This is a genomic window from Alteromonas sp. CNT1-28, assembly GCF_022348345.1.
Lineage (GTDB): Bacteria > Pseudomonadota > Gammaproteobacteria > Enterobacterales > Alteromonadaceae > Alteromonas > Alteromonas macleodii.
In genome coordinates, this window is the sequence record NZ_JAKREZ010000001.1 from 1 (window position 1) to 115343 (window position 115343).

The 115343-nt window shown below is 45.9% G+C and carries 104 protein-coding genes (1 of these 104 running past the window's edge); 51 read left to right on the forward strand and 53 right to left on the reverse strand.

Annotation, left to right across the window (positions count from 1 at the left end; translation table 11 throughout):
- Positions 1-667: 667 nt before the first annotated feature.
- The 6 genes from MHN02_RS00005 to MHN02_RS00030 form a co-directional block, all read right to left on the reverse strand.
- Positions 668-2026: a HipA domain-containing protein gene (locus MHN02_RS00005; RefSeq protein ID WP_239244011.1), complete on the reverse strand. Its 1359-nt coding sequence runs from the start codon at positions 2024-2026 to the stop codon at positions 668-670.
- A gap of 5 nt (positions 2027-2031) precedes the next feature.
- Entirely contained in the window at positions 2032-2322 is a 291-nt protein-coding gene (locus MHN02_RS00010; RefSeq protein WP_239244013.1) for a helix-turn-helix domain-containing protein, read from the reverse strand.
- 169 nt (positions 2323-2491) lie between these two features.
- A complete protein-coding gene (locus MHN02_RS00015) occupies positions 2492-3013 on the reverse strand; it encodes a hypothetical protein (RefSeq protein ID WP_239244015.1) in 522 nt (173 codons plus the stop codon).
- 286 nt (positions 3014-3299) lie between these two features.
- The gene (locus MHN02_RS00020; RefSeq protein ID WP_239244016.1) at positions 3300-3734 is read right to left on the reverse strand and encodes a hypothetical protein; all 435 of its coding nucleotides are present in this window, start codon (positions 3732-3734) and stop codon (positions 3300-3302) included.
- Positions 3734-4567: an integrase arm-type DNA-binding domain-containing protein gene (locus MHN02_RS00025; protein WP_239244018.1), complete on the reverse strand. Its 834-nt coding sequence runs from the start codon at positions 4565-4567 to the stop codon at positions 3734-3736. Before MHN02_RS00025 ends, MHN02_RS00020 begins: the two co-directional genes overlap by 1 nt.
- Positions 4568-4750: 183 nt before the next feature.
- Positions 4751-5614, reverse strand: coding sequence for a YicC/YloC family endoribonuclease (locus MHN02_RS00030; protein WP_014977829.1), 864 nt, complete (start codon positions 5612-5614; stop codon positions 4751-4753).
- 301 nt (positions 5615-5915) lie between these two features.
- On the opposite strand from MHN02_RS00030, the gene rph reads away from it, so the two are divergent.
- Genes rph through tusA form a run of 3 tightly spaced genes read left to right on the forward strand, consistent with a single transcriptional unit; the run spans position 5916 to position 7578 of the window.
- Positions 5916-6629 carry a ribonuclease PH gene (gene rph, locus MHN02_RS00035; protein ID WP_014951432.1) on the forward strand — a complete coding sequence of 238 codons (714 nt, stop codon included), beginning with the start codon at positions 5916-5918 and terminating at the stop codon, positions 6627-6629.
- A gap of 57 nt (positions 6630-6686) precedes the next feature.
- Positions 6687-7328, forward strand: coding sequence for an orotate phosphoribosyltransferase (pyrE, locus tag MHN02_RS00040; RefSeq protein ID WP_039228851.1), 642 nt, complete (start codon positions 6687-6689; stop codon positions 7326-7328).
- On the forward strand, positions 7318-7578 hold the full coding sequence (gene tusA, locus MHN02_RS00045; RefSeq protein WP_014951430.1) for a sulfurtransferase TusA: 261 nt from the start codon (positions 7318-7320) through the stop codon (positions 7576-7578). The genes pyrE and tusA overlap by 11 nt, the downstream gene beginning before the upstream one ends.
- A 21-nt stretch (positions 7579-7599) precedes the next feature.
- Here the strand turns inward: tusA and MHN02_RS00050 are convergent, their stop codons facing one another.
- From MHN02_RS00050 to MHN02_RS00075, 6 genes are all read right to left on the reverse strand, one after another.
- Positions 7600-7779 (reverse strand): hypothetical protein, encoded by a 180-nt coding sequence (locus tag MHN02_RS00050; RefSeq protein ID WP_014951429.1) that lies wholly within the window; start codon positions 7777-7779, stop codon positions 7600-7602.
- 25 nt (positions 7780-7804) lie between these two features.
- Positions 7805-8266 carry a hypothetical protein gene (locus MHN02_RS00055; protein WP_061486861.1) on the reverse strand — a complete coding sequence of 154 codons (462 nt, stop codon included), beginning with the start codon at positions 8264-8266 and terminating at the stop codon, positions 7805-7807.
- 162 nt (positions 8267-8428) lie between these two features.
- Positions 8429-9019, reverse strand: coding sequence for a VTT domain-containing protein (locus tag MHN02_RS00060; protein WP_239244020.1), 591 nt, complete (start codon positions 9017-9019; stop codon positions 8429-8431).
- 25 nt (positions 9020-9044) lie between these two features.
- Complete coding sequence (locus tag MHN02_RS00065) at positions 9045-10337, reverse strand: amidohydrolase family protein (protein WP_239244022.1); 1293 nt, start codon at positions 10335-10337, stop codon at positions 9045-9047.
- A 149-nt stretch (positions 10338-10486) separates the two neighbouring features.
- Positions 10487-11071, reverse strand: a complete 585-nt coding sequence (locus MHN02_RS00070; RefSeq protein ID WP_239244024.1) for a DUF1285 domain-containing protein — start codon at positions 11069-11071, stop codon at positions 10487-10489.
- Positions 11058-11918 (reverse strand): DUF3014 domain-containing protein, encoded by an 861-nt coding sequence (locus MHN02_RS00075; protein ID WP_014977825.1) that lies wholly within the window; start codon positions 11916-11918, stop codon positions 11058-11060. The genes MHN02_RS00070 and MHN02_RS00075 overlap by 14 nt, the downstream gene beginning before the upstream one ends.
- Positions 11919-12299: 381 nt before the next feature.
- On the opposite strand from MHN02_RS00075, the gene MHN02_RS00080 reads away from it, so the two are divergent.
- Together MHN02_RS00080 and MHN02_RS00085 are read left to right on the forward strand one after the other, a co-directional pair.
- Entirely contained in the window at positions 12300-12692 is a 393-nt protein-coding gene (locus MHN02_RS00080) for a hypothetical protein (protein ID WP_014951423.1), read from the forward strand.
- Positions 12693-12782: 90 nt separating this feature from the next.
- Complete coding sequence (locus tag MHN02_RS00085; protein ID WP_014951422.1) at positions 12783-13091, forward strand: DUF6482 family protein; 309 nt, start codon at positions 12783-12785, stop codon at positions 13089-13091.
- A 174-nt stretch (positions 13092-13265) separates the two neighbouring features.
- Here the strand turns inward: MHN02_RS00085 and MHN02_RS00090 are convergent, their stop codons facing one another.
- The 4 genes from MHN02_RS00090 to MHN02_RS00105 all read right to left on the reverse strand — a co-directional run bounded on the left by MHN02_RS00090 (position 13266) and on the right by MHN02_RS00105 (position 18741).
- A complete protein-coding gene (locus MHN02_RS00090) occupies positions 13266-14633 on the reverse strand; it encodes an AarF/ABC1/UbiB kinase family protein (protein WP_239244026.1) in 1368 nt (455 codons plus the stop codon).
- A 375-nt stretch (positions 14634-15008) separates the two neighbouring features.
- On the reverse strand, positions 15009-15428 hold the full coding sequence (locus tag MHN02_RS00095) for a hypothetical protein (protein WP_239244028.1): 420 nt from the start codon (positions 15426-15428) through the stop codon (positions 15009-15011).
- A 276-nt stretch (positions 15429-15704) separates the two neighbouring features.
- A complete protein-coding gene (locus MHN02_RS00100; protein WP_014977821.1) occupies positions 15705-16289 on the reverse strand; it encodes a DUF6702 family protein in 585 nt (194 codons plus the stop codon).
- Positions 16279-18741, reverse strand: a complete 2463-nt coding sequence (locus MHN02_RS00105) for a M1 family metallopeptidase (protein ID WP_239244030.1) — start codon at positions 18739-18741, stop codon at positions 16279-16281. The genes MHN02_RS00100 and MHN02_RS00105 overlap by 11 nt, the downstream gene beginning before the upstream one ends.
- Before the next feature lie 194 nt (positions 18742-18935).
- Between MHN02_RS00105 and proB the strand changes: the two genes are divergently transcribed.
- The 4 genes from proB to MHN02_RS00125 all read left to right on the forward strand — a co-directional run bounded on the left by proB (position 18936) and on the right by MHN02_RS00125 (position 22531).
- On the forward strand, positions 18936-20036 hold the full coding sequence (gene proB / locus MHN02_RS00110) for a glutamate 5-kinase (protein ID WP_014951417.1): 1101 nt from the start codon (positions 18936-18938) through the stop codon (positions 20034-20036).
- Between the two features lie 125 nt (positions 20037-20161).
- Positions 20162-20599, forward strand: coding sequence for a thioesterase family protein (locus MHN02_RS00115; protein WP_014951416.1), 438 nt, complete (start codon positions 20162-20164; stop codon positions 20597-20599).
- A gap of 3 nt (positions 20600-20602) precedes the next feature.
- Complete coding sequence (locus MHN02_RS00120; protein WP_239244032.1) at positions 20603-21619, forward strand: D-2-hydroxyacid dehydrogenase; 1017 nt, start codon at positions 20603-20605, stop codon at positions 21617-21619.
- A gap of 9 nt (positions 21620-21628) precedes the next feature.
- A complete protein-coding gene (locus MHN02_RS00125; protein ID WP_239244034.1) occupies positions 21629-22531 on the forward strand; it encodes an EamA family transporter in 903 nt (300 codons plus the stop codon).
- Between the two features lie 16 nt (positions 22532-22547).
- Here MHN02_RS00125 and MHN02_RS00130 read toward each other — a convergent pair whose 3' ends face one another.
- Positions 22548-22823: a hypothetical protein gene (locus MHN02_RS00130; RefSeq protein WP_014951413.1), complete on the reverse strand. Its 276-nt coding sequence runs from the start codon at positions 22821-22823 to the stop codon at positions 22548-22550.
- 210 nt (positions 22824-23033) lie between these two features.
- On the opposite strand from MHN02_RS00130, the gene MHN02_RS00135 reads away from it, so the two are divergent.
- Together MHN02_RS00135 and MHN02_RS00140 are read left to right on the forward strand one after the other, a co-directional pair.
- Positions 23034-23540 (forward strand): sigma-70 family RNA polymerase sigma factor, encoded by a 507-nt coding sequence (locus MHN02_RS00135; protein WP_014980752.1) that lies wholly within the window; start codon positions 23034-23036, stop codon positions 23538-23540.
- Complete coding sequence (locus MHN02_RS00140) at positions 23533-24153, forward strand: hypothetical protein (protein ID WP_110289584.1); 621 nt, start codon at positions 23533-23535, stop codon at positions 24151-24153. Before MHN02_RS00135 ends, MHN02_RS00140 begins: the two co-directional genes overlap by 8 nt.
- Positions 24154-24195: 42 nt before the next feature.
- On the opposite strand, the gene MHN02_RS00145 is transcribed toward MHN02_RS00140, so the two are convergent.
- Positions 24196-28068, reverse strand: a complete 3873-nt coding sequence (locus MHN02_RS00145) for a translocation/assembly module TamB domain-containing protein (RefSeq protein WP_239244036.1) — start codon at positions 28066-28068, stop codon at positions 24196-24198.
- Complete coding sequence (locus MHN02_RS00150) at positions 28065-29903, reverse strand: autotransporter assembly complex family protein (protein WP_168463753.1); 1839 nt, start codon at positions 29901-29903, stop codon at positions 28065-28067. The genes MHN02_RS00145 and MHN02_RS00150 overlap by 4 nt, the downstream gene beginning before the upstream one ends.
- A 412-nt stretch (positions 29904-30315) precedes the next feature.
- On the opposite strand from MHN02_RS00150, the gene MHN02_RS00155 reads away from it, so the two are divergent.
- Together MHN02_RS00155 and MHN02_RS00160 are read left to right on the forward strand one after the other, a co-directional pair.
- Entirely contained in the window at positions 30316-32304 is a 1989-nt protein-coding gene (locus MHN02_RS00155; protein WP_239244038.1) for an alpha/beta fold hydrolase, read from the forward strand.
- Positions 32305-32441: 137 nt separating this feature from the next.
- A complete protein-coding gene (locus MHN02_RS00160) occupies positions 32442-33692 on the forward strand; it encodes a multidrug effflux MFS transporter (protein ID WP_239244040.1) in 1251 nt (416 codons plus the stop codon).
- Positions 33693-33848: 156 nt separating this feature from the next.
- On the opposite strand, the gene ilvC is transcribed toward MHN02_RS00160, so the two are convergent.
- Entirely contained in the window at positions 33849-35327 is a 1479-nt protein-coding gene (gene ilvC, locus MHN02_RS00165; RefSeq protein WP_239244042.1) for a ketol-acid reductoisomerase, read from the reverse strand.
- A gap of 157 nt (positions 35328-35484) precedes the next feature.
- Between ilvC and ilvY the strand changes: the two genes are divergently transcribed.
- Positions 35485-36357, forward strand: coding sequence for an HTH-type transcriptional activator IlvY (gene ilvY / locus MHN02_RS00170; RefSeq protein ID WP_239244044.1), 873 nt, complete (start codon positions 35485-35487; stop codon positions 36355-36357).
- A gap of 20 nt (positions 36358-36377) precedes the next feature.
- Here the strand turns inward: ilvY and MHN02_RS00175 are convergent, their stop codons facing one another.
- Both MHN02_RS00175 and MHN02_RS00180 read right to left on the reverse strand, forming a co-directional pair.
- Positions 36378-37892 carry a YifB family Mg chelatase-like AAA ATPase gene (locus tag MHN02_RS00175; RefSeq protein ID WP_239244046.1) on the reverse strand — a complete coding sequence of 505 codons (1515 nt, stop codon included), beginning with the start codon at positions 37890-37892 and terminating at the stop codon, positions 36378-36380.
- Positions 37893-38100: 208 nt separating this feature from the next.
- Positions 38101-38718 carry a trimeric intracellular cation channel family protein gene (locus MHN02_RS00180; RefSeq protein ID WP_014951393.1) on the reverse strand — a complete coding sequence of 206 codons (618 nt, stop codon included), beginning with the start codon at positions 38716-38718 and terminating at the stop codon, positions 38101-38103.
- Between the two features lie 442 nt (positions 38719-39160).
- Between MHN02_RS00180 and ilvD the strand changes: the two genes are divergently transcribed.
- Together ilvD and ilvA are read left to right on the forward strand one after the other, a co-directional pair.
- Positions 39161-41011 (forward strand): dihydroxy-acid dehydratase, encoded by a 1851-nt coding sequence (ilvD, locus tag MHN02_RS00185; RefSeq protein WP_014977810.1) that lies wholly within the window; start codon positions 39161-39163, stop codon positions 41009-41011.
- Entirely contained in the window at positions 41011-42564 is a 1554-nt protein-coding gene (gene ilvA / locus MHN02_RS00190) for a threonine ammonia-lyase, biosynthetic (RefSeq protein ID WP_239238977.1), read from the forward strand. Before ilvD ends, ilvA begins: the two co-directional genes overlap by 1 nt.
- A 245-nt stretch (positions 42565-42809) precedes the next feature.
- On the opposite strand, the gene plsB is transcribed toward ilvA, so the two are convergent.
- Positions 42810-45263: a glycerol-3-phosphate 1-O-acyltransferase PlsB gene (gene plsB, locus MHN02_RS00195; RefSeq protein ID WP_239238980.1), complete on the reverse strand. Its 2454-nt coding sequence runs from the start codon at positions 45261-45263 to the stop codon at positions 42810-42812.
- Between the two features lie 267 nt (positions 45264-45530).
- On the opposite strand from plsB, the gene MHN02_RS00200 reads away from it, so the two are divergent.
- The 7 genes from MHN02_RS00200 (at position 45531) to MHN02_RS00230 (ending at position 57324) form a co-directional block, all read left to right on the forward strand.
- Positions 45531-47816, forward strand: coding sequence for a diguanylate cyclase (locus MHN02_RS00200; protein ID WP_239244048.1), 2286 nt, complete (start codon positions 45531-45533; stop codon positions 47814-47816).
- Between the two features lie 172 nt (positions 47817-47988).
- Positions 47989-51549, forward strand: a complete 3561-nt coding sequence (locus tag MHN02_RS00205) for a hypothetical protein (protein WP_187446254.1) — start codon at positions 47989-47991, stop codon at positions 51547-51549.
- 112 nt (positions 51550-51661) lie between these two features.
- A complete protein-coding gene (gene lexA / locus MHN02_RS00210; protein ID WP_014951387.1) occupies positions 51662-52288 on the forward strand; it encodes a transcriptional repressor LexA in 627 nt (208 codons plus the stop codon).
- Between the two features lie 582 nt (positions 52289-52870).
- Positions 52871-54034: a cytochrome c oxidase subunit II gene (coxB, locus tag MHN02_RS00215; protein WP_014951386.1), complete on the forward strand. Its 1164-nt coding sequence runs from the start codon at positions 52871-52873 to the stop codon at positions 54032-54034.
- A 9-nt stretch (positions 54035-54043) separates the two neighbouring features.
- Positions 54044-55672 carry a cytochrome c oxidase subunit I gene (gene ctaD / locus MHN02_RS00220; RefSeq protein WP_039228778.1) on the forward strand — a complete coding sequence of 543 codons (1629 nt, stop codon included), beginning with the start codon at positions 54044-54046 and terminating at the stop codon, positions 55670-55672.
- 147 nt (positions 55673-55819) lie between these two features.
- Positions 55820-56407 carry a cytochrome c oxidase assembly protein gene (locus tag MHN02_RS00225; protein ID WP_014951384.1) on the forward strand — a complete coding sequence of 196 codons (588 nt, stop codon included), beginning with the start codon at positions 55820-55822 and terminating at the stop codon, positions 56405-56407.
- 23 nt (positions 56408-56430) lie between these two features.
- Positions 56431-57324 (forward strand): cytochrome c oxidase subunit 3, encoded by an 894-nt coding sequence (locus tag MHN02_RS00230; RefSeq protein ID WP_014951383.1) that lies wholly within the window; start codon positions 56431-56433, stop codon positions 57322-57324.
- Between the two features lie 15 nt (positions 57325-57339).
- Here MHN02_RS00230 and MHN02_RS00235 read toward each other — a convergent pair whose 3' ends face one another.
- Positions 57340-57549, reverse strand: a complete 210-nt coding sequence (locus MHN02_RS00235) for a DUF2909 domain-containing protein (RefSeq protein ID WP_039221374.1) — start codon at positions 57547-57549, stop codon at positions 57340-57342.
- A gap of 45 nt (positions 57550-57594) precedes the next feature.
- On the opposite strand from MHN02_RS00235, the gene MHN02_RS00240 reads away from it, so the two are divergent.
- Genes MHN02_RS00240 through MHN02_RS00265 form a run of 6 tightly spaced genes read left to right on the forward strand, consistent with a single transcriptional unit; the run spans position 57595 to position 62194 of the window.
- Positions 57595-58299 carry an SURF1 family protein gene (locus MHN02_RS00240; RefSeq protein ID WP_239244050.1) on the forward strand — a complete coding sequence of 235 codons (705 nt, stop codon included), beginning with the start codon at positions 57595-57597 and terminating at the stop codon, positions 58297-58299.
- Complete coding sequence (locus tag MHN02_RS00245; protein ID WP_014977804.1) at positions 58292-58831, forward strand: hypothetical protein; 540 nt, start codon at positions 58292-58294, stop codon at positions 58829-58831. Before MHN02_RS00240 ends, MHN02_RS00245 begins: the two co-directional genes overlap by 8 nt.
- A 5-nt stretch (positions 58832-58836) precedes the next feature.
- Positions 58837-60054 carry a COX15/CtaA family protein gene (locus MHN02_RS00250; protein ID WP_239244052.1) on the forward strand — a complete coding sequence of 406 codons (1218 nt, stop codon included), beginning with the start codon at positions 58837-58839 and terminating at the stop codon, positions 60052-60054.
- A complete protein-coding gene (gene cyoE / locus MHN02_RS00255) occupies positions 60047-60964 on the forward strand; it encodes a heme o synthase (RefSeq protein ID WP_014980735.1) in 918 nt (305 codons plus the stop codon). Before MHN02_RS00250 ends, cyoE begins: the two co-directional genes overlap by 8 nt.
- Positions 60961-61605 carry an SCO family protein gene (locus tag MHN02_RS00260; RefSeq protein WP_239244054.1) on the forward strand — a complete coding sequence of 215 codons (645 nt, stop codon included), beginning with the start codon at positions 60961-60963 and terminating at the stop codon, positions 61603-61605. The genes cyoE and MHN02_RS00260 overlap by 4 nt, the downstream gene beginning before the upstream one ends.
- A gap of 1 nt (position 61606) precedes the next feature.
- Positions 61607-62194 (forward strand): GNAT family N-acetyltransferase, encoded by a 588-nt coding sequence (locus MHN02_RS00265; protein WP_239244056.1) that lies wholly within the window; start codon positions 61607-61609, stop codon positions 62192-62194.
- A gap of 79 nt (positions 62195-62273) precedes the next feature.
- Here MHN02_RS00265 and MHN02_RS00270 read toward each other — a convergent pair whose 3' ends face one another.
- Entirely contained in the window at positions 62274-63500 is a 1227-nt protein-coding gene (locus tag MHN02_RS00270) for a polysaccharide deacetylase family protein (RefSeq protein WP_239244058.1), read from the reverse strand.
- Positions 63501-63621: 121 nt separating this feature from the next.
- Here MHN02_RS00270 and MHN02_RS00275 point away from each other — a divergent pair, with 121 nt between their 5' ends.
- Positions 63622-64968, forward strand: coding sequence for an MATE family efflux transporter (locus MHN02_RS00275; RefSeq protein WP_239244060.1), 1347 nt, complete (start codon positions 63622-63624; stop codon positions 64966-64968).
- Positions 64969-65043: 75 nt separating this feature from the next.
- Here MHN02_RS00275 and MHN02_RS00280 read toward each other — a convergent pair whose 3' ends face one another.
- The 4 genes from MHN02_RS00280 to nfuA all read right to left on the reverse strand — a co-directional run bounded on the left by MHN02_RS00280 (position 65044) and on the right by nfuA (position 68275).
- Entirely contained in the window at positions 65044-65778 is a 735-nt protein-coding gene (locus tag MHN02_RS00280; RefSeq protein WP_239244062.1) for a class I SAM-dependent methyltransferase, read from the reverse strand.
- 270 nt (positions 65779-66048) lie between these two features.
- Positions 66049-66432, reverse strand: coding sequence for a VOC family protein (locus tag MHN02_RS00285; protein ID WP_014951372.1), 384 nt, complete (start codon positions 66430-66432; stop codon positions 66049-66051).
- Between the two features lie 69 nt (positions 66433-66501).
- Positions 66502-67224, reverse strand: a complete 723-nt coding sequence (locus tag MHN02_RS00290) for an aspartate/glutamate racemase family protein (RefSeq protein ID WP_343212201.1) — start codon at positions 67222-67224, stop codon at positions 66502-66504.
- 472 nt (positions 67225-67696) lie between these two features.
- Positions 67697-68275, reverse strand: a complete 579-nt coding sequence (gene nfuA, locus MHN02_RS00295) for a Fe-S biogenesis protein NfuA (protein ID WP_014951369.1) — start codon at positions 68273-68275, stop codon at positions 67697-67699.
- A gap of 160 nt (positions 68276-68435) precedes the next feature.
- On the opposite strand from nfuA, the gene MHN02_RS00300 reads away from it, so the two are divergent.
- Positions 68436-71093: a M14 family zinc carboxypeptidase gene (locus MHN02_RS00300; protein WP_014980726.1), complete on the forward strand. Its 2658-nt coding sequence runs from the start codon at positions 68436-68438 to the stop codon at positions 71091-71093.
- A gap of 56 nt (positions 71094-71149) precedes the next feature.
- On the opposite strand, the gene MHN02_RS00305 is transcribed toward MHN02_RS00300, so the two are convergent.
- Positions 71150-71863 carry a ComF family protein gene (locus MHN02_RS00305; RefSeq protein WP_014980725.1) on the reverse strand — a complete coding sequence of 238 codons (714 nt, stop codon included), beginning with the start codon at positions 71861-71863 and terminating at the stop codon, positions 71150-71152.
- 98 nt (positions 71864-71961) lie between these two features.
- Here MHN02_RS00305 and bioH point away from each other — a divergent pair, with 98 nt between their 5' ends.
- From bioH to MHN02_RS00320, 3 genes are all read left to right on the forward strand, one after another.
- A complete protein-coding gene (bioH, locus tag MHN02_RS00310) occupies positions 71962-72771 on the forward strand; it encodes a pimeloyl-ACP methyl ester esterase BioH (RefSeq protein WP_014980724.1) in 810 nt (269 codons plus the stop codon).
- Between the two features lie 177 nt (positions 72772-72948).
- Positions 72949-73272, forward strand: a complete 324-nt coding sequence (locus MHN02_RS00315) for a hypothetical protein (RefSeq protein ID WP_239244064.1) — start codon at positions 72949-72951, stop codon at positions 73270-73272.
- Positions 73273-73286: 14 nt separating this feature from the next.
- Positions 73287-74213, forward strand: coding sequence for a putative metalloprotease CJM1_0395 family protein (locus MHN02_RS00320; protein ID WP_239244066.1), 927 nt, complete (start codon positions 73287-73289; stop codon positions 74211-74213).
- 121 nt (positions 74214-74334) lie between these two features.
- On the opposite strand, the gene MHN02_RS00325 is transcribed toward MHN02_RS00320, so the two are convergent.
- The 3 genes from MHN02_RS00325 to greB all read right to left on the reverse strand — a co-directional run bounded on the left by MHN02_RS00325 (position 74335) and on the right by greB (position 79562).
- Positions 74335-76113, reverse strand: a complete 1779-nt coding sequence (locus MHN02_RS00325; RefSeq protein WP_014980721.1) for a C1 family peptidase — start codon at positions 76111-76113, stop codon at positions 74335-74337.
- Between the two features lie 436 nt (positions 76114-76549).
- The gene (locus MHN02_RS00330) at positions 76550-78898 is read right to left on the reverse strand and encodes a Tex family protein (protein ID WP_239244067.1); all 2349 of its coding nucleotides are present in this window, start codon (positions 78896-78898) and stop codon (positions 76550-76552) included.
- Positions 78899-79076: 178 nt separating this feature from the next.
- Positions 79077-79562, reverse strand: a complete 486-nt coding sequence (gene greB, locus MHN02_RS00335; protein ID WP_014951337.1) for a transcription elongation factor GreB — start codon at positions 79560-79562, stop codon at positions 79077-79079.
- Between the two features lie 174 nt (positions 79563-79736).
- Here greB and MHN02_RS00340 point away from each other — a divergent pair, with 174 nt between their 5' ends.
- Complete coding sequence (locus MHN02_RS00340) at positions 79737-80006, forward strand: hypothetical protein (protein WP_239244068.1); 270 nt, start codon at positions 79737-79739, stop codon at positions 80004-80006.
- A 266-nt stretch (positions 80007-80272) separates the two neighbouring features.
- On the opposite strand, the gene fkpA is transcribed toward MHN02_RS00340, so the two are convergent.
- Positions 80273-81058: an FKBP-type peptidyl-prolyl cis-trans isomerase gene (gene fkpA, locus MHN02_RS00345; protein WP_239244070.1), complete on the reverse strand. Its 786-nt coding sequence runs from the start codon at positions 81056-81058 to the stop codon at positions 80273-80275.
- Positions 81059-81255: 197 nt separating this feature from the next.
- Between fkpA and MHN02_RS00350 the strand changes: the two genes are divergently transcribed.
- The 3 genes from MHN02_RS00350 to MHN02_RS00360 all read left to right on the forward strand — a co-directional run bounded on the left by MHN02_RS00350 (position 81256) and on the right by MHN02_RS00360 (position 82888).
- Positions 81256-82188 (forward strand): hypothetical protein, encoded by a 933-nt coding sequence (locus MHN02_RS00350; protein ID WP_239244286.1) that lies wholly within the window; start codon positions 81256-81258, stop codon positions 82186-82188.
- Positions 82189-82197: 9 nt separating this feature from the next.
- Entirely contained in the window at positions 82198-82446 is a 249-nt protein-coding gene (locus MHN02_RS00355) for a SlyX family protein (protein WP_014980717.1), read from the forward strand.
- Between the two features lie 283 nt (positions 82447-82729).
- Positions 82730-82888 (forward strand): hypothetical protein, encoded by a 159-nt coding sequence (locus tag MHN02_RS00360; RefSeq protein ID WP_012520154.1) that lies wholly within the window; start codon positions 82730-82732, stop codon positions 82886-82888.
- Between the two features lie 22 nt (positions 82889-82910).
- On the opposite strand, the gene MHN02_RS00365 is transcribed toward MHN02_RS00360, so the two are convergent.
- Positions 82911-84023, reverse strand: coding sequence for a DUF748 domain-containing protein (locus tag MHN02_RS00365; protein ID WP_039221432.1), 1113 nt, complete (start codon positions 84021-84023; stop codon positions 82911-82913).
- Positions 84024-84201: 178 nt separating this feature from the next.
- Positions 84202-84408 (reverse strand): YheV family putative zinc ribbon protein, encoded by a 207-nt coding sequence (locus tag MHN02_RS00370; RefSeq protein ID WP_239244072.1) that lies wholly within the window; start codon positions 84406-84408, stop codon positions 84202-84204.
- 118 nt (positions 84409-84526) lie between these two features.
- Between MHN02_RS00370 and MHN02_RS00375 the strand changes: the two genes are divergently transcribed.
- From MHN02_RS00375 to MHN02_RS00390, 4 genes are read left to right on the forward strand one after another with little or no spacing between them, the layout of a single operon-like run.
- Positions 84527-86479: an ATP-binding cassette domain-containing protein gene (locus MHN02_RS00375; RefSeq protein WP_239244074.1), complete on the forward strand. Its 1953-nt coding sequence runs from the start codon at positions 84527-84529 to the stop codon at positions 86477-86479.
- Positions 86460-86969, forward strand: coding sequence for a TIGR02444 family protein (locus tag MHN02_RS00380; RefSeq protein ID WP_232306437.1), 510 nt, complete (start codon positions 86460-86462; stop codon positions 86967-86969). The genes MHN02_RS00375 and MHN02_RS00380 overlap by 20 nt, the downstream gene beginning before the upstream one ends.
- 20 nt (positions 86970-86989) lie before the next feature.
- Positions 86990-88024, forward strand: a complete 1035-nt coding sequence (locus tag MHN02_RS00385; RefSeq protein ID WP_014951329.1) for a hydrolase — start codon at positions 86990-86992, stop codon at positions 88022-88024.
- Between the two features lie 48 nt (positions 88025-88072).
- A complete protein-coding gene (locus tag MHN02_RS00390; RefSeq protein ID WP_014951328.1) occupies positions 88073-88309 on the forward strand; it encodes a YheU family protein in 237 nt (78 codons plus the stop codon).
- Between the two features lie 53 nt (positions 88310-88362).
- Here the strand turns inward: MHN02_RS00390 and MHN02_RS00395 are convergent, their stop codons facing one another.
- Positions 88363-88917 carry an outer membrane beta-barrel protein gene (locus MHN02_RS00395; RefSeq protein ID WP_014977785.1) on the reverse strand — a complete coding sequence of 185 codons (555 nt, stop codon included), beginning with the start codon at positions 88915-88917 and terminating at the stop codon, positions 88363-88365.
- 826 nt (positions 88918-89743) lie between these two features.
- Here MHN02_RS00395 and MHN02_RS00400 point away from each other — a divergent pair.
- Both MHN02_RS00400 and mdoH read left to right on the forward strand, forming a co-directional pair.
- Positions 89744-91369 (forward strand): glucan biosynthesis protein G, encoded by a 1626-nt coding sequence (locus tag MHN02_RS00400; RefSeq protein WP_239244076.1) that lies wholly within the window; start codon positions 89744-89746, stop codon positions 91367-91369.
- Positions 91350-93341 carry a glucans biosynthesis glucosyltransferase MdoH gene (gene mdoH / locus MHN02_RS00405; RefSeq protein WP_239244078.1) on the forward strand — a complete coding sequence of 664 codons (1992 nt, stop codon included), beginning with the start codon at positions 91350-91352 and terminating at the stop codon, positions 93339-93341. The genes MHN02_RS00400 and mdoH overlap by 20 nt, the downstream gene beginning before the upstream one ends.
- A gap of 113 nt (positions 93342-93454) precedes the next feature.
- Here mdoH and MHN02_RS00410 read toward each other — a convergent pair whose 3' ends face one another.
- From MHN02_RS00410 to nudE, 3 genes are all read right to left on the reverse strand, one after another.
- Positions 93455-94039: a YceI family protein gene (locus MHN02_RS00410; RefSeq protein WP_014980708.1), complete on the reverse strand. Its 585-nt coding sequence runs from the start codon at positions 94037-94039 to the stop codon at positions 93455-93457.
- Positions 94040-94166: 127 nt separating this feature from the next.
- The gene (cysQ, locus tag MHN02_RS00415) at positions 94167-95012 is read right to left on the reverse strand and encodes a 3'(2'),5'-bisphosphate nucleotidase CysQ (protein WP_014951323.1); all 846 of its coding nucleotides are present in this window, start codon (positions 95010-95012) and stop codon (positions 94167-94169) included.
- 3 nt (positions 95013-95015) lie between these two features.
- Complete coding sequence (gene nudE / locus MHN02_RS00420; protein WP_014951322.1) at positions 95016-95579, reverse strand: ADP compounds hydrolase NudE; 564 nt, start codon at positions 95577-95579, stop codon at positions 95016-95018.
- 71 nt (positions 95580-95650) lie between these two features.
- On the opposite strand from nudE, the gene yrfG reads away from it, so the two are divergent.
- From yrfG to MHN02_RS00440, 4 genes are all read left to right on the forward strand, one after another.
- Positions 95651-96364, forward strand: a complete 714-nt coding sequence (gene yrfG, locus MHN02_RS00425; RefSeq protein ID WP_014951321.1) for a GMP/IMP nucleotidase — start codon at positions 95651-95653, stop codon at positions 96362-96364.
- 13 nt (positions 96365-96377) lie between these two features.
- A complete protein-coding gene (gene yjjX, locus MHN02_RS00430) occupies positions 96378-96923 on the forward strand; it encodes an inosine/xanthosine triphosphatase (RefSeq protein ID WP_014951320.1) in 546 nt (181 codons plus the stop codon).
- 280 nt (positions 96924-97203) lie between these two features.
- Entirely contained in the window at positions 97204-98592 is a 1389-nt protein-coding gene (locus tag MHN02_RS00435; RefSeq protein WP_061486825.1) for an NAD-dependent succinate-semialdehyde dehydrogenase, read from the forward strand.
- 233 nt (positions 98593-98825) lie between these two features.
- Positions 98826-99881, forward strand: a complete 1056-nt coding sequence (locus tag MHN02_RS00440) for an MBL fold metallo-hydrolase (protein ID WP_171338022.1) — start codon at positions 98826-98828, stop codon at positions 99879-99881.
- 58 nt (positions 99882-99939) lie between these two features.
- Here the strand turns inward: MHN02_RS00440 and MHN02_RS00445 are convergent, their stop codons facing one another.
- From MHN02_RS00445 to gspC, 13 genes are all read right to left on the reverse strand, one after another.
- Positions 99940-101373: a YdgA family protein gene (locus tag MHN02_RS00445; RefSeq protein WP_171338023.1), complete on the reverse strand. Its 1434-nt coding sequence runs from the start codon at positions 101371-101373 to the stop codon at positions 99940-99942.
- Positions 101374-101473: 100 nt separating this feature from the next.
- Positions 101474-102229 (reverse strand): type II secretion system protein N, encoded by a 756-nt coding sequence (locus MHN02_RS00450; RefSeq protein WP_156087252.1) that lies wholly within the window; start codon positions 102227-102229, stop codon positions 101474-101476.
- The gene (locus tag MHN02_RS00455) at positions 102226-102705 is read right to left on the reverse strand and encodes a type II secretion system protein M (RefSeq protein WP_014977776.1); all 480 of its coding nucleotides are present in this window, start codon (positions 102703-102705) and stop codon (positions 102226-102228) included. Before MHN02_RS00455 ends, MHN02_RS00450 begins: the two co-directional genes overlap by 4 nt.
- A complete protein-coding gene (gspL, locus tag MHN02_RS00460; protein WP_110288942.1) occupies positions 102702-103901 on the reverse strand; it encodes a type II secretion system protein GspL in 1200 nt (399 codons plus the stop codon). The genes MHN02_RS00455 and gspL overlap by 4 nt, the downstream gene beginning before the upstream one ends.
- Entirely contained in the window at positions 103901-104947 is a 1047-nt protein-coding gene (gene gspK / locus MHN02_RS00465; protein ID WP_156087250.1) for a type II secretion system minor pseudopilin GspK, read from the reverse strand. Before gspK ends, gspL begins: the two co-directional genes overlap by 1 nt.
- Complete coding sequence (gene gspJ / locus MHN02_RS00470) at positions 104944-105570, reverse strand: type II secretion system minor pseudopilin GspJ (protein WP_014951312.1); 627 nt, start codon at positions 105568-105570, stop codon at positions 104944-104946. The genes gspK and gspJ overlap by 4 nt, the downstream gene beginning before the upstream one ends.
- Position 105571: 1 nt before the next feature.
- The gene (gspI, locus tag MHN02_RS00475; RefSeq protein WP_156087248.1) at positions 105572-106000 is read right to left on the reverse strand and encodes a type II secretion system minor pseudopilin GspI; all 429 of its coding nucleotides are present in this window, start codon (positions 105998-106000) and stop codon (positions 105572-105574) included.
- Positions 105997-106623, reverse strand: a complete 627-nt coding sequence (gene gspH, locus MHN02_RS00480; protein ID WP_156087246.1) for a type II secretion system minor pseudopilin GspH — start codon at positions 106621-106623, stop codon at positions 105997-105999. The genes gspI and gspH overlap by 4 nt, the downstream gene beginning before the upstream one ends.
- A 5-nt stretch (positions 106624-106628) precedes the next feature.
- Complete coding sequence (gene gspG, locus MHN02_RS00485; RefSeq protein ID WP_014951309.1) at positions 106629-107066, reverse strand: type II secretion system major pseudopilin GspG; 438 nt, start codon at positions 107064-107066, stop codon at positions 106629-106631.
- Positions 107066-108292, reverse strand: a complete 1227-nt coding sequence (gene gspF / locus MHN02_RS00490; protein WP_239244080.1) for a type II secretion system inner membrane protein GspF — start codon at positions 108290-108292, stop codon at positions 107066-107068. The genes gspG and gspF overlap by 1 nt, the downstream gene beginning before the upstream one ends.
- Entirely contained in the window at positions 108293-109858 is a 1566-nt protein-coding gene (gene gspE, locus MHN02_RS00495) for a type II secretion system ATPase GspE (RefSeq protein ID WP_076012000.1), read from the reverse strand.
- 1 nt (position 109859) lies between these two features.
- Positions 109860-111911 carry a type II secretion system secretin GspD gene (gene gspD, locus MHN02_RS00500; RefSeq protein WP_015000022.1) on the reverse strand — a complete coding sequence of 684 codons (2052 nt, stop codon included), beginning with the start codon at positions 111909-111911 and terminating at the stop codon, positions 109860-109862.
- 98 nt (positions 111912-112009) lie between these two features.
- On the reverse strand, positions 112010-112927 hold the full coding sequence (gene gspC / locus MHN02_RS00505) for a type II secretion system protein GspC (protein ID WP_061486815.1): 918 nt from the start codon (positions 112925-112927) through the stop codon (positions 112010-112012).
- Positions 112928-113056: 129 nt separating this feature from the next.
- On the opposite strand from gspC, the gene hslR reads away from it, so the two are divergent.
- From hslR to MHN02_RS00520, 3 genes are all read left to right on the forward strand, one after another.
- Positions 113057-113461: a ribosome-associated heat shock protein Hsp15 gene (hslR, locus tag MHN02_RS00510; protein ID WP_015000020.1), complete on the forward strand. Its 405-nt coding sequence runs from the start codon at positions 113057-113059 to the stop codon at positions 113459-113461.
- A 23-nt stretch (positions 113462-113484) separates the two neighbouring features.
- Complete coding sequence (gene hslO, locus MHN02_RS00515; RefSeq protein ID WP_239244082.1) at positions 113485-114384, forward strand: Hsp33 family molecular chaperone HslO; 900 nt, start codon at positions 113485-113487, stop codon at positions 114382-114384.
- 446 nt (positions 114385-114830) lie between these two features.
- Positions 114831-115343 carry the 5' end (the start) of a phosphoenolpyruvate carboxykinase gene (locus MHN02_RS00520; protein WP_061486814.1) on the forward strand. Its footprint extends 1050 nt past the window's final position, so 513 of the gene's 1563 nt are visible here — the first part of the coding sequence; it begins with the start codon at positions 114831-114833; its stop codon lies beyond the right edge, outside the window.

Below are 115343 nucleotides of genomic sequence, written 5' to 3' on the forward strand. Positions count from 1 at the left end.
AGGCCAGCATCCGACGTAAACAGCGCATTGCGGCTATGGATACTGCGTATCTTGAAAAAGTGATAACTGCTTAAAAAATGATCACGCTCTTACCCTGATGAATATGCGACCTGTCCATCTTTACCGACAATCGCAAAAGCAACTGCCTCATCAACCATCTCTTTAAACATTTCGTTAATGTCTTGCTTCTGTATTTCCATAACTTCGCTTCTATAATAATTTAAGTATTTGAAAATTATTGGCTTTGGATATTTAAGTCTGCATAAGTGAGTATGCAGATATTTTTAATACTTACTATTTTTTTGATTGTCAGAAAGAAACCATAAGCCATTCAAATAATAGTGTAGATATCGAAAAAGCACTGAAAAATAGTTCGCTATAAGTGAGTGTGAATCCGCTTTTTCCGTAGAGAATTTGAGCTATTCATGGTATAACTATTATAACGATTATGAAATTTATAAAGTTATATAACCAATGTAAGGTGAACTTTGCGTTTAAATTTCAATTCGCCAAAAAAGCGTTTATTTTGTGCTTTTAAAACCTTGCCATTCTTGGCAATTCGCGTGTCAAAGTCGGCAATCTCTTTGCCAAATTTGGCAAAAGTGTTGCCAAAAACTCGCACTCATGCAGAGCGAATTTAGTACACTTTTTCCTCTGGCTTTTACTCTCAAACTTCAATATTTGGTATATCTGACGCTTGTGATCTTAAGTGCTGTGTTCGTACCAAGATATGCGCTTGCACCTCAGCCATGTATTGTCGGTCGTCTTCGGTAAAAAGCGGTTCTTGAGTTATTGTTTCGATAAATGACTGCTGTGTAAGTATGGTTATGACTTTATCTGCCAAATCACTTAACTGGCGCGACAAGAGCTTTTTATTCACCCCGCAGGTTTCTGCGAAATCAGCCATTTGATAGGCGTTAATACTGTCGGGGTCAAACTCATCGCCCATCGCCATAGCAAGTACATGCTTAAACTGCGGGAACATGGCAACATTTACTAAGTCATAGGCTGGCGTGAATCGACTATTGCGCTTATCAAAAAACAGGGAGACGTTTTTTCCGTGACTGTCGTAATTGCTTATCATCAAATTAAATAACTGCCAATTTATAAGCCATTGAAGACTCTCAACGGGCGATGTCATGGTTTTTGCCAGCTCAAAGAGCCGGGGCAAGCTTGCGCCGTCCCGAATGTGTTGTACGTCCCTGCCATCACCTAGGTTTCGTTCGTATTTGTAGTCCCGCGGTAGGTTTAGCGCTTGGCAGCCGTCAATCACGTGTCTGCGAAAGACTTTGGATTGCTCAGGTGCATATTTTCGATCAAATCGTTCTACAATCAATGCCGGGTATTGTTCAAAGCGAGTGAACTGCACGTCTGCGGTGGGTAGACCGACTGCCTTTGACAGCTTCATACAGAAGTATTCGTTGAGTACAAGATTGGGGCAATTCTGCTTTTCAAATTTGAGAATGTGCGTTGAACACAATGTCCCATCGCCAAACCCAATTTGGCCTTCATTATTTATGAATATGTTGAGCTTGTCTTGTACGCCAGCCACACTCAGACGTGGTTTGTCATCCCATGTTATTAGGCCAATATCTTCCTTGTTGGCAAGCCGCGTTACCAGCTCCTCATATTCTATCGCTCTAAATTGCGGCTCACGTGCCTCTGGTAAAACATCTGAGCTTTGTTTTATCGCTTCAAATGAAATGGCCCCGGCCAAATCTTTGCCAATGGCCCTTACTTGGGAGTAAACATTTTTTTCTGAGACGCCGAGATGCTCCGCTAAGAGTTTTCGGGCTTCTCCTTCAGGTAAGGCATTATCAATGTAGTTATAGGCGACTTCACGAGAATGAACGTTATCCAGTGTTAACGATGGAGAAAGTGGGTAGCCTGTTTGCTGCCAATCCTGCTCATATTCAAGTTTGAGCAGATTGGTACTTTTATCTAAAGTTAACGTGCCAATACGTTGTTCTGCTAAGTAGATGAGCAGAGTGTATTCTGAGGGCTGGTTGATATTGTCTGCTGGCATTCTTGCTATACCCACTCGTCATCGCTGACACTTGAGTTATGTCGTTTTTCAAGCGAAGGTGACGTAAGTTTGATACCCAATCCATGTAGCACGGAAAATGCCGCAGCGAGGGTGCAATTATCATTGCCATTTTCAATGCGAGATAAGGTATTGATACCCACATTACATAGCGCAGCGCAATCAGCGAGTTTCATGCCCATCTCTGTGCGCTTAGCCTTAATCAATTGCCCTAACACCAGTGCGTTATCAATAAATGCTGTCTCAGGCATTTTTGAGGTAGTGACTTTCTTTGCCATCGCTTTACTCTAATATTCATTAGTATCAGTGATTATAGGCGGATATCAATGAATGACAAGTTTATTCACCGCTAACGGTGATTTTATATAGAGCGATTTATTAAAGTGAAATAATTCACTCATATCGGTGAATTATTGAGTGGTTAGTCATGTTACTATTCATCGTTCACTAGCATTGCTGAATACCACTGAGGCGCAAAACCGTCCAGACAGCAGCGATACAAGTGTCATCTGCATGCTCTGGGTTAAGTCGCTCGCGATCAGTGCTTATATCCATTTCTTTCGAAAACCTCTTTTGATATCTTTCCGGTACCAACGCTGCGATATTTTTAAGCTTGAACATAATATTATCTTCATTCCTTGAGTGGCTGTCTTCATAGTTGATCTGCTGTAAAAGTTTCGTGGTCCTTGGAACGTTGAACGTATGAAGCAATTCGTAACCCGAAGTAAGGTCTGAAATGTGATCAAAAATATAGTCTTTGGGGTCGCCCACCTGATCAAGATAATCTAAGGTTAAATGTTCCTTCGTGGATAGGGAATAGCTATTGTTCAGCCATTCATCGTCCGGCATTACGTACCAATGGTAGGCGGCACCCTGCGCCAATAAGCCAACAGAAGTTGGGTATTGTTCTGAGTCATCACAATACACAATGAGGACAGGAGGAAAGAGCTTTAATTCTGGATAATACATAACGTTTCCATTTTAAGATTCCGCTGAGACAAGCTCAGCATTTTTTCTATTGACCATCAGGTAAGTGGTTATAGCTTACCTTCATTAGGGGTAGCAATAGCGTGACTAACCGAATCAGCGCATCCGAACTCTCAACAAGTAAACCATAGCCGTCAAAGTTTTTTTCAACATCCTTGGGGTTCAGTTCATATACTTTTCAGCTATGGCTATCTCGCTCAAATTAAAATTAGCACAGCAATATTCAAGATGATATTTGGTTGTGTTTTGATACTAATTCGCTGCTAAGCTACAGGTTAGTGATTGTCATTGGCTTATATTGAATAAGGGGCATCACCAAGTCAGCTAGTCGGTTTAATGCATCTACACGCTCTGGAAAAAAGCCATAGCAGTCGTACGTTTTTTCAACGCCCTTTAGGCTATGGTTCATACACTTCTCGGCCACGTCACGACGTACACCTAATTTGGACAGTAAGGTACGAAATGTGCGTCTTAAGTCATGTAACGTGAAGTGATGGACGCCTTCTTCCTTCATGTAATTCGGCCCCCGCTTGCGGTTACCATAGCTAATGCCAAACAAGCAGGCGACAGCATCATTTATGGTATCCGGTGAGATGTGAGGATGCTTGCTGGCCCTGCGTTTGGGGAAAAGATACTCATGGTCGCCACTAAGAAGGTAGAGATCTTGAAACAACGGTAATACTTTATCTGGGATGGGGATCACTACGCCGCATTGGTTTTAGTAGTGTTTGCGAACAACTTAAAGGTTTGCCGCTTAAGATCGACTTGTTCCCACTTAGCTGAGAGCAGTTCCATTTTTCGATTGCCTAATAGCAGTAGTAGCGCCAACGCAATATAGGTACTGCGCGGGATCTTGATAGGATGCTCGCGAAATACGGTAAATGCTGACTCAATTTCTTGCTCTTCTAGGAAGCGCTGCCTCTTAGTGTCTGCGCCTCCTGCATCATCAACTTGCGAAAATTCTTGGGCAATATTGACCGTGACTGCGCCATATTTTGTCGCTAAACGGTAAACGCGTTTGATAAACAATAGCACCTGATTGGCAATAGCTGGACGGCCAGAGTCCAACACACGCTGTATAACGTTGTCGATGTCATAACTATGAATTCGGTCGATGCGGATGTTACCTAGGTGTGGCTCTATCTCATTGTTGTAAACCCGTTCGTATACATACGCAGTCTTTATTTTAGTGCGCTTCTTTTCTAAGTACTTGTTAGCACAATCATCAAAGGTCACGAGCTTAGGCTGCTTTTGACGTTCAATATCGAGTTTTGGATCGATGCCGTCATTTAGCTTTTGTCGGCAATCAATCGTGAGCTTAATGGCGCCTTCAAGATCAAGTAGCTCTTCATGCCCCTTGCCATAACCACCTATTTTGTACTGACGTCGTTTTCCAAATAATTGGTAACGAATGATCCAACTGGCCGTGCCTTTGGATTTCACATCAAGATAGAGACTAGGGTAGACGCTTTCGAAAGTGGGGTGGCCGGATTGAACCAGCGCTTCAATATGTTTTGCAGTTTGTGAGATGTTCATTGACTTTCCCTTATTATTCGGAACAAAATGAGGGGAAAGCTGGACCAAAAGTCACCACTTTGGTCACCACTTGGGGGCTGATTTAGCTTGTTTTTTTATTAGCTATGATGAATAAATGGTGACTAATCCTTAAAAAAGCATGTTAAATCGCCAATTTAAGCCCAAAATATACTAGAAAACTTGTTATTCTATGTTTTGAATTTGCTCGCGCATCTGCTCAATCAGGACTTTAAGTTCAACCGCCGATTGTGTGATGTCGGTGCTGATAGACTTTGAGCCTAACGTGTTTGATTCGCGGTTAAACTCCTGCATCATGAAATCAAGACGGCGGCCTACTGCTCCACCCTTTTTAAGGATATTACGGGTTTCCTTAACGTGAGCATTCAGACGATCTAACTCTTCTGCTACGTCTACTTTTTGCGCCAGCATGATCATTTCTTGTTCAAAACGGCCTGCATCAAGTTCAACCTTTGCTTCTTCAAAGCGGGTTTGCACTTTTTCTCGCTGCCACACCATGATTTCAGGCATACGCGCGGCTACTTTTTCAGCTTCCACTTCTATAGCGTCAAGGCGCTGCGTAATCATACCTTTAAGGGCTTCACCTTCGGTAGCGCGGGCACTGATAAAATCGTTAAGAGCTTGGTCGAACGCGGCCATTACGTCAGCGTGGATGGCGTCCATATCGGCTTCTTCCGCTGCAATTACCCCAGGCCAGCGCAAAACGTCTAGTGGGTTAACCCCCGTGGATTGGCCATGGGATTGCACCCAGTCAGCGGCGTGAAGCACTTGCTTAGCCAACTCTTCATTTAAGCTTAGCTTAGTTACAGCAGCATCGTTGGCAGTAAAACGCAGCGCACATTCCACCTTACCTCGGGCTAGCTTTTTACGGAATCGTTCACGTAAAACCGGCTCCAATGAGCGAAACTGTTCCGGCAGGCGAAAGTAAGTTTCTAAAAAGCGTTGGTTGACCGAGCGTATTTCCCACACGGCTGAGCCCCACTCTTTTTTGGTTTCTACGCGTGCAAACGCTGTCATGCTGTAAATCATAAATATCCTTTAAATTTAACTGAAAGCCTGCAAAAACAACCCGAACGTCGTGTTGTATACGTGAATATCTACAGCAGGTTTTCTTGTATTTTGTATATTAGCGCACATTTACGTAATTCAATAAGCAAACATGTAAAGTTCGTTTTTAACGGCCGCGGGTATTGCGTTATACTTAGGCGCAATTTCGTAGCTACATCGAATTTATAGGTTTTGACCGCGAATTGGGCTTTCTATTCACATATCGCCAATAAAACCTGTAAAACGCTACCCTTTTTTAAGCACTTACGTTGTGGAGAACACTATGCGTCCAAGCGGCAGAACCGCCAGTCAAATTCGCCCTGTTACAATTACTCGCCAATACACTTGTCACGCAGAAGGCTCTGTTCTTGTAGAGTTTGGTAACACTAAGGTGTTGTGTAATGCGACGGTAGAAGAAGGTGTGCCACGCTTTATGAAGGGCCAAGGGAAAGGCTGGATTACAGCTGAGTACAGCATGCTTCCACGTGCTACTCATACGCGAAGCGGCCGTGAAGCGGCGCGCGGTAAACAAGGCGGCCGCACGTTAGAGATCCAGCGTCTAATTGCGCGTTCACTACGCGCAGCGGTAGATTTAAAACTTCTGGGCGAAAACACCATTACGTTAGACTGCGACGTTATTCAGGCCGACGGCGGTACGCGTACAGCGTCAATTACCGGTGCGTGTGTAGCTCTTGTTGATGCACTTACTTACATGCGTGCAAAAGGCATTATCAAAACTAACCCGCTTAAACATATGATTGCCGCCCTTTCAGTAGGTATTTACGAAGGTACGCCAATCGCTGACCTTGAGTACACCGAAGACTCTGAGGCAGAAACAGATATGAACATTGTAATGACCGAAACCGGCAAGCTGATTGAAGTTCAAGGTACTGCAGAGGGCGAACCGTTCTCGTTTGAAGAGCTTGACGAGATGCTGAAAATTGGTAAGCACGGTTTACGTGAATTGTTCGACATTCAAAAAGCGGCGCTAGCGTAAGCGAGTCATCGACACGTAGTTAGAACCAACGCGTAAATTAGAAATTAAGAGGTCATCATGAAAGCGTTTCAGCGTGATTTTATTGAGTTTGCCATTGAACGTGGCGTACTTAAATTTGGCGAATTCACTTTAAAGTCAGGCCGCGTTAGCCCGTACTTTTTCAATGCCGGTTTGTTTAATCGCGGTGGCGATTTGGCTAAGTTGGGGCGTTTTTACGCTGATGCGTTAATGGACGCAGGCGTTGCGTTCGATGTACTTTTTGGTCCAGCCTATAAGGGCATTCCTATTGCGACAACAACAGCCGTTGCATTGGCCGATAGCCACAAGCTTGATGTCCCTTATTGCTTCAACCGCAAAGAAGCGAAAACCCACGGTGAAGGCGGCAATCTAGTTGGCAGCCCACTAGAAGGTAAGGTTATGCTGGTGGATGACGTGATCACTGCGGGTACGGCTATTCGCGAATCGATGACCTTAATCGAGCAACAGCAGGCTAGCTTGTCTGGCGTGCTGATTGCGCTAGACAGACAAGAGCGCGGTAATGGCGAACTGTCAGCTATTCAAGAGGTCGAGCGCGACTTTGGCACTCAGGTTATCTCTATTGTATCGCTTGCCGATGTCGTGGCTTATCTGACCGAGAAAGGCGGGTTTGATAGCGAAATCAGCGCCATTAACACCTATCGTGAAAATTATGGCATCTGATTTTGACAGCGCATTTAGCGCGGCTAGTCAGCATTTAGATGCGCTAGGATTGCGTTGCCCAGAGCCAGTAATGATGGTGCGTCTGAATATTCGAAAGCTGGCCGATGGGGAAACTTTATCGGTCACGGCTGACGATCCCTCAACGGCCAGAGATATTCCTAGCTTTTGCCGCTTTATGGACCACACGCTGGTTGCGTCTCAAACCGAGACCATGCCTTACCAATACGTAATTAAGAAAGGGCGCGCTTGAGCGCCTTTTTTGTTACTGTTTCTATTCGCGGCCGCTAGCAGCCTGCAATAAAAGTTGCTTCAAAACCTGCTTGCTTCGCGAACAGGTACAGTGAATATCTGTCATGTGTAGCACTTCACCATTAAGCATTTTTTGAAGTACAGAAGCTCTAACGTTTAATGAGACAAAGCCGTCTTCGCTTGAAATTTGTTTCGACGCCATAACTATCTCCTTTTATCTAAAGTATTTAATGCACTGCCACAGAAGCGAGTCGTTTGCTTGCTTGGGGGACATAGGTTTGCTCAAGGGTATGCTGAATGGCCGCGATTAGCCTGCATATAGAAGGATTGGTGGCATGCAGGGGTAATATGGCAATAAGCTGTTGCTGACATTCTTGTAAAATAGCGTGAGATTCTCGCTTCCTATGTTCTTCGGCAAGCAGAGATGATAAGTACATTCCCATAGTGGAAAAAGCGAGTACGTCTTCTTGAACTACACTGACTTTCTGCAAAGAGGTAGGCTGAAGCGCATTAAGGATAACCTTTGCGGCCTCAAAGGTCTGGTAACCTAATTCTCTCGCATAATCCAATTTACCCTGTTGATGAGCCTGTTGCGTCTGCGCTTGCATAGCATAGCGATGCTGTCGCGCGTTTGAAGGGTTTAGCTGTAGCCACTTTTTGTAAACTGGGCATAGCCGCTGAACATTCATATAAGCACCTCCTGTTTTTTATTACATTAGTGCAAATAAGAATCATTATCAAATGTAAAGTTCAAAAAATCTATTGGGTTGATTTGATATTTACGTTGTCGTGAACCAACGGCATCGTTTGTCTCGCCTATTAAGTGCTTTGAGTCACTAGTACAGGCAAGCTTATTGGCTGATTAAATTTGAAAGCCACCATAAAAGAAGCACCGCAACTGTGATAGCAATAACCGCTTTCATTTTGTAGCGCTTAATGAGCTGCTCAGCTTTGTCTCCTGTGTAATAAACCACGGCTGCGAGTCCGAAATAGCGAATTGAACGCGCAATAACAGTAGCTAAAAGAAAAAGCGGAAGTGAGTATTGGGTTGCACCTGCTGCAAGCATCGCAACCTGAAAAGGAATAGGGGCAATACCTAAGGTCATTACGAACCAAAAACCTTGGTTTTGCATCTGCTGTTTTACATTGTCGAATTGCTCTTGGCTAAAAAAAGTATCTATAAGCCACTGACCAACCATATCGAAGAGGTAGTAACCAAGGGCATAGCCGAAGACTGCACCAATCACACAGCCTATGGTGGCCATTAATGCAATTTGCCAAAGCGACTCCCGTCTTGCTTGCATTAGTGGCACTATTACGGCTTCTAGTGGTATAGGAACAATGGTTGATTCTAAAAATGAGGCAAGAGTGATGCCCTTTAACATATGCTTAGAATCGACAAGCTTTTTGGTTTTGTGCTTAACCTTTTTACCTAGTTCCATGTAATCTCTACCACATTATTTTTCTCTACTGCTTGTAAACAATTCCGTCTTTCATCACAAAAGACACGCTTTCCATAAGCGATATATCGTCAAGCGGGTTGCCTTGAACCGCGACAATGTCAGCCAGTTTTCCCTCTTCAAGGGTGCCTAGAATATCGCTTATGCCTAGTAAGCTCGCGCTATTCACAGTAGCACTAAGCAGAGCGTCAGCAGGTTTCATACCCGCTTCAACCATTAAAGAGAACTCTTGCGCATTGTCGCCGTGGGCTGATACACCACTGTCTGTACCAAAAGCAATTTTTACGCCTGCTTTATGCGCTTGTTCAAACGTATTTTGGATAAGCGGGCCGATAGCGGCAGCTTTCGGACGTACTAACTCTGGAAAGAAACCATCAATTTTGGCTTTGTCTGCTACAAACTTTCCTGCCAGTATTGTTGGCACATAGTAGGTGCCGTGCTTCTTCATTAATGTGCGAATTTCGTCGTCCATATAAGTGCCGTGCTCAATAGAGTCTACACCGGCTTCAATAGCCCGCTTCATGCCTTCTTTCCCATGAGCATGCACTGCTACTGTCATACCGTAGTCTTTTGCCGTTTCAACAATTGCTTCTAGTTCATCGGTCATGAACTGCGGGTTTTGGCCGCTTTTGGCAACGCTTAATACACCACCGGTTGCCGTAATTTTGATCAAGTCCGCGCCATCTTGGTAACGAGTCCTTACTGCCTCTCGCGCTTCAGCTTCGCCATTAACCACTCCTTGCTTAGGGCCTACATCCGGGCGAAGTAAATGAGATAAGCCGTTACTTGGGTCGGCATGTCCACCTGTAGTAGCAATAGATTTAGCAACGGTATAAATACGCGGGCCTGTTGCATAGCCTTTACTAATAGCGTTCCTTAGCGCAACGGTTTCGTTGTAACCATCCCCTAAGTTGCGAACAGTGGTGAAGCCCGAATCTAACGTAATCTTAGCGTAGTTCGCTGCTCGTAATGCATAGTCGGCTTCATTTAGTGAAAAGCGCTCCAGATACGTTTGAGGCCCACCATGTTGAGAAGACAAATGAACATGCATGTCCATCAGACCAGGCATAACGGTTGATGTCTTCAAGTCGATGACAGTATCGCCTTCTTGGGCTTCAGCAAACCCCTTCTTTACCGCTTTGATCATGTTGTCTTCAACAACAATAGTTACATTTTCCTGAAGAGAGTTTGATGTGCCAGTAAACACTTTTCCTGCATGAATCAGCGTGTCGGCTACAGTGGAAAAGGGCGATGAGAGTAAGGCACTGGCAACGGCCAGCGTAATCAGAGGCTTTTTCATGATATAGGTCTTCTTGTTGATTGTTTTATAGACTATATCGAATGTAATGCAGTCAGAGGTATAACGCAAAACAAAGCGCTGTTAACGGTGCTTTATTGAAGATGAATTACGTTTTGATATGTTCGAAGAGACAGAAGCAACAAAGTAGGCTAGTTGCTTACTTCACCTAAAATAAAGGTGATGCCGTTTGACTGAATACTAAATTGCGTGCTGGCTTCATCCGGTTTTTCATCAGCTTGTTCAAGCAGTTGATAATAGGCATTTTGATGTAGTCTTGCCCACAAGTTTCTGCGAACGCATAGGTAGGGAATGGGCGTTGCCTCTGGATCTTGTATGGCTTTAGGCGGAACGCGAAGTTCGAGCTGATCAGCACGCTCTAACCTTACGATGTCGCCCGTTTGTGTGGTAAACACATAGGTGCTGTCACTCGCTGATTCACCCTCTTCCCTATGCCATTGAGTTACAAGAAAAGGTGTGTCTTCAACGGTAATGCCTACTTTCTCTACGGGAGTAACTAAGAAGTACTTGTCACCTTCCCGCTTTAATACCGAAGCAAAAAGCTGAACCAAGCTTGCGCGCCCAATAGGACTGCCTTCATAAAACCATCTTCCATCAAGCGCTATAGTTAGATTAATGTCACCGCAAAAATCGGGGTTCCATTGTTCAACAGGAGGTAAAGGGCGCGCTTTTGACGACGTGCCCTTAAGCTGCTGCTGAAATCTAGTTAGATCCACGCTCTTCAACCAATACTTTCAGTTCGCGTAGCTTTGCCTTTATGCGACGCATGTTATCTGGGCCAGTACGAAGAAGTTGTTTCTGTGGCTCGTTTAAACTCTCTAGACGATCATCAGCATACTTGTAGGCGACCGAGTCGGTGTAAACCTCTACAGGAACCGGCACTTCAGGTGTATCAAGAAGCTGATCAATCGCTTCAAGCAATACGCTGTTGAAGTCTTGGTCAGGGCTTCCAATTTCGGCGTACTTCGCCTGAATGTCGTCTTTATAAATACCGTATATGTTAAGCAGTGCTTCGTTATTGAATGACTCCAACATATCTACGTATGGTGTATAACGTTTATAGCTTGCTGCATCAATCCATTGCTTGCCTGCTTGAGAGTATACGCGGAAGTTCTGCTCAGGTGGCGTTAGTAACTGGTGATTAGGCGCCATTTCATCATTTGCTAGATTCGTAACCGACACCACAAAGCGTTGAATTAGACCTTCATCAACCAGCATGCGGTTAACGGTTTCTTCGCTCGCGGACGAACTCTCAATAAGTGAAGCTTTCACCGCAGGATCGCTGGTATCCAGAGGTTCCGGTTCTGGTTCAACTGGCTCTGGAAGCGGCTCAACCTCGTCTTTTTCCTCAAGCTCTACTGTTGGGGCTGGCTGAGTAGGCTCAAATACTTCAGGCTCTTCTGGCGTAGTCACTTCAGGTTCAGTCACTTCGGGCTCAGGAGTAACTACAGGCTCAGGCTCATCGTCGCTGGGCCAAAACACAACAGCCAGAATAACAACAAGAAGGATGCCTACAATGATAAAGTGTGGGCCTAACGATTTCTTTTCCGACGATTCGCTCATAATGACTCCGCTACAAAACTATCCTTTTGGTAATACTACCAGAGATAACACCCAAATTTAGAAAATCAATCAAGAGAAATGTTCCCTTAGATTGTAAATTCCTTATTTTGAACACTTTTTAACGTAAAAAAGTCACTTTCCGATTTCTTTTTATACAAATTTAGTGGAAAACCCTCATTTTTTCTTCTCATTCACATTCGATATTATGTAAATGCAAAAATTATTTTTAAACAAATGTTTAACAAATTGGGTTTGTGTACTAATGTGTTGATTAGTCATTGAAAAGCAAATGCTAGCTCGTTGTTATCTATAATAATTAGTGAATATTTCGAGCCTCACGACCCCGTTTCAACTTAAATGTGCCCTTATAGGATAATTAGCGTGAGTAAGTTTAGACAGTATCACCCTAAATTACACCGAGCAGTAAAACGCTACAGTGTTATGCAGCATCTAATCATGCTGGGAGTAATGCTTTATCTCCTTTTAAATATCAATAACTTGTCAACTAAGCATCAGATCATTGCTGTAGCGACTGTCATTGTTATGAGTATACAAAATGGCTTTATACTGTCTAAAGCGAAAGTCGCTTTAGCTGTTGAAGGCCCTAGGTTGCTGGTATTTCCATTACTATGGATTGCTTCTGGAATGGGAACGGCGGCGTTCCTATACAGTGCCTGCTCTCTTGCATCCTTACTGGTGTTGGCAAATGCAGTACGGTTTAAAAACCATCGACCTCCGCTAGATCTATCTAATGAACCTGAGCACCTTGCCTAACGTATATATTCCGCTTTTTAGCCCTAACTTCCATCATTAAATAAGAATATAGGGCGTGCAAGGTGCATACTTGGTTCATGAGGTAGAAAAATGCAGAAGTTCTATTTTCGAGATATTGAAGAGTCGCCTACCGCGATAGATTATCTGGAAGTTCAGTCGTATGAGATGAATGTTTACCTGGTTTATCTCACTATCGGCAGTCAAAGTGGCATGCTTTACGACAACAAAGATAAGCCCATGCGTTTTTTTAGTGCCGGCCACATTCGCGAAGCCTTCGCGCATTGCCATGTTCAGCAGGCGGTAATGAAGCACGATACGCCTTACGATGAAATGATTGGCAACCCGCCAAAAAGTAAAGAGCAGATGGCGTTACCGTTCAGCATGGATTTGCCTTACTAGACTGTTGTGCGAGTGCTATAGGCTTTTGAAGTGGGTCCTATTTGAGTTCTGTAAGGTCGCAGCGCAACGTTTTCACAGTAAAACATGACACAGCACCGCAAAACCGATACAAACGATAGATAAGCTGTGTATTAAGTAGTTTCTTACTCGCTTAACACACCAACGAAGTGCAGGTTATAGATTCAGCCATGTGCCTGCTGCCTTTCGCATATCTACTTTAGCTTTCAATCGTTTAGCCAACAGAAATAAGCCACCTAGCTTCCTGTGTATAAACAGGGCATCTACTGGCGGCGTATGCCAAAAATTGTGCTCCATAGTCAGCGCCATTCCCTTTTCGTGAAGCCTTGCAATAAGATCGCTTTGTCCAAAGTCATAAGCGCCCTCGCAGCGAATCGCTTCACACGCCTCCATACCAATGTTTATGACGGCGTCGACTTGCGTTTGAGAGTGGCTTTCGTCAATTAATCCTATGCGAAACGCGGCTTGCTGCATCATCGCTCTATCGTTGGCTGCGGCGCTGTTGAGTAACGCTTGATACTGGGCTGAAATGGCGTCAGGCACATCCCGTGTAGCACCAAAATCTAACAGAACGATTTCTTTTGTATCGGGTTTAAACTGGTAGTTGGCTAAGTTAGGGTCGCTCTGCAGCAGCTTAAAATGAAAAATTTCATTAAAAAATAAAGTCATTAGCGCCGTCATCACGGCATCTCGGACGTCCTGAAGCTCGTTTAATAGCGCATCTAAGTCTTGCGCCTCTATGAAATCCATCGCTAACACGGTACTGGTGGTAAGGGGAGCAAAGGTTTGCGGAATGACAAACGCATTATTTCCCTTGCTTTGGATGTCGGTGCTTTCAACCAACGCGCGATAACGGTTGAGCATGTCAGCTTCTCGCACATAATCAGCTTCTTGGTGAAGCTGTGCTTTAGCCTCTTGTAAAAGCGGGTTGATATCTAATGATTTGGGTACCAAGCCAGTGAGTTTTATAAGTGTAGCTACGTTGTCTACATCGCTATCTATGCTTTTTTTCACACCAGGATACTGCACTTTTACTGCTAACATCCGACCGTCCATCGTAATGACTTTATGCACCTGACCAATAGAGGCCGCAGCTATAGGGGCAAAGGAAAAGTAAAGTAAGTCATCTTGCCATTTTTCGCCCCAAGACTGATTCAGCGTGGCAATTAGCTGGTCTTTTGGCATCGGGTCAGCGTCGTCCCGTAATCGCCCTAAAATTACCGCGAGCTCTTCGGGGAGAAAATCTCCTGCATCCATTGAAATAAGCTGCCCGAGCTTCATAGCTGCACCACGCATACTGGCAAGCTGATCTGCAATGTTTGAAATGTTTTTGGGCGTTAAGAGCAGCGAAGACAACGCGGGCTTCTCGCCCTTTAACAGTTGTCCTGCACCTTGTGATACTACGTTACCTGCAATTCTACCTGCCAATGAGCCCAAGCGGCCTATGCGCGATAAACGCGACGTCGGTACCGCTCTACTAGAACGGGTTGGTGATTCAGCGGATTTATTGGGCTTCTCTGCCATAGGCTCACTCAGTTTTATTAGAGACGAAGGGGAACGTTTGGTTTGTTATTGGCTAAACATAACCTAAAAAAGTAACTAGAGTTTATAAATTATACTGTCGGACAAAACGTCTGGATCGGGTTTCCAGCCCAAAGTCATTGAGGATCTGTTGACCATTGCTGTACATCAAAGATAAACAGGACTAAATGTTTAGGAAGTGAGGTTGCCAACAGGGCGATCAACGGATAAGACTTCTGTTTAAACAGAAGTCTTATTTAAAAGCCGCGTTTAGATTGCCCATAATGTACTTAAAAGAAATGTGGACTTGCCGTTTCTAGTCGCTCAGCGGTTTCTTACTAGGCGAGTTGCATAAGGCAATTGTATAAACACTGTGTGCTAGATTATCTGTGAAATAAATTGAATCACTAGTCCAACAACGCTTCCATAAGCAAACCCAGCCCAGCCACTTGTCGCTCTATAACGCCAAAGTGCTGCACCAAAAAAGCCACACCAAAGCATGGCTGAATAGGTGGAAACAAGGCCGCCGCCCATCCCTGTATCTGGCAAAAACAGCATGACGACAAAGGTTAGCGCCATTGCGCCACTTAACAGCACCCACATGATATTTTTCTTATCAGCGAACGCATTGTTTTGTTTGACGTTCTTTGCATCGGCATCTTGCGTTTGCTGCGCACCTTCTGCTTGAACAGCGCTCTGAGCTGCTTTGGATGCACGTAGTTTTCGTGCACTACGCTCACTTCTTGATTGGGGTTTCTTGACCTGTGAAGGCAATGGTGATGCAGCGCTATGGGTCATGATGTACCTCATTAACTGAATTTAGTAACTGTTTATCCATAGTTAAGGTAGAGCATGCATGCCAAGATGACTATACGACTTCGGTCTCACACGACAATTAGATATTTGATTTTCCCTATTCGAATGCGGCGCTCGAATTAGAGGGGGCAAAGGCTGAGGTAGGCATACATTATCTATAAGAACACCGTGAAGCACGCAAACAAAAAAGCCCACCCGCAATCACTGCCGTTTGACAAGGAATGCGGGTGGGCTTTCACAAACTTACACCGTTAGGTATTAGTGATGGTCGCTATTTTGGCTTTTGAAGCTTACTTCCAGCAAATTTACGCTATCAGCAAATGTCAGGGTTTTGATATCACCCTTGCCTTCTACATTTAGCGTATTCACTTGTTTTGGCCACAAGTCACGCAATGCATCATGGCGAATTTTAATGCCTTCAAGTACAGGCGGCTCAGCAGTTTCCTGATAAACCCAAAAGTGCTTACCTTCAACTTCAAAGCCAACATCAGCAAGCTTTAATGGCTCGCCTGCCGCATTTAAAATTGCAAAGTGGTGGGCGACGTAATCAGCGAATTGTTGCTGCGTTTCTATGTCGTCCATAATATCTGCGTGCTTGTCGAACAGTGCCTTAACCGCGTGTTCAGCATCGTGCAAATTAAAGCGGTGCATCACCTCAATATTTTCTGTTCTAGGATTGAACAGTACCGTGGTAATTGCTGCTTTTATTTGATGCGCTTGGGCTGCAGTGCTGTACGACATTGCGCTAACTAATAGCGCAGCCGTAATTGCGAATGCACTTACGCTTGCAAGCAGAGCATGAGCGCTCTGCTGCAAGCGAGCCAAAGACAACTTATTCGTCATCTTTGTCCTCGTCGTCGGTTTTCAGTTCGGTCTTTGAGTCGTGCATAAGGTCGCGGTACTCGTAAGTGTTACGCGGCTTATTCTTATACGCTTCAATACGCGAAGGAATGATACGACGCGGGTAGTGGTTATTTTCCACATCTACGTCTGCGGTTTCCCAGTGCGGATCAACGGTTACGCTTACCAGCTCTTTGTCTTTGTCGGTAACAATAAGCTTGCTTACGACTTTAGGTGTACGACGCCAGATTTCCGCAGGAATACGCATTTCTTCTTTCGTGCCGTCTTCAAACGTTAGTTCAAGAATGATTGGCATCACCAACCCACCCTTGTTGCTGAAATCTAGCACGTAGTAGTTTTTGTCTTCTTTCACCGCACGCTCAAACGCTTTACGCTCCCAAGGCTCAAGATCTTTCAAGAATTTCTTGTACTTGTTACGCTCTTTGTTAGTTACGGTGTAACGATCGTTTTCGTCGTAGAAGTCACTGATATCTTCAAAGCGATCTACCCAAAGCTTTTTGCCTTCTTCTTTATTACGAAGGTCGGTAAGTGACTTCGGTTTTTCCATTTCTGCTTCGCGCTCGCGAGCAAAATCGATATCTGGATCTTCAGTGTCTAAACGAAGCTTGTATACGCTGTCTAGGCTAATATCTACATGGTCTGTGGTGTAAAACCAACCACGCCAGAACCAGTCTAGGTCAACGCCTGACGCCTCTTCCATAGTACGGAAGAAATCTGATGGTGTAGGACGTTTAAACATCCAACGCTGCGCGTACTCTTTAAACGCGAAATCAAACAGCTCACGGCCAAGAATAGTTTCGCGAAGAATGTTAAGCGCTACTGCAGGCTTGGTATAGGCATTTGGGCCAAGGCGAAGCACTGAGTCAGACTGGGTCATAATTGGCACCTGCGTCTGAGACTTCATGTAGCCAGTAATATCACGTGGCTCAACGCCCCAAGGGATCGTAGGATCCCACTCGCGACCGGCAACGCCGTCTAGGAAGCTATTCAGACCTTCATCCATCCATGTCCACTGGCGCTCGTCAGAGTTAACTGTCATAGGGAAATAGATATGACCTACTTCGTGAATAACCACGCCAATAAGGAAACGTTTCTCAGCAAGCGAGTACGTGCGTGAACCATCGTCACGAAGCTCTGTGCGCGGGCCGTTGAAGGTGATCATGGGGTATTCCATGCCGCCAACTGGACCATTTACTGATTGGGCTACTGGGTATGGGTAATCGAAGCTAAAGCGGCTATAAACATCCATGGTGTGGATGATTGATTCTGTAGAATACTTCTGCCATAGCTCGCCACCTTCTTTCGGGTAGAAAGACATGGCCATTACCAATGGTTGAGTGTCACCGCCTTGCTGATAACCACGCGCATCCCACGCAAATTTACGCGAAGAGGCCCATGCAAAGTCACGTACGTTTTCAGCCTTAAAAGTCCAGGTTTTAAGCTTAGTCGTGCCTTCTTTTTCGTTCTCAATCGCTTCTTCTGGTGAAACAATGAATACGATACGGTCAGCTTTTTCTGCCTTTTTCAGACGGTCGCGCTGTGTTTTAGTTAACACGTCTTTCGGGTTTTGAAGCACACCCGTTGACGATACGATGTGGTCAGCAGGAACCGTAATATCTACCTCGTAGTTACCGAACTCTAGCGTGAACTCACCACGGCCAATAAATTCTTTATTAGTCCATGCTTCGTAGTCGGTGTATGCAGCTAGGCGTGGGAACCACTGTGCTAGCAAGAAGATGTCGTTACCACCTTCACGTTCGTCATCAGGGAAGTGCTCGTAACCTGCACGTGCTGAAACAGCGTCTTCTTCAACAATGTTAAACGCAAAATCGATATCAAACGTAACTTTGCTGCCTGGCTTCAACGGTTGAGCCAAGTCAACACGCATTAAGGTGCCAACTACTGTGTGACGTAAATCATTGCCCGCTTTGTCTTCAACACGAGAGATGGTATAGCCCAGCTCGTTGTCGTCAACAAACTGCTGACGGCGCAATGCACCCATGCTTAGCTTAGCTGGCGCATCGCCGCTAGCAGCTTGCGTACCCGGCCCGCGGTTACCGATACCGCCAAACGTGGTAGTAAGCGCAGACATTGAATCGTCGCGGAATTTGTTTTGGTCAAGCTGGATCCACAAGTACTTAAGCGTATCTGGCGCGTTGTTGTGGTAAGTAATGGTTTCGCTTGCTTCAATGCGGCGTTTGTCTTCAAGTAGCTTTACGTCAATATCGTAATCTACTTGTTGTTGCCAATACTGGTGGCCTGGCTCACCAGCGGCGTTACGGTATACGTTTGGAGTAGGAAGAACTTCGTCCAGCTGACGGAATTTATCTTCGAAATCGCCTTTAGTTTGTTTAATAGCGGCGGTACTAGGAAGAGAAATCAGCATAGACAACACTGGCGCTAGCCAGAAAAGGTGTCGTTTTGCGGTGCTCATGCAGGTTCCTTGCAACTTGTAAGTTAGAATTGTTATAAGATAACACCGCCTAGTATATAAGTATGCCTGTCACAATCCAATTTTTTGACCGTAAACTAACCATGTTTTAACGCAAAAAAACTGTAACAGATCGTTTTGTTTCGCGCTTTAACTGTCGTATTCTTAAGCTCTTGTTTTCTTTTTTTCTTCCCCCTATGAACCGTTTTAATTGGCAACGTGCCGTTATAAAAGTTGGCAGTGCGCTTATTGCTCCTGAAGGCAATGAGTGTAGTGGGCGTTATTTACTGTCTCTTGCTCGATTTATTACTGCTAGTCGCGAAGCTGGCAAAGAAATTATTCTGGTCTCTTCTGGCAGTGTTGCCGCGGGCCGCAGCAAAGTGAAGGTTCGTCACAACGCATCTATTGCAGAAAAGCAAGCCATGGCTGCGATTGGCCAGAATTTAATGATGGCCAACTGGCAGCGCTTTTTCGACTTTCCCTGTGCACAAGTATTGTTAACGGCGGATGATCTACGCGATAGAACCCGCTACGTAAATATTAAAAACACCTTGCGCGAAATTTTGAATCACAATGCGTTACCCATTGTGAATGAAAACGACACGGTTGCAGTGAATGAACTTAAAGTGGGTGACAACGATAACTTAGGTGCCTATACGGCGTTAGTTGCTCAAGCTGACACGCTGATTATCTGCTCAGATATCGATGGTTTATTTACCGCAGATCCAAGAAAAGACGCCAGCGCCACACTCATTCCACAGGTAGATAAAATAGACAGCACCATTTACGGCCTTGCCGGCGGCGCTGGAACTGCGGTAGGAACTGGCGGCATGCGCACAAAAATTGAAGCGGCAGACAAGTGCACCAGTAGCGGTATTCAAACTCTTATTGTAAACGGTCGAAAAGGCGAAACCTTCGATGCATTACTTGAAGGTAAAGTGCCGGGAACCCTATTCAATGCTAGTAGCACTCCCGCCAGCGCGCGCAGACTGTGGCTTACCCATACGCTTAAAACCGCTGGCAGAATAGACGTTGATAGCGGTGCGAAAGAGGCGTTAGTGCGAAAAGGCGCGTCATTACTGCCATCGGGTATTGTTGATGTCGTCGGTTTGTTTGAACAAGGCGACGCTGTTGAAGTGGTGTGCCAAGGAGAAGTTATTGCCAAGGGGCTTTGCTTATATAACGCAAAAGACTTAACGCTTATAAAAGGGAAAAAGTCGAAAGAAATTGCCAGTGTGTTAGGTTATGAAACAACGGATGTTGCCATTCACCGTGACGATATGGTGCTTTATTCATAGCGCTACCCAAAAGAATCGCTGCAATAGACTACCGCACATTAAACATTAATTGGCGTTAGTCGTTCATCGATTTTCATTATTTGCGCCAACAACAAAGCGATACATTTATTCACTAAGGGACGATCATGACTGATATCACACCTACACTTGCCGACTACCCTTACAAAGTCACTATCGCCACGCGTTGGCAAGACAATGATGCGTACGGACATATCAACAATGTTGTGTACTATGGTTTCTTTGATACCGCGGTAAACCGCTTTTTAATTGAAGAAGGTGGGCTAGATATACACAACGGGCAATCCGTGGCGTATGTGGTAAGTAGTCAGTGTCAGTACATTGCTCCGGCAGCCTACCCTGAAGACATTTTTGTAGGGTTGCGCGTTATCAAAATTGGTAGAAGTTCAGTGACTTATGGTCTATCGGTTTATGCCGGAGAGAATAAGCGACGCGTGGCTCATGGCCAATTTGTGCATGTGTTTGTAGATAGAAAAACCGACAAGGCCATTCCTATTCCTGTTAATGTGAAAACAGCGTTAGAGTCGATTGTGGAAGTAATGTAGAGCATGGCAAAAATGACGAAACACAATGCATCACAAGCGATGAGCATCGGCAATCAAAAGCAGGTTGTCTTTCTAGACGCCGAAACCATGGATTTGCCCAGTCTTGATACCTCTTCACTCGATGACGTACAAAACAATTTCGACGCCGCGATTACGCTTCATCAACAAACTCAAGCCGAAGACGTTGCCGAGCGCATTAAAAATGCCGATGTCGTGCTGGTTAACAAAGTCGTGCTACAAGCCAAAGATTTACAGCAGGCCAGTCAGCTGCGCTATATTGGTGTAACTGCGACCGGCATGAACAATATCGACCGTGATTACTGCGAACAAGCTGGTATTACCGTTCAAAATGTAGAGGGCTATGGCACTGACAGCGTTGCTCAACATACGTTGACCTTGGCGTTGAATTTGGCCACCAATTTTGTGACGTATCAGCGCGATATGCGCAATCAAGCATGGTCTGCATCTTCTCATTTCTGCTTACTCAATCATCCCGTGGTGGAATTGGCGGGTAAGCATGCGGTAATTGTTGGGCATGGCGAGCTTGGCAAGCGTGTAGAGGCATTGTTTAAGGCTATGGGTATGCAGGTGAGTATCGCTGCTCGCCCAGGTAAACAAGACGACCCTCGTCCAAGTCTTGCATCGCTTTTACCAAATGCCGATGTGGTAAGTCTTCATTGCCCGCTTACTGAAGCCACCGATAAGCTTATTAATGCCGAGACGTTGTCGCTGATGAAGCCAACCGCTTTTCTCATCAATACGGCTCGCGGCGGTTTGGTTGATGAAGAGGCACTCTATCATGCGCTTAAAAACAATCAAATTGGTGGCGCGGGATTAGATGTATTAAGTGTCGAGCCTCCGCCTGTTGATCATATATTGCTTAAAGAGGCACTACCTAACTTGCTGGTAACGCCGCATAATGCGTGGATTGGTAATGGCGCTAGGCAAAAACTGCTAGATAGTGCTATTGACCATTTATCTGCCCACTTATCTTCTTGTTTATCAGCTCCCCAGGGCTAGAACACCACTATGAATAACGCAACCTTATTTGCTCTGTGCTGCCTGATTTGGGGCTCAACCTGGATAGCCATCACTTACCAAATAGGGCATACCTCTGAAACGTTTGCCATTGCGCTGCGTTATTTATTGGCGTCGGCCTGTTTAGGGATTTACTGTGTTGTTAGGCGTTTGCCGCTTAAGCTACCGGTACATGTTCATGTGAAAATGGCCGCAGTCGGTCTCTTTTTATACAGCTTAAATTACACGCTGCTGTATATGGCGCAAGCGCACATAATTAGCGCGCTGTTAGCCCTTATGAGTTCTTGTATTATCTACATTAATGTTGTGCTTCGGCGATGGTGGCTTAAAGAGCCTATAAGAAAAGAAGTGGTTGTAGGTGCTACATTTGGCTTGCTGGGCATTGTGTGTTTGTTTGTGCCGGAGTTTTCCAAAGTCTCCATGGATGCGGCGCTTGCCACCGGCCTCGCTATAGCGTTTGTCAGCTTTTTCTGCGCCTCAACAGGTAACGTTATCTCCGAGCGTATTTTGACCTCGGGTACGCCTGTTATCCAAATGAACTTCTATGCCATGAGCTATGCCATGGTGCTGCTTTTCATCACCTCACTGGCAATGCCGGGTAAGTTGGTCATTCCTACCCATACCGAGTTCTATCTGTCGCTGCTTTATCTGGCTATCTTTGGCTCTGTGTTTGCGTTTGGCGCGTACATGAAACTGTTAAAGCAAATGGGCGCTGACAAGGCTGCATATGTGGTCTTGGTATACCCCATGGTTGCACTGGTTATTTCCACCTTTTTCGAAGGCTATACCTGGAGCGTTTTATCTGTGGTTGGGGTGGTCATTGTGCTGGTAGGCAACGCCATTGCAATGGGGAAAGTTCCCCGCTTTATGCGTCGCCCACCGGTGTCGAGCTAGGAGCTGGTAAAACCGTTTATTTGAGCGCGTTGATTTTCTTATTCAGTTCGTAAGCAGGCTCGGTAACAATGGTTTCAAGGGTTTCGATTCGCGCCATCAAAGCTTCAATCTGCGCATCTTTTTCCTCTAAACGCTGCTGCTGTTTGTCGGTCACGCTTTTAACGAACGGGTTGCTGCACTCGCCGTTCATCCAGTCGTTTAGTCGCCACTGAAATTTTGCGTCTAAGTAGCTTGCCAAAAGCACAAGCGACGTCAGGCTGCCAATTAACAAAACTATACTTAACGTAGACATAATTTTTTCCTAATCCAAATTTCAAGGTTGAAGGCTTTTAGGGAAAATGCCCTAAACGCACGTTACTGCACTTACTGTTTTAACTAGTCGTTTGTTGCTTAAAAAAATTACAGCATTGACGAAAAAAGTTTGTAATAATAATTCGTGGGGGCAGACTGATAGAAGTAACACAATAAAATAACAACAGTTTTTGTGATTAGGGATGTGACGTTGGGGCAGGGTTTTGAAGATGTTTTTGCGCAATACGGGGCAATACTGAGCCGTGTAGCCAACAGCTATGAAGCAAACGAAGCGATGCAGCAAGAATTATTGCAAGAAATTGCTATTGCCGTCTGGCAGGGGCTGTCTCGCTTTAAGGGCGATAGCAGCGTGAAAACCTATATTTTGAAGATAGCTCATAACCGCGCAGTTACTCACGTAGCAAATCAAGTGAAGCGTCTCGATACCCATCAATATGACCACGATGATTTGGGCTCTGACGGGTTCGCGAGTACTACCCATTCACCAGAGGAAATGTCTAGTCAACACCAGTCATTAGAACGCCTACTTCGCGCGGTACGGGCACTTCCATTGCAGTCAAGACAAGTGCTAACGCTTTCTCTTGAAGGCTTAAGTTACGATGAAATTGCAGACGTCTGTGGTCTGACTAAAAATCATGTTGGTGTGATTTTAAAGCGCGCCAAGCAAAGTATCATGCAGGAGCAACCGCATGCATAATTCAGATAAAGAGAATCAAACGAACCCGCCCGTATCAGTAGACGATGCGCAAAATGATGGCCTTTCTGCGCTATGGCAAGCTCAGCCAGTTACGACTATCAACCTCTCGGAAGTAAAAGCCAGTTTAAGCAGCGAGCGAACCAAGCAACGCTGGTATATGTTGGTTGACTCCTTAGCGTTTATCCCAGCGATCTACTTGCTAGTTGTTACTTGGGAAAAGTTCACTTTTGTCGCCCACGCGATGTTTGTTTTTATGCTGGTCACGGCTCTTCCCCTGCTTGTTTATCAGCTGTGGTTAAGAAGAGTGGCCGCATTTTCAAAAGACACTCAAACCGCTGACCACCTAACGCAGCTAATAAAGCAAATTAAGAATAACGTGAAGATTGCTGTAATCACTAAACACTCGACATGGACTGCAGTGTTATTTGGATGTGCCTTTCTGGTGGAGCGCTATTTTTATGGGGAGCTTACCCCAGAGAAAGTTATGAAGATGGCTATAGTTATGACGTCCATGAGCGTTGTGATGCTAGTGTGGTATGTGTGGGCGAGCAAAAGACAAAAGCGTTTTGAGCGTCAACTCGAAACGCTTGAGAAGATGGCACAGCAGCGTTAAGGGCGCATGAGTGCAAAAGTACGATGTTTTGACTTTGAGCGCTTAATTGTTATTACTTGTGCTCGGAGTGCTCACCTTATCTTTCAGATCTTGCTCTGCGCTTTCATTGGACTCGTCAGATTCACTGTCGTCTTCATCACTATCTCTACGGGTTCTGTTATCACCCAAGAAAAACTCATAATAAAGGTCTAACGCGAACTCAGATTGGTCTTCCAGTGTGGTTTGAATGGCTTCTAAATATAAACTAGGTAGAAGCTGATATTTTACCGCCAAGTCAGGCGGTAGTTGTCTGCGTCGTAGCGTGCTATTAGCGTCGTTGTTACTTAGACCAACGTCCACATTGTATTCCACAGATAATCGCTCGTTAATCTGCCCTCTTACCGACAGTAAATCTTCGTTAGTGCTTAAACTAAAATCATCAATACCTAGCGCGCTTCCCACTTGCCCTGTCAGGGTTTTGGTGTTGGATAAACCAAAACCTACCAGCAGCGCAGCGTAGTTAGGATCTTGTGTGCCCGAGTTCGGTCCAGAACCTGTGAGTAGATATGACAATACGCCCTGTTGATCCATTGCAGGCTCAGAGAACAGGTTAATACTTGGCGAGTCAGCCGCGCCATCAATTCGGATACCTGCAATTACGTCGTCATCGGTTTTAGCCGGGTCGCGGATGGCTTCGACCAGCAACAAAGGTTGGTCAATTGGGCCGTTAAATTGTACTTCACCGGTTTGAATAATTAACTGTTGTCCGTAAGCGTTGTATCGACCATTTAAAATTTGAAGGTCACCATAGCCCACAAGTGCAGGTTGAGTGTTTACGCGAATGCCACCATACAAACTTGCAGTAAGGCCAAACGCTTCGAGTTTTACTTCTTCGGTTTTGTTTTTGTCGATGTTTACCAATACCGAAGCGTGGACGATATCTAGCGGTTCCTCTCTATCCGGTTCGCCACGCAGGTGCACGTCTTTTGATGGGGAAACAGCACTCTCAGGTAGCGACTCTATTTCAATTCTCGCCCAAGGAATATTTACCTCGCCACTCACGTCCACTTTTTCTTTTGTGGCGGCGATATCGATATTCGGTGATACCTTGAGTCGAATGTTTGGCTGACGAATTTCGAAACCGTTTCCTTTTAAATCAAATGTCGCACTGGGGTTGGATGACCAGTCTAACTCGCCTTTTAACGCCCCTTTTCCTCCGCCTAGTAAGAAGGTGCCGTCTAGAGCAGCGGTTTGACCATTAAGCGATACTTTTTGATTCCAATCGGCCAGTGTCACAGGTGTATCTTGTATATCGATAGCGCCATTTGAAACTGTCAATTCACCGTTAAGCGTAGGGTCGTCAATGTAACCACTTAACGATACGTTCCCGTTTAACTTTCCTGTAAGGGTTCTGATAGCAGGGGAAAGGGGTTTGAATGGTGCAACATTAAGCCCTTGCATCTCTAGTTTACCATCAAGTGGTATACGCGATTCGAAAGGACGGGTATTCAAGGTTAGTGTTGCATCCCCGACATCTTGGCTTGAGATCACAGACGTTGATGCTAACTGCCCCTGCTTTATCTCTCCTTTAGTTTCTATGGAGTTAATAGTGAGCGTTAGCGGGCGCGTTTCACCAAGTTGCCATGGCGCAGAACTCATAGACGCAGTAAATGTAGCATCGATTGGGTCGTTAGCTGAGTAGCTGCCTTTGGTTTTTACGGTAAGTGTTGCTTGTGAGGGGCTTGAAACAACAGTAGGCGCTAACTCGTTCGCCCACAACCCGATGGGCAGCGCCGTCGCGCTGATATCCCAACTGGCTTTGTTTTGTTGATAATTCACGTTTGAAATACACAGCTCACCTTCTTTTCGAGAGGTCCAACAGTGCTGACCTATTTTAGCCGTTATAGGTGTGGTGCCTATATCTACACTGAACGGGCTTGATAGCGTCCACTGCATATTAGCGAGCTTCAATGCGGTATCACTAATTTCTCCCACCCAGTGATTGTTAGTCCATGCACCTTTTAAAGACAGCCCAATATTATTGTTGGGCACAGCTAGGTCAATATCTGCGGTGTGGTCGCGATAGGTACCGTTAACTTTGATTTCGCCGTTCAATGGTCCTTGCTGCGCGGCAGAGGCATTTAAATTGGGTGACACAGCAATATTAGATAGGGCGAGTGTGCCATTAGCACTTGGGTTTTGCCAAGGACCGGCGGCTGTGATATTACCACTTATCGCACCTGTCACTTCTGGGTATAGGCTTGAAATAGCGTTAACGTTTATCGCAATATTTGCATTTAAATGCCGCTTATTCAGTACTTGAGCAATGGCGCGTATCGTGTTTCGCTCTTGCTCGTGTTCTTGAATGATATTGACGTTAGTAACGAATAAGTCGCTGGGGCCAGCATAAACCGCATTCCCTTTCACCTGAAGCGGTTTGCCCTGAAGTACACCCGAGACAGTCATATCTCTTAGGCTCATATGTAATCCGCCGCGCTCAGAGTATTGCAATATACTGTCTATTTCTCCGCTAATTTTTTCAGGCGCATAAGTGCTGAATTGCCGCCCTGATACATTCTTAAGCGTTGTCTTACCTTCCCACGCGATACTCTCATTTAGATAAAGGGTACCTGTGTTGGTTAAGCTCCCATCCAAAGCGTTTATATTGGCTTGATTAACAAAAATATTGTTCTTTTTCAGCACCACATCAAGTGATACCGGTACATTGCCAATGTCAGGCAATGTAGCTGCGCCAGCTCCTTTAAGTACGTAATCACCCATGGTGCCGGAAAGCGTTAACTGTCCTTCTTTAAGCGTAGTGTTTTCCACTGTCGGTATGGCTTGCTCTTGCCAGTTCGCAGTGAATTCTATGGGAAGGTTACTGTCTAGAATGTTGGCCATTAGGTTAGCGTTTGCGGTTACCGCGCCTTTGGCTACAACTGACAGCGTTAAGTCGTCCAACGCACCCGCGGCCGCTACACTCAGTTCTTGTGGTGTGTCGCCAAGCTTCGTTTTCGCGTTAATAGCCACATTTAATGGGAAGTTTCCGTCAAGTGTTGCGCTCGCTTTTCCTTTCACCTCACCTTGTTCATGTACAACGGTCATTTCTTCAATAGCGACATCGCTGCCCTTAAAGTGAGCCTCTAACAGCGAGATGAGTGAAATGTGCTGTTTGCTCTCCCCTTGAATTATGTGTAGATCTTCTACTAAAAAAGTACCAAGAGACAAAGGAATAGGCGTAGCTATATTTGGTAGTACGGGGACGTCGTAGCTTAGTGAGTATGACGTAGGCAAAGCGCTATCAGCACTTGGAGCCTGTTCTTTTTTGGGAGCAGGCTGCTCACTATTAGTTTCCGATGCATTGGTCATGGCTGCCGGTGTAGAGCTGGCAGCTTCATCTTGGTTTAGCAGAGCAATGCGAACACCTTTCGCGGCGATGCTGTCAAGTATGAGGTCGCTATTTCCTTCAAAATCGGTCAGCTCTAGTTCATCAATTTCTACTGTTGTCGTAAGTAGAGCAAGTTTGATATTCGTTAGCGCTAAATACCCAACATCAATGGGCAGCGGTAATTCAATCTGGCCACCTGAAGGTGCATCATCGGAAGAGTCAGGCGCGTTTGATCGCTGTGTAAGCGTAGCGTTTTCCAGCGTGACTTCATTGACACATACTCTAGGCTCAAACAAACAACGCCAGGTAATATCAATGTAGGCATATTGTGCAGACACCTTCCATTGCGGGTTTTCCCACTCAACATTATGCACTTCTAGTGTGTCAGCAAACCCACCGTCAATGGCATCGATGGAGAGGTTTTCAACAAACGTGTTGGCCAGTAACTTAACGGTAGGGCCGCCTAAGGGACTTATCAAAACGGCATACAACGCGACCAGTATAAGAACCGGTGAAAGTAAAATAGCCGAAAGCGTACGTTTTCTCATAGCTCAGGCCCCAACAAAATATGTAACTGCCATGTATTCTCGTCTGGCGCAAAGCCTCTTGCCACGTAAAGTCTGACTGGACCTATTGGTGAAAGCCAATGTACACCAGGTCCAACGCTATATGTCAGCGTTGTGCTGGTGTCGTTTGTTGCTGTACCTGCATCGACAAACGCTGCCACTCTCCAATTATCTGCCACTTGATAGGCATACTCTACACTCGATGTAGCAAGGTACTTCCCTCCAATAGAGTCAACAATGAGTTCTCCTGTTTCTGGATCAATGACTTCAGCTGTCGGAGAAATTTCGCGATAGTCGAAGCCGCGAACACTTTTATCGCCCCCTGCATAAAAACGCAACGACGTTGGCACCTCATCAAAACTATTGGTTTTAATAACCCCAGCTTCACCGCGTATGGTTATTCTGTGCACATTGTTAAAGGTACGGATAAGCGTGGCTTCAACCACGGCCTTGGCAAAATCGATATCAGAACCATAACCTTCTCTGCCTATTTGGGTGAGCATTTGAAGGTAGGTACCATTATTAATGTTGAGCTCACTGTCTTTATCGCGATAGGTTAACGAGTACCCGGGTAATACTAGGGACGTGGTGTTTGTACTCAATTCCCCTTGATCATAAGTTTCACGTAGATAGGTCACCGAGCCATCGTGTTGCCATGGTGAATTGTCATGTTGCCAGTAACGGTGTGCAGACAAAGATAGGGTTTCACTCTCAAAGGAAGTGTTGCTGTACTCTATAAATTGGTAACCCGCCTCTATACTCGCGTAATCCCGCGTTATGTTTCTCATAGGTATACGGTAGTCGGCAGTCACTGATTGTTCTGGCGCTGAAATGAAAATATCAGATGAAACAGAGTGCCCTTTACTATTCACCCAAGGACGCTCCCATCCTAAGCGAACCCGTGGGCCCGTGTCAGTGGCTGCGCCAACAGAAACGTTAAATGCGTCTGTAGGTCTGTGAAGTAACGATACCTCAACCGGTACCAGCAAACCATCAGCCTCACTTACAACCGGGCGTGCAATAACGCGGGTAAAATACCCAGATTGATTAAGGCTTCTGTTGAAATCGGCAAGTGTTGCTGAAGAGTACGCATCGCCTGTTTTAAACGGCTTTAGCCGCTCAATGATGGCTTTCGCTTTGTCATCGCCAATAAATTTTAGCTCTCCAAATTGGTACTGGGGCCCGCTTTGCGCAATCAAAAGTACGTTTGCTTGTTTTTCGTCACGCACTAGGTCGAGACGCGTCGCCTGCCAAAAATAATCAAAATAGCCATTAGATAAGGCGTAGTTAAACATGGACGACTTAAACGACTCGTAAATGGTTTGGTTTAACACGTCGCCTTCTTTAAGCTTTAGCGAATTAAAACGTTCTCTGAAAGCCTTATCTTCACGTCCTGCACCTATTATTTCGCGAGTAACTTTATTTATGGTAAGCGGCGCATTCAAAGCAACATTCACTGTAACCTTGTCGCCCTCTTCAATACTTACCTTGGTTTCGCTGTTGTAATAGCCATAGGGTTGAACCGCCGTCGCTACAGTTTCGCCGACTTCATCTTGCCAGTAAGGGTCAGTAAGCAACGATTTTTCCACGTCGAGACTGTTTAAATGCAGGCGGATATTATTACGCAGTTTGTCGTCTTCTACGCCCTGAATGTTATAAGAAATAGGGTCTTGGGCATGTGAAAAAGTAAAGAGAGCACACGCTAGCGTGCACAATGTACTGCCCACCAAAACTCGGACTGCTTTGGTGATTCTAAACATAAATTGTCGGAAAAGATGGTCTTGCAAACTGGCAAGCCCGCTCCAAATCGAAGGCATGAAAAGGCTAAGTCCTTAAGGTAACGCTGGGCTGTGAAGCTTACCGCTTGATGGTAAAATCCATATTATGTCTGTGGTTAATGATACCACATTTGCAATTTGTATCCGCAAACTACGACGAGAGATCAAATAATTGCGCTGACATCGGTAAATAATACCAATCCGCATAGATCATTGCCCACTGAGTGGGTAATGATCTATGCGGATTGGTATAGAATGCATTCAACGTATTTTCCTAACTAGAATGCCCGTCTTCAGAACATATCTGGCACATCCACTCACTGAACATAGAGCCTAGTATTGCTTTGTTTTTGTACATATGGGCATGAGTGAGTATACTCTGCGTAACTTAACTTCGAGTTTTTTGCCTAAGCTAAGTTCCACTAACAATAAAAAACAACAAGGGAATGTTATGTCTTCTAATAAGGCTCTCTTACCTACGACACTAGTTACTTTGCTACTGTTGGTTTGCTCTTTCTCCACACTGGGCGCAGATCAAACTAAGGCAGAACCCGAGTACGAAAAATTCAGTTCTTTGCCAACTTATTGGACTCCGTCGCTGTCACCCGATGGCTCAAAAATCGCTTTTGTTCAAAACGTTGAGCAAGAAGAAGCGTTTGCCATGCTTGCCACTTACGACTTAAAAAAGGGTGAAAAGCACTACCTACTGCGATCGGACAATGAACGCGTAAAAATTAACTGGTACAACTGGGTGAACAATGAACGGCTGGTGGTTAGCGCTCGTTACGAAACCCGCCGTGGCACCACGAAAGTTCACGACACACGGTTGTTAAGCATTAAGTTTGACGGTGAAGGCGGTGCATTCAACTTGGTTGAATGGGAGAGAATAAAGCGTCGAGCAGGTAACCCGAACCACATTCCTCAATTTCACGATGACGTTATCGACTGGCTGCCTGACGATCCAGAACATATTCTAATTGCCTTAGACGCTGAGGTGTTGGGGCTGCCGTCGGTTTACAAAATCAATGTTAATGATGGTGGCGTAAGTCGCATTATTCGCGGGAAAAAACGCATTAGAGATTGGATGACGGACCAACAAAATAACGTTCGTATAGGTGTTTCACTTGATTACGATACAGGAGAGCGAGAAGTCTTTCTAAAAGAAGGAGACGATTGGCGCACCTTATTTGCTTACAACGCTATGTCTGACAAGGGTGAATACCCAGTTGGCTTTGCAAAAGACCCAAATATTCTTTATTTCAAAGGTTATAAAGGAGACTTCCGTGCATTGTACACCTTAAACCTTACTACTAATGAGCGAACAGAGGTGTATGCTGATGAAGGGTATGATGTAAATGGTAGCCTTATCTATTCACCGGTTACCCGAGATGCAATAGGAGTACGCCATGACGGTCGACATTATTGGGATGAACGTTACGTTGCTCTTCAAAATGGTATCGATGCTGGTCTTCCTGATTACGACAATACCTTAGTGAGCTTTAGCGACGACGAACAAACATATATTGTTTATTCAGAGTCTGACACCTTACCAGGAGTTTATTTGCTGGGTGACCGTAAAGAAGGCACGTTAGTGATGCTTTTTGAGCAGTATGCTCAAATAGATCCGGCAAAATTATCTGAGCATACGTTAATTGAATATGAAGCCAGAGACGGCATCAAAATCGAAGCGTATTTGACCTTACCAAAAGGCGAAGGCCCATTTCCTACCATTATTCATCCCCACGGCGGCCCTGGAGCAAGAGATTTCAGTGGTTTCGACTATTGGACAGCGTATTTTACATCGAAAGGTTATGCAGTACTAAGGCCTAACTTTAGAGGTTCTAGAGGGTATGGGTACAGCTTTGCGCAAAGCCAAATGAAAGGTTGGGGCTTGGCTATGCAAGATGATATCACCGATGCGGCAAACTGGATGGTAGAGCAGGGGCACGCTGAGCAAGACAACATGTGTATTGTGGGCGCTAGCTATGGCGGTTACGCCGCCCTGATGGCAACTGTTAAAACCCCGGATCTGTTTAAGTGTGCGGTGAGCTTTGCTGGCGTAAGTTCACTTAAACACGTCGTCATTCATTCTCGCCGTTTCCTGAACAATGAATTCGTTAAAAATCAGATTGGGGACGATTACGATGATTTAGAAGCGCGTTCACCTTATTACAATGCGGAAAGTATCAAGACACCTATTTTACTTGTACATGGCGAAGAAGACCGTATTGTTCCGCCTCTTCACAGTCGGTACATGGCTGACGAATTGGAAGACCTCGATAAAGTCTTTAAGTATGTAGAGCTTGAAAGTGGCGATCACCACCTTTCTATTCAGCGTAATCGACATTTGTTTTTTAAAGAAATGGATGCATTTTTGGATGCGTATTTGAAACCAGCCAAAAGCGGCGAGACGATGGCGGCAGACCTTACAACCGAATAGCTTCCGTTAAACATGTCAGTATTTACGACAAACGCGTGTGAGTTGACGGCTTTTTAACCAAATTTCAGGTATACTATACAAGGCGCGAATATTCGCGCCTTTTTAATTTCCCCACTTTATTTCATATTCGAGACTTTATGCCCCAGACATCTAATGGCGTATCTGATGATACTGCAGTTGTGCAAAAGCCTGCCCTTGGCCTTGTTGAATTTGTTGCGTTGATGGCGACCATGACATCGCTGGTAGCACTCAGTATAGATGCTATGTTGCCCGCGCTTATTCAAATTGGTGAAGCTCTAAATGTAGAGGAGGCCCATCACACCCATTTGATTGTAACCGTGTTCTTTTTAGGCATGGCGTTTGGGCAAATGTTCTTTGGTCCTTTTTCAGACAGCCGTGGCCGTCGTTTAACTATTCTTGTGGGGCTGTGTATTTTTGCTCTTGGTACCTTTGTGTGCATGCTGGCTACCAACCTAGAGACCATGCTGGTGGGGCGGGTTATTCAAGCGTTTGGTGTTTCTGGTCCTCGAATAGCCTCCATGGCCATTATTCGTGATTTATACGTGGGTGATGCCATGGCAAAAGTCATGTCGTTTATCATGATGGTGTTTATATTGGTGCCCATGTTGGCCCCCATTATCGGACAAACGGTGATGGAATGGACGTCATGGTTCCATATTTTCACTATGTTCCTCATAGTGGCTACTATGGCTGGAATCTGGTTTTTCTCTCGACAGGGAGAAACCTTGCCTCGGGCGAAGCGCAGAAGATTCTCGCGCGCACATTTTTTAAAATCCTCAAAATTTATCCTGACCCACCCCGAAGTGATGGGTTACACCTTTGCGATGGGCTGTATTTTTGGGGCGTTTTTGGCGTATTTAAGCGCGTCACAAACCATTTTTACTGTGTTTTACAATGTAGGTGAATGGTTTCCCTATATCTTCGCTACTCTTGCCTTTTCTATCGGTCTTGCCTCTTACTTTAACGGAAAAATGGTAATGCGCTTCGGCATGCGCAAGCTCTGTCGATTTGCGCTTAAAGGCGTAAATTGTTTTGCGGTGGTGTATTTGGCACTGTTATTGGCTTACGATGGTCTGCCGCCGTTAATTCCGACTGTGGCCGTTATGTTTGTTGGCTTTTTCTTCGTGGGCATACTGTTTGGTAACTTAAACGCTATGGCAATGCAGCCTCTTGGCGATATGGCAGGCTTAGGTGCTGCAATTATTGGCTGCTTTTCAAGCTTATTCTCAGTGCCCGTTGCGCTTATTGTCGATAGTTTTTTAAATGGGAACTTGATGCCAATAGGTTGGGGTTTTCTTATCTTTTTTGCACTGGCTTATGTGTCAGTTCGCTTCGCTGAGCGTGTTCGGGAAGTGGTTGTTTCTTAACTAGGTAAGGTCAGTAAACGCTTTGGAGTAGAAGCAGTTCGCTGTAAAGAGAGATGTGACTTACTGAATTACAGGCATAAAAAAGCCCGACCAAAATGGTCGGGCAAGAGGGCTTAGTTAAGCACCTAACGACAGAAACTGTCTTAACCTCTGTTTTTACACAACTATGGCTTTCATGTCAGTCATGTAGCCACGCAGGGTTTTACCTACTGATTCCACACCGTGTGAACGGATGGCTTCGTTTATTTCAACAAGGCGTTTGTTCTCTACTTGATTAGAAGTAGCTGCTAAACCCTTACCGATAACGCTGGTATCAATGGTAGGCATAAATTTCTCTCGCAAAATCGGAATTGCTGCGTTGGCAAATAAATAGTTTCCGTATTCTGCTGTGTCTGAAATAACCACGTTCATTTCATACAAACGCTTACGTGCGATTGTGTTAGAAATAAGCGGTGTTTCATGCAGTGATTCATAGTACGCAGACTCAGGTAGAATACCGGCTTCAACCATTACGTCGAACGCAACTTCAACACCACACTTGATCATGGCAACTAACAATATGCCGTGGTCAAAAAATTCTTGTTCGCTGATTTCGCCTTCGTAAGCTGGTGCGTTTTCAAACGCGGTTTCACCGGTTTCTTCACGCCACTTAAGTAGGTTCGCATCGCCATTTGCCCAATCTTCCATCATGGTGCGAGAGAACTCACCGCTGATGATGTCGTCTTGGTGCTTTTCAAATAGCGGACGAAGTAAATCAGTTAACTGCTCAGAAAGCTCAAACGCTTTCACTTTCGCAGGGTTTGAAAGACGGTCCATCATGTTAGTCACACCGCCAATCTTAAGTGCTTCAGTGATGGCCTCTAGGCCGTACTGGATAAGTGCACCTGCGTAACCTGGGTCAATACCGTCATCAACCATTTTTTCGAACGCGAGTACGGCTGCTACTTGTTGCATTCCACATAAAATGGTTTGCTCGCCCATTAGGTCCGATTTAACTTCAGCCACAAATGATGATTCAAGTACACCTGCGCGGTCACCACCCGTTGCACTTGCTAGTGCTTTAGCCTGATCCCAACCTTTACCTTCTGGGTCGTTTTCTGGGTGCACGGCAATAAGTGTTGGTACACCAAAGCCACGCTTATATTCTTCACGTACTTCAGAGCCTGGGCTTTTCGGTGCACACATAATGACTGTGATATCGCTACGGATCTGCTGGCCTTCTTCAACAATGTTGAAACCGTGAGAGTAACCTAATGTCGCACCTTCTTTCATAAGCGGCATAACGGCTTCTACAACGCTAGCGTGCTGCTTGTCAGGTGTTAGGTTGTAAACCACATCAGCTTCTGGAATAAGTTGTTGGTATGTACCAACGGTAAATCCGTTACTTGAGGCGCGTTTGTAAGAGTCGCGTTGCTCATCAATGGCCGCTTGACGCAGCGCATAAGAGACATCTAACCCTGAGTCACGCATATTCAGGCCTTGGTTAAGACCTTGCGCGCCGCAGCCTACAATGACAATTTTCTTGCCTTTTAAGAACTGACAACCGTCAGCGAATTCATCGCGTGCCATGAAACGGCAGCGGCCAAGCTGATCTAACTGCTGGCGAAGTGACAGGGTGTTGAAATAATTAGCCATAAAAATTTCCGAACAACATTCATTTTTGTCAATATCAAACACCGACCTTGGCGTTGACAGACCTCGTCTATGACGACTTGGTATTGAGACTAAAAGATTTCTTTTGTTTTGGAAAATGATATATTTGCAAGATAATATTGCAAAAAGTGAAATGTATATGGATTTTCGTAGTCTACAGCTCTTTAATCACTTGGCTACCAGCCTACATTTTGGCATTACCGCCGAGGCCATGTATGTGTCGCCTTCTACGTTAAGCCGGGTTATTCAACGCCTTGAGGACGAGTTAGGCTGTACGCTATTCAAGCGTGACAACCGCAAAGTGGCGCTTACCCACAGTGGGCACAAGCTGCTGTCATTCTCTAAACAAGCGCTGGCAGATTGGCAGCAATTAAAAATAGATTTAAAAGAGGACAACGACGCACTACAGGGGGAGCTCAGCGTATTTTGCTCGGTTACCGCCAGTCAAAGCCACTTACCCGCTATGCTTAGACAGTTCAGGCAACAGCACCCGGGCGTTGATATACGCCTAATTACCGGCGATCCTGCCCTTGCGATAGAAAAAGTGAAAGGCAAACAGTGCGACTTATCTATTGCTATCTACACCCCTGATATGCCGACAGATTTACATTTCACTGCGCTTGATAATGTCCCTTTGGTACTTATTGCCCCAAGAGAGTGGCGACTTACTCAACTAAGCCAGTTGGACTGGACCAAACATCAGGTGATTATGCCTGAAACCGGCCCAACCCGTCGTACCGCCTATCACTGGTTTGCCGAACACGGTATTCGCCCTAACGTATATGCCTATGTAGGGGGAAACGAAGCCATTGTAAGTATGGTTGCTCTTGAATGTGGCGTGGGTTTTGTGCCTAAAGTGGTACTTGATCACTCCAGTATGGCCAATGCGGTAACCCAAATACCTGTTGAAGATATTGAGCCTTATGCTTTAGGTTTATGCTGCTTGCAGGATAAGCAAAACGAGCCGCTTATAAACGCCTTTATGCAGCTTAATTTGCAAACGCGTGGGTAAGTTTAAGGCATAGCTGGTGCTTAGCTAGTGCTCAACTGTTTAATAAGGTTATCGAGGGCGCGATAGCCCAATGCTTCTGCAATGTGCGCCCGCGATACGGCGTGCTCATCTTCAAGATCTGCAATGGTTCTCGCCACTTTTAACGTGCGATGAAACACCCGCATAGACAAATTAAGCTGTTTAGCAGCGGCTTGTAGAAACTGCAAATCAGCGTCATCTAGCAGACATATATCGGCAAGCTCACCTGCGTGCAGCGCACCATTTGGCTTACCTTGCCGTAGCCCTTGTTTGTGACGAGCTGCAATGACTCGCTCTCGCGTTGCGTGTAACGAGTCGTCAGGTCTATTGGCACGCTCTGGCAGGTCGTAGTCAGGTAGCCGCGGCACTTCGACTTGTATATCAATTCTATCAAGCAGTGGGCCCGATAATCGGTTCAAGTAGTTGAGCTGTTGCTGCGGGGTTAGTCGGTTATCATCAATATCACCTGTCGGGCTTGGGTTCATTGCCGCTACTAATTGAAAGTTAGCGGGGTATGTCGCGCTTCCTGAAGCACGAGACAAATGCACGTCGCCGGTTTCAAGTGGCTCGCGCAATACATCCAGTGCTTTTCGCCCAAATTCAGGCAGTTCGTCTAGAAACAAAATACCATTATGAGCCAGCGATATTTCACCTGGCACTGGGTTAGAGCCGCCGCCAGTAAGTGCCACCGCAGAGCTAGTATGGTGGGGCGAACGCAAGTGGCGGGTTAAAAACCGCTCTGCATGCAGTTTTTCGCCTTTCACAGAGTGAATGGCAGCCACTTCCAACGCTTCTTCCTCGCTCATATCGGGTAATAGCGACAGCAATCGGCTGGCGAGCAGGCTTTTACCTGTGCCAGGAGGGCCAACCATCAAAAGATTATGTGCACCACTTGCCGCGATGATCAGGGCTCGTTTGGCTTGCTCTTGGCCGATAATGTCATCCCACCCTGAAAGGGGGCTGTTAAGTGCTCGCGAGGTAAACGGCTGGCCTTTGGCGAGCTTTTTGTTGCCGGTAAGGTGTTCATAAACAGACAGTAAATCGAAAGCGGGATAGCGCGTTGCGTGAGAAACCAATGCAGCCTCTACGTCATTATCCCCCGGATATACGAGCGCAATATCTTCATTTGCGGCTGCCATGACAACAGGAATAAGCCCGTTAACCGGCTTTATTTCACCGTTTAATGCAAGCTCGCCCACAAAGGCAATGTTAAGTAGGCTAATGTCTGAGATGTAGCCCGACGCAGCTAAAATGCCTACGGCAATGGGAAGGTCGAACCGCCCGCCAAACTTGGGAATATCTGCTGGCGCTAAATTGACGGTTATTCGTTTTGCGGGAAACTCAAAACCACTGTTTATCAGGGCGCTGCGTACTCTTTCTCGCGCTTCTTTAACGCTGGTTTCTGGCATGCCGACCAGTTGAAAAGCAGGTAAACCATTAGCTAGGTGAATCTCTACACTTACCTCTGGCGCTGCCACGCCCTGCCCTGCAAAGGTTTTAACAACAGCCATTCCCATAATCTAAACAACCTCCTCTCGCTGAATACTTATGATTCGTGGTTATGAAACGCAAACGTGTCAGCGCGGTAAAAATGTAAGCCAACGCAGTCGGCGTAAACTTTAGAGAGAGTCGGGATAAGATGTAACTGTACTAACGATGGGATCTACTGAGAGTGCATAAAACGCTTGGCATGTAATGATCCTGCTCAGCAAACTTAGGCTAGTGCTAGTGGTGGTCGTTGTAGAAAACGGGTAGCTGCCAATGCCAGCGCATGGCGCCAAGCCTAAACAGTACGGTTGTGACAAGGGCCGCAATACCACACCACTGTGTGGCGAGTTCCATTTGCATGCCTATTCCATAAACCACGCCCCCTGCAATACAGGTCATTGCATACAGTTCGCCGTTGAGTACCAGCGGTACCTCTCGGCAAATAACGTCCCGTAACAGACCGCCAAACACGCCGGTAATGGTGCCCATGGCAACCGCCACGGCCATGCCTGTGTCGTTGGCTAAGGCTTTCTCTATGCCTACTACGTTAAACAGCGCCAGCCCGAAAGCATCGGCGATCAATAAATAGTGAAAAGGAAAGCGTGGGCTAATACGCAGCCAGATAATGGGTATAAAGGCGGCTATCAGTGTGGTGTATAAATAATCGGTATCGGCAATCCAGAAGACCGGGACATCTAACATGACATCACGTAGTGTTCCGCCGCCAATGGCGGTAGCGCTGGCAAGCACGACCACGCCAAATCCATCCATACGCTTTTGATAGGCCATCAGGGTGCCGGAAATTGCGCACACTGCAACCCCCGCTAAGTTTAACCAATGAAACCAATCAAACATCTTCTTGTACCCTTTTACTACCCTTAAAAACTCGCCATTCCTACCGCAAAATACTTGATCAGGCCTTATGTTTCATGCTATTTCTTTGCCCAATATCGAAACGTACTGTTGAGATTACGGTTCGTGATATTGAGTGATGAGGTAAAGCCATAACCTCTAACGAACAACATTTCATAACTACAATGCCAATGGATATAGGTATTGTATGTCAAATATATCATATAAAACAAAGCGCTACTGATGTGTTAGCAGTTAGGCTTTGTTGCTCCTCGCTTTGAACGACCTTAGATGATGTGTTACATCATCAGTATGACATGCAATTTTGAGTAAAACAGCGCGTATTGGAAGTTGAGCCAAAGCATTACTGGTTTACCACTGTTTTTTAGTTTCACAAAAAGGTCTAGCGCCTAAACCTAGAACCTTAAATTAACGGGAAGGATTTATGCCCAAGTTACGTTCAGCAACTACCACCCAAGGTAGAAATATGGCGGGAGCTCGCGCGTTATGGCGAGCAACTGGAATGAAAGACTCTGATTTCGGCAAGCCTATTATTGCTATTGCGAACTCATTTACGCAGTTCGTACCTGGGCATGTTCACCTAAAAGATCTCGGCCAATTAGTGGCACGCAGCGTTGAAGAAGCGGGTGGTGTGGCGAAAGAATTCAACACTATCGCAGTGGATGACGGTATCGCCATGGGGCACAGCGGTATGCTGTATAGCTTACCATCTCGAGAAATCATTGCTGATGCAGTGGAATACATGGTGAACGCACATTGCGCCGATGCCATCGTTTGTATTTCTAACTGCGACAAGATTACCCCGGGAATGCTAATGGCGTCTATGCGCTTGAACGTACCGGTCATTTTTGTGTCTGGGGGCCCAATGGAAGCGGGTAAAACCAAGCTTTCAGACCAGCTTATTAAACTAGACTTGGTTGACGCCATGGTAGCGGCTGCTGACGACAAAGTTAGCGATGCTGATACCGACGAAATTGAGCGCTCAGCCTGCCCTACCTGCGGCTCATGTTCAGGGATGTTCACCGCGAACTCCATGAACTGTCTAACCGAAGCGTTAGGTTTATCCTTGCCGGGCAACGGCTCTATGCTGGCTACCCACGCCGATCGTGAAGGTTTATTTAAACAAGCGGGCAAACAAATTGTTGAGCTGTGCAAGCGTTACTACGGCGACGATGATGACAGTGTATTACCACGTAATATCGCCAACTTTAAGGCTTTTGAGAATGCCATGAGCTTGGATATTGCCATGGGGGGGTCGACCAATACCATTTTGCATCTGTTAGCAGCGGCAATGGAAGGCGAAGTGCCGTTTACTATGGCAGACATCGACAGATTGTCTCGCAAAGTCCCTCACCTATGCAAAGTGGCACCTTCAACACCCAAATATCACATGGAAGATGTACACCGAGCGGGTGGCGTTTTGGGTATTTTGAACGAGCTAAATAAGGCTGGCTTGCTGAACACCGATGTTAATCATGTTTTAGGAAAACCGCTTACCGACGTTATCAGCGAGTGGGACATCACTAACCCTGAAAACGAAGACGCTATTACCTTTTATCGCGCGGGTCCTGCGGGTATTCGCACGACAAAAGCATTTAGCCAAGATTGTCGCTGGGACGAAGCCGATGACGACCGCGAAAACGGCTGCATTCGCTCTATCGACCATGCGTTCAGTCAAGAAGGTGGCCTAGCCGTGCTTTACGGTAATGTGGCTGAAGATGGCTGTATTGTAAAAACGGCTGGCGTAGATGAGTCTATTCTTAAATTCAACGGAACTGCGAGAATCTACGAAAGCCAAGATGATGCGGTAGCAGGTATCTTGGGCGATGAAGTAAAAGCCGGTGATGTGGTCTTCATTCGCTACGAAGGTCCCCGCGGCGGCCCGGGTATGCAAGAAATGCTGTACCCAACGTCTTACTTGAAATCTAAAGGGTTAGGCAAGCACTGCGCTTTGGTAACAGACGGACGCTTTAGTGGCGGTACCAGTGGGTTGTCTATAGGTCACTGCTCACCTGAAGCCGCCAGTGGTGGTGGCATTGGTCTAGTGGAAGATGGCGATAAAATTGAAATAGATATCCCCAATAGAAGTATCAATATTGCTATTAGCGATGAAGAATTAGCAGAACGCCGCGCGAAAATGGAAGCCAGTGATAAGCCTTGGAAGCCGAAAGATCGCGTTCGTGAAGTCTCCACATCTCTTAAAACCTTTGCGGCGTTAGCAACCAGTGCCGATAAAGGTGCAGTGCGTGATGTGACTAAGCTGGAAAATCTATAATGGCAGCCGAACACGTTAGCGATCATGAATATTTGAAGAAGATCTTACTTGCCCCTGTTTACGATGTAGCAGTGGCAAGTGAACTTTCCTATATGTCTTTGCTTTCAGCCGAGCTTGGCAATGAAATTTTTCTGAAACGCGAAGATCAGCAGCCGGTAAAAAGCTTTAAGCTGCGCGGTGCCTATAACCGTATTTGCTCACTAAGCGACGAGCAATTGCAAGCTGGCGTAATTGGCGCCTCGGCGGGTAATCATGCGCAAGGCTTAGCGTACAGTGCAAAAATGAAAGGTATTCAGGCGACTATTGTCATGCCTGAAACCACGCCTGATATCAAGGTAGACGCAGTACGACGCTTCGGCGGTGAAAACGTGAATGTGGTATTGCATGGCACCAGCTTTGATCAAGCAAGTAGCCATGCAAAAGCATTATGTGAGACCCACGGTTATACCTTTGTTCCGCCCTTTGACGACCCCGATGTCATTGCAGGGCAAGGTACAGTCGCGCGAGAGTTGCTAGAGCAAAACCCACACCTCGATATCTTATTTATTGCTGTGGGTGGCGGTGGTTTAGCCGCTGGTATTGCGGTTTACTTAAAGCAACTAAAACCAAGCATAAAAATCGTTGCGGTAGAGTCGGAAGAATCGGCCTGTTTCATTAAAGCAAAGGCGCAAGGCGCGCCTACCGAGCTTGAAAGCGTCGGCATTTTTGCTGATGGCGTTGCTGTTAAAGTGATGGGGCAGGAAACTTTCCGTCTGTGTAATCGTTTAATTGATGAAACCATTACGGTTACTAATGATGAAATATGCGGAGCAATTAAGGATATCTTTGATGATACCCGTGTTATTGCAGAGCCTGCGGGCGCATTGTCGGTGGCGGCAATTCGCAAGTACGCTAAGCAACACGAACTCAAAGGTAAGAAGTTAGGCGGCATTCTGTGTGGCGCAAACATCAACTTTCATACCCTTCGCTATGTGTCTGAACGCTGTGAATTAGGTGAGCAGAAAGAAGCGGTCTTTGCGGTTAAAATTCCTGAAAACAAAGGTGCGTTTAAACAGTTTTGCGAGTGCGTTGGGGCAAAAGCAATCACAGAATTTAACTATCGCTATGCCAGTGAGAGCGAAGCACATATTTTCGTGGGCGTTAAGCTTAAAGGCGGGCAGCAAGAGTTTGCTGCACTGCAAAGCGACCTTGAAAGCAAAGGGTATGACTGCGTTAACTTAACCGATAATGAGTTAGCGAAGCTCCATGTTCGTCACATGGTTGGTGGCCGTCCGCCAACTATTCTCAACGAGCAAGTCTTCAGCTTTGAATTTCCTGAGCGTCCGGGTGCGCTACTGAACTTCTTAAATACGTTAGGTGAACAGTGGAATATTACCCTATTTCACTATCGCAACCATGGCGCAGCAGAAGGTTTGGTATTGGCAGGCTTTGATATCGCACCAGAAAGTAGAGATGACTTTAACCAGCATGTTGCTGAGTTAGGCTATAAGGTTGAAGAAGTAACAGACAACCCCGCCTATCGTTTTTTCCTGTCGCAACCAGCGAAGGTCTAAATAGCGAAACAGGCGAAACGAGCCTATCTCCCGTTTTCGCTTTGTATTGCTTCGCGTTAAGCGCAGGTTTACCGGGGAGCGATACGAAGCGGCACTATCTAGCGTCTATCTATCAATGAAGTATGGGGATTTTCAATGCCTGCCAAGATAGATTGACGCGCAATAAAAAGCCCATGCAGTAGCATGGGCTTTCTCTTTTTACCTAAGCTCCGTAGTGCTGGCAAATTCAGCCAGCTAGCGTCGCCTTAATTCGAAGCGTTTAGTGTAACGTTCTCCAAATGCTGCATCATTTCTGGCCAAATCAGGGCCATAACGTCAGCGCGTAAGGCTTCACACTCTTCTGAGTACTTCAAGCTGCCATCTTTTTCAGAGTCCAGCCAGTGGTTTTCTTTCAATGCACTAATAAAGCTAGACAACACGTTCTTATCGTAAAACTCTGGTGAGCTTAGCCCGTAGAGAGCAGATAAGCGTTCAGCCACTTGCTTACTTTCGCGCTCAAGCGCACTTCGGCTAATCACTTTTTCTTTATCAAGAATGGTCAATACCACCGCGTAACGCTGAAGCGTTTCCTGCATGCATCGGCTTAACAGCCATGCTGAGTGGAATTGTTTGCAGTGTGCATCTGGCGGCAACAGTTCATCGCTCTCCTGACGCAACAATCCTTTGTTTAGTAGTGCTGTTATAAGCGCATCAGTATGCGCAAGCGCTTCATCTTGGGTAAGGTGCAAGAACAGCTCTTTTTGCAGCAACGGATAAAGCGCCGCAATAAGCTGAAAAATACTGTTCTTCGTGGTGCCTTTCTTCGCGAAGATAGACGCCATAATAAGACCTGGGATCGCGAATAAATGCAAAATGTTGTTGCGATAATAAGTAAGGTATACCGCTGATTTTGGTTGAGGACTGATCAAACGCCCATAATCGTCTTCTTTTACGTCAAAGCGGCCTAATTTCAGCGTATCGCGCAGTAGCTCTTCCGCTGATGAATCTGGAATGGTGGCATCATCGCTGAACGGTACCGCTTTAAACAAGTCCATGAAATCGCCCATTGCTTGTTTTAACTCAGCTTCACTCATGGTCTGTCGTTTAGAAGACAGTAAGCATAACGACGCTAACGCCATACCATTTAATGCCGCTGCGCGATTAATTCGCGTCATGACATTATTGGCCAGTTCGTTAACCGCAGGTGTCAGCCACGCTGGTTTTTTCTCTGGCTCGGCATCGCGACAATCTCGCCAGTTAGGCACATGATTTTCAAGAAACTGGTTAAGCGCAATGGGTTCGCCAAAATTCACGTATCCGTGACCATAATTCTTGAGTTTACGAATAGCCGAGAACACCTGAAGGTTAGATTCCTTTTTCTTCTTAGAGCCTTTGAGTTCGTTCAAATAGCTCTTCACTTCCATCACGTTTTCATAGCCGATATAAACAGGCACGATACTAACTGGACGGTTAACGCCTTTGAGCATGGCTTGAATGGTCATGGCTAGCATGCCCGTTTTCGGTGGGATCAAACGGCCGGTTCGGCTGCGGCCACCTTCGGGATAGTATTTTACCGAATAGCCTTTGTTAAACAGCAGCTCTAGATATTCTCTGAAAACAGCTGTGTAGAGCTTGTTGCCTGCAAAACTGCGGCGTAAGAAAAAAGCACCGCCACGACGGAACATTTTTCCAACCGGCCAAAAGTTCAGATTGATACCTGCAGCGATATGTGGCGTAACCATACCCTCGTGATAAATCACGTAAGTCAATAATAGGTAATCCATGTGACTACGGTGGCACGGTACGTAGATGATTTCATGACCATTAGCCGCCAATTCACGAATGCGATCGGCATGACCTACACTAATACCGTTATAAATTTTGTTCCATATACGGGTAAGTAGCCTGTCGCCAAAACGAATTAGCCCTTCGCGGTAGTCTGCCGCGATTTCTGTGATGTAGGTTTGGGCAGTCTCTTTCGCTTTTTCATGAGACACCTTCTTGCTTCGTGATTCCTCAGCAATAGCGCGACGCACTGCATCAGAGCCCAACACACTATTATTGAGTTCTTGGCGCTCTAACAGCGTAGGGCCAGTCATGCTTTGGCGCTTTCTTTGAAAGTGAGTGCTTGCTACGCGCACAAGCTTATGTGCAATACTTTGGTCACTACCATGTTGATTGGACATCGCGCGTGCAGAAACGGCTTTAGAGTAGTTAATAAAGTTGTCGCGGCCCAAAAACAGCACAATGAACAACTTACGAAGCCAACTTGGCGCCGCTTTATCAGCAATGAGATCGCTTAAGCCTGGCTTACCACGACCCGGGGCACGGCCCCACGTCACATAGACAGGAACAACTTGTAAATCTAGGTTTTCATGGTCTCTATGCAAATGAAAGAGGTCAGTAAAAACGTCTTCAATTCCCGTATCTTTAGCCGACGAACGGAAAAGAGGCTGGGTTTTGCGTAAAAATAAGGTCGACGAATACTCTCGCCCCGCTAATGTGAGGGTTTCTGTAGGACTAGGTAAACCTAGCGCTTTAGTCGACATTCTCAGTGCAAGTTGGTCTGTCACTGAGTTGGTGGGAAGTAGATAAACGATAGGTTTACTTTTATCTATTCCTAATTCGGTTTCAACGTTAACTGGAATGCTGTGGGCTTTAACCAGTAACTTAACAGGATAATGAAATACCGACAGAAGGGCTTTTCGCATCCACGACATGAATTATGTAATCCTATGAAATAAAAACGGGTGAAGTGTAACACAAACGCGTCACAATCTCGCGACAAGCCAATTTCATCGCTTCTCATGCTGTAATGACTATCCATAACATGGGAAGTTCAAAAGCGCCCTTCTCCTTTTCTTGTGAGTTACAGCCATTTCTATAATGGGTTCGAATACAGAGAACGTAACATTAGCTGTATTTAATTGCGGTACAGCCGGACTGTTACTACTTTTATAAGGGCAAATGAATATGAGCAAGCAGTAGTGGATGATCAAAGCCGGTTAAAGACAATTGATGACTTTATGCTCAATAGCGAAGTACCGTTGGATCTTGATGATTTAATGATGGTGCTCGCAGAGGCATACAAGGTGCCGATCGCACTCATTGGCGTCGTCGGAGAGTTTGAAGAAACCTTTAAAGCACACTACGGAACCACTCTTTCTAAAGTCACTCGTGAACATGCGTTCTGTAGTCATGTTGTTGAAGAGCGCAAGCAGGTGGTTGTTAGCAACGCGCAAGAAGATCCACGGTTTATGCATAATCCTCTCGTCACCGGAGAACCTCACATTTGTTTCTACGCAGGAACGCCGATCGAGATAAATGATCAGGTAATCGGTGCCGTATGTTTAATTGATACCGTGCCAAGAGAAATAGACGCAAAACACTTAGAAGTTTTAGAGAGAATAGGTGCTTTGGTTAGTCAGCATATTTCGCTTTCAAGAGAACACGAAGCGCTTAAACGCGAGCATGGGCTTATTGAGAAGTCTCCTATTGTGTTGGCAACGTGGCGCTATGATACGTCGTTGAGGCTGGTGTATATCTCGAAAAATAGTGAGCGTGTATTGGGAGTTTCCCCCCAAGATTTGCTCACTGGAACGGTGGCATTGAGTGAGGTGCTGTCTGAGGAGGCGGAGGGTGATTTTACCTTTGCTATGCAGGCCCACATGGAAGGTGTGGAAACGCACACCTGCCGTCTTCAGATAAAGACGCCAACGCGTACTATTTGGGTGAGCATGATATCAACGGCAAATTTTCGCGAAGACGGCATGTTGTACTCGGTTCAAGCATTTTTGTTTGACACTAGTGACCAAAAGTATGTGGAAGATAAGCTCAACAAAACCAATCAGCGGATGCGTTTATTACTCGAGGCTTCAGAGTTAGGAACATGGGACTGGAACTTGGCCGCCGATGTTAATCAAGTCAACAAGCGCTGGTGCGACATTGTTGGTCTTGAGTATGAATACTACGACAGTGGCTCCCGCTTTTTTAGACAGCTCATTCATCCCGCGGACTACGTCAAAGTTGAAAAGCAGCTCAACATGCATCTAATTGGTAAGAGCAAAGTCTTTAACACCACATTTCGCATGAAACACACTGATGGCTCTTGGGTTTGGGTTGAAAGTTATGGGAAAACCGTTGAGACAGATGCCCAAGGTAAGCCGGTTCGTATAGCAGGTATTCACAGAGATATAACGCAACGAATGGAAAGCGAACTGCATGAGAGAAAGAAAACCCAGCTCCTTCAATTTATCAATAAAACCCGGGCATCATATCTGCAAAACAATGACTTGACGATGGCGTGTCAGTCCGTACTGGCTGAACTCATAGATATCTCAGATAGCCAGTTTGCCTTTGTCGGCCAAATGAAAGGAGACGGTAGCTCATCTAGACTTTTCATTCATGCGATTTCTGAAATTGTTTGGGATAACAGTAGCTTTTCTCAATATGCAGAATACAAAAAACGAAACCTCTACTTTAGTAACTTCGATAACCTTTTTGGAACCTCAATTTTAACGGGAGAAGTTACCATTAGTAATGCGCCAAACAGTCACCCTAATTCCAAAGGTGTTCCGCACGGTCATCCGCGCATTAGCCGATTTTTAGGCCTACCTATAAAAGTGAAAGATAAAGTAGTGGGAATGGTCGGTTTAGCGAATAAGTTTGATACCTACACTGACGAAGATGCTGAGTTTCTACAGCCCTTTTTAGATGCATTGGCTGGCTTGTTCTACGCAGTAGAGCTTGAGGAAGCCCGAGCCGTTGCTGAAGAGAAGCTTAGGCATTTGGCGATGACCGATTCTTTAACGGGCCTTTATAACCGACGCGCGTTCCTTGACGAGTGCATTTCATTTTCAGAACAACATTGTCGTGGATGTGTTGCTATCGTCGATATTGATCACTTCAAAAAAGTAAACGATACCTACGGTCACGATGCTGGAGATCAGGCGCTTATTGCTGTTGCGAGAAAAATAGCTAAACATAATCAAGCGCCAAATGTCGTGGCTCGATTAGGAGGAGAAGAGTTTGCAATAGTCATGATAGGTGACAAGAAAGCAGAGATCCATAGGCAGCTAGAAGCACTGCGCATTGCTGTTGAAGAAGGAAGGGTGACCTACAAGACAGACACGATGAATTTATCGATCAGCATCGGCGCAACATTTATCAAAGACACCTTTGAGGCGGATTTCAGCGCCCTCTTATCGCTTGCTGACAAGGCGCTGTACAGAGCCAAGGAGCAGGGCAGAAACCAAGTCGTATGGGATGAATAATAATAGTACGTGGCTTCGCCTACATTAAATATAAGCGTATACGCTCAAGGCGCTGTTGCTAGATTGATAAAGTTAAGTTATAAAAAACGAATATTTTATTAAACTTAATAATCAGGCTTGTTTTGAGCTTTTAACTAAAAAGCCGACATGCCTTTTAAATCAGGGACGATGTATGAAAACTTCGCGCTTGGGTTTTTCTGGCCTTTTTTCTCTTTTAGCTCTAACTGCGTGTGGTGGTGGAGGTGGCTCTGATTCTTCTCCACCTACAAACCCACCACCTCCACCTGAGCCGACAGCACTAGAAATTTTATCAAATCCTTTAGATTACTCAGAGTCACGACTAAACTCGGCGGCAACCACCTATGCTGATGCGAACTACAGTGGAGAAACGAAAGTCTCTACTGTGGATATCAGCGCAGTACAAGAGGTTTACATCACGCTCTTTGGTGACAATACAAGTGGCTCACCCTATGTAGATCAATATGATATCTACACCTTCCTAGATGAGAACGGCAACGTTGAAGGTACGACCGAGTGCTATGAATCAGGATCAGTAACATACTCAGGTAAGCTTGATGAAGACACGGGTAAAGGAACGATTACTGTAGACTATGATCAGTGCATTCAATATTACGACTCCACTCGGTATGACGGACAATTTTCGCTAGTTATTACTGACGCAGGTGAAAACAGCTCCGAAGTAACGTCTTATTTCACTACTTTGTCTATGCTAGACGGTGGCGTGCGCACAACATTAAAAGGCTACTTAAGTGTTGATTTTCGCTACCGCCCACAAACAGGTACGTTTTATGAAGAGACGAGGCAGTATCTTACTGTCACGCACAATGGTGAAACTTACAAGGTCAGTGGCACATCAGCAGAAGGGGTGACAAACAACACCTTCGTGTCTGAACTTAATGGTTCAATCTACATTGCGTCTAAAGGCAAATTGGACTTTGCATATTCTTCTGATCAGGGCGACCTTCCCTATTCGTCATCTGGCTCGCTGGTCGTAAAAGGAGATAAAACGGCTGGAATTGACGTTATTGATGGCGCAGTTCGCTATGGCGAAGATAACAACGGCGATGATATTTACGATGTAGGTGTATACTTTAATAATCTAACAGCGTTTGCCAGCGGAAATCATACTGGCCTTGCGCTTTCAGATATCGATGCGATATCCGTACCTCCTGTAGTGAATCAGCCTTATTACTATGCCTATGAGACTGTCTATACCACAGATGAAGTCACCGTTGAGCCTGGCTACTATCATGATTCAGATACTCCCGACTCAGAGCTGGTGATTTCGTTTCGCTGGTATGTAAATGGTGTAGTCCTTGACGATGTTAATGGTACCACGCTGCCACCTTACAGCGCAGTCTTCGGTGATGAAGTTAAAGTTACCATGGTGGTGTCAGACGGTATTAACGTTGTTGAATCCCAGCCTACTTTCGTTGAGATCGGCAATTCTCCTATGACGCTCACTGCATCGAACATGCCTGAAGTAGTAACTGCGGGCGGATACGTAGAGTTTACCGTATCGATGAGTGACCCAGACAGAGTTGACGATGACGTCGCGGGAGAGCTTATTTCAGCGCCTCCCGGTGCTTCGTTAAATGCGGAAGGTCTGATGACCTGGAATGTACCTGCGAATCAACTTTTCAACGCTCAAACTTATATGTTTAGTTTCGCTAGCTTAGACGGAACTGAATCCCAACAAACGCTCGAAATCACTTCTTATGCGGACAAGGCCCCGGCTTATGCTCGTACTACTGTGATGACACCAATTTATAATCACGGCTTTGCTATTGCTTCGACCAATGGTGTAAGTGAACTTATCACGGTAAATGCTCGCAACGTGGGCGCATTTTCGCTAGAAGGCAATACGCTTAAAAATACCTATGTGTATCCGTATAAACTGCCAACTAAAGGCGAAATTAGAAGCGTGCATACCCAAGATGTTGATGGTGACAATAATGATGAAATCTACCTTCTTACTCAACAGGGATTGTCTGTAATAAAAGACCGCGAAAGTAACGCAGAAGCGGTGTTTATTATTGAAGATAGTATTATTTCTGGCTTATTTTACGACATCAATGGTGACGGAGTTGATGAAGTTGCTTATTTATATGGGAGCGAATATTACAATGCGACTTCTATTGCCATTGTAGATGTTCGCACAGGTGAGCAGTTGCAACAGTACGATATTGACGGCGTCAATAACCTTGCTTTTGGTAACGTAGATGATGACGCATCGATAGAAATGGTAACGAACAATGGTTATGTATTTGATATCGAAAGCGGTGCCAACCAATGGCTATACGGTAGCGGGTTCAGCGACGCATTTGTTGTGCTGGGTGATATGAATAACGATGGTGTAGATGAAATCATCGGTGCCGATAGTTGGAATGATATCTCAATCTACTCAGCAGTATCGAAAAGCAGTTTGGCAACGGCGGAACATGGTGACATTTGTGATATCGCCTATAGTAAAGAAAGCCCAGCTACAGAAGGAATAGTGGTTGTCTCCGAGTGTCAGTGGGGACAAGTTAGAGGTTTTGCATTAGAAGCGGGACAAATCTCTGAGCAGTGGGCTCTTAACCACAACACTTACAGTGGCATGTCACTTCTCATTGACGATTTAGACAATGACAATGTGGACGACATTATTTGGACTGGTGAGAATCAAATTTTAGTAGCGCAACAAGATGCCAACGGTGAATATGCCTTGTCAGATATAAAAGGTGCGCCGCGCGCGAGTAGATATCATGCCGCGGGTTGGGCACCTTATGGCGATAATGATGAAAGAGCCGTCTTTGTTAGCGATACAAGTAGTTACGAATCATCTATTCAGATTTTATCGGTAGATAAAGAGGATAACTTTGCGATAAGTGCTGAGGTTGGCGAAGATGTCTATAACTATAGCAAACCGGTCGTTACAGACTACAACAATGACGGTGTGGGTGAGTTACTAATAGGGGCACTGGATTATAGTTCGTCGTTTAATGTCGTGAGACTTACAGATAACGCTATTCAGTGGACACTGAACAATAATCAGAATAGTGAAATTTCGTTTATTGAAGCCATTGACGTAAATAACGATAGTTACGCCGATGCAGTTATTATTGAGAACAATCGACTTAAAGCGTTTGATATCGAGAATCAGGTGCTTATCGACTCAATCATTAACGATTTTTCAATTAATGCGCTTGCTGCCTCTGAAAAAGACGGTGTGCATTATTTTGCTGTTGGGGGCTATAGTTCGCTCAAGCTCTATAAAATGCAGGATGGTGAATTTGTTGGATTGAATGAATTGGAAACCAATTGTGACCAATTGCTCACGGTAAATTTTGATAGTGATAGCGAACTTGAATTTGCGTGTTTAAATAGAAACTACAACACCATCAATGTTTATGACGTGGCGAGCGATGCATTAGAACTCAAAGACGCTATAGCACCGTCATTCTACCCTCAATATATAGCGGCTGTTCCAACGACGTCGTCTAATCAGTCGATTCTCGCTATCTACCAGCCTAACGAGAATGACTATTCGTACAATTATTATGACAGCATCGCATATCGCGTGGTTGAGGTTGATAATAAAGGCAATGTGGTGTGGCAAAGCCCTGGACTTGGGCTCGATAATGTTGAAGGCATGCGCACACGTCAAAATAGTGATGGGGAGCTGGAGTTACAAATTAGTAACCCGAACATGGCTCTTCTCGTAAAATAAGAGGAAAGCACTTGTCGTAGGCTATTGCAGATCGCAAAAGACGCGGCAAGTGCTTGTTATTTAGTTTTAGGTGTATATACTTACAGGAACTGTATGAACAGACAGGTCTTTTATGCGCCCACTCACAGCTCGACAAACCGAAGTTTTAGAACTTATTAAAACAACCATGTTAGAAACGGGAATGCCGCCTACTCGTGCGGAAATAGCCCGTCAGCTTGGCTTTCGTTCTGCTAATGCAGCAGAGGAACATTTGAAAGCATTGGCGCGTAAAGGCGTGATTGAAATTTTGCCTGGTACGTCTCGTGGCATTAAGCTCAATATCCCTCTTGATAACGACGCACAAGAAGAAGAAGGCCTACCGTTAATTGGGCGTGTTGCAGCCGGTGAGCCGATCTTGGCGCAAGAGCATGTTGAATCGCACTACAAAGTCGATCCTGCACTGTTTCAACCCCATGCCGACTTTTTGCTACGCGTTAACGGTATGAGCATGAAAGACATTGGTATTTTAGACGGTGATCTTCTCGCTGTTCATCGCACCACTGATGTACACAACGGTCAGGTGGTTGTGGCGCGTGTAGATGAAGACGTCACCGTAAAGCGTCTAGAGAAACGCGGGCGTGAAGTATTGCTTCATGCTGAGAATGATGAGTTTGCACCAATAAAAGTTGATTTGGCGACTGAACATTTTGCGATAGAAGGCATTGCGGTGGGTGTGATCAGAAACGCTGACTGGATGTAGTATTTTAGCTTGTTTGTATAAAAGCGGCGCGTTAGCCGCTTTTTTTATGTCTTTTGTTCCTGTTTTTTTCTTCAATCTGCCAACTTAGGTTTTATCCTGCCCAGCAAACCTGTTGGTTTTCTGCGCGCTTATTTTTATCATTACTCACGTTATTCTTTCTATGAATGCTTCAAGTATTTTCCATTTTTTATTTTGAATTTTGTTTGAAATCGACATTGAGTAATCGATTACTTATTGATTTCTTAACTAGTTAGTCGAGCATTTACTTTAACCCCGTGTTCAAAATGCCTGTTTGATTCCAAGGGCATCCCACAGCAATGGCTTTCTCTTTTTGCACGTGAAATCCCCCGCGACCATTTTAGTAAATGATTAAAAATTAACCACTTCGTTAAATTTTTAATAGAAAAGACTAGACGGCACGACATTATTGCGCAATTCTTATACAGAGATTAACAAAATAATAACAATGACTCTAAATTTGTTTTACAAGTTGAGGTTATGGGTCAATCGTTCGCAAACCATTTGGTAGGGCATCGCGCAAATTAATCAGCGTCTTTGACCACGCCATTACGGAGGTGCTGAGTGAAACAACTAACGACCGTTTTCGCAAAATGGTGTTCTAGTATACCAATTTTGCTTTTTTCCCCTTTGCTTTTTGCGCAAGAAGCAAGCGAAGAAGCCTCTTCGCTTAATTTGAGACGCGGTGCTACCGACATCAGTGGGCAGGTATACGACCTCCATATGTTGATGTTCTTCATTTGTGTAGGTATCGCGGTTGTAGTTTTTGGCGTGATGTTCGCCTCAATGTATCTACATAGAAAGTCCCGTGGTGCCAAGCCAGCTAATTTTCACGAAAACGTGAAGGTCGAAATTGCTTGGACCGTTATTCCTTTCCTTATTCTTATTTTCATGGCGGTACCCGCAGCGAATACTCTAATTGCTATGGAAGACACGTCTGAGCCTGACATGACGGTGTTAGTAACAGGCTCTCAATGGAAATGGCACTACAAGTACATGGATAGCGATGTAGAGTTTTATTCTTTACTCGCCACTCAGCGCGAGCAAATAGAAAACAAATTTCAGAAAACAGATAACTACCTGCTGGAAGTCGACCGTCCCTTGGTTATTCCTACTGGGAAAAAAGTACGCTTTCTTATTACTTCTGACGACGTTATCCACTCTTGGTGGGTTCCTGACTTTGCCGTGAAAAAAGATGCCAACCCCGGCTTTATTAACGAGTCTTGGGCCAAGGTGAATGAGCCGGGTATTTATCGCGGACAGTGCGCAGAGCTTTGTGGTAAAGACCATGGCTATATGCCGGTTGTGGTAATTGCTAAAGAACCCGCCGAGTTTGAAAAGTGGATGGGCGAACAAGAAGAGATTGTTCGTAAAGCAAAAGAAGAAGAGCAGCGTCTACTTTCTATGAATATGTCTATGGATGAACTGATGAAAGAGGGCGAGCGAGTATACAACGCAACGTGCGCTGCTTGCCATATGCCAAATGGTGAAGGTTTACCTGGCGTGTTCCCGGCATTAAAAGGCAGCAAGATGGCACTAGAAGATCAGCAAGGTCACATTGACATCGTGCTGCATGGAAAGTCAGGAACAGCCATGCAAGCGTTTGGAAAAATGCTAAGTCTTAAGGAAATTGCCGCCGTAGTCACTTACGAGCGAAATGCCTGGGGCAATAAAACTGGCGATATGGTTCAAGCCAAAGATGTCAACGCAGTGGCAAACGGAAACTAGGAGCAGACAATGAGCAAAGCAACTGAAGTTATTTCGCCAGATACCTCTGCGCCTCATGACGGTCACCTACATGATGACCATGAACACCACGATCATATTCCTAAAGGGATAACGCGTTGGTTGTTTACCACTAACCACAAAGACATAGGCACACTTTACCTGTGGTTTGCCTTTATTATGTTTTTAGTTGGTGGTGCGATGGCCATGGTGATCCGCGCTGAACTATTCCAACCCGGTCTACAAATTGTAGAGCCAAACTTCTTTAACCAAATGACTACGGTACACGGGCTTATCATGGTATTTGGTGCAGTAATGCCAGCCTTTACTGGGCTCGCAAACTGGCTTATTCCCATGATGATCGGCGCCCCTGACATGGCGTTACCGCGCATGAATAACTGGAGCTTCTGGATTTTACCAGGCGCCTTTCTCATTCTATTGAGCTCGCTCTTTATGGAAGGCGGCGGCCCTGCTTTTGGATGGACTTTCTACGCGCCCCTTTCAACGACTTACAGTGGCGATTCGACAGCGTTGTTTGTGTTCTCTGTTCACATCATGGGTATTTCATCCATTATGGGTGCGATTAACGTGATTGTGACCATCTTTAACATGCGTGCGCCAGGCATGACCTGGATGAAAATGCCGCTGTTTGTATGGACGTGGCTTATCACGGCATTCTTGCTGATTGCGGTAATGCCAGTGCTCGCCGGTGCGGTTACCATGGTGTTAACTGATAAGTTCTTTGGCACGAGCTTTTTTGATGCTGCTGGTGGCGGCGACCCGGTTATGTTCCAGCATATTTTCTGGTTCTTCGGGCACCCTGAAGTGTACATTATGATCTTGCCCGCTTTCGGCATTATCTCGCAAATTGTTCCTACCTTCTCTCGAAAGCAGCTGTTTGGATACGCGTCTATGGTGTACGCCACGGCGTCGATTGCGCTGCTCTCTTTTGTTGTATGGGCTCACCATATGTTCACCACGGGCATGCCGGTGTACATGGAAATGTTTTTCATGTTTGCCACCATGCTTATCTCGGTGCCTACTGGCGTGAAAGTGTTTAACTGGGTAGCGACCATGTGGCGCGGCTCACTGAGCTTCGAAATGCCAATGATGTTCGCTATTGCCTTTATTGTGCTGTTCACCATTGGTGGGTTGTCAGGGCTAATGTTGGCGATCACGCCCGTGGACTTCCAATATCACGACACTTACTTCGTTGTAGCCCATTTCCACTATGTACTGGTAACTGGCGCGGTCTTTTCCATCATGGCTGCGGTGTATTACTGGTTGCCTAAATGGACGGGAAAAATGTATGACACAACCTTAGCTAAATGGCATTTCTGGTGCTCATTGGTATCGGTCAATGTGTTGTTCTTCCCTATGCACTTTGTGGGTTTGGCTGGTATGCCACGCCGTATTCCTGACTATGCATTGCAGTTCGCTGATTTTAATAAATGGATAAGCCTGGGTGGTTTTGCATTCGGTTTATCTCAGCTCATCTTTCTTGCCCTGCTTATCAAGGCATGCAAAAAGCAAGGTGAGCCGGTATCAGCGCAAGTTTGGGACGGCGCAGAAGGATTGGAATGGGAAATTCCATCACCCGCTCCTTATCACACGTTTGAAACGCCACCTGTCGTTAAGTAACGGTAGGTGGAGTTGTGAATAGGTCATTCCTTTCAACCGGCAAAAGCCGATGGGAATGACATTCACACATTGCAGGTGGTGAGGGAGATAAACGACTAAGCAAGCGTTTACCAACCTTCATCTATGGATTTACCCGGAGGTCACGTGATGTCACAGCAAAGCGCAAACAACAAGATGGTTATTAAACTTGTTGCTATTGTCATTGGCATGTTTGGCTTCGGCTTTGCCCTTGTTCCCTTGTACGACGTATTTTGCGACGTTACGGGAATTAACGGAAAAACCGAAGGCACGGCTGCGGTTTATCAATCGGTTGAGATTGATGAGTCGCGAGAAGTGACCGTCGAGTTTATTACTCGCACAAATACCGGTATGCCGTGGGAGTTTCGTGCTGAAACCAAGCGCGTGAAAGTGCACCCTGGCGAACTTAATACGGTGTCGTTTTATGTGAGAAACCCTGCATCAAGCAATATCGTAGCTCAGGCCATTCCCTCGGTATCCCCCGGAACGGCAGCACTGTACCTGAACAAGACTGAATGCTTCTGCTTCAATCAGCAGCCATTAGATGCGGGTAGTGAAGCCTATATGCCCATGCAGTTTTATGTAGACCCTCAGCTACCTGAAGAAATTACGTTTTTTACCTTGCAGTACACACTCTATGACGTCACAGCGCGAGCCAGTGACCTAACGACAACACCGAATCCCTTTATGGCTTCAACACCATCAAATGGCGAATAGGCCGAAGGGGTAAGGAGAAGAAAATGCAACCCGAAGTACAGAATCACGAATACCAAAAATATTATGTACCCGCACAAAGTCCATGGCCCATCGTAGGGGCCGTTGCTCTATTTCTTATCGCCGTAGGTGCGGGCAATTATGTGGTGCAAGCAACCAAAGGTGAAACAGGCTATGGCGGTCATATCCTTTTAGCGGGGATAGCAGTATTGCTCGTTATGCTTGTAGGTTGGTTTAAAAATCAAATAGACGAATCTATGGCAGGGCTTTACAGCGATCAGCTGGGGCGTTCATATCGACAAGGTATGAGCTGGTTTATCTTTTCAGAGGTGATGTTTTTCGCTGCGTTTTTCGGCGCCCTCTACTACGCGAGATTTATTTCCGTTCCGTGGCTGGGCGGCGCATCGAACAACGCTATGACCAATGAGGTCTTATGGCCGACCTTTGAGGCCATGTGGCCGCTGGTGTCAACGCCAGGCGGCACTACCACACAGGAAATGAGTGCTGCGGGTTTGCCCACAATCAACACGGTTATCTTGCTTATATCATCTATTACACTGCACTTCGCTCATGTGGGACTAGAGCAAAACAAACGCAAACAGCTAACCCTAATGCTGGGTATCACTATCTTACTTGGATGTGGGTTCTTGTTCCTACAGGTAGAAGAGTACATACATGCGTATCGCGACTTGGGGCTTACGCTTCAGTCAGGCATTTACGGCAACACCTTCTTTATGCTCACAGGGTTTCACGGCATGCATGTGACCCTTGGCACCATCATTCTAATTGTATTGTTTTTTAGGGTCTTGAAAGGCCATTTCACGCCTGAAAACCACTTCGCGTTTCAGGCGGGGAGCTGGTACTGGCACTTTGTAGATGTAGTGTGGGTCATGCTCTACATCTTTGTTTACGTACTTTAAAAGGGAGCCCCAAACTCAGTAAGGCCTTGGGTTTGGGGTAATTAAACCGGTACCAATAGCGATAAGAATAATAATAACAATGACGGCAGAAGTGAGCACGCGTCGACCAATGTACTTACTCATAGGCCCTTTTGATGTGTCATTTTTCATCATGATTCGCATCGCCATGAACAAATTCACAATCATGTACAGCACCAACGCAACAAGGACTATTTTTATCAACATATTCACCTCTGTTTTTATTCTAATTTTGCATGGTGCGAAATAATCATGTTTTCTCGCACTCGCCACGTTATTCCTTGGTTACTCACGGGCTTTAGTGTGGCGATTATGTGCGGTTTAGGGTACTGGCAACTTGATCGCATGGTCCAAAAGCAACAACGCTTAGCTAGCATAGCGCAAAAGCAAAGTAATGGAACCTTGAGTTTAGAAGAGGCGTTGTCTCATGATGATCCTCGGGATATTACCGTATCGTTCAGCGGCGCAATAGACGCTAACCATGTGTTGCTATTAGATAATCAGATTCACAATCAGCGGGTGGGTTTCGATGTCATCGTACCGGTAAATACCAATGTCGGGTGGCTCTTGGTTAACTTTGGCTGGGTGCCTGCGCCAGACTTAACGCGCACGCTACCGGATATAAGTTTTACAAGCCAAACGCGCGAATTAATCGGCGTGCTTAGCGTGCCGGGTAACAACCCCTTAGTGAAAGAAACCAACATGGCTTTGTCGCAAAGCCCCGCGCTGATACAGCATATAGAATTCCCTGCACTAAGCAACGCCTTAGAGCGCAAACTTTTACCCTTTATTCTTCACCTTACCACGCCTGACCCTGCGTTTATTCGTGAACATCAGGCCGTCGTAATGTCTCCTGAAAAGCACCTTGGCTATGCAGTTCAATGGTTTGGTTTAGCCATTGCCGCTGCAGCCATTGGCGGCTTTGCAATTAGTAAGAAAGGACGTAGTTATGAGTAATGCTGCTTCGAAAAAAACATTAATTATTATGGTAGCCGTGTTTGTTTTACCTGTTGTTCTGGCAAAGCTCGCACTTGATAACGATTGGTTTACTAAAGGCGCGACAAATAAAGGTCAGCTGCTCGCGCCGACCATCGACATGAGTGCGCTTTTAGAAAACGCGGAACCTAAATGGCGTTTGTTGTATGTGATGCCAAATAAATGTGACGCAGTGTGCGAGAACGCACTTTTTAGCATTAACCAAGTGTGGCTTGCGCTAGGTAAAGAATCGGACCGTGCCCAAGCAGTGGTCGTTACTACCGCTTCAAGCGACCAAACTGCGATAGCCGCGCTAGAAGACTACCCTTTTGTCGAAACCTTACCCGTTACTACACCAACGGCGCTTGCCTCTAGCAGTGTTTATATTGTTGATACGCAAAATAACGCCATGCTCTTTTACGACATTAAAGACGATAGAAAAGACGCCGTGATGGAAAGCCGCAACATGCTGGCAGATATGAGAAAGCTTCTTAAATTATCGCGTATAGGATAATGGCCATGAAAAAATTAACCCTATTCAGTATTTTTCTGGCGGCAGTCGTTATTATTCTCGGTGCGTATACGCGTTTGACCGACGCTGGGCTAGGATGTCCCGACTGGCCTGGATGCTACGGTAACCTAACCGTGCCTTTGAGTGAGGAAAAAGTGGCACAAGCTAACGCCGCTTTTCCCGAACGTCCAGTTGAGGCGTTTAAGGCGTGGAATGAAATGATTCACCGCTATTTTGCAGGAACGCTGGGGCTGTGTGTTCTGGCTATTGCCATTATTGCTATTCGGCAGCGCGACAAAGGCACGCCCGTTAAATTACCTCTGTTACTGCTGGGGCTTATTATCTTCCAGGCAGCACTTGGTATGTGGACCGTGACGCTCAATCTGCTTCCCGTCGTAGTTATGGGGCATTTGCTGGGGGGCTTCTCTGTACTCTCTTGCCTGTTTATTCTCTACCTCCGCTTGCGCAACACCGCAGGCGATGCATCGAAAACTAAACAAGCGCCCATAGCGTCAGCTATGCATGATCAGGATATTACCGACTTACCTCAAGCCAAAGTCTTTCAGCGAAACCTTAAACTTTTCGCCTTCATTGGGCTTGGCGTGCTTGTTACCCAGATTGCTCTTGGTGGATGGACTTCTGCCAATTATGCTGCGTTGGCCTGTACGGAAATGCCGGTCTGTGAAAGCGGTTGGCAGGAAAGAATTGATTTGGCAGGTGCATTCAGTGTGCCTGACGCAGACAACTATGAGTTTGGTGCTCACGATTACGGCGAACGAGTTACCATGCACATAGTGCATAGGTTCGGCGCGGTCATCACGTTTTTATACTTGCTAGCACTAGGTATAAGTGTGTTGGTAAGCCGTTACACCACAAGTAAACAAAAATATGTGGGTACGTTTATGTTGGTAGCATTGTGCACGCAAGTGGCATTAGGACTTAGCAACATTATCTTTATGCTGCCACTGGCTATCGCTGTAATGCATAACGCGGTCGCAGCCGTGTTACTTCTCTCCCTACTCAACCTCATTTTTACCGTATTTTTGGCACTAGAAAACGATAACGTCTTCGGTACAGAAAAACGAAATACAGGCTCATTCTCAGGTTCGAAACCACTGCAGGGTGCAGGTGCATTTAGCATCCACGAAGCGCCTTTGCACGACCCTTTAAACGCGTCAACGTCTTCTCATATTCTCCCTAAAGCTCCAGGAGGTTTCCATGGCTAAATCGGTCTCTTTACATGCGCGCACTTCACGTCAGCACAATGTAGTCACGTGGCGAGATTACTATGAAATGACTAAGCCTAATGTCGTCATGTTGTTGCTGTTAACCGCGTTAGTAGGCATGTGTTTAGCTACGCCTTCGTGGGTAAACGCAACCGTACTTATCTGTGGCTTATTGGGTATTGGTATGTTGTCTGCGTCTGCTGCGGTTATTAATCACGTTGTCGACCATAAGATAGATAGTGTGATGGCGCGTACTTTTAATCGCCCCGTCGCAAAAGGCAAGGTTAGCGTAAACAACGCGCTGTGGTTTGCAGGCGTTTTAGGTGTGGTTGGATTTGTAGTGTTAGCTCTTTTTGTGAATATGCTAACCGCGTGGTTAACCTTAGCAAGTCTAGTAGGCTACGCGTTTATCTACACGATGTATTTAAAGCGAGCGACACCGCAAAACATCGTGATTGGCGGTTTAGCAGGGGCTGCTCCACCGCTTCTAGGTTGGACCGCGGTTACAGGGGAAATACATGCCCATGCCCTGCTTTTAGTGCTGATTATCTTTACCTGGACGCCGCCGCATTTTTGGGCGCTCGCTATTCATAGAGAAAAAGATTACGCCAAAGCGAAGGTGCCCATGCTGCCGGTAACCCACGGTGTGTCATTTACGAAAACGTCAGTGTTGCTGTATACAGTATTGTTGGGGCTTGTATGTTTGCTGCCCTACCTTACAGGCATGAGCGATCTCATTTATTTGATTGGCTCAAGTGTGCTTAACATTGGGTTTTTATACTATGCATTAAAGTTAAAATTCGATGCAGAGCCACAAACTGCAATGAAAACTTTTAGGTTTTCAATTATTCATCTCATGGTATTGTTTGTCGTATTACTCTTAGATCACTACATACCACTGAGTTTATGAATCAACGAACTACCGTCGGCCTTGTTGCATTTTTAGCGCTATGTGCAGGCATCGTAGGGGCGCTGTATATCGCGCCCCCAAATGTTGAAAGTCAGCCTGAATACTTTCAGACTTACCCAGAGCCGAGAGCATTATCACCGTTTTCACTTACATCTCATGAAGGTGAAGTGTTTAATAATTCGTCGCTTGAAGGGCAGTGGAGCTTAGTATTTGTGGGCTATACCTTCTGCCCCGATATTTGCCCAACTACCATGGCTGAACTGAACGGCATATATCCTGAACTAAAAGCATTAAATAGTGTCGAACCTATTCGAATTGTTTTTGTATCCGTTGATCCAAATCGCGATTCAATTGAAAGACTTTCAGAGTATGTGAGCTATTTTAATGAGGAGTTCATTGCCGTAACTGGAGAGCACAAGGCGCTATTCCCGTTTGTACGTAATTTAGGAATGATGTATGCCATTGCTGAAAGTACCGATAACCCCAACTATTTAGTTGATCACAGTGCATCTGTCGTACTTGTCGACCCTGAAGCTAGGGTGATAGGAAGATTCAAACCAAAAAGAGAGCCAGGAAAGCTATCGATAAGTGATTCCCAGCAAATATTGGCTGATATGCCAATAATAATCTCGAAGCAGTAATATGGAAATCAAAATAAGGCAAGGTGTGGCATCTGATGCTGCGCAAACTACGCCGCTTATATTGAATGCGGCGCAGTCTTTGTTAACGTCTATTTTTGGACAAAATAAAAATAAAACAGCTGAGGGCTACCTGTCTCATGCATGGGAGCTCGGTGGCGGGCAATATGGCTTTAAGAATCATTGGGTGGCGTGTAGCGGCGACGAAGTACTCGGTGTTGTGACCTCTTGGCACAGCAAACTTGGTGCAACATTTGATAGGGCGACCCTTGATAGCATCACATCGTACTTTACCCTCGATGAGGCTATGACAGTGCTCATGCGCAATCAGGCCGTGGCCATCAATCTTACGCCGCCTACTAATACCGAACTCATGATAGGCCATCTCTCTGTTGAAGAAAGTGCCCGTCGAACGGGCGTGGGAACGATACTGGTTGATGCTATGCAAGCGCGAGCAGAAAAACTGAACAAACGTAAAGTGGTACTAGATGTTGAAGTGTCGAACGTGCCAGCCATTCGTTTCTATCAGCGCCATAGTTTTGTGGAAGAGTCGATAAATAAAGGTTTTATTCGATTTTCTAAACCTGTATAGGTAAACGTTTCCTTATATACGCGCGAGCCCAATCGATATGCGCTCGCGCTCAAGCATAGATGTGCCTTATCGACATGCCCTAGTCTGGGTAATTGCCGTTCTCATCTGCCACAAAGAAGGGCGTAGAGTACCAATAATAACGCCCTGATTGCGCATTAGACGGTGCTGTACAATTCACACGTGAACGTCCTACTGGAAGGGTTTCATCAAGGGTAAACGTAAGCACATTTTCTTCTAGGCTAGTCTCGATAGGGTCGCCGCCGAAAAAACAATTTACTTGTGTAAGGCGAACATCGTCACTGTCTATCGTTAAACTAATGGGCGATGACAGGTTTCGTGTTGTCATACGAGGGTCTTTATGTGAACTTTGCGTCACTGGCATGGCTAGACTATTAAGCTTGGTCTTTAGCGTTGCCAAATTGGCGTAAGGACCGGCCGCGGGGAAGCGCGGTAGTGCCTGCATGTCGCTAGATGGGCCCACAGCCCCGGAATGCTGCCCGAATCCAATGTAACCTTCAGCTTTGAGCTTATTAGCGAGCGCCGTGTTGTATTCACCAAACGGGTACGCTAAATATTTAAGGCTAATATCCAGTTTATCTTCAATCTTCTTTTCAGCACTTTCTACGTTCTGCCAAACTTTCTCCAGCCATGCGCGCTCGCCCATTGCTTGCTCACCGTTTAGCATATGAAGGTGGTCTAGCGTGTGGTTGGCAAAAACAACGCCATCGTTATGCATAGCAATAACTTGCTCCCATGTTAGCTGCTTAGGACCTACGCCAATTTCATCAGGGTTGATAAACACGGTATAGGGAAAACCTAGGTCAGCCAGTATTGGGTGAGCATTGTCTAAAATGTTTGCGTAGCCATCGTCAAACGTAATCGCAACCGCATTTTCTGGCAGTGTAGTGTTGTGTTGTATCGCAGAAACAACGTCCTGAAGCGAAACAACAGTGTGGTGTGCGTCCAAGTATTCCATGTGCGATTTAAAGGCTTCAGGCGAAATACTGGTACTGGCTGGTGTTGAAGACGACACATGGTGATAAAGCAAAATGGCGGCGTTAGGCGTGGTGCTCACACTAGAGTCGATGTTACTACCACTTTGTTCCTTTGTAGTGGAAGTCGCATCAGCAACAGGGTTTGCATCTGAGCTTGAAGCAATGCTAGGTGAGACCAACAAAACATTGAAAATTCCCGCAAGCATTGAAGATAAGATCTTCAAACGCGTACGACTCGTCGTTCTATTTTGAATTACATTGTTGGTTTTCATATCATCATCCACTGAGTGCCTAATCAAATTCAATAGCATGGTAAACTCCAAATAATGCGACTTGGCCAATCTTATACATGGTCAAGCTGGTACGCATTTCACTTATGCCGCTGCATAGGTTGATAGTATATAGCGAAATTAACCCCTACTGAGATCATTTATGTCCCCTGCCCAACTAACTCAGCGCTCCTTTTTTGACGACCATTCCCGTCTGTTGGCGTTAGCGCTTCCCATGATCTTAGCGAATATTACTACGCCTCTATTAGGTTTGGTGGATACCGCGGTTTTGGGACACATGTCTTTACCAGCCATGCTTGCAGGGGCTTCGGTGGGCGCACTTATCTTAACGCAAATATACTGGGTGTGCGGGTTTCTTCGCATGTCATCAACAGGCTTGAGTGCACAAGCTAAAGGCTCACCGAACAATACATTAGAGTCAGCAAAAGTGCTGTGGCAAACGGTGGCGGTTGCTCTAGTGTTGGGGGCTGTGGTACTCGCTCTTCAATCTCCTATCTTGTCTATAGGCTTAGCTTTAACTCAGCCAAACAGTGAAGTTGCCCTGCATCTTCAAGACTACTTTTCGACGCGGGTATGGGGCGCACCAGCTGCCATGCTTAACCTGGCATTAGTTGGATGGTTAGTAGGGCAGCAAAAAACGCGCAGCGTCATGGCTATTCAAATTGTGGGAAATTTATTGAATGCGGGACTCGATGTAGTGTTTGTGTTCGGGCTTGGTTTGTCTGTAGCTGGCGTGGCGCTGGCCAGTGTTGTCGCTGAGTATACCATGGCTATAATGGCGCTAGCGGTGGCGTTTAAGCGCGTTGGCGGTGTCGCGGTGAGTGCATCGTGGTTTAACCGTGCAGCTCGGAAGGTACTGATGAAGCTTAACGGTGACATGCTATTACGTAACTTAGCATTACAGGGTTGCTTAGCGTTTCTCACCATTCAAGGTGCCCGTTACGGTGAAACGTCGGCGGCCGTCAACGCCATACTCATGCAGTTCTTTGTTCTTATTGCATTGGGACTTGATGGCATAGCCTATGGTGTGGAAGCGCTGGTGGGTGAAGCCAAGGGGGCGTCTGACAGCAGCGAAGTGAAACGACGCACCTACCAAGGGTTAGTCTGGTCGAGTATTTTTGCCCTTTTTTATAGCTTGATATTTTTCGCTGGCGGTGAGGCCATTATCGCGCTGCTTACCGAACATAGTGACATTGTAAAAGCTGCGCTACCTTATCTTGGTCTAATGGTATTACTTCCTCTATTAGCGCATTGGTGTTTTTTGTACGATGGCGTATTTGTTGGTCTTACCCGAGCCAGCGCAATGAGAAATACCATGATAATAAGTGCGTTAGGGGTGTATTTCCCCGTTTGGTATCTCACGCAAGATCAGGGTAACGTCAGCCTTTGGTATGCTCTCCTTGCCTTTTTACTCGCTCGCGGTATGACATTGGCCTGGAGCTTTTATCGATTAGATAAACGCGGTGAGCTAGCGACACCGCAAAGCTAGTGTTTTATAACGCTTCGCTGACCTTACTTAGGGAAGGCGTGCTGAGCACGCTGCCTCTCTCAGTTTTTCTAGGCATCATTCAGTATTATTCTTGCTAATGTGTTTTTGCGCGGTTCTTTTTTGCACAATGATAATAGTGTGTAGTTCAGGGTGCTGATCGAATTCAACGTGACGAACAAACCCGCCTGCTTCTATCAATATTTCTATGTATCTATGTAGCCCCAGCGAGGCGTAGTAGACTTCTGGGCCCATCACTTCGTTTGTGTGTTGGCCGCTTTCATCTGTACCTCCACAGCTAAAAAGCAACACACCGTCATCGTCTAAGTGATCCACTAGCTTCTTAAGCAAAGGCTCTTGCTGCGTTAGGGGAATATGCCAAAAGCTATCCCAAGCGCTAATAAACGAATAGTGCTTGGGGATAGTGAATGTACACACGTCGGCGCAATAGAAGGTATGAGCGGGTAATTGGGACGTCGCAATGGCCAGCATATCTTTGGAAACATCAATGCCTTCGTAAGCTAGCCCTGCGCTTTCGATAACCGGGACAAAACGATTGGTGCATCCGCAACCTATGTCTAGTGCGTAGCCTCGTTTCTTTGGTTTGTCTTTATTGCTCGCTTTTTCCTCATTAGGCGCCTCTCCCTTATCAAGCGCTTCGCTAGGCACTGTATCAGGCTCTTGTGATGGGGTGTCCGCTAAAAATGACAATGCTTTTTGGTAGGCGGTTAACCCATTTTTCTGATTAAATTCAGGACGAGTCCAAAGGTGTGTAATGGTGTCGTAGGCCTTGCCAGTTTCTTCAGGCGTCATATTCCCTCTGTTAGCTGAGCTTTTACTGGTTCAAGGTTAGTTCATCTAGCAACAATGTATAGTGCAAAGAAGAGAAAAGGCGAAACCCGTTTAGGATATTGAGCGGCCAGACAGTAACACCTATGCAGTTTCGTTTGGTTAGGGCTTATATGTAGACATAACTAGGCATTACCCAAAACGCTATTACTCAAAGTGCTTTGGGCCAAATAGACAGCTAAAAGTGAATAGCCTGCAAAAAGAGCGTGATCATTTAAGCAGGCAGCACTTGAGCTATTTTCTTACGATGTGCGTGGCACAGAGCTTGTTGCCCGCTGGGTCACGCAGATAAGCGAGATACAGTTGGCGTTCCCCATTGCCTCGAATACCCGGTGGGTCCTCGCATGGCACGCCCCCATTCTCGCTTCCTACTTTATGCCATTCATCAACGATGTCTGGTGTTCGAGCGGCAAGGCCGAGCGTGGTGCCATTACCGTGTGTGGCAGCCTCTCCGTTAATCGGCTTTGTTAGCGCTAAAATACCTTTAGGCGTGTAGTAAAATACCCGTCCATATTCATCAAAAACGCCTGGCTCGTATCCTAATACTCCTAAAATAGCATCGTAGAATTTCTTTGATGCTTCAAGGTCGTTCGCACCAATCATTACGTGGCTAAACATAGCTGTGTCCTCTGAAAATAGTAGGGCCAATTCCCTTTTATCAAAGTTAGGTTATATGTGTTTCGCTATTTACCCTTTGCTAACGCTTTGGGGAACTAATGCAAAATCTACCGCAGCTGAAGCATGGATAGCGGTAGTATCGTATAACTTAACTTTGGTGTGATGTTGTTGAACTAATAAGGCAATTTCTGTGCAGCCTAAAATGATGCCTTCAGCACCCTCGGCCGCCAGTTCATTTATAATGTCAATATACGCGTTACGGGATTCAACACAAATCACGCCCTTGCATAATTGTTCATAAATAATGTTATGAACCGTGTCTCGTTGTTGGGCATTTGGAGTAACAACCTCAATGCCAAAAATCTCTTTAAGGCGGGATGTATAAAAGGTTTGTTCCATGGTGAAGCGGGTGCCCAATAGCCCAACTTTCTTAACCTTATCTTGTTGCAACACGCACCCCGTAGCGTCGGCAATGTGAATAAGTGGGATGGTGATCTTCTGCTCTATGTCTGTTGCTACTTTGTGCATGGTATTGGTACAAATTAATATGGCTTTTGCACCCGCAGTTTCTAAGTGCTTCGCCTCGCGGATCAGTATATCGGCGGTTTTATCCCATTCTCCTTTATGCTGAAGCTGCTCTATGTGGGCAAAGTCAACGCTGCTTATTATCAGCGGTGCGCTGTGAAGGCCGCCAAGTTGAGCGTTTACACCACGGTTTATGGCTTGATAGTAACTGACCGTTGATTCCCAACTCATTCCGCCAAGCAGGCCCAGCTTCTTTGTTGTATTCACCACAGCTCCATTTTATTTTGTTCGGCACTTAGCGCAACCTCTAATCTACCTATAACCCGAGACGAGCGCTAGGCGAATATAAATAAACGGGAGACAGCTGCGTAATGTAGAGTATGGCGTATGGGTAAAACTGAGTGCAAGCGACTGGCTTACATAAAGAATAGGGCAAGAAGGTATGGCGTAGAGCAGGAAGTAATCAGAATTTAGGCGGTGGCTTTTTGTTTTTCATAAAAGAAAAGCGCTGAATAAAAATTCCCCAGTAACCCAACATGGCGATAGCGAAACCGACAAATAATATAAGAAGGCTCAGGTAATGCAGCGTGATATGAAGTTCACTTAAGGTAAACAACAGCAAGACGCCGACAACGAAAATAGATAGACCTATTTTGAATCGTTGCCAGCTTTTGTGAATGTCTTGCTTTAGCATGAGATAGTTATCGAGATATACACTTAAGCAAGTGCAATATTACGCTTAGTAGTAAGAGTGCTCACCCGCTTGGTGCTCAGTCGCATCGCGCACGCCCTTAAGCTCGCCAGCGAATTGCTCGACCATTTGCTTCTCAATACCTTCTTTAAGCGTTACGTCTACCATTGAGCAACCATTGCAGCCGCCGCCGAACTGAAGTATGGCGTAGCCGTCGTCAGTCAGTTCTGTCAATACAACATTGCCACCATGGCTCGCTAACTGAGGATTGATTTCCGACTCAATCATATAGTTAATTCGCTCAATTAATGGTGCGTCGTCAGACACTTTACGCGCTTTTGCATTAGGTGCTTTTAAGGTTAACTGTGAGCCCATTTGATCGGTAACGTAGTCAATTTCCGCTTCCTCTAAATAAGGCGCGCTTTCTTCATCTACGACCGCATCGAAACCATTAAATGGCAAACGGGTATCTGTTTCTTCAACCGCGTCTGGTGGGCAATAGGACACGCCACACTCAGCCGACGAAGTGCCTGGATTTACGACGAATACACGAATATTCGTGCCAGACTCTTGTTTACTCAACAGTTTTACGAAGTGAGCCTGGGCTTCTTCTGATATAGTTATCATCAGCAAGTCCTACATATTTTGAAATTTGGATTATTGTATCAAATTTACCTGAGTAAAACAGTCAGGTATTAATTAAATAAATTATTCCAGTGAATCGAATTTGTTGAGAGGCGTGCACGTCAACACTATTCTCAACCATAACAACAAGACGGGAAGCGCTATGTTCGCGAAATTGCATTACACCGCCAAAAAGAATCCATTCTCACTCGTTTCATTATTAGCCCTTGGTACCATCGCCTTTGGGGCAACAGCCAGTCAGAAATCATTAGCACAACCCGCCTCTGCTTCAACTGTTACTATTGCACCTGATGTAGGCGGGCAGCCGGTGACAGCATACTTACCTGACACGGTATCCTACAACCCAGCTATTCCCACACCTGAATCGATACTAGGCGCCAACATTGGCGAGTGGCATGTGCGTCACGACCAAGTCGTCAATTATATGAAGCTACTTGCCGAGAAGTCTGACCGTATCACCATTGAAGAAACCGGCCGTACTCACGAAAACCGCCCACTTCTGTTACTGACAATCACAGCGCCCTCAAATAGAAACAATATTGAGGCGATGAGGCAGCAACACATTGATGCAATGGAAAGCGGCAAGAAAGTAGGTAGCGATGCTCCCCTTATTTTCTACATGGGCTACAGTATTCACGGTAACGAGCCTTCCGGAACCAATGCTTCACTTGCGTTGGCATATTATTTGGCCGCGGCTGAAGGTAAAGAAATTGATGCCTTGTTGAATAACAATATTGTGCTGTTTGATCCGTCTTTCAACCCCGATGGGCTTTCTCGATTCGCTCAGTGGGCAAATATGCACAAGGGCAAGCAGCTGGTTTCTGACAGTCGACATCGTGAACACGATGAGGGGTGGCCGTCAGGCAGAACAAATCATTACTGGTTTGATTTAAACCGCGACTGGCTATTGCTGGCGCACCCAGAGTCGCAGGCGCGAATTAAACAGTTTCATAAATGGCGCCCACATATCCTCACCGATTTTCATGAAATGGGGACAGATAGCACCTATTTTTTCCAGCCTGGTGTGCGCTCGCGTAAAAATCCACTGACGCCTGATGAGAACGTAACGCTAACTGAAGCGCTTGCCCAGTATCACGCTGCCGCGTTTGATGAGCAAGGGGAGCTCTATTTTACCCAAGAAGCGTTTGACGATTTCTACGCAGGCAAAGGCTCGACCTATCCAGATTTACACGGCAGTGTGGGTATTCTTTTTGAGCAAGCAAGCTCACGGGGCCACATTCAGGACTCTATTAATGGCAAACTGGCCTTTAAAGACACCATAGCAAATCAAATTACTACGTCTTTAAGCACTTTTAGAGGCGCATTGGCAAATAAGGCTGCTATTCTCGATTATCAATCGGGTTTTGTTAAGAGCACACAGTCACTGGCTGAAAAGGATGAGCAGGTAGGTTTTGTTGTTAGTGCATCGAATGACACAGCTCGCTTTAACGCATTTGTTGCATTGCTTGAACAGCATCATATTAATTACGAGGTGTTAACGAAAGATGTTGAGGTAAGCAAAGTTCGCTATGGTGCAGGTCGCGCGATTTATATTCCTTCAAACCAGCCTCAATACCGTTTAGTAAAGTCAATTTTCTCTACCCAAACCTCGTTTGAGAACAACACGTTTTACGATGTATCAACGTGGAATTTGGCTTTGGCTTTCAATTTGGATTACGCGCCTCTAGATAGGGGCGATGCGAGAAGCCTAAAACTTAGCGACAGCACCGCACTTGCACAACCAACACTTAACGATATCCACCCAGACGCATACGCGTATGCGTTTTCATGGCAGCAGTACTATGCGCCAGCCATGCTGCAAACGCTTTTGGAAGCTGGCGTTAAGGTGCGTAGTAGTGAAGAAGCGTTTTCCGCTATTAAATACGATGGCAACAGCATTGAGCTACAGCCTGGCAGCATAGTTGTACCAAAAGGACTGGGTCAGCCAGAAAACTTGGCGGCCATTTTGCGCGATGCGCAACAGCAACTTCAGGTGCCTGTATTTAGTTTGCGCAGTGGGTTAACACCCACAGGGCACGATTTGGGTAGCCGGAGCATGGCACCTGTTACCTTGCCAAAGGTGTTAATAGTGGGCGGCGAAGGCACCAGTGAATACGAAGCAGGTGAAATATGGCACTATTTCGACACAAAAGTGGGGCTGGCTGCCAGTATTGTTGAGCAACAACATCTGACAAGCGCGCTTAATGATCCGAGCGTTACTTATACGCACCTTCTATTCCCTAGCGGTGGATATCGCTTTACCGAAAGTGAAAGAACTCAAATTGAACAGTGGGTGAAAGCCGGTGGCGTGATCGTGGGGCAGAAATCCGCGTTGCGTTATTTCGCTCAACATAAATGGTTAGACGTAGAAATTGTTAGTCGAGAGAGTATTGATAACGCGTTCGATGAAAGCGAACTCAGCTATAAAGATGGCGCATCGTTGTACGCCAGAAAGTTGGTGGCTGGCGCTGTGTTTGAAGCCAATATCGACAATACTCATCCATTGTTCTACGGCTATGATGACGACACACTGCCCATGTTTAAAACCAATAATATGATAGTGGAAGCCAGTAGCTCACCCTTTATAACACCTGCACGCTACACTGATGAGCCTCTCATGGCTGGATTTAGTGACAAACGAATGGTTGCGCTAATGGCTGAATCAACTGCTGTGACGACTCAAAAAATGGGTCGCGGCGTTGTCATTGGCTTTACCGACAATACGCAGTTTAGAGGGTACTGGTATGGCACGAACAAGATGCTGGCCAATGCAATCTACCAATCGCACTTTATCCGCTAAATCAGTTTGAAAGGCGCGGCGAATGCCGCGCTTTTCAGTATCACCGCTCCTGATCACTAGGCTTTCTGATACAGACTGCTTTTAGGCGGTGGCGTAAATGCCGCTACCCACACCTGAATGTGTAAATTTGGGTAGCGTTTTTTGAGCCTTTTACTCAATGTATTCACGGTCACGCCGGTGGTGAGTACGTCATCGACGATTGCAACGCTGAAGTTGCTGCCATCTTTAATGCCTTGCGCTATCGCTATCTCATCATCGATACACTGCGTCGATAGGCTAAATACACGGCTTGCGTTTTCGGCTCTCGCCATTTTGGATAAGTGATGCTGCACGCTAAAGCCCCGTCGTTTGGCCCACGACTGGTTAACTGGAATATTCAGCTCACTGCTTATGCTTTCACACAGAAGCGTAGCCTGATTGTAGTGCCGTGTAGCAAGTCGCCATGCACTAATTGGCACCGGAAGCAGCACATTGGGCACTGATAAAGTGCACTGTCGCATTTTATGGACAAACCAGTTACTTAATACTTTTCCTGCCGTAAGGGAATGCGTAAACTTTAACTGGTGAACCAGCGATGACATTGGCCACGTATGAAGTCCCAAAACGCGTAACGCGTCATAGTGGCTATGCTTGACGTGGCCTGCCACAGGGCCATATTGAAGTAAGTTACTTCCGTGCAACGTGGCATCGAAAAAAAATATGTCATCTTCACACCAGTGACATACTGGCGTAGGACTTGCCTGATAACATAGCAAGCATGAAAGGTTCATAGTGTTGATTCCATCAACTTCCTTGAATTGTCGAACGTCGACCTGTTTTCATTATTTCGTGTTGCCTCAAAAACACGTGACTGCCTAAGGAGGTGTAAATGGAAAGTTTGCATACAAACGGCGAGCTTGTCACCCGTACTCAGGGTACAGGCGTAGATGTGGTATTTCTTCATGGTTGGGGTATGAACAGCGGAGCGTTCACATCCTTTATCCCTTATTTAAGCGATAATTTTCGCGTCACCACCATAGATCTTCCTGGGTTTGGAGAAAATGCGGAGTTCGTTCCGTCACCGTATAACGTGGAAACATTGGCTCAATCCATTGTGAACCAACTGCCAGACCAGTGTGTGTTGGTTGGGTGGTCATTAGGAGGCCTAGTTGCGCAAAAGTTAGCGCTGTTAGCACCAGAAAAACTTACCGGACTGGTAACGATTGCTTCAACACCTCGATTTATAGCAGGGCCTTGTTGGCCGGGGATTGCTGCCGATTTACTTTCAATGTTCGAGACTCAGCTTGAAAAGAACTATCAGAAAACACTGGAACGTTTTTTGGCAATTCAAGCGATGGGCAGCGAAACGGCAAAGCAGGATATTAAGGCGATCAGAGAACAGGTAACCCAATTCCCAGATCCGGCCGAGGAAGCGCTTAAGAAAGGTTTACGCATTTTGTCTACTGAAGATATGCGTCAAGACGTGGGGCGAATAACTACACCCACATTACGATTGTATGGCAGGTTAGATAGTCTAGTGCCGACCAGCGGAATAGATCGTATATGTGAGCTACATCCGCAGGCTGATACCGTTGTTCTGCCTCATGCGTCGCATGCGCCGTTTATTTCACATCCTCAGCAAACTGCTGACATTTTATTTCGCTTTGCCGCTGGCGTTTACCAGCAAAAGGCGTCTTAATAGAGCGATGACATGAAGCTTCAAACCGCGGCTTGCCGATAGTTTGAAGCTTTTCTTATCTTTGACAGCTTAATAAAAATCGCCTGCTTACAATAAGTTAATGACAGGGTGTGATACATGTCTTTCCATTTGTGCGAAATTGGTTAATAATTGCACATGAGAGGTTAGGGGTAGTGTATGACAAGTATTGATGGTTTAAGTGCAGGCTCTGCATTTGCAGCGGCTCAATATGGTTTACAAAATGCCAGCGATGGAATTTCGCAGGCAGCATCAAATATTGCTCAGCGAACTGCTGAGGATGCGGTAGCACCCGCTCAACCTATTGCGACCAATACCGACACGACAAACACGTCATCGAGTTCAACGTCTACCTCCACCTCCACGCGTCTCACTGACGACTTAATCGCGCTCAACGTAAACGAACGTAATGCCCAAGCCTCTGCCAAAGTACTAGGTGTTGCCGATGAGATGCTTGGTACCATTATAGACGTGCTTGCGTAGGTGGAGCAGTTACGGTGAATATCGTTACACCAATCCTTAACGCCATTGCTTATCCCACGGCGAACATAAATACAGAGTCTGCACGTAGAGATAACGTGCAGCGTGAAACTATTCCCCAAGCGTCAGATTCCCAGCAAGGGGCTTCTCAAAAAGGCTTGGGGTCAGAAGCCGATAAAGCGAAGAGTCCCGGCCAGCCGCCAGCGCCGGTTACTTACGAGCGCCCTCAGGTACAAACAGAACTTCAAGCTGCCTTTCAAAACGTATTTGGGCAACAGAAAGATAATGCGCAAGATGAGAGTGCAGGCAAGCAGGGCGCGCAAGACAGGCAACAAGAACAGCAAGAGAAACAAGACGCTGCTGAAATTGAGCAGTTAAAAGCCCGCGATCAGGAAGTGAGGGTTCACGAGCAAGCGCATGCTTCAACAGGCGGTCAGTACGCCGGTGCTCCGCAGTATGAATACACTACAGGCCCTGACAATAAACGCTATGTGACCGATGGCGAAGTGTCGATTGATGTTTCAGAAGAAAAAACGCCAGAGGAAACGCTGAAAAAAATGGAGCAAGTGCGCGCAGCCGCCCTCGCACCAGCTGAACCTTCATCACAAGATTTAAAAGTGGCTGCAGAGGCTTCTCAAAAAGCCACAGAGGCCCGTAGCGAGATTGCCAAAGGCCAAACAGAAACGGCTTCAACAGGTTCTACCTCAGCACAAAGCAATGGCATTGTTGCAGGCTCTGGGGCAGCCGTGCAGCCCGATACAAATATAGGCACCGCAACCGATTCTATTGCGAATATGGTGTTAGATAATCAATCTTCATCAGCAGACACACAAGGCTTTCAGGCCAATGAGTCTAATGTGATGCAAACACGAATTGGCCGCATTCAAAATGCTTATTTGCAAGCTTACACCCCCTCTAGAGAAGGTTTATCGCTTCAAGCATGATAACCTGCAATTAACGCTAACTGCTTAACATTGCACGAACGATTTAGCCCGTCATAGCTAAGGGCTAAATCGCGAAAAAAGCACTTTCACTTCCCTTGCATTGCCTTCAAACCAGCAGGGATTAATAATCCAGTATTGCCTTTGTAAACGGATATTTAGGTGAGCCGCCAGTGATGTCTGAAAGCACCGAGTTCATGGTATCTACGTCGCTATCGAAGCCACCGTGGGACGTGGCGGCGGTGGCATCACCTTCTTTCCCCTCACTGTACTTAAACGTCACGTTAGGCAGAGGCTGATTAAACACAGCCATACCTAACAAGGGCATCTCTGGTTTGGATTCAAACGCATTTGATACTAAATAGAGCAACGACTTCTGGTAAATGCGCGCCACGTGGTCATCTTTTTCTAACGCTTCAGATAAGTTGTAAACCATGGTCGATTCAATGTGTTTACCTTCTATAAGCGCAGAGAGCTTTTCGTTGAATAAGGGGTAGCTAATGGCTGGAGCCAGTAAATGCAGACTCTTAATCGTTATGTTTTCATCGACTTTACACAGCCTAGATAGGCTGTGAGCATGAAAAATAGAGCCAGCAGAATGCCCTACAACATGCAGCTTAATATCTGAATTGTCTTTCAAGTAGGCGGCCAATTGCGTTAGGAAATACGTACCATCTGATGTGGTACGGGTAAAGGGCGTGCAAGCGTCTGATTTCATTTCTCGCCACAGTGCACCGCCTACTTTACGCGTCGCCCATTCTAGTATGCGGTCGGTGTAGTCGGTGAAAGCCCCAACTTTGTTGCTAATCTCTTTATTTTTAAAGCCAAGAATATCCTTGAGTTCTTCTAGCATACCCGTGTCGTACATGAAGTGAATGGGGTAAATATCGTTTTTAAGAAAGGTGTCTTTCATGGCAGCAATGCGTTTAGCCGAAGCTTTTATGCTATTTAAGCCGCCATGTGCATACAGCATTACGTGGCGATGGTTACTGTCAGAAAGTTTTTCAATAATGGCATCGACGTGGTTTTTATTGCTCCAATATTTGCTTCTGGTATCAAAGTGTCCGTCGTCGAAATGAACGAAGTGATCTTGAATACTCACCCGTGGTGTGGAGCGAGAAAACAAGCCCTGTGCAATAGAGCGCGTAGCTTGGTGGTAAGTCCCTGTACCTGAAATAGGAAGTGCGAGTTGAACAACCCACGCATCCATAACGTTTAACGCCCAGTCATCGTAACGCCAAAGTGCCAGCCCTGACTTTTTCCAATCCGTCCCCCAGGAGTTTTGGATCCAGAAGCCTTCATCGTTATAGCCAACAATGGCAAACGCGTGGCCACCCATGGGTTCAGGCCTTAAGCTTATTACATCACCTTCGCTATCTTTCCAGCCTTCATGAATTCTGGCAGAAACAAAGATTACGCCCACTTCGTTAAGCGCCGCATGAAAATCGCTAATTTCTCGTTCAATACGGTAGTACGCACCTAGCCTGTGATTGCTTGCATTGTTAGCAATAGCTAGGGTCATTTCAAATTCGTTGCTGTGCTTAATATCTTCAGTTAGTGACTCGTTACATACGCCACTGTTGTACCACCCCTTAATTGCACCGCGGCAGCTAGAGCCTTCATACGCTTCACCTAACCACTCATCATGACGTTTAGCCATGGCATAAAGCATCCACGGGCTAACAGTATGTTTTCGGCCTTGCTGACGGTAAATGAAATTAATGGTAGCGGCCAATGCAAAGCCGGTACACGCTCCATCTTTTCCTTGGTCTAAAATAACCAAATTGCCTGGCGGGTCGATAAAAGGCTTAAGTGGAGTAAGATTTGGCTGGTAATAACGATCCCGAAGGTCGGGGTAATCGGCGCTGACATTCAGCATGTTTTTTGAGACAGGCGAGTTCATAAAATCATCCTTTGATGAGGGCAGATAATCTTTGCTGTACAGTTGGATGATTACGCTCGTACACCAAAGGTTAGTGGCCCTTAGCTCATTGTGGTTGTCCGAAAGTGCTGCCTAGAAAAAGGCTGTGGTCAAATGAGCAACATTACCTTCGTTAAACGTTAAGGCTCTAAAAGCATGTCAACGGCCTTGATAAACGCTACCAATATACGAACTTCGGTTTCGGTGTGACCCACACCTCTTCATTATTTCGGTATTCTCTATTTTGGTGCTTTTGGCTAAAGAGTTTTTGGGCACAAAAAATTTCTATGCGCCTGAACTAATGTACCACAATCTAATGTAGCAAAAACGGCAGGCTAAATGGAAGCGTGATACAAAAAGGGCCTGTCAGTGACAGGCCCTCTATAAGCAACAGTAAATTATGTTGAAACGCTACTGTTTACTTTTTTGCTTTAGCAAATGCATCAGCAAAGGCGTTGCCCATGGCGCTGTTTTGAGGCTGGCTGTTGCGATTGCCGCCACCCTGATTTGAACGAGGGTTTGCTTTTGCGTTAGCACGCCCAGCCCCTTTACTTTGTGGTTTTCCTGCTGCTGGTTTACCGCCTGCATTATTGCTTTGATTCGGTGTATCGTCTAAGCGCATGGTAAAGGAAATACGCTTGCGCGGTACGTCAACTTCAAGCACTTTTACTTTGACGATATCGCCTGCTTTAACTACCTCGCGTGGGTCTGAGATAAACTTGTTAGTCAGTGCTGAAATATGCACCAATCCATCCTGATGTACGCCTACATCAACGAACGCGCCAAAATTGGCTACGTTGCTAACCACACCCTCTAAAATCATGCCTGGTTTAAGATCGTTAATGGTTTCAACGCCTTCTTTAAACGCGGCAGTTTTAAACTCTGGACGAGGATCGCGGCCTGGTTTATCCAGCTCTTTTAGAATGTCTTTAACCGTTGGCAAACCGAATGCGTCGCTGGTAAAGGTGTCTGGCGACAGGCTTTTTAGAAGCTCGGTATTGCCGATGATGTCATTAACCGCAACAGCGGTCGTATCTACAATTTTATCTACCACTGGGTACGCTTCGGGGTGAACCGCAGAGGCATCAAGTGGGTTTGTGCCGTCTACAATGCGAAGGAAGCCTGCCGCTTGCTCAAAGGCTTTAGGCCCTAAACGTTCGACTTTCAATAGCGCTTTACGGTCTGGGAAAGCACCATTGGTGTCTCTGAAATTAACAATGTTATGCGCTAGGGTTTTATTTAAGCCCGATACGTAGCTCAACAGCGCGGGCGATGCAGTGTTTAAGTCAACGCCAACGGCATTTACACAGTCTTCAATAACACGATCTAGCGACTTGCCCAACTGGCTTTGGCTTACGTCATGCTGATATTGGCCTACACCAATAGCTTTAGGTTCAATTTTAACCAGCTCTGCCAGCGGGTCTTGCAAGCGTCGAGCGATAGACACTGCGCCGCGGATTGACACATCAAGGTCAGGCAATTCTTTTGATGCAAGCTCAGAGGCTGAATACACTGATGCACCCGCTTCACTGACCATAATTTTTTGTGCAGTAAGCTCGCTGTTGTTCTTGAGCATTTCACCAACGAGTTTGTCTGTTTCTCGCGAGCCTGTACCGTTGCCAATGCTGATTAAATCTACTTTGTATTGCTTGCACAACGTGGTGAGCGTGCGAATAGATTTATCCCACTGGTTTTGTGGCGCATGCGGGAAAATGGTGTTGGTTGCGACCACTTTTCCTGTGCTGTCTACGACCGCTACCTTAACGCCGGTTCTCAAACCTGGATCTAAACCCATAGTGGTTTTTGCACCTGCAGGCGCAGCCATCAACAGGTCGTTTAAGTTTTTAGCAAATACCTCAATGGCCTCCTCTTCAGCGCGTTCTCTAAGGGCGCTGAATAGCTCAGTTTCCATGTGTAAACCAATTTTGATTTTCCACGTCCACTGTACAACTTGAGCTAAGAAGTCATCTGCACCACGGCCGCGGTGCATAATATCGTAATGGCTGGCAATAATATGTTCGCAATGCGACGGGCCGTTGTCTTCTGACTGCGGGTCGGCCTCTAGCTGAATGTGTAGCATGCCTTCGTTGCGGCCTCTAAACATCGCCAGCGCGCGGTGAGATGGTACGTTCTTGTACTTTTCACTGTGTTCGAAATAGTCTTTATATTTGGCGGCTTCTTGCTCTTTACCTGTTACAACCGTGCTTTTTACATAAGCATTTTCAGTTAAGTACTTGCGCACCTTTGCCAGCAGTGTAGCGTCTTCGGCGAAGCGCTCCATTAAGATATAGCGGGCGCCTTCTAACGCTGCTTTAGTATCAGCAATGCCACTATCAGCGTTAACGTATTCGCTTGCTGCACTTTCAGCATCGGTATCTGGGGTAGAGAATAAGGTATCAGCGAGAGGTTCAAGGCCTGCTTCAATAGCAATCTGGCCTTTAGTGCGTCGACGGGGCTTGTACGGTAAGTATAAATCTTCCAAGGTAGTTTTGCTGTCAGCACTGGTGATACTGCTTTTAAGCTCGTCGGTTAGTTTGCCCTGTTCCTCGATAGATTTAAGGATTACATCGCGGCGCTCTTCAAGCTCTCGCAGGTAGGTTAAGCGCTGCTCCAAGGTACGCAGCTGTGTGTCATCAAGGCCTTGTGTCACTTCTTTTCGGTAGCGCGCGATAAAAGGTACGGTAGACCCTTCATCAAGAAGTTTAACAGCGGCAGTTACTTGCGAAGGTTGAACGCTAAGTTCATCTGCAATTTTATTGATAATCATAAGTCGCTCTAAGATACTAATAATTCGCGTCAGGCAATGGCGAATAAACGGTGTGTGAAAGGCTTATATACACAGCGTCGGTAGTGAAAATAGGAGCGGTGAGTATATCACCGCGGTGTAGGGGAAGTCGTCTGATCATTGTGTTACAAATGGGTGATTAAATAGGGCATATTAGTGCTCACAGTTTGTCTGTTGCGTCGTACCAAATACGGTTTATCCACCACTCTTTCGTGCCCGTTTCGGTTTTTACAACAAACTCATCGTCTTCTTCTTTGCCAAGCAGTGCTCGCGCCATCGGAGAGTCGATAGAAATGTAATCCTTTCGGCCGAAAATTTCGTCGTAGCCCACGAGCCTAAGTTCCATCACCTTGCCCGCTTCGTTTTCAATTTCAACCCAGGCACCAAAGAAGACCTTACCCTCTTGCTGTGAATCGTAGTCCACAACCTTTAAGTTTTCCAAGCACTTGCGAAGGTAGCGTACGCGGCGATCAATTTCCCGTAGCTTCTTCTTATTGTACTGGTAGTCGGCATTCTCGCTTCTGTCACCAAGGCTCGCTGCCCAGGTTACCTTGCGAGTAATTTCAGGTCGTTCTTCACGCCACAAGAAATCCAGTTCTTGTTTAAGCTTTAAGTAGCCCTTTCGAGTGATAAGCGGTGTTTTCACAATGTCCTATAAATAATCCAGCTAATTACCCCTACTTTATGTGGGTAATAAGGCAAAACGCAATCTTTCTGTACGTCAAAAAGTGACAAAAGAGCCAGATTTAATAATTATTGAACATAAACCTTTCGTTTAGTGTCGTAGTATAAATAATAGTCAAACCATTAGGGGAAATGAATGCGTAACAGGATACCAATGTTGAACCGTCGAAGGTCGGGGAACGATCCGTTCCAAACCAGCGGTACTATCATCGGTTTTATGCTGTTTTTAAGCGGCGCGCTGTTATTGTTGTATGCCTTGCTTGATATCGTTGTTCGCTTAAATAGTATGCAAACCGTGGTATATCTTATTTTAGGTTGTGCTATATATAAGGTTGGGCAGTCGCTTTTAAATCACTTTGCTACGTTCAAAGTACACACTGAAAGGCGACGCGCACCTCAGCGTTAAAACCTTTTGTTTTAAGCATCAAGTTTTAAGGCGAAATTGTTCCAAAAAGGCTTGGAATAGACCGTGAAATTTGGTCGATTTAGACTAAGCTTAATAGTGTAATTCGAGGCACCAAGCATATTGAATAACCCACTTTACTATTTGGGTACGCGCGTGGTGAAAATCCACTGGCTCGTAGGGAAAAGGTAAGCAAGGATCACGCTGACTCACTAAAACAAAAAAGCCGGCGCATAGCGTCGGCTTTCTCTTTTTCTTAAAGCACCAACTTATTCCGTTGGCGCTTCTGCTTCAGGCTTAACCACTTCTAGCAACTCAACGTCAAAGATAAGCGTCGAGTTTGGCGTGATTGCGCCAGTAGAACGCGCACCATAAGCAAGTTCAGATGGGATATGGAAGCGATACTTTGCGCCTTCTTTCATCAATTGAACGCCTTCAGTCCAACCAGAAATAACGCGATTAAGTGGAAATTCTGCTGGCTCGCCACGCTTGTAAGATGAGTCGAACTCTGTGCCATCTAACAAGGTGCCACGGTAGTGAACTTTAACCATGTCTGTCGCTTCTGGGCTTGCACCCTCGCCTTCTTCAAGTACTTCGTACTGAAGACCAGACTCGGTAGTTACCACACCTTCTTTCTTACCGTTTTCTTCTAGGTAAGCTAGGCCTGCTTCAATATTTTTTTCAGCGGCTTGTTCCGCCATTTCTTGCTGCTTAGCGCGAAGTACTTCTTCGCCTTGTTGAGCGATTTGCTGAATCTGCTCTGGCGTAAACTTAAGGGTGTCGTTTAGACCGTCTTTAAAGCCTTGTTGTAGCGCATCTTGGTCTAATGTTAAACCCAGTTGCTCTTGTTGTTCGGCACGGTTGCTAACGAACAAACCCATGCTTGCGCCCATGGCGTAAGCTTGCTTTTGTGTATCTGTCATTTCTTCTGCTGCAGCAGCAGTTGTTTTTGCACTATCAGCGCTTGTAGAAGCGGCCTCATCAGATGTGTTTGGCTGGCAAGCGAAAAGGCCTAGCGCAGCGATAGTAGATAAGGCAACGAGCGACTTCTGCATAAAAACGTCTCCATTAATTATTATCATCATGCGTCTATGTCTATACTGCTGCATCTAAGGCAGTTTGCACGATAGTTAAAGATGCGTGATCCATGCTATGTTAAACCTAGCGTTTACAAAGCGAAACCCATTTGATTATGTTTAGGCCTCAAATGTTCCATAGAATAGTGTTACTCACCTTACTTATTGGCAATTCCATGGGATGTTCTGTCCCTGATACTACGCCAATACAGCAGTGGCGTCATGTAGAAGAGGGCGCATACGCGGCAGATATATCCACCGATGGCACGTTAGCGGTAGTCTCTGGCGTGAATAATGGTGTCAATGTATGGCGAATTGGGCAAAGCGAGCCCCTTTATCATTGGAGTCATCAAGGGGAAGGTAACAACTTAGTGATGTCAGTGCACATTAGTGCAGACAAGCGCTATGTGGTAACTGCCGACCGCGAAGCGTTTGCCTTGTGGAGCTTAGAAACCGGTGAGCCAGAAGGGTTTTGGCGTATAGACGAGTCATCAATTAGAGATGTGGTAGTCACGAATAATGGTAATGGCATACTCGTCGCTCGCTCAAATGGCAAGGTGATGTATTTTGAACCTCGTACTTCGCGTCGACTAGAGTTTTTAGGGCATCAAGAAAAGGTTAACTCCATTGATATTTCCCCTAACGGTAAGTTCGCATTGACGGGGGGCAACGATTACATAGCGTATTTATGGAGCACTGACACTGGGCAAATAATTCATACATTCACCCACCCCACGCGAGTAACAAAAGTAGCGCTTGATGATGAAGGCCGCTTTGCTTTTACTGCGGACAGCCAGAGCAAGTCGCAAGTGTGGAATGTGCAAACTGGGCAGCCTGTGGCATCCCTCAAATATGCAGCGCGTCAGAAAATCTTCACAGACGTTGAGTTTTCCAAAGATGGTCAGTTTTTACTAACAGGCTCTCCCGCCAGAAAAGTATACCTGTGGGATTTGAAAACTGGCGAGCAAGTGCAGTCCATACAGGTTGCATCACGAGAGTCAGTTTCACCACCAACCGCAGTTGTGTATGGCGTCGCCTTCCTCCCCAATGATAACATATTGTCCATAAGCAGTAGTGGCCTTGCCGAAGAATGGCAACGAGAGAGATAGAGAATTTACATGACAGATAAAAGCGCTGAGCATTTACAACAGCAAATAGATAGCGCGAATAGCTATATCGAAGAGCTTCAAACTAAAGTTGCGTTTCAGGAACACACCATTGAGGCGCTAAACGATGCGCTGTCTTCGCAACAAAAGCAGCTTGACGATTTAGCCTTTAAAGTACGCCATGTCGTTGACCGCGTTAAGTCTATCGAGCCGTCTAATATTGCTAAGCAGTCAGAAGAAACCCCGCCTCCGCATTACTAGAACAATTGAAGCGCACTAGTAATTGCAACGCGGTATTCATTTGGATCACGTCCATTGACTATGACACTTATTGCGGGGCGCTCATCGTGGGGATAGGCCTGTGAAGACATCAAAGGCGCTTCGTTGATGTGCAGTAGTGTTGAAAAGACATCACGCTAGTTCATCTTGTTATGAGTTAGGCGAAGTCTTCATTTAGCCTGAATATACATTTGAATTACACTTGCGCCCCGATACAGAGGCTTCAGCAAAAAGAAGCCTTTTTTACTATTTAAGAGAGTGAGTTATGAGCGATTTTGATATGGATGCGTTTGATAGCATCGATTTTGACTCTGTTGAGCAGTCAGTAGCAGAGAAACAGGCTGAAAAAGACAAGCAAGAGAGTCAAGAGATTGAAGGTATGCGCGACGGCGCCAACGACTGTGGCGATAGCTGTACTATTTAAGCGCGCTCAGCGGCGAGGGCTCTTAATTTTCAGAGCCTTCCGGCGCTTCCAACTTATCCAGCTCGAGTCTATCCAACTCTATACTTTTCTCCACATCGCCGTTAAAAGCTTCGATAAATGCATTTTTTAAAATCGCGGTAAATGCCTCCCATGTTTGGGTGTCAGGGCTTGATAAATCGCCTTCAACAGGAATGCGTGTGGCAATTTGGTCTTCGCTTTGGTTTTCAAACAGTTCGGTGACAAACGCGGAAATGGCTTCGATACTGCCTTCAATAAAACCATCGCCGTCACGTTCAATGTCACCCTTCCAAGAAAATACCTCCACATTATGCAAAATGGGTTTGATATAGCCTTTTATTTTCCCTTCATTAGACGCCACTTCAGCCGCAAGCGTGAGGGTACCGGCTTCCAGATCAAACGGTGCGTAGGTATCAAGTAGGTTCTTAAAGTTCACTAGTCCAACGTTGTCAGCTTGAATATCAACGTCAAATGTGGGGGCTGTTGTTGCGGGGTTGAGTTTAGCGTTTAAGGATATCGTGCCCTGCTGTGCCGTTTGTCCTTGCGCTTTGGCCGTTGCTACACGTGAGTCTGACAAGTTATCGCTATTCACCAAGTTATTCACTTCAAGCTGAATATCATGAAGCGCAATGTCGATAGCCGGAGAAGTCTCGGGGTTGTGGAAAGCGACTTTTCCTTGGTTAATAGTTAGCTTATCGATGCGTAACGGGAAGAGTTGGTCGGCGATAGATAACCAGTTTTCATCCTTACCAGACTGGCTTCTCTCCTCCGTGTTGCCGTCTACAAAATTAATCTCGGGGGAATTAACAATGACTTTTCCCACCGCTGCACCTTTGAAAAGCTGTGACCATGAAAGCGTAAACTCCACATAGTCAGCTTTAAATAGCGGCCTATCTACTTGCCCGTTCGCCTTATAAAGCAAAACATGTTCTAAACTATATGCGCCACGCCATAGCATTAAATCTACATCGCCCACGCGGCCGTTATACTCTTTTGACTGACTCAGCGTCGTGTTGATGTATGACGCTGCGGCGTAAGGCAAGTAAAGTCTTATGGCAATAAGCGTAAGCAACAAGGCTATAAGGACATAGCAGGCACGTTTTTTAGCATGTTTCATATTTCACTCCTTTGCGAAGGAAATACAAAAATTATGCCTGAGCAACCTCTTTCGTTAGGTAACGAGGATACCCAGCGTTGGCGTGGCATGAAGAGACGTTTGCAAAAAGCCTGAGCACAGCGTTGTAAGGTGTTACACAGGCTTAACGGTAAGATTTACTGAGACGTGGGTAGGAATGTTAGTGGGGTTTAAAGACACCGATAACATTTTCGTTAGATCGCGTGGCGGCACTAACTTTCTCGTCAGTTTGCGCTTCGTTATAACCACACGCTACGCACTCCAGCTTTTCTACGTTATTTTCAAAATACAACGAAATCGTATCTAGCTCTTGGCATTTTGGGCACGTAGCCCCTGCAACAAAGCGGCGTTTTACACGTTTTGACATACATACACCTTTGGAGAATTTCGCGATTATTATACCTTGAAATGGTAAGTGTTGATCAGCTTTTACCTTAAGTTTTTGATATTATACGCGCCCTAGTTTGTTCCATCACAGGTTACTCATGATAAAGCTTTCAAATGTATCGCTACTTCGCGGTCGCAAAATGTTGCTAGAAGAGGCGTCGGCGCAGGTTTTTCCAGGCCACAAAGTAGCGCTGATTGGCAGCAACGGCTGCGGAAAGTCCACGCTTTTTGCACTGCTGAGAAGTGAGTTAAGTGTCGATGCTGGCGACTGCAGCGTGCCGAATGACTGGCGAATTGTGAGCGTGGCACAGGAGACGCCAGCAACTGACCGGACTGCGATAGACTATGTGGTGGACGGTGACAAACATTTACGTAATCTACAGGCGCAATTAGATGCCGCTGAAAAAAGCGGCGACGGTGTAAAGATTGGCCAAATTCACGGGCAGCTCGAGCAAGCGGGAGCATACGACGTGGAAGCTCGCGCAGCGACCATTCTGTCGGGTCTTGGGTTTACCAATGTGCAGTTAAGCGCACCAGTTAGCGATTTTTCAGGTGGCTGGCGTATGCGCCTAAACCTAGCTCAAGCACTGCTTTGTCCTTCAGACTTACTGCTGCTTGATGAACCTACTAACCACTTAGACTTAGACGCCGTTATTTGGCTAGAGAAATGGCTTCAACGCTATGCGGGAACGCTGTTGCTGATTTCTCACGATAAAGCCTTTATCGACAACACGGTTGCGCAAATTATCAGTGTTGAACAACAGAAACTTATCACCTACACCGGTAACTACTCGTCTTACGAAACCCAGCGCGCTGAACGTATTCGCTTGCAAAACATTGAATATGAAAAGCAGCAGCAAAAAGTAGCGCACCTCAATTCGTTTATTACCCGGTTTAAAGCTAAAGCGAGTAAAGCTAAGCAAGCGCAAAGTCGTATTAAGCAGTTGGAGAAAATGGAAACCTTGTTGCCAGCCCACATGGCAAGTCCATTTAGCTTTTCTTTTGCGCCGCCGTCGGCACTGCCTAACCCGCTTGTGCAAATGGAGAAGATTCAGTTGGGTTACGACGACCATATTGTGCTGCAACAGGTGAAACTCAATTTAGTACCTGGCAGCAGAATAGGTCTTCTAGGTCGAAACGGGCAGGGTAAGTCTACGCTAATCAAACTATTGGCGGGTGTACATGCGCCAAAACAAGGTATTTTTAATACGGCTAAAGGCCTTAAGATTGGTTACTTTGCTCAGCATCAGTTAGAAACATTAGATGCTAACGCTACTCCGCTTCTTCATTTGCAGCGTATTGACGAAAAAGCCACCGAGCAGCAACTTCGCGACTACCTGGGCGGATTTGGATTTAATGGCGATGAGGCATTAGCGCCCGTGGCACCCATGTCGGGCGGTGAAAAGGCGCGCTTAGTATTGGCGTTAATTGTTTATCAGAAGCCTAACTTATTGCTGCTGGATGAGCCTACCAACCACTTAGATTTGGAAATGCGCCATGCGCTAAATATCGCGCTTCAAGGTTTTGAAGGCGCCATGGTACTGGTCTCGCACGACCGCTTCTTACTCTCCTCGGTATGTGAAGATTTCTATTTGGTAGACAGTGGCGAAGTTGAACCATTTAAAGGCGACTTGGACGACTATCGCGACTGGATTTTAAAACAGCAGGCAGCAGAAAAAGCCAAGGCCAACAGCGACGCCAAAAACGAAGAGCAACAAGAGACTGGCGCGCAGAGTAAGCCGGAACGCAAATTAGATCGTAAAGAAGAAAAACGCCGTGAAGCCGAGTTTAGGCAAAGGGTTGCGCCACTTAAAAAAGCCATTGAAAAACACGAAAAAGCCATGGAAAAGTGTGGTGCTGCTTTGGCTGAGGTGGAAGCGTCACTTGCCGATACTTCGCTTTACAGCGAAGACAAAAAAGCGGAGCTTATGGGCTTACTCGACAAGCAAACTCAGCTTAAGCAACAGCTTGAAGAAGAAGAGATGGCATGGCTAGATGCCCAAGAGCAAATTGAGCTAAAACGAGAAGAGTATGACAATGCCAACGCCTAATATAGAAAACCGCGCGTTTTGGGAGTATAGCGTTTCTCGCTATACCAAAGGTGATATGGCTTCCCTTGCGCTTTTACTGCAAGACAACCACAAGGTTAATGTAAACGTTCTCTTGCTGATTTGCTGGTGTTTAGAGAATAATGTCATCATTAATTTGCCACAGCTTAAGGCAGTGATTGCGGCATCAAGTGCGACCGAAGAAAAGTTACAGTATCACCGTGCAAGGCGAAAGGCTGCGAGCCCCGAAAAAGGCGGAGACCAAGCAGAATATGACGCACTCAAAGCACAAGAGCTAGTGCTTGAAAGACAGCAGCAGCACGATATTGTTGCGTCGTTCAATGAGCAGCCAGTCACGCATCTGGGTCAAGGGCAATCTGTATCGTCTAATGTATTTAACGCGTCTATCGCAGCGTTTATAAATGCATACGGACTGCGAGACAACAACGAGGCGCGCCAACTAGTGAGCCTAGTGGTTAACCAACTATCGTAAAAACACAATAAGAAAAAAAAATGAGTAAATCAGCGCTATCGCATGGAAAGATAATAAAAAGCAGCTTTAAGGTGCCAGGGTGGGCGAAGAACCGTCATGTGCAAACCATATGGCCGCGTTTTATTCAAAAGCGGTTGCCTTTGTCTTACGACATGGAGCGTCTCACATTACCCGATGACGACTTCGTCGATGTGGCGTGGGGGCCAAAGCCGCAGGAAACATCGGGTATCGTGGTGATGTTTCATGGTTTAGAAGGCAGCATTAAGTCGCATTACGCGAACGATATGATGGCTCAATTGTCAGTGAATGGTTGGCAGGTGGTGATGATGCACTATCGCGGCTGTAGCGGCGTGCCAAATTTAAAAGCGCGGGCGTATCACAGTGGAGAAACAGAAGACCCCAGCTTTTTCTTAGAGTGGCTTCACGATAAATTTCCACGAATTCCTAAAGTGGCCATCGGCTTTTCCCTTGGCGGCAACATGCTATTGAAACTGTTGGGCGAAAACCCTGCGCAAAAGTGGCTTAAGGCAGCGATTGCCATTTCTTCACCTCTTAAACTTTCTGAATGCGCTAAATCAATTAACCAGGGTTTTTCTCGCGTATATCAAAAGTATTTACTTACTAGCATGAAGGATACGCTGCGTAAGAAAATGGAGTACATCGATTATCGCAAGCTTATACAGCTAACAAAAACTGATGTGGAAGAGATCACCAGCTTTACCCAATTCGACGAGAAGATCACAGCGCCGCTTCACGGCTTTGCAGACGCTCAAGACTACTATGAAAAGTGTAGTGCGTATCACTTTTTAAGCGCGATTCACTGTCCTACACTGGTATTGCATAGCATTGATGACCCCTTTATGAATCACTTAATTGTGCCTAAGGAAGAAGAGCTTGCGCGCAACGTTACCGTGGAGCTAAGTGAACGAGGCGGTCACGTTGGGTTCATGCAAGGTTCTATATTAAATCCTAAAGTATGGCTGCACGAACGGGTGAAACGTTTTGTAAGTGAAGCCTTACCTGTAAATACTACGTGTCGTTACGTCAGCCGCTAATGTTGATGTCCTAATAATTTACCCAAACGCTTTTTATCAGGAGTGTGAATGATAATCCCCATTGACGCGCTAGAAGCCGATACGCTTTATAGCTTGGCTGAGTCTTTTGTTCTGCGAGAGGGCACGGACTACGGCGCTGAAGAAGTTGCGCTAGATGTAAAAGTGCAGCAAGTGTTAAACAGACTCAAATCGGGTGAGGCGGTGCTGGTCTATTCAGAGCTTCATGAAAGTGTAGATATCAAAAGAAAAGAAGATATTGAGCCAAGCGAAGCTGAAGAACAATAGACACAAAAAAGCCGGGTCGAGCAACCCGGCTACCTACCTGAGGAGAGGAAGGCTTAAAACGCGTAACGTGCAGTTACCTGCATAATGTCTAAATCATCAATGATTCTGTAGTTTGCACCCACAGCCCATTGTGGCGTGATGTAATAGTTAGCGCCTACTCTAAATGTCGCTTCACCATCGTCTACATCGTAGTAGCCAACTTCACCCGCCAGCTCTACCTGCTCTGTGATCATCGAGCGAAGGCCAGCATTAATGCTGTAACCTGTTTCGTCGTTTACGTCACCGTCGATACGCTCTAAGTTGGCACCAAAATACGCGTCTGTTGTCGCGTTAACAGGTAAACGGTAACCCGCACCTAGTGTCAGCATATCAAAGTCAAAGTTGCCCTCTTCAAAGAAGCTATACTCGCCGTTTAGGTACCAGTTGCTATTCAATAGGTATTTACCGTTAACGGTTAAACCGTCTGGTTCAAAAGACTCATTGTCGTCAAAGTCCATTTTGGTGTAACCACCTTCTACGTAACGCCAGTCAGGCTTGTCGGCCATAGCTGTAAGAGGAAGTGTTGCCGCAGTTAGTGCTGCTGCAATAAGTGTGAATGATTTACGCATGTGATAACTCCTTAGTATGTTCAGTAACCCGCCTTGTTCACCGCAAACGTTTTCGTTTTTTAAACACGTTCTAGGTACTCTATAAAGCTCTAACCTTTTCAAAATGGTTCTAGTCTTTACACAATTGCTCTAGATAGTTTGCAAAACGTTTTTCAAGTCAGTGCTTTACGACACACTGCAAAAGGTTACTCAGTTGATGAGCACAAAGCTAAACTCGCCTTTATGTCATCTTTTTTATTTCCGTTAAGAAATAGTGTCCGATTTATTTATCAACATGATGAATAGCAAAGCGTTTGCCAACTTCGTACTAAATCACTATTTTGATATGTCTTAATTTATCTATGTTGCTAATATTTATAGATAAAATACGTCTGGCTTTTTAGAGGCTACACATTTGAAATGTTCAAAATCAAAGTTTGATGTATTCCTAGTAAAACGTTGGCACACAAAACTGTCTCTAAAAAAGAACAGTTATCCTTTTGTCTAACTCATCGGACATTTTTACAAGCCAGTGTTCTCCACTAATCCACAATATGTGTGTTTGTAAAGTATTGTAAATTATGAAAAATATAAAAAATAACGGCGACTATTTCGTGTTGGAACAGCTTTTGCTCAAGTCTCTGTGTGTTATCCAACATTCACTTTAGCCCTTCGGCAAGGAATTCGGTTTTTCACGATATTAGTGGATTAAGAAAGGAAGAGAGCGCCTTTCTCGCGTGGCTTCAATCAATACCGTTTTTGTAAAAGACGCTTTTCAGTAAGTAAGGCGTGTAACGAGTTGTTGATGGTCATCTGGATAACCATTGTTTTCATAAGGAGAGGACAAATGGCTAAGCCAGTTTCAATTTTCGGTAAAGGTTTACAAACGAATGTGCGTCAGCACAATAAGCTGTCACACCTTCTTTTAGCGATGAGCAGTGTCATCGCATTATTTGCGTTTCATCAAGCCGGTGCAGTTGAGGTTAACGACGATAATCAGCCTCAAAAAGCATCGCCGGTTCTTCAGTCAATTATTGATGCTGCACGCCAGTCAGCGACAGAGAGCTACGAGCAGGACGATCACGGGTTAAACAGCAAGCTTAAAGAAATTGACTACACCACGTATCGTTCAATTCGCTTCAAGCCCGAGCAGAGTCTTTGGCATGGCGAGAATGACTACGAACTGCAGTTTTTTCACCCGGGTTTTTTATATGAATACCCTGTCACTATCCACACTATTGGTGAAAGCAATAAGCCTGAACGCCTAGCGTTCAATAGTGACATGTTCAACTACGACGGGTCTGCGTCGGGGTTAGCTGGGCTAACGGACGAAAAGTCAGGGTTTGCTGGATTTCGCGTTCACTACCCTATCAAGAACGAAGAGTACAAAGACGAATTTGCTGTATTTTTGGGGGCATCGTACTTCCGTCTTGTAGGTAAAAATCAAGTGTACGGTATCTCTGCACGAGGTCTTGCAATTGATACGGCGCTAGCCAAAGGCGAAGAGTTCCCTCACTTCACTGAGTTCTGGGTCATAGAACCGAGTGAGGGTAAGCCTATTACTGTTTATGCGCGTCTTGAAAGCCCTTCTGTAGCAGGCGCGTACAAATTTGTTATACAGCCTGATATTGATACCAGCGTTAAGGTAGAGAGTTGGTTATTTGCCAGAGATGACGTGAGCAAGCTAGGCATTGCACCGTTTACCAGTATGTTCTTGTATGGCGAGAACACAGAAAAGCGCCATGACGACTATCGTCCAGAGGTGCATGATAGTGACGGTGTACTCATGGTAACTCACGCTGGTGAAGAAATTTGGCGTCCACTGACTAATCCTGCACGCCTTCAAGTCACGTCACTTAGCGACGCAAACCCTAAAGGATTCGGCATGCTTCAACGCGACGGCGAATGGGATAATTACCTCGACGCAGAGGCTAATTACCATATACGCCCAGGGCTATGGGTGACGCCAGAAGCTGGTTTTGAGAAAGGCCGATTAGAAGTCGTCGAAATTCCGACTAAATCCGAAATACACGACAATATCGTGGCTTTTTGGACGCCTGAAAAGCCATTCAATTCGGGCGAATCACTGTATTTCGCTTACGAGCTTAAAACCGTGGAACAAAATCCGTTTGTCAGTGAACTGGCCTCAGTAGTACGTACCCGCCAAGGCAAGGCTGTGTTGCCGGGTGACGAGTTTAAAAACGACAGTCTAAATACGACACGACAGTTCAGCGTGGACTTCAGCGCGCCTTCTGCCATTGCTTTTGATAACGAGTCGATGAAGTTGGTGGTACAGGGTACTAACGGCACGATTTCTCAGCAGCGACTTTACCCCGTTGCTGATGGACAAGAGTGGCGGGCCACCTTCTTTGTTAAGCCGAAAGAAAAGCAGACCGTAGATATGCGCGCTTACATAGAGAAAGACGGTAAACGTGTGAGTGAGGTTTGGAATTATGTCTACCAACCAAAATAATCGCGCTTGCGTAGCGGTATCGGACGAGGCTAAAGCCGTGCCTCAGGTTAAAAGTGATGGCACTGCATGTGCTTCACACTTCATCTTAAAAGGAGAGCATATGCGTTTGTTTATCATGGCAATGCTAGTTATTCCAAGCACGGCACTGGCCGGTTGGAGTTTGTACGAGATCTTTTTACCTAACGGCCTTACCAACCTAGAGATTGCACAGTTGGGGTTGGGGCTAACCCTGTTCGCATGGTTGTGTATGGCGTTTTGGACAGGCATTATCGGTTTCTTTCTGCAGCTTTTTAACGTCGACCCGTTGAGCTTGCGCAGAAATCAAACGCCTCCTGATGCTACTGCGCCATTAACGCAAAAGCACGCTGTCGTCATGCCGGTTTATAACGAAGATACCCGCCGTATTATGGTGGGGTTTGAAGCTTGTATTCGCGAATTAATGGAAAGTGACAACAGTTCTAAATTCGACTTTTTCATGCTCAGCGACACCCGCGATATGGAAAAAGCGGATGCAGAGCTACGTGCCTTTACCCGTTTGAAAAAGCGTTTAGGTGCGTTCTCTAGTCAAGTGTTTTATCGTCGTCGCGAACAAAACCTGCACAGAAAAGTGGGCAACCTTAAAGAGTTTTGTGAACGCTGGGGTGCAAATTACGAGTCAATGATTGTGTTAGATGCTGATAGCGTGATGAGCGGTGAGCGCATGCAAGACTTGGCGCGTCGTATTGAGCAAAACCCTGATACGGCGTTAGTGCAGACCATTCCAATGCCGGTACGTCAAAACACCTTCTTTGGTCGTTTTGTGCAGTTTGCTGCTCACCTTTACAGCCCAATGTTGGCGACAGGTCTATCGTTTTGGCAAACAGACAGTGCAAACTATTGGGGGCACAATGCCATTATTCGTATTGCACCATTTATGCAGCATTGCGGGCTACCTACCCTCGAAGGACGCGCGCCTTTTGGTGGTGAAATTTTAAGTCATGACTTTGTTGAGGCTGCGCTACTGCGCCGTGCTGGCTGGCAGGCCTACTTGCTTACCGACACCACGGGCAGCTATGAAGAAGTGCCAAGTAACATTGTTGACTACGCGATTCGCGACCGTCGCTGGGTGCAGGGCAACATACAGCATTTAGGGTTATTGAACGTTAAAGGTCTTAAAATGGCAAACCGCCTGCACTTCTTATTTGGTGCGTTTGCGTACATCTCTTCACTCATACTATTTTGCATGTTGGCGCTAGGTACAGCAGATGCGTTAATTCGCGCCACGTCAGTGCCAGAGTTCTTCGTGTCTGAATACCAGCTTTTCCCTAGTTGGCAGGTAGCGCGCCAAGACATGATGATGGTAACCATGTGGGGTACGGCGGCGTTACTATTCTTGCCTAAACTTCTCGGTATTACCTTAGCTTTAATAAAACGTCGCGGCGAATTTGGTGGCGCGTGGTCTTTGCTTAAAGGGGCAGCAATTGAATTAACTATGGCCGTGCTTATTGCGCCGCTAATGATGTTCTATCACAGTTATTTTGTGATTAGCGTTTTTGTTGGCCACTCTGTTAAATGGGAAGCGCAAGAGCGTGAAGGGCGCAAAGTGCCATGGAAAGTTGCAATTAAACACACGCAAATTATGAGCTGTTTAGCGGTAGCGTGGGGCGTAACTACTTTCTACTTCACCCCGTCGCTATTTATGTGGTTGTTACCCGTATTAGTAGGCATGGTGTTAGCGGCGCCGGTTATCCGCTTAACAAGCAGCGATAAACTAGGCATAGCCATGCGTAAGTGGGGCGTGTTCATCATTGACCAGGAAGTGAATGAGTGTAAAGCACTTAAGCGTTTACGCGTTGCAATGGGGTATTTCGCTATATCACAGCACAAGGCAGAAGTACCTGCGCTTCCTGATAACGTGTGGCAGAGCATGCCAGAGCAAGTACTAAGTCAAAAGCCATTGCCTATGCGCCACAGGCTTCCTAACAGCGCATAATAGACTCACAGTAGATATCAAAACAAAAAAACCGCACATGTGTGCGGTTTTTTATTGCGTTTAATTACGCGCCACCTAGCTTTTTATCGATAGACGGCGGCAATAACAGTGTTTTACTGAGTAAACGTAACTGAAAACGTTACGGGTACTGTTGTTGTTATGCTCTTAAGCCCTGCAATTTTTTGAAGTGCAGCTACGCCTTCAGCAAGTCCAAAAGACTCTGCTTTAATTAACGTTGGTGACGTGGTTGATACGGTAAGCGTATCGTTGTCTACTTTACTTGCTTTAACAGCAAATGACGTAGGAACGGCTTTTCCGTGCAACATCAAAATACCGTCTACCTTCCCGTTAACAACTTGGCCCGATTTCAGGTTCATCATCGACTCAGGCAAGTTGGCCTCAAATGTCGCTTGTGCAAACTTGGTCACGTTGAACAGCATCTCTTGCATTCGCTTGTTGCGAATATCAATGGCTGTATTCACTGACGATAAGTCAACCGCCACGTTAAGTTTGCCACCGTCAGACAGCGTACCATCAAAGCTATCAAACTTATGTACTTCGGTGACTTGTGCATTCTTCGTCGATAAGAAGTGTAGTGCACTTGTTTCGCCGTCTATTGACCAATCGGCTGCGGCGGGAAATGCTAGCCCACATGCGAGCAATGCTGCAGACAACGTGCGAATACGTGTAGTCATCATAGGTTACTCCTTTTACTTTTTGGTTCCATCTGGCTTGATTTAACCACTACCAGAGTAATGTGGCCCAGCAACATTACTACGCTATTATACGTAGGTTAACACGCTGCGCTAAGTAAATTATTACGCGCTAGTGCTGATGTGGGTTTACGAAGTCATCATACTGGACTACATCTTGCCATGGCACCCTTTGATCGCCCATTACCACAAAATCTGGGTTCTCTAGCGAATGACGCTGATTGTAGGTAAGAGGTTCGAAGTTAGCGGCGGCAATACTCCCACCCGCTTCAGAGACAATGCATTGCGATGCGCCAGTGTCCCATTCGCCGGTAATACCGATGCGCATAAACACATCAGCTTTTCCTTCGGCAATAAAGCAGGCTTTCAGGGAACAGCTTCCCAATGGAAGCGTTTGATATACGCGCTTGGCGCACATTCTGCTGAGCACTTTTTCTCTCGACTGACGACGGCTTATTGCAATCATCACCACACTATTTTTAGGGTCGTCTAGCTTGCGTACGCTTATTGGGTGATCGCCATCAGGTGATGACTTAAACGCGCCTTTGCCTTTCTGGGCGTAATATAACGACTGCCCTGGCGGCCAAAAGATAACGCCTATTGTCGGCTCATTATTCTCTATTAGCGCAATGTTTACTGCGAAATCACCGCTTCTAGCAATGAATTCTTGGGTTCCGTCGATGGGATCGATTAACCAGTATCGAGGCCAATGCTTTCGCTCTTCTAAACTTGCGTGTTTGTTTTCCTCTGAGAGGATTGGGATATCAGGCGTTGCGGCTTGTAAGCGCTTGTTGATGATATCATTTGCCAAATAATCTGCGCTGGTAACGGGAGACTCATCGTCTTTTTGATAAGCGTCAAACTCCCCTTTATCGTATACTTCTAATACGGCTTCACCGGCTTCGATGGCAATTTCTTTCGCAAGTTCTAGTAGGTCGGCATGGGCGTCATCGGGCATTGTTTATTGTTCCTTAAACCACTTTTGAGCTAAAAACAGCGCGGCTATACAGCGTGCTTCTACAAAGTCTTCTCGTGCAAGTAAAGCATCTGCTTCATCTAAAGGCCAGTGAATCACCTCAAGAGGCTCAGGTTCGTCGCCTTCAAGTTGCTTTGGATACAAGTCTCGAGCCAAAACAATGGTCATATTGGCGTTAAAGAAAGTGGGCGCCATGCTGACCTTATGAAGCTCCACAAGATCATTGGCCGCGAAGCCTGCCTCTTCTTGTAGTTCGCGATTAGCAGCTTCAATGGCAGTTTCGCCAGGGTCTATTAAACCTTTTGGGAAGCCTAGTTGATACGAATGTGTGCCGGCTGCATATTCGCGAATTAACACCATGGTGTTTTCATCAAGCATAGGCACTATCATTACCGCGCCCCTGTTTCCGCCAGCCATCCGCTCGAATTCACGGGTGGCGCCGTTCGAAAATTCAAGGTCTAAGCGTTCTACCCTAAAGAGTTTGCTTTGCGCAACGATTTCACGAGAATGAATTTGTGGTAACGGTTTGTTCGGATCAATTTTTGGCATGTCTATCGCTACAACTTTGTTATCATACTTGTATACAATTTCTTAGCTTACTTCATTATAAGGAAAATCGCTTGCCCTTTCTGCCCTGGAATGAAATAGAAACTGTACTGTTAGACATGGACGGCACTTTGCTGGACCTTCATTACGACAACCAGTTCTGGCTACATCATTTGCCTAAACGATTAGCACAAATAAGAGGAATTTCAGAGGCGCAGAGTCAACGTGAAATGACTGCGCGATATGAGTCAGTATTCGGGCAAATTCAATGGTATTGCTTAGATTACTGGGCTGAATCTCTTGAAATGGACTTAGAAAATGAGTTTATGCCGCTGAAGCGTGAGCTGGCACATTTGCTCGCCCTTCGTGACGATACAATTCCGTTCCTTGATGCGCTTCATGACTCAGGCAGGCAGGTGGTATTAGTGACTAATGCGCACCCAAACAGTTTGGCGCTAAAGATAGAGCATACCCAGCTTGACGCACATATCGACAACCTCATCTCTACCCATGAGTTCGGCGTAACCAAAGAGTCTCAGCTGCTATGGGAAAGATTACAGGCACGGGTAAAGTTCGATGCCCATCGCACTTTATTTGTCGATGACTCACTGCCAATTTTAAATGCGGCAAAGACATACGGTATTAAACATTTACTTGCTGTCGATAACCCTGATAGTACTTTGCCAAATCGCAATATTAGTGAGTTTCCAGCGGTGCGCGATTACCGTTTAATGCTAGAAGATATTAAGCAGAACCCTGTTGGGACTGTTTCGAAAGGACGTTTTTAAAGGACGAAAGCACATGGTTTCTGACACAATTTATGTAGGGTCGCTGAATCCGGTAAAAATTAATGCTGCGCTCAATACACTCTCTGACACACTAGAGCACGATTTCGACGCTCAGGGTATGGCTGTACCAAGCGGCGTGCCTGACCAGCCAATGAATGAAGATGAAACGCGCTTGGGCGCCATTAATCGCGTGAAGGCCATGCTTGCTCATCATCAAGGTGGTCTCACAGATGCGTGGTATGTGGCAATTGAAGGTGGTGTGGATGTATTTGAAGATGGTCCTGCTACCTTTGCCTATGTGGCGATATACCATGAAGGTCACTGGTCGGTAACGCGAAGTGCAAGCTTGCCTCTTCCTGTAAGCGTATATCAGGCGCTACAGCGTGGCGAAGAACTTGGGCCGGTTATGGACAAGCTCTTTGATACAGTAAACATAAAGCAAAAAGGGGGGGCTATTGGTTTGCTTACTCTTAATCACGCCTCGCGACAAAGTGTTTATGAAGTGGCGTTAACGCTTGCTATGGCAAAGTTCCATTTCCCCGACTTATACACTGACTAGTGTTGAACCTCTTGTGCTGTACAACAAGGCGCATTACACCGTTAATCAAACAGAGTGCCGCAAGGGTATCCTTACTTAGGAAAAATGATAAGGCGATCGCAACGGTCGCCCTGAAATCTTTACTGCGATAGGTAATCTTTTCTGGATCCTTTCTGACACTATCCATTACTTAGACTTCAAGTTACTTCTATATTATTGAAAATAGGTTAAAAAATATTTTTTGACACCTTGGCTTTTTAGTTGCACTTCCTTCAGACCAAACGGAATAAGGAGAGTGACAATGAGTGAGACAATCAATACCTACAACCCTGCTACAGGTGAAAAGATCGATCATTATCATTTGATGTCAGCCGAGGACGCCGAGCAAGCAGTTACCCGTTCACAAGAAGCCTATTTGAACTGGCGCCGTACGTCATTTGAGACCCGCGCAGATTTATTTAATAACCTTGCAAACCTGATGGAAGAGCGAATTGACGATCTCGCCAGCCTGATGACCCGGGAAATGGGTAAGGTTACCGCGCAAGGAAAGCAAGAAGTGCAGCTATGCGCTGAAATATGCCGCTATACGGCCGAACACGGCGCTTCAATTTTGGAAGACGAACACCGCATTTTCGAAGGCGGTCGAGCAATCATTACGTATCAGCCCATTGGCGTTATTCTTGGCATCCAGCCGTGGAATTTTCCGTTGTACCAAGTTATTCGTTACAGCGCCTCAAACATAATGGCGGGTAACACAACGGTACTGAAACATGCTAAAAACGTGTTTGGTATGGCGCAAGCCATTCAGCAAATGTACGAAGATGCTGGCTTTCCTAAAAATGTTTACCAGTCGCTGCTAATTGATGGCAGCACGGCAAGTGACTTAATCAAGCACAAATACGTTCGCGGCGTTACTTTTACCGGGAGTGACGAAGTAGGTAAAGAAGTCGCTAAGGAAGCTGCAAGCTTGTCTAAGAAAACCGTAATGGAGCTTGGTAGTAACGACGCCTTTTTGGTGTTAGAGGATGCGGATATCGACCATGCTGTAGAAATGTGTATCCAAGGACGCGTTATTAATAACGGTGAAACCTGTGTGGCGGCTAAACGCTTTGTTATTGTGGATAGCGTCTATGAAGAATTCCGAGACAAATTTGTGGCGCAGTGTAAAAAGCTAAAAGTTGGCGACCCCACAAACGAAAACACGGATTTGGGCCCAATGGCGAGAGAAGACTTGCGCGATGAACTTCATGAGCAAGTGAAGAAGTCGCTAGAAAACGGCGCTACGCTATCACTGGGTGGAGAAATTCCAGACTCTGATGGCTATTTCTACCCAATCACGGTGCTGGAAGATGTATCACCAGGTATGCCCGCTTATGATGATGAGCTATTTGGACCAGTTGCGTCGCTCATTCGCGTACGCGACGACAAGCAAGCCATGGAAGTAGCAAATGATTCACGCTATGGCTTAGGCGGTGGTATTTTCAGTACAGATATTGATAAAGCCATTGCGTTGGCGAAAGACGAATTTGATACAGGAATGGTAAATATTAATGGCTATTCACTCGCTCAGCCAAACTTACCTTTTGGTGGTGTGAAAGACAGCGGTTACGGTCGTGAGCACGGAGGTTATGGTATGCGTGAATTCGTCAATATCAAAACTATCATGGTCGCTGAGAAATCGGCCGAGTAGTGCACTTCTGTAAGAAGCAATGAGAAGAAAGGCGAACTTCAGGGTTCGCCTTTTTTGTTTTGCCGTACGCCCGATTCATTAAAGTAGTCGCACAGTAAAGCCCATGTAATTGAAAACAATCAGGCGAAAAAACAGTGCGCAGTCAACTAGGCTGAATAGTTTCGTCCGGGCAAACGGTCTTTTAATCAAATATCTGTGTATTAATGAGTAGGGAATAACATAAGGCGATGGTTATGACGGTTATAAATAAACGGTTAAGCAATGTAAGATCAGGCATTGGGCTTACAAGGCAGGACAAACAGCGCGGTAGAAAACAAACTGCGTTTTTTTGCGCTATGACAACCACTGCTATTCTATCGTTCTCGGCTTTAGCGCAGCCGTTGTCTCAACCATCAACTACATCAGACGATGCCGGCCTAAGCACCAGTCCTATGGGTTGCCATAACGTTTCGGTGCAAATATTAGGGTCGGGTGGACCTGAATTGGATGACGGCAGAACATCTAGTGCCTATGTGGTTTGGGTAAATGGTAGCGCCCGCGTGTTGGTAGATGCTGGAAGCGGAAGCAGCGTTCAGTTTGGCGCTGCGGGGGCGACGTTTGAATCGTTAGAAGTTATCTTGCTTTCCCACTTACACACCGATCACTCCGCCGATTTGCCAAGCTTTGTGAAAGGTGGGTATTTCACCGATCGCGAGAAAGATTTAATAATAATGGGGCCAGAGGGCAACGACATTATGCCGTCCACAAACGCCTATGTGTCGTCGTTAATAGGGAAAAACGGCGCGTTTAAGTATCTATCTTCTTACACCATAGAAGGCCAAGATGACTATGCGATATCCACAAAAAGCATCGGGGCCACAACCTTTGAACAACCGTTTAAACGCAATGTAAACGATAGCGTCAGTGTTGAGGCAATGACGGTGAACCACGGGCCTATCCCAGCATTAGCGTGGAAGGTTAAGGCCAATGGCTGCGAGGCGGTATTTTCAGGCGATACCAATGATAAACAAGGAAACCTTGCTCGTTTTGCTAAAAACGCAGACCTTTTGGTGCTACACAACGCCATTGGTGATGACGCGGGTCAGGTTGCTAAGAACTTGCATATGACGCCGACTCAGATTATCGACATTGCCGCGCAGTCAAACGCTAAGCAAATAGTGTTGTCTCATATTATGAAACGTAGCGAACCGGGTCTTGATGCACTTACTGAGGCGATTACTGTTGTAGCTGAAGGGCGAGTATATGCCGCTGAAGATTTAATGAACATTACCCTGTCTGAACAGGAGTAAAATAAGCGTAAACCGTCTGCGATACACGGTTTACGCTTTTATAGAGGTTCTCTAACTATTATTGAGGGGCAAAAGGCAGCGGAATAGGCGTACCGTTTACACTGGCTTCGCCATCTTTAAGTGTTAGCTTTGTCTCGTAACCTTTCTCGGTTTCTTTTATTAAGCCTTGTTGAGCGAAGGTACTTAGCATCATAGGTGTCTGTTGTTCTACAGCGGCTTGAAGCTCTTCAGCCGTCATATTTTGTGCTTGTGGCGTCGCCATTAATTGGCCCATCATATAGCCAGATGCCATACTCTGTGCAAGCGCTTTATCGGCGGTGATTTGTGCATCAGCCAGCAAATGCGTGACCCAATAAGCGGCGTCTTCCAACGTACCGGGAAGTGCATCTATACCCACTAATTTCGTGTTTGCGTAAGCGTTAAACGACCCTTCAGGCAACGTTGCTTTCAGCTTCGTTATATTAATCTCAGGCTCAGCTTTAAGCTGTGTTAGCAAGTTAGCTTCAATAAACTCCATCATTTTGGCTGGCACTTCTTCAGAAGGCACTAATAATGAATTGTTGCTAAATTCTTGATAGGCCTTAATGAAGTCGATATCTAAGTTATTGATGGCAACGCCTAATACCATGTCTGTAGCATCAAGTTCAGGGCCCACGGCTTTGTCGACAGCGTATTCTACGTAGACATTGGCGGTGTTATTGTCTTCGTCAATCTTGACGTCGGTAGCAAAAGCTAGGTTCTCAATCTTAACTGTCGCACCTGGCTCAATGTTAGAAATTTCTATGCTTTCAATACGCGCCTTACCAGTAGATTCAAATAAGTCACCTTTGAACGCCGCTACCATATCGCCATCATAGCTCATATCCATAGACAGATTTTTCATCTCTAAGGAAAATTCATCTGCGCTTATGCTTAGCGATTCACCCGACGACGTATACAAAGTTTTGTCACCATCAGGCTCAGCTTCACCCGCATAACCAGAGAAAAGTAGCGTGAACCCCTCTTCTTCGGCCGTCGCGCTAAGCGCTGGAATAACGTCTGCGTAGCTTAGTCCACCAAACAAACCAACCACGCCTTCGTTGCGATAAATTGGCTGTTGGCCATCCCACTGAACGTATTCTCTTAACTCATCTCCATCAATAGAGACCGTATAGTGAACGCGGCCTAATCCTAAGCCATCGCCAAAGTACACCGGTCCGTGATGAGCTACTAGCGTAGCGGTAATGCCAGGGTTTTCTTCCATTGGTATATCAGTGGAGTCAACATTCTGTGCATTGATTAGCGCTTGAAAATCGACAGCAAGCTTGATTTCTGCTGTTGTCGAAAACCAGCCTTTGTCATACGAAAGTACCTCGGCAGAATAAACGGCTTGTTGGTTAATTTCGTTTACGGCGGCGTTAACATTTTCGTGAACGCTAGTGCCAATAAAATAAGGGGCAACGCCAAGTGCAACCAAAGTTACGCCCGCGCCAGCTAGAAGAGGTTTGTTCATGATTACAATCCTTTGTTAAAAAGTGTTCCCGGTTCTTCTGGCCACAAACGTGAAGTACGTTGGTGGCCTAGAAATTCTACGCATAGTTTGTGCTAATGCATCACAGCTTAATAGCGATATAGCCGCTACCATCCGGCGCACCAAACAAGCGTGCGGCCTGATGGACTTCTTGCGGAAAGCTGTCGTCAGGCTTAAATTTACCACTTACTCGAATATTTTTCATCGTAGTAGGGATAACCGCATCCATCGACAAGCTTAGTAAGTTAGGCTCGCTTACTAGTATTCCAATGTCATCGCCTTCACAACGCAGCTTTGCGGAATAAGTGCCAAAATCAATAGGACCCTGTGTACCGGCAACTGTCGCGTTTAGCCAATCTCCGGTGCCGTTTAGCGATTGACACGCAGGCCCAAACGTTAAGTCACTGAGCGACACTTTGAAGCGCCCGCCGGCATTTACTGGCAGCGGAAGGCGAACTTGTGCAAGCACTCGGTCTACCGGTAAATACAGCGTGAAGTTTTCGGTATTTACGCTGTTTTGGCTGAAAAGTCCCGTGGTAATAGGCCCTTCAAATGCAATGTCATTTTTATCGCGAATATTACCTGCTTTAAGGTTTAATTTAATTTTACCTATCAACATATGTAAGGGGCTAAGCTCCCATTTTACATTGTTGATGGGTAGGCCATTAACTACTACAGTTTGCGCCTTGCCTGAAAACAAGGTGCCGCTAACACCACTAACGGCAACATTGCTAGGTAACGCAATACGGCCAATAACGTGAACAGCAGGCATGTAAGCAATGGCAAACAATAAGAAGGCAATAATGCCGCCTATAATCCAACTAACTTTCGACTTCATGCTTTACCTAATTGTAATCGGCGAATTTTGATATAGCCTGGCGCATCGGCCTCGGCAATATCCGCTTGAAGAATAATCACGCCCATATTTTCCATGGCTTTGAGCCATTCTAAAACACTGTTAAACGGCGCCTGATCAACCCACACCTGAAGCTCGTCGCCTTGTGGCTGCATACGAGATATAGCAATGTCGTGCTGAGCAGTAGTGCGGTTTACCGCTTGCGGTAACGAGCCAGAGAATGTTCGTTTACCCCCGCTGCTGCGGCGCAATTGCTGTGCTCTTGCTGCACTGTCTTTTACCCAAACCAACAAGGATTGCTGATTGTCGAGAAGCTGTTTCTGTTTATCTAAAGCAGCATTAAGCGGCGACCATACCGCAAAATAAAATAGCGCAATTATTAATAGCACAGCTGAAACCAGTACTAACTTTTGTTCGCGCTCGGTCAGCGCTTTGTACTTTTCTAAGAGTGCATTCATGAGGTACTCCTTACTGATACTGTACCTACAACGCCATTGTCACGATTATTTATGGCCCCTTGTTCAACCACAAAGCCTGCGCTTTCTGCTGTACGTTTAAACTGCTCTAGCGCTTCAAAGTTTTTACCTTGCGCCTGAATGCGAATCTCAGTGCGGGTTGCATCGAAGCGCAGTGTTTGCGGTTTTACATCAGTGGCTGAAAAAGCCGGAGCGAGCTGGTCTAGCATAATAAGCATAGAGGCACTGCCACCGCCTTGTTCTAACTTGGCAAGCTCGCTTTGTAGCTTCAGTCGCACGTTGCGATAGGTACCAATATTGGGGAAACCCGCCTTAACAGCGGTATTAATCTCACTGCTTAACGCCTGATTTTGGGCTTTAAGCTGGTAAAGAGAAAATCCTTTGTCGATAAGGCTGGTGCATAGCGCTAACACTGCTAATACTGCAGCAACACGCCACTGATTCAGAACACCGCTGCGCTTGCGCTTTACCTTGTAATCGCCTTGGCATAGGTTGAAGCTGCTTTGCATCGCCTCTTTTGCCAATACTTGCATAGGCAGCTCTAAGGGGGCCTGCGCTTCTTCAATATTTGGCAAAGTGCTTAAATCGATACCCGCATAATTGGTAATGGTTATCGGGCTTTCTTGTTGTGCAGTAAAATGGACAAGAGTTGGCAGTAACCATGTTGCCTCGCCCTGCACGCCTTTGAATGTGTCTTGTCGAACGAGAAGCTGTTCACCTAACGTAAGCACTGACCAACCGTTTTCGGTGACTGGCACTGCGAGTACATCAGGAATAATGGTGTCGCAGAATAACCCTGCTTCGCTAAGCCAGGACTGCCACAGCTCCATCTTTTCATGGCTAACTACTGCAACGGCCTGCTCATCGCCTCGCTTAGGGCCGATCGCAAAAAACTGCTGGCTAATGTCAGTGGCAAGCTCGTCTTCTAGCATAAACGGGATGGCAGAAATGATCTTGCGGCCAGCTTTAGGCGGCAGCTCAACCCATTTGAGTAAAATTTCGCTGCTAGGAGCTAAGGCAATAACACTTCGTTGCCCCGCGCGTTCGGTCAGCGAAGATAAGGCTTCTGCATTAGGCAGCTCGCCCGATGCAATAATTTCATCTTCGGTTCGCGAATAAACGAGCCAGCTAATTGGGTCTGTATGGTTGGCGCCTAAACGCACCAAGAGTTGTTCCATCAATAGGTTCCCCCAAACTCGCGATTCACAATACTAACGCCGGTATCGGCACTAACGTGAAACACGGTGGAAAGCTTAAAGGTTGCTTTGTTGTATTGTGTTTTTGTATGCAACATAAAATATTCAGTTTTAACCGAAAACCAATCTTGTCGAGTGCTTGTTAAATTAAGCGCTTGAATAGAGGGCTCGCTTAAAAATGCATTGGTATCGTCCCAGCCGTTTTGCGGGCGACTGCTAATCAAACTTGCGGCCTGCTGAATGTCTAATCCCGTTAGGCCTGCAAGTAATGGTGCATCTTCTTCTTCTAATGTGTTGACGTTAATTTTCAACTCATTGTAATCCGGGATCACGCAAACTAATGGCAGTAATGCGTCTAGCCATTGTGGTGATACACCGTTAATAATACGCAATTCACTTTTTGATGCCAGTGGTCCGTTAGCTGCTAAGTAAGGAAACTCTCTGGACTCGTATTCGCTGTCTTCTGCACCGTAAGGGCGCATTCTGTCATCTTCGTCGACCCAGTCGGCTAAACTGTCGCGTAAGGTATCTGCGGTGTAGTTGTCTAGTCCGTCAACGCTAAGTGATAGCAACATAGTGTGAAAAGCGTCCATGGCTTCCGTGGTGTTACTCGCTCCACTGCTGCCATTACCGCTGTTACTGCCCGCGCCTCCTGCACTGCCAGACGTAATCGCGTTTAAATTAAAACACGCTTGCAAATCGTCTAAGTTAGCGGTTAAACCACCGTTTTCTAAAGGATAGCTGAATTCTTGTGCCCAAGGCTGATCTATAGAAATCACATTCGGGCTTTCTTCTATCAAAGATTGGATAGACTTACGCGCAAAAGCCTCGGCTCCCATGGCGTACCAGTAGGCTTGATTGTTGTCTTTTAAGTTCATCGTACGCTGCACCTGAAGCTGCAAGCGTGTACCCATTTCTGTGGCTAATACCGCAACCAAGGCTACTATCATGAGCACAATCATTAATGCCACGCCTTGCTGCTTAGCGGGTGGAGCAATCGACTTGCGCTGAGTACTCTTGATTGTCATGACGATTCACCCGTAGTTAAGGTAAATTCTCTGCGTATTTTTCCGAAGTCTTTGCTGACAAACTCAATGGCCACGGCGCGCGGCAGTGCAGCTCCTTTATAACTTTCGCTCCACGACAGGTCTTCGTCTTCATCTAAGGAACTACTGTTAGCGGTGGCAAGAAATTCAATTTTTAAGCTTTCTACATCCTCTAACAGCACACGGACTTTGGGCTCGTAGCCTATGACGTTATCCACATAGTTGCTGTAAAGGCGCTCCAGTTTGTTTTCTCTAAGTCTATAGGCGACAAACTGTAGGGTACTTCGTGGCAACATTAACTGAGGGTTGTGCCACCCTCCACGTACAAAACCAATGCCGTCATCGTCACTGTCGTCGGTTTCACCGCCAGACATGACCACGTCTTGCTTTTCGCCGTTAACCCTTGCTGCACGAGGCACGGCTTGCTGAAGGTCTCGCTCAATCGTGATCATGGCACGCTGCAATAATTGAAGTTTTGCAAAACGCTCTTCTGAAATATCATTGCTGTCGATAACTGTGGTAAGTAGACCTGTGGATGCAAGCCCAATTAGGGTGAATATGGCCATAGCAATCAGTATTTCGATAAGCGTGAATCCGCGCTGCATGCTAATTTCCCGCCGTCGGTTTAGCAACGAAAGTGGTTACTGATGTAACTGAACTGCCGTAGCTTTCGTCTTCACCCACCGAAACGGTTACCGATCGCAAGTCGTTGTCGTTGGTTTTTGTCACCGTTTGCTGCCAGTACCACGTGCGATCGGCCATCTCCATCGTGCCTTTTAAATTGTTCTTGGGCGGCCACGTGGTATCTAACTGAAGCTGGTTTAAGCGATTGCTTGCCACCCAGTTGGCAAAGGTGACAGATTCTATTTGCCCAACGCTTGATAAATGCTCGCCTGCAGCTTTAAGTACTGCTGTACCGGTTAGCGCAAAAATAAGCAGGGCAACCATAACCTCCAGTAGCGTCAAGCCACTTTGCTGGCGTGGTGTGGCAGGTGCAACGTTCTTTTTCGATGCATCAACGTTGAACGCACTCATAGTGGTCTCTCCAGAGGCCCTTCAAGCACTAAAGGCGGAAGATCTTGGTTTTGCAGACTGTAATAGACGGGGTTGTCGCCGTCATCACCTTCGTAATTAAACGACAAGGTAAAAGGCGTCATTTCGCCACTCGACATTATAAGCACTTGAGGCGGAGGCAGCTTTTTCTCTTCTTCGTTACCTATTTCAACCCCTTCATCAGAAACACTTAAATTCTCGTCGAATAGTTCCCTGTCAAAGAGCCTGTCTTCAACATCCCATGGTAAGTCGTCTAAATTTAAAGTGAAGGTGAAAGGCTCAGGTAACGTATAAGGCTCGTAGGTTTTTTCGCCTTCGATACGCTGCCACTCATCATCGTCGTCTAAGTAGACAAAGTAGTATTCATTTTTATCGGCTTCAAACCGCACACCAAGCTGTTGTTGATTTAACACCGCAAAATCGCTGGCCATATCAACAATCACCTGCAGGCGTTGCGCTTGGGTTTTTAGCAGGTCAGATTTACTCGCACCGAATGCGTTAAACATAACGTAACCCGCCGCCAATCCCATAAGCAGCAGTACCAGCATGACTTCTAATAGGGTAAAGCCTGCTTTTTTCAAAGATGTACTGCCGCGGTTGCGCATAAAGGTTAGTTCAGGTATTCGTTAATGTTCCAGTTACCAATGTCATCATCAGTACCCGGTTCGCCGTCTGGACCATTAGAGAAAATATCAACTACGCCAAGTTCTCCCGGACTAATTAGTGCATATGGATTGCCCCACGGATCTTCAGGCAGGCGTTTAATGAAACCACCTTCAGGGTAATTACGTGGAATAGGGTCAATGGTTGGAGCGGTAACTAGCGCCTCTAGCCCCTGCTCTGTGGTCGGAAAGCGATTGTTGCGTAGCTTGTACATCTCAAGTGCACTTTCCATTTGCTGAATGTCCACAGCGGCTTTTTTAAGCTGCGCTTCTTCTTGGTTGCCCAAGATTTGCGGAGCCACCATAGACGCCATAATACCGATGATTAGAAGTACGACCATGACTTCAATCAAACTGAAACCAGAACTGCGATTAAGTGTTTTCATTAAATATTCACCATGTTGTTCAATGCTAAAATTGGTTGCAATATTGCCATAACGATAAACAGAACAATGCCCGCCATCGATACAATAAGTAAGGGTTCAAATACCTTAAGTGAGACACCAATAAGCGCTTCAAATTCCCTATCTTGATTATCTGCGGCGCGAGCTAGCATTTGCTGTAGCTCCCCCGACTTTTCACCGGACGCAATCATATGCATCATCATTGGTGGAAACATTTTCGTGTTATCCAACGCTGCCCGTAAGCTGCTGCCTTCTTTAACGTTAATGGCTGCTTCAGCTACTTGGTTCTTAATATGTTGATTTTCCAGTACGTCACCCGATATACGCATGGCTTCAAGCAAGGGTACTGCGCTGGCGCTCAGAATACTTAAGGTGCGAGCAAAACGCGCGGTATTAAGACCGCGAGATACCCGGCCAATTAATGGTAGGGTTAGAAGCGCTCTGTGGTAGCGCAGCTTCATGTGCTTTTGTTGTAACACACGCTGAATAATGACAATGAGCACGGCAATACCAATAAGCATAAATAAGCCGTAATTTTGCAGCCAGGTACTGACAGAAATTAGAAACTGGGTAATGGCCGGGAGGTCTTGCCCCATGTGATCGAACTGCCCAACTATCTTTGGCACTACTACGGTCAACAGCAGCAACACGATACCCATTGCAAAAAATAGCATTAGCGATGGATAAATCATTGCTTGCGTGATTTGGCTACGGGTTTGTTGCCTGCGTTCAGTGTAGTCTGCAAGGCGATTCAGCACGGTATCAAGGTGGCCCGATTTTTCCCCTGCCGCGACCATTGCGCGGTACAGCTCGTCAAATACACTAGGGAACTGCCCTAGAGCATCGGCAAGCCCATGACCTTCCACCACTTTACTGCGCACCGCCATCATCATGTTTTTCTGACGAGGCTTTTCACACTGTTCGGCTACGGCAAGTAATGCTTCTTCAACAGGAAGGGCCGATTCGACAAGGGTAGCAAGTTGACGCGTGAGTAGCGCTAAATCTGATGCAGAAATTCGCGGTTTGAATAAAGAAAACGACAGGCCTTTGCCTTCGCTTTGTGTGCGCTCTGCGACCTGCTCTACTTCTAAGGGAATTAAGCCTTTTTCACGCAGCTGCTGACGAACCTGACGTGCATTATCGCCTTCAAGCACACCGTTTGTATTTTTACCGCGGGCATTAACCGCCTTAAAAGCGAATGCCGCCATTTAGTCTTCCCTCGTAACTCGAAGCACTTCTTCAAGTGAGGTAGCACCAGCAAGCACTTTGCTACAGCCGTCTTCACGAATACTTGGTGTCGTTTTTCTGATATAGCGCTCAATGGCTTGTTCACCCACACCTTCGTGCATCATTTCACGCACTTTTTCATCTACCAACAATAGCTCGTGAATACCGGTACGACCGCGGTATCCCGTTTGGTTACACGCGGCGCAGCCGTGCGGCTTAAAGATAGTGGTGTCGCTTGTGGCATTCTGCCCAAGTATTTCCAGCTCAGAGGCGTCAGGTGTATGTGGCTTTTTGCAATCTGGGCACAGGGTACGAACGAGTCGCTGTGACAATACGGCCAATAAGCTCGAAGACAACAGAAATGGCTCAATGCCCATGTCTTCTAAACGGGTAATCGCGCCCGCTGCCGTATTGGTATGCAGGGTAGAAAGTACCAAGTGACCAGTTAAACTGGCTTGAACAGCAATTTGCGCGGTTTCTATATCACGAATCTCACCCACCATGACTACATCGGGGTCTTGACGCAAAATAGCGCGAAGGCCGCGGGCGAAGGTCATATCTACGCGAGGGTTAACCTGCGTTTGTCCAATACCAGGAAGGTCAAATTCGATAGGATCTTCAACCGTTAAGATGTTTCTGTCTCGCGAGTTTATCTCGGTTAACCCTGCATACAGGGTGGTACTTTTACCCGAGCCCGTGGGGCCGGTAACCAAAATAATGCCGTGAGGTTTTCGAATAAGAGATGAAAAGTGATTACGGTTTTGCAGCGTCATGCCTAAATCTTCTAGATTTAAGCGCGCATTGTTTTTATCCAGTAGACGCAATACCACACGCTCGCCGTGGCTTGAAGGCATGGTCGAAACACGCACATCTACTGCTCGCCCAGCAATACGCAATGTAATACGGCCATCCTGGGGCACGCGTTTCTCGGCGATATCTAACTTCGCCATAACTTTAATACGCGATACCAGCATGGAAGAAAGTTTGCGATTCGGGCGCAAAATTTCGCGTAATACGCCGTCTACCCTGAAGCGAACCACAAGCTGGTTTTCAAAGGTTTCAATGTGAATGTCTGACGCGCCTTCTTTAATCGCCTCGCCCAACATGGCGTTGATAAGCTTGATAATAGGCGCATCGTCTTCACTGTCTAACAGGTCTTCAGTGTCAGGCAAGTCTTCAGCAAGAGCGAACAAATCACTCTCGTTGCCAAGGTCTTCCATTAGCTGTTTAGCCGCAGAGCTATCGCGCTGAAACGCACTGGTAAGCAGGCTTTCAAATTCGTTCGCAGGAATAGTTTTCGGTACAAAGGGCTCGCCGTAGAAACGTCGCACTTCGGCGAATACATCAAACGGCGTATTCTCTGTAAAATATAAAACCGCAGGGGTTTCATTGGTTTCCAGCAATACCTGATTGCGCTTCGCAAAGCTAAAAGAAAGCTGTCTTGGACCGGCCTCCTCTTCAGGCAAACCTGCGTCTTCACCCATGGCTTCTAAGGCTTCTTCTTGCGCCTCTAATGCCTGAGTAATTTGTTCGTCCTGCCCTGCCATGCTAGTCGTTACCTTCTTCTTGTTTCTGCTTCTCTTTCTCAGAAAGGTACTCTTCGAATGAAGGTGGCAACGCTAGCGCATCATCCCATTGTGGAATAGTCGGGGTTTCTTCGTAAGGCATTAGCGAAACACCTTCTTGCTGGCGTTTTAGCTGCAGTGCGCGAATGTAATTGTATTTGCGATGGCTGATTGTATTCATGGTTGCACCGTCACGGACAATGGTCGGTTTCAAGAACACCATCAAGTTACGCTTACGCTTGCTGGTTGATGTAGATTTGAATAAATGGCCTAGAATTGGAATATCACCCAGTAGTGGTACCTTAGATTCACTCTCTTGAACGTCTTCGTCGATAAGGCCGCCAAGAACAATAGTACCGCCATCATCAACAATAACCGTGGTCTTAATTTCACGCTTGTTAATTGAAATATCTACTGACGTTGCGCCGCTCACGCTAGACACTTCCTGTTCAATAAGCAATTGTACCGCATCGCCTTCATTGATTTGTGGCGTCACTTTAAGTTTGATACCCACTTCTTGGCGGTCAACAGTTTGGAAAGGGTTAGAGTTATTCGCGCCCGTTGTTGTACCTGTAATAATAGGCACTTCCTGACCTACGATGAAAAACGCTTCTTCGTTATCCATAGTCGTTAAGTGAGGCGTAGCAAGAATATTAGAGTTGGTATCTGTGCTGACCGCTTGTACCACAGCACCCCAGCCATTTTCGATAACGCCCGCAATTAAGCCATTAGCACCGCCTAAAAGGCTCGCTAATGCAGTGTAATCGCCTTCTCGCGTGTTTGTTACTGTATAAGGAGAACCGTCATCAGACACATAGGTTTCAGTGTTAGTATCTTCTTCAGCTTGTTTTAGCGCAACCGCTAGGCTTCCCACTGGTACAACACCATTATTAAACTGGGTACCACCACCTTGTTCTGACACCCACTGCACACCCAAAGTAGTGCCGTCACCTTCAAAGACCTCAACAATGATGGCTTCAACTTGTACTTGCGCACGGCGAATATCAAGTTGACGTACAACCTCTTCTAATGAGCGCATCATGTCCGGCTCTGCGGTAATAACAATGGCATTAGAATCTTCGTGCGCATCAATGCTGATTTCACGGTTAGAGCCAGCTCGACGTGACGTAGTGCCACCACCTTGCTCTTCAGCTTGAATGCTTGCAGATACGCCCTGTAATACTTTTACTAAATCTTCCGCTTTAGCGTAGTTAAGAAACAGCACGCGGGTATTGCCGTTTGACTCAAGCTCTTGGTCCATGCGCTGAATAAGGTTAATAAGACGCTGACGCGCTTTAATATCACCGCTTACAATAACTGAGTTAGTTCTGTCGTCTGCCACTACGCGAGGCTCAGACTTAGTACCAGTATTGGCTTTACCTTGTGACTTATTAATACTGTCAATAATGCGCACCATTTCTGATGCTGACGCATAGCGAAGTTTAACGATTTCAACTTCTTCGTCACCGGCACGGTCCACGCGCTCGATAATTTCTACCAGTCGGTTCACTACCGCTGCACGGCCGGTTAGCATCATCACATTTGATGGGTCGTGGCTAACTACGTTACCGCCGCCCGCTTGGTCATTTAGCTGGCGTAAAATAGGCGCAAGTTCACGTACCGGTACGTTATACACAGGAACAACGCGAGTGATCATTTCGTCGCCGTCGCGGTTAGCGCCTTCCACTACTGGAATGTTCGATGTTTTGGCGTCTTTAGAGCGAACCACTTTCAAAATACCGCTAGGCATTTCTACAACGGCGAAGTCATACACTTGAAGTACGTTTAGGAAAAACTGGTAATACTGATCTTCATCGAGCATGTCGTAGCTGCGTACGCTTATTTTCCCACGTACGTTGGGGTCGACAATAATAGTGCGCTCTAGATTTTTACCAACGATATTAATGAACTCGTTAATGTCGGTATCTTTGAAATTAGGCATGTACTCAGCGGCTGTCACCGAGAAACACAGAAGCGCCGTGCACATGGCTGTGCTCAAGCGAGATAATAGTTTTTGGCTAGTGCGCCTTTTCATTCTAACGTCCTTCATTTCCTAACTTGTCGATGACCGATTTGCTTTAATTGTTATTTTGCTTACCTAGCGACAATATAGCGCTGCTACCGTTAGTGGTATTAAGACTCGGGTAAATCTAGGTAAAGCGTGGTTAAGCTGCCATCTCGAATAATCGTTAATTCTATTGTTTGTGCATTGCGTAGCTCAGACAGTGCCTCTTGCGATTGCTGCAAGTCGGTAAGGTCTAGCCCGTTAATTTGTGTAATGACATCGCCAGCCTGAAGCCCTGCCGATTTAAATAATTCAGGTTCTTTGCCAGGACTTACTTGATAACCAATAAGCTGGCCTTCTTCGGTTTTTGGCGATATTGAAATAAAGTCTGTGAAGTTAGCGGGGCGTTCTCGCAGAGCAGCGGTTGCTTCTAGCGCTTCTTCGCTAAGCTCAACTGTATCTTCTTCCTCTTCCTGCGGCTCAGGTCGGTTTCTCGCTTGCATTTCACGGCGACGATTAGCTTCATCGTAATCAATTCCGTCAAGCATCAGGGTTTCGTTTCTTACCCCGTTCTTAATAATAACGCGATCGTTATACACCTTTTGCAACGTGGCGTTGGTGTCTTCAATCTTTTCACCTAAACCATATACTGCTTGGCTGCCGCGATTTTCTATAATAGCGGTGCCCGCTTCCTGCTCTGAACTGGCAACAACGCCGGTCAGGGTCAAATTTAAGCGTGTCTCTGGCGCGTCAGTAACCTCGGCTACCGGTTCCGCGGGTTTAGCCGCTGCATTACCAAATAAATTCAGCTGTTGTATTTTGGCAATGTTGACCCCATTTTGGCCTGACGACGAAGAAATAACCGGAGCACGGCTTACTGTGGGTGTCGCAGATAGTTGAGGTTCGGGTATAATTCGCCACACGAGTTTGGCAGCAAATGCAATTAAATACAGGCTGAGCAGAACCACTACGATGGTATGTAGCTGTTTTTGATGCTGGTTCAGATAAACAACCAGAGATTGTGGGTTGGGTTTATTGAATGTCATGCTGCCACTGATGGTACTGCTTTATTATAATATAGTGAATTTTTGGTTAACCGCGCTTTAGCAAACCCATAATAGCCTAGTAAAGGTGAGGGTCACAACACTAAAGCCACACCATTACGAAAATATTACATGAGCCAATCGGATAGCAACAATACAACACAAAATGTCAGGCTGGACAAGTGGCTATGGGCTGCAAGGTTCTTTAAGACCCGCGCAATAGCAAGAGACATGGTGCAGTCGGGAAAAGTCCAGTACAACGGGCAAAGAGCCAAACCTGGCAAGCATGTAGAGCTTGGCGCCATGATTAAAGTTCCCTCAGGATGGGATAATCGTGAAATTAAGGTGCTAGGCTTAAGCGACAAGCGATTGAGCGCGCCTTTGGCGCAAGCGCTGTTCGAAGAGACGGTTGAAAGTGTAACAAAACGTGAAGAAAACCAAGCTGCGCGCAAAATGAACGCATTTCACAGCCCTAAACCAGATCATAGACCTGATAAAAAGCAGCGACGACAGATTATTAAATTTAAGCAGCAATAATGAGCTGCTCAACAGGATTAGTTATGAGCGATTTCGATAAATTACACCGCTTCTTATTTACCCAAGCTAACGTCCGTGGCGAATTAGTTCGTCTTGATGAGAGCTTAACGCAAATTGTGCACAGCTATGAATACCCTGTGCAAATTCAAACATTGTTAAGTGAAATGGCGGCAGCGACGTCATTGTTAACGGCAACGCTTAAGTTTAAAGGTGAAATTTCACTTCAAATTCAAAGTAAAGGCCCGGTAAGTTACGCGGTATTAAACGCCACTCACGAACAAACGCTTCGCGGTGTAGCTCGCTGGGACGAGACATTAGAAACATTACCTGAAACGTTCTCAGAGCTTTTGTCTCAGGCGGTATTGGTCATTACTATCACTCCAGATGAAGGCGAACGTTACCAGGGCGTTGTAGCATTGGATAAACCTTCTCTAGCTGAATGTATTGAGAGTTACTTTGCTCAGTCAGAGCAGCTAGCAACTAGCGTTCACTTGATGACAGATCTAAGCGATCCAGAACACGCAAAAGCGTCGGGTGTGTTGCTTCAGGTATTACCTACCGATGCCAGCGCTACCGATGTGTCGCAAGCCAATGAGTTTGCTCATATCACTAAGCTTACTCAAACATTGACCAAAGAAGAGATGTTTTCTTTGTCGGTTGAAGACATTTTATATCGTCTTTACCACCAAGAAGATGTGGAAGTGTACCCAGCTAAAGACGTAACCTTCGCTTGCTCATGCTCAAAGGAGCGCAGCGCAGAAGCACTTCGTCATGTTGAGAAGTCTGAACTTCATGCAATTATTGCTGAAGAAGGCGCGATCAAAATGAATTGTCAGTATTGTCATACCGAATATTGCTTCGATAGTATCGACGTAGAGGCCATTCACAGCGGCAACTTCGACGCACCGTCTTCAAATCAGTAACTACATATTTACTGCTTTATTAAAGTGCCTTCATTCGAAGGTGCTTTTTTGTATCTGAGCTCCTCAAAACATACATCGACGGGTTTGTTCAACACTTCACTTGTGGTTAAAAATTGCTCATCTGTAAGTGTTTAACTTTTCTACACAGTTCAATCTTTCTTTTATTCCTGTACTAGTGAAAGTTTTCATCTCTTCTTTCGAAAGAAAACTGTCATGTTTTATTTTGAAATTCATCGATCAATATAGGTTTTCTACGCCTTATTTTTGCATTTATATCCAAGGAAAAGGCTTTCCTTGTAATTAATTTACAATATTTATGAAATTCCGTTGTAAGAAATAGTGAGTATGTGTTTTATAAATGCTTGCTAGGCCTTGTTTACATTACACTCTAAGAGGTGATACTTTTTTGAAAGTGCTTTTGAAAAATTACATATAGGGTAACAGCCATGACCGCAGCAGCCTCAATTCAAACGGATCTGAAAGTAACGCCACTCACCGACCTGCCAAATGCAGAACTTATCGAGCGCGCCGTAAAGCGCGGCGAAGGTGTCCTCGATAAAAACGGTGCGCTAGTCGTTGAAACCGGAAAACGTACAGGTCGCTCTCCAAACGATAGATTCATCGTTAAAGAGCCTACGACAGAAAACGACATTGATTGGGGCAAGGTAAACAAGCCTTTTGATTCTGATAAATTCGATGCGCTGTGGGATCGCGTTGAAGCTTACCTGTCTACCCAAGAACACTTTCTTTCACACCTTCAAGTGGGCTCAGACCCTGAACATGCCTTGTGGCTAGAAGTAAGAACGCAAACTGCGTGGCAGCATGTTTTTGCTCGTAACCTTTTTATTATCCCAGAGCAGTGGAATGTTAAAGGCGACCAGCCTTGGCAAATTCTGAATGTACCTGGTTTCACCTGTGAGCCAGAGCGTGACGGTACAAACAGCGACGGCACAGTTATC

Coding starts and splice junctions, on each gene's coding strand:
- rph (WP_014951432.1), top strand. CDS start 5,916: ATGCGTCCAAGCGGCAGAACCGCCAGTCAAATTCGCCCTGTTACAATT.
- gspG (WP_014951309.1), bottom strand. CDS start 107,066: ATGAAAACACTTAATCGCAGTTCTGGTTTCAGTTTGATTGAAGTCATG.
- MHN02_RS00050 (WP_014951429.1), bottom strand. CDS start 7,779: ATGGCGTCGAAACAAATTTCAAGCGAAGACGGCTTTGTCTCATTAAAC.
- MHN02_RS00445 (WP_171338023.1), bottom strand. CDS start 101,373: ATGAACAAACCTCTTCTAGCTGGCGCGGGCGTAACTTTGGTTGCACTT.
- yjjX (WP_014951320.1), top strand. CDS start 96,378: ATGGTTTCTGACACAATTTATGTAGGGTCGCTGAATCCGGTAAAAATT.
- cysQ (WP_014951323.1), bottom strand. CDS start 95,012: ATGCCCGATGACGCCCATGCCGACCTACTAGAACTTGCGAAAGAAATT.
- MHN02_RS00380 (WP_232306437.1), top strand. CDS start 86,460: ATGACAATGCCAACGCCTAATATAGAAAACCGCGCGTTTTGGGAGTAT.
- MHN02_RS00085 (WP_014951422.1), top strand. CDS start 12,783: ATGCAGAAGTTCTATTTTCGAGATATTGAAGAGTCGCCTACCGCGATA.
- gspH (WP_156087246.1), bottom strand. CDS start 106,623: ATGCGCAACCGCGGCAGTACATCTTTGAAAAAAGCAGGCTTTACCCTA.
- ilvA (WP_239238977.1), top strand. CDS start 41,011: ATGGCAGCCGAACACGTTAGCGATCATGAATATTTGAAGAAGATCTTA.
- MHN02_RS00055 (WP_061486861.1), bottom strand. CDS start 8,266: ATGAATGTTCAGCGGCTATGCCCAGTTTACAAAAAGTGGCTACAGCTA.
- nudE (WP_014951322.1), bottom strand. CDS start 95,579: ATGCCAAAAATTGATCCGAACAAACCGTTACCACAAATTCATTCTCGT.
- MHN02_RS00150 (WP_168463753.1), bottom strand. CDS start 29,903: ATGCCTTCGATTTGGAGCGGGCTTGCCAGTTTGCAAGACCATCTTTTC.
- MHN02_RS00385 (WP_014951329.1), top strand. CDS start 86,990: ATGAGTAAATCAGCGCTATCGCATGGAAAGATAATAAAAAGCAGCTTT.
- gspI (WP_156087248.1), bottom strand. CDS start 106,000: ATGAGTGCGTTCAACGTTGATGCATCGAAAAAGAACGTTGCACCTGCC.
- gspK (WP_156087250.1), bottom strand. CDS start 104,947: ATGACAATCAAGAGTACTCAGCGCAAGTCGATTGCTCCACCCGCTAAG.
- ctaD (WP_039228778.1), top strand. CDS start 54,044: ATGAGCAAAGCAACTGAAGTTATTTCGCCAGATACCTCTGCGCCTCAT.
- MHN02_RS00330 (WP_239244067.1), bottom strand. CDS start 78,898: ATGATTATCAATAAAATTGCAGATGAACTTAGCGTTCAACCTTCGCAA.
- MHN02_RS00395 (WP_014977785.1), bottom strand. CDS start 88,917: ATGCGTAAATCATTCACACTTATTGCAGCAGCACTAACTGCGGCAACA.
- MHN02_RS00105 (WP_239244030.1), bottom strand. CDS start 18,741: ATGAGCACCGCAAAACGACACCTTTTCTGGCTAGCGCCAGTGTTGTCT.
- MHN02_RS00275 (WP_239244060.1), top strand. CDS start 63,622: ATGTCCCCTGCCCAACTAACTCAGCGCTCCTTTTTTGACGACCATTCC.
- MHN02_RS00180 (WP_014951393.1), bottom strand. CDS start 38,718: ATGTTTGATTGGTTTCATTGGTTAAACTTAGCGGGGGTTGCAGTGTGC.
- MHN02_RS00025 (WP_239244018.1), bottom strand. CDS start 4,567: ATGAACATCTCACAAACTGCAAAACATATTGAAGCGCTGGTTCAATCC.
- MHN02_RS00230 (WP_014951383.1), top strand. CDS start 56,431: ATGCAACCCGAAGTACAGAATCACGAATACCAAAAATATTATGTACCC.
- gspE (WP_076012000.1), bottom strand. CDS start 109,858: ATGGCAGGGCAGGACGAACAAATTACTCAGGCATTAGAGGCGCAAGAA.
- MHN02_RS00120 (WP_239244032.1), top strand. CDS start 20,603: ATGGCAAAAATGACGAAACACAATGCATCACAAGCGATGAGCATCGGC.
- MHN02_RS00450 (WP_156087252.1), bottom strand. CDS start 102,229: ATGAAGTCGAAAGTTAGTTGGATTATAGGCGGCATTATTGCCTTCTTA.
- pyrE (WP_039228851.1), top strand. CDS start 6,687: ATGAAAGCGTTTCAGCGTGATTTTATTGAGTTTGCCATTGAACGTGGC.
- nfuA (WP_014951369.1), bottom strand. CDS start 68,275: ATGATAACTATATCAGAAGAAGCCCAGGCTCACTTCGTAAAACTGTTG.
- MHN02_RS00270 (WP_239244058.1), bottom strand. CDS start 63,500: ATGCTATTGAATTTGATTAGGCACTCAGTGGATGATGATATGAAAACC.
- MHN02_RS00205 (WP_187446254.1), top strand. CDS start 47,989: ATGAAAACTTCGCGCTTGGGTTTTTCTGGCCTTTTTTCTCTTTTAGCT.
- mdoH (WP_239244078.1), top strand. CDS start 91,350: ATGTCTACCAACCAAAATAATCGCGCTTGCGTAGCGGTATCGGACGAG.
- cyoE (WP_014980735.1), top strand. CDS start 60,047: ATGGCTAAATCGGTCTCTTTACATGCGCGCACTTCACGTCAGCACAAT.
- MHN02_RS00100 (WP_014977821.1), bottom strand. CDS start 16,289: ATGACGAATAAGTTGTCTTTGGCTCGCTTGCAGCAGAGCGCTCATGCT.
- MHN02_RS00010 (WP_239244013.1), bottom strand. CDS start 2,322: ATGGCAAAGAAAGTCACTACCTCAAAAATGCCTGAGACAGCATTTATT.
- MHN02_RS00060 (WP_239244020.1), bottom strand. CDS start 9,019: ATGGAACTAGGTAAAAAGGTTAAGCACAAAACCAAAAAGCTTGTCGAT.
- MHN02_RS00130 (WP_014951413.1), bottom strand. CDS start 22,823: ATGTCTACGTTAAGTATAGTTTTGTTAATTGGCAGCCTGACGTCGCTT.
- MHN02_RS00305 (WP_014980725.1), bottom strand. CDS start 71,863: ATGAACCTTTCATGCTTGCTATGTTATCAGGCAAGTCCTACGCCAGTA.
- MHN02_RS00350 (WP_239244286.1), top strand. CDS start 81,256: ATGGGATGTTCTGTCCCTGATACTACGCCAATACAGCAGTGGCGTCAT.
- MHN02_RS00125 (WP_239244034.1), top strand. CDS start 21,629: ATGAATAACGCAACCTTATTTGCTCTGTGCTGCCTGATTTGGGGCTCA.
- MHN02_RS00145 (WP_239244036.1), bottom strand. CDS start 28,068: ATGAGAAAACGTACGCTTTCGGCTATTTTACTTTCACCGGTTCTTATA.
- MHN02_RS00390 (WP_014951328.1), top strand. CDS start 88,073: ATGATAATCCCCATTGACGCGCTAGAAGCCGATACGCTTTATAGCTTG.
- MHN02_RS00315 (WP_239244064.1), top strand. CDS start 72,949: ATGACAAGTATTGATGGTTTAAGTGCAGGCTCTGCATTTGCAGCGGCT.
- gspJ (WP_014951312.1), bottom strand. CDS start 105,570: ATGCAGCGCGGATTCACGCTTATCGAAATACTGATTGCTATGGCCATA.
- MHN02_RS00285 (WP_014951372.1), bottom strand. CDS start 66,432: ATGTTTAGCCACGTAATGATTGGTGCGAACGACCTTGAAGCATCAAAG.
- MHN02_RS00095 (WP_239244028.1), bottom strand. CDS start 15,428: ATGACCCATAGCGCTGCATCACCATTGCCTTCACAGGTCAAGAAACCC.
- MHN02_RS00440 (WP_171338022.1), top strand. CDS start 98,826: ATGACGGTTATAAATAAACGGTTAAGCAATGTAAGATCAGGCATTGGG.
- MHN02_RS00115 (WP_014951416.1), top strand. CDS start 20,162: ATGACTGATATCACACCTACACTTGCCGACTACCCTTACAAAGTCACT.
- MHN02_RS00300 (WP_014980726.1), top strand. CDS start 68,436: ATGTTCGCGAAATTGCATTACACCGCCAAAAAGAATCCATTCTCACTC.
- MHN02_RS00075 (WP_014977825.1), bottom strand. CDS start 11,918: ATGAGCGAATCGTCGGAAAAGAAATCGTTAGGCCCACACTTTATCATT.
- MHN02_RS00280 (WP_239244062.1), bottom strand. CDS start 65,778: ATGACGCCTGAAGAAACTGGCAAGGCCTACGACACCATTACACACCTT.
- MHN02_RS00410 (WP_014980708.1), bottom strand. CDS start 94,039: ATGATGACTACACGTATTCGCACGTTGTCTGCAGCATTGCTCGCATGT.
- proB (WP_014951417.1), top strand. CDS start 18,936: ATGAACCGTTTTAATTGGCAACGTGCCGTTATAAAAGTTGGCAGTGCG.
- MHN02_RS00250 (WP_239244052.1), top strand. CDS start 58,837: ATGAAAAAATTAACCCTATTCAGTATTTTTCTGGCGGCAGTCGTTATT.
- MHN02_RS00260 (WP_239244054.1), top strand. CDS start 60,961: ATGAATCAACGAACTACCGTCGGCCTTGTTGCATTTTTAGCGCTATGT.
- MHN02_RS00155 (WP_239244038.1), top strand. CDS start 30,316: ATGTCTTCTAATAAGGCTCTCTTACCTACGACACTAGTTACTTTGCTA.
- MHN02_RS00400 (WP_239244076.1), top strand. CDS start 89,744: ATGGCTAAGCCAGTTTCAATTTTCGGTAAAGGTTTACAAACGAATGTG.
- MHN02_RS00090 (WP_239244026.1), bottom strand. CDS start 14,633: ATGGCAGAGAAGCCCAATAAATCCGCTGAATCACCAACCCGTTCTAGT.
- hslO (WP_239244082.1), top strand. CDS start 113,485: ATGAGCGATTTCGATAAATTACACCGCTTCTTATTTACCCAAGCTAAC.
- gspL (WP_110288942.1), bottom strand. CDS start 103,901: ATGGAACAACTCTTGGTGCGTTTAGGCGCCAACCATACAGACCCAATT.
- MHN02_RS00235 (WP_039221374.1), bottom strand. CDS start 57,549: ATGTTGATAAAAATAGTCCTTGTTGCGTTGGTGCTGTACATGATTGTG.
- MHN02_RS00065 (WP_239244022.1), bottom strand. CDS start 10,337: ATGAAAAAGCCTCTGATTACGCTGGCCGTTGCCAGTGCCTTACTCTCA.
- MHN02_RS00435 (WP_061486825.1), top strand. CDS start 97,204: ATGAGTGAGACAATCAATACCTACAACCCTGCTACAGGTGAAAAGATC.
- MHN02_RS00370 (WP_239244072.1), bottom strand. CDS start 84,408: ATGTCAAAACGTGTAAAACGCCGCTTTGTTGCAGGGGCTACGTGCCCA.
- MHN02_RS00360 (WP_012520154.1), top strand. CDS start 82,730: ATGAGCGATTTTGATATGGATGCGTTTGATAGCATCGATTTTGACTCT.
- MHN02_RS00240 (WP_239244050.1), top strand. CDS start 57,595: ATGTTTTCTCGCACTCGCCACGTTATTCCTTGGTTACTCACGGGCTTT.
- MHN02_RS00340 (WP_239244068.1), top strand. CDS start 79,737: ATGCGTAACAGGATACCAATGTTGAACCGTCGAAGGTCGGGGAACGAT.
- gspD (WP_015000022.1), bottom strand. CDS start 111,911: ATGAAAAGGCGCACTAGCCAAAAACTATTATCTCGCTTGAGCACAGCC.
- MHN02_RS00265 (WP_239244056.1), top strand. CDS start 61,607: ATGGAAATCAAAATAAGGCAAGGTGTGGCATCTGATGCTGCGCAAACT.
- MHN02_RS00015 (WP_239244015.1), bottom strand. CDS start 3,013: ATGTATTATCCAGAATTAAAGCTCTTTCCTCCTGTCCTCATTGTGTAT.
- hslR (WP_015000020.1), top strand. CDS start 113,057: ATGAGCCAATCGGATAGCAACAATACAACACAAAATGTCAGGCTGGAC.
- ilvC (WP_239244042.1), bottom strand. CDS start 35,327: ATGGCTAATTATTTCAACACCCTGTCACTTCGCCAGCAGTTAGATCAG.
- gspC (WP_061486815.1), bottom strand. CDS start 112,927: ATGACATTCAATAAACCCAACCCACAATCTCTGGTTGTTTATCTGAAC.
- plsB (WP_239238980.1), bottom strand. CDS start 45,263: ATGTCGTGGATGCGAAAAGCCCTTCTGTCGGTATTTCATTATCCTGTT.
- fkpA (WP_239244070.1), bottom strand. CDS start 81,058: ATGCAGAAGTCGCTCGTTGCCTTATCTACTATCGCTGCGCTAGGCCTT.
- MHN02_RS00225 (WP_014951384.1), top strand. CDS start 55,820: ATGTCACAGCAAAGCGCAAACAACAAGATGGTTATTAAACTTGTTGCT.
- MHN02_RS00245 (WP_014977804.1), top strand. CDS start 58,292: ATGAGTAATGCTGCTTCGAAAAAAACATTAATTATTATGGTAGCCGTG.
- gspF (WP_239244080.1), bottom strand. CDS start 108,292: ATGGCGGCATTCGCTTTTAAGGCGGTTAATGCCCGCGGTAAAAATACA.
- MHN02_RS00140 (WP_110289584.1), top strand. CDS start 23,533: ATGCATAATTCAGATAAAGAGAATCAAACGAACCCGCCCGTATCAGTA.
- MHN02_RS00175 (WP_239244046.1), bottom strand. CDS start 37,892: ATGGGAATGGCTGTTGTTAAAACCTTTGCAGGGCAGGGCGTGGCAGCG.
- MHN02_RS00355 (WP_014980717.1), top strand. CDS start 82,198: ATGACAGATAAAAGCGCTGAGCATTTACAACAGCAAATAGATAGCGCG.
- MHN02_RS00325 (WP_014980721.1), bottom strand. CDS start 76,113: ATGAACTCGCCTGTCTCAAAAAACATGCTGAATGTCAGCGCCGATTAC.
- lexA (WP_014951387.1), top strand. CDS start 51,662: ATGCGCCCACTCACAGCTCGACAAACCGAAGTTTTAGAACTTATTAAA.
- MHN02_RS00455 (WP_014977776.1), bottom strand. CDS start 102,705: ATGAATGCACTCTTAGAAAAGTACAAAGCGCTGACCGAGCGCGAACAA.
- MHN02_RS00365 (WP_039221432.1), bottom strand. CDS start 84,023: ATGAAACATGCTAAAAAACGTGCCTGCTATGTCCTTATAGCCTTGTTG.
- MHN02_RS00375 (WP_239244074.1), top strand. CDS start 84,527: ATGATAAAGCTTTCAAATGTATCGCTACTTCGCGGTCGCAAAATGTTG.
- MHN02_RS00005 (WP_239244011.1), bottom strand. CDS start 2,026: ATGCCAGCAGACAATATCAACCAGCCCTCAGAATACACTCTGCTCATC.
- ilvD (WP_014977810.1), top strand. CDS start 39,161: ATGCCCAAGTTACGTTCAGCAACTACCACCCAAGGTAGAAATATGGCG.
- tusA (WP_014951430.1), top strand. CDS start 7,318: ATGGCATCTGATTTTGACAGCGCATTTAGCGCGGCTAGTCAGCATTTA.
- MHN02_RS00030 (WP_014977829.1), bottom strand. CDS start 5,614: ATGATTTACAGCATGACAGCGTTTGCACGCGTAGAAACCAAAAAAGAG.
- MHN02_RS00160 (WP_239244040.1), top strand. CDS start 32,442: ATGCCCCAGACATCTAATGGCGTATCTGATGATACTGCAGTTGTGCAA.
- ilvY (WP_239244044.1), top strand. CDS start 35,485: ATGGATTTTCGTAGTCTACAGCTCTTTAATCACTTGGCTACCAGCCTA.
- bioH (WP_014980724.1), top strand. CDS start 71,962: ATGGAAAGTTTGCATACAAACGGCGAGCTTGTCACCCGTACTCAGGGT.